At 45.5% G+C, this 115,343-nt stretch carries 105 protein-coding genes and 1 tRNA gene (1 of these 106 running past the window's edge); 41 read left to right on the forward strand and 65 right to left on the reverse strand.

The window, feature by feature from the left end; translation table 11 throughout:
- The 3 genes in view from ACRD67_RS17450 to ACRD67_RS17460 are tightly spaced (at most 54 nt apart) and all read right to left on the reverse strand, a layout consistent with a single transcriptional unit that may run on beyond the window.
- Positions 1-1,272 carry the 5' end (the start) of a TonB-dependent receptor gene (locus tag ACRD67_RS17450; RefSeq protein WP_430968510.1) on the reverse strand. It extends 1,350 nt beyond the left edge of the window, so the window shows 1,272 of its 2,622 coding nt (coding positions 1-1,272); the start codon lies at positions 1,270-1,272; its stop codon lies beyond the left edge, outside the window.
- Between the two features lie 14 nt (positions 1,273-1,286).
- Positions 1,287-2,198, reverse strand: coding sequence for a FecR family protein (locus tag ACRD67_RS17455; RefSeq protein ID WP_430968511.1), 912 nt, complete (start codon positions 2,196-2,198; stop codon positions 1,287-1,289).
- Positions 2,199-2,252: 54 nt separating this feature from the next.
- The gene (locus ACRD67_RS17460; RefSeq protein WP_430968512.1) at positions 2,253-2,768 is read right to left on the reverse strand and encodes an RNA polymerase sigma factor; all 516 of its coding nucleotides are present in this window, start codon (positions 2,766-2,768) and stop codon (positions 2,253-2,255) included.
- 82 nt (positions 2,769-2,850) lie between these two features.
- Between ACRD67_RS17460 and ACRD67_RS17465 the strand changes: the two genes are divergently transcribed.
- The 3 genes from ACRD67_RS17465 to ACRD67_RS17475 are packed head-to-tail and all read left to right on the forward strand — an operon-like array spanning position 2,851 to position 6,499.
- The gene (locus ACRD67_RS17465; RefSeq protein WP_430968513.1) at positions 2,851-4,428 is read left to right on the forward strand and encodes a 7TM domain-containing protein; all 1,578 of its coding nucleotides are present in this window, start codon (positions 2,851-2,853) and stop codon (positions 4,426-4,428) included.
- Between the two features lies 1 nt (position 4,429).
- A complete protein-coding gene (locus ACRD67_RS17470; protein ID WP_430968514.1) occupies positions 4,430-5,308 on the forward strand; it encodes a sugar-transfer associated ATP-grasp domain-containing protein in 879 nt (292 codons plus the stop codon).
- Positions 5,309-5,365: 57 nt separating this feature from the next.
- Positions 5,366-6,499 carry a hypothetical protein gene (locus ACRD67_RS17475; RefSeq protein ID WP_430968515.1) on the forward strand — a complete coding sequence of 378 codons (1,134 nt, stop codon included), beginning with the start codon at positions 5,366-5,368 and terminating at the stop codon, positions 6,497-6,499.
- A 63-nt stretch (positions 6,500-6,562) separates the two neighbouring features.
- Here the strand turns inward: ACRD67_RS17475 and argH are convergent, their stop codons facing one another.
- The 15 genes from argH to ACRD67_RS17550 form a co-directional block, all read right to left on the reverse strand.
- Positions 6,563-7,846, reverse strand: coding sequence for an argininosuccinate lyase (gene argH / locus ACRD67_RS17480; RefSeq protein WP_430968516.1), 1,284 nt, complete (start codon positions 7,844-7,846; stop codon positions 6,563-6,565).
- Between the two features lie 10 nt (positions 7,847-7,856).
- Positions 7,857-8,933, reverse strand: coding sequence for a M20 family metallo-hydrolase (locus tag ACRD67_RS17485; protein ID WP_430968517.1), 1,077 nt, complete (start codon positions 8,931-8,933; stop codon positions 7,857-7,859).
- 2 nt (positions 8,934-8,935) lie between these two features.
- A complete protein-coding gene (gene argB / locus ACRD67_RS17490) occupies positions 8,936-9,715 on the reverse strand; it encodes an acetylglutamate kinase (protein ID WP_430968518.1) in 780 nt (259 codons plus the stop codon).
- Positions 9,712-10,650 carry a Rossmann-fold NAD(P)-binding domain-containing protein gene (locus ACRD67_RS17495; RefSeq protein ID WP_430968519.1) on the reverse strand — a complete coding sequence of 313 codons (939 nt, stop codon included), beginning with the start codon at positions 10,648-10,650 and terminating at the stop codon, positions 9,712-9,714. The genes argB and ACRD67_RS17495 overlap by 4 nt, the downstream gene beginning before the upstream one ends.
- On the reverse strand, positions 10,647-11,774 hold the full coding sequence (locus ACRD67_RS17500) for an aspartate aminotransferase family protein (protein WP_430968520.1): 1,128 nt from the start codon (positions 11,772-11,774) through the stop codon (positions 10,647-10,649). The genes ACRD67_RS17495 and ACRD67_RS17500 overlap by 4 nt, the downstream gene beginning before the upstream one ends.
- Before the next feature lie 59 nt (positions 11,775-11,833).
- Complete coding sequence (gene proC, locus ACRD67_RS17505; RefSeq protein WP_430968521.1) at positions 11,834-12,628, reverse strand: pyrroline-5-carboxylate reductase; 795 nt, start codon at positions 12,626-12,628, stop codon at positions 11,834-11,836.
- A gap of 97 nt (positions 12,629-12,725) precedes the next feature.
- Positions 12,726-13,700 (reverse strand): N-acetyl-gamma-glutamyl-phosphate reductase, encoded by a 975-nt coding sequence (argC, locus tag ACRD67_RS17510; protein ID WP_430968522.1) that lies wholly within the window; start codon positions 13,698-13,700, stop codon positions 12,726-12,728.
- A complete protein-coding gene (argG, locus tag ACRD67_RS17515) occupies positions 13,693-14,883 on the reverse strand; it encodes an argininosuccinate synthase (protein WP_430968523.1) in 1,191 nt (396 codons plus the stop codon). The genes argC and argG overlap by 8 nt, the downstream gene beginning before the upstream one ends.
- On the reverse strand, positions 14,880-15,500 hold the full coding sequence (locus ACRD67_RS17520; protein WP_430968524.1) for a GNAT family N-acetyltransferase: 621 nt from the start codon (positions 15,498-15,500) through the stop codon (positions 14,880-14,882). Before ACRD67_RS17520 ends, argG begins: the two co-directional genes overlap by 4 nt.
- Before the next feature lie 222 nt (positions 15,501-15,722).
- On the reverse strand, positions 15,723-17,093 hold the full coding sequence (locus ACRD67_RS17525) for an MptA/MptB family glycosyltransferase (protein WP_430968525.1): 1,371 nt from the start codon (positions 17,091-17,093) through the stop codon (positions 15,723-15,725).
- A 49-nt stretch (positions 17,094-17,142) separates the two neighbouring features.
- Complete coding sequence (locus tag ACRD67_RS17530) at positions 17,143-18,627, reverse strand: cellulose synthase family protein (protein ID WP_430968526.1); 1,485 nt, start codon at positions 18,625-18,627, stop codon at positions 17,143-17,145.
- A 1-nt stretch (position 18,628) separates the two neighbouring features.
- Positions 18,629-19,318 carry a glycosyltransferase family 2 protein gene (locus ACRD67_RS17535; protein WP_430968527.1) on the reverse strand — a complete coding sequence of 230 codons (690 nt, stop codon included), beginning with the start codon at positions 19,316-19,318 and terminating at the stop codon, positions 18,629-18,631.
- Positions 19,318-19,803 (reverse strand): toxin-antitoxin system YwqK family antitoxin, encoded by a 486-nt coding sequence (locus ACRD67_RS17540; RefSeq protein WP_430968528.1) that lies wholly within the window; start codon positions 19,801-19,803, stop codon positions 19,318-19,320. The genes ACRD67_RS17535 and ACRD67_RS17540 overlap by 1 nt, the downstream gene beginning before the upstream one ends.
- 43 nt (positions 19,804-19,846) lie before the next feature.
- Positions 19,847-21,430: a 4Fe-4S binding protein gene (locus ACRD67_RS17545; protein WP_430968529.1), complete on the reverse strand. Its 1,584-nt coding sequence runs from the start codon at positions 21,428-21,430 to the stop codon at positions 19,847-19,849.
- 14 nt (positions 21,431-21,444) lie between these two features.
- The gene (locus tag ACRD67_RS17550; RefSeq protein WP_430968530.1) at positions 21,445-22,794 is read right to left on the reverse strand and encodes an NAD(P)/FAD-dependent oxidoreductase; all 1,350 of its coding nucleotides are present in this window, start codon (positions 22,792-22,794) and stop codon (positions 21,445-21,447) included.
- Positions 22,795-23,032: 238 nt separating this feature from the next.
- On the opposite strand from ACRD67_RS17550, the gene ACRD67_RS17555 reads away from it, so the two are divergent.
- From ACRD67_RS17555 to ACRD67_RS17575, 5 genes are all read left to right on the forward strand, one after another.
- On the forward strand, positions 23,033-23,755 hold the full coding sequence (locus ACRD67_RS17555; RefSeq protein ID WP_430968531.1) for a DUF547 domain-containing protein: 723 nt from the start codon (positions 23,033-23,035) through the stop codon (positions 23,753-23,755).
- Between the two features lie 25 nt (positions 23,756-23,780).
- Complete coding sequence (locus tag ACRD67_RS17560; RefSeq protein ID WP_430968532.1) at positions 23,781-24,659, forward strand: hypothetical protein; 879 nt, start codon at positions 23,781-23,783, stop codon at positions 24,657-24,659.
- A 46-nt stretch (positions 24,660-24,705) separates the two neighbouring features.
- Positions 24,706-25,710 (forward strand): glycoside hydrolase family 113, encoded by a 1,005-nt coding sequence (locus tag ACRD67_RS17565; RefSeq protein WP_430968533.1) that lies wholly within the window; start codon positions 24,706-24,708, stop codon positions 25,708-25,710.
- Between the two features lie 190 nt (positions 25,711-25,900).
- The gene (locus tag ACRD67_RS17570) at positions 25,901-27,160 is read left to right on the forward strand and encodes a POTRA domain-containing protein (RefSeq protein WP_430968534.1); all 1,260 of its coding nucleotides are present in this window, start codon (positions 25,901-25,903) and stop codon (positions 27,158-27,160) included.
- Between the two features lie 27 nt (positions 27,161-27,187).
- Complete coding sequence (locus ACRD67_RS17575) at positions 27,188-28,150, forward strand: hypothetical protein (protein WP_430968535.1); 963 nt, start codon at positions 27,188-27,190, stop codon at positions 28,148-28,150.
- 77 nt (positions 28,151-28,227) lie between these two features.
- On the opposite strand, the gene ACRD67_RS17580 is transcribed toward ACRD67_RS17575, so the two are convergent.
- From ACRD67_RS17580 to ACRD67_RS17610, 7 genes are all read right to left on the reverse strand, one after another.
- A complete protein-coding gene (locus ACRD67_RS17580; protein ID WP_430968536.1) occupies positions 28,228-28,938 on the reverse strand; it encodes a TIGR04283 family arsenosugar biosynthesis glycosyltransferase in 711 nt (236 codons plus the stop codon).
- Positions 28,925-29,821, reverse strand: coding sequence for a DUF547 domain-containing protein (locus tag ACRD67_RS17585; RefSeq protein ID WP_430968537.1), 897 nt, complete (start codon positions 29,819-29,821; stop codon positions 28,925-28,927). The genes ACRD67_RS17580 and ACRD67_RS17585 overlap by 14 nt, the downstream gene beginning before the upstream one ends.
- A 123-nt stretch (positions 29,822-29,944) precedes the next feature.
- Positions 29,945-31,063, reverse strand: coding sequence for an inorganic phosphate transporter (locus ACRD67_RS17590; RefSeq protein WP_430968538.1), 1,119 nt, complete (start codon positions 31,061-31,063; stop codon positions 29,945-29,947).
- 142 nt (positions 31,064-31,205) lie between these two features.
- Complete coding sequence (gene arsM / locus ACRD67_RS17595) at positions 31,206-32,171, reverse strand: arsenosugar biosynthesis arsenite methyltransferase ArsM (RefSeq protein ID WP_430968539.1); 966 nt, start codon at positions 32,169-32,171, stop codon at positions 31,206-31,208.
- Positions 32,168-32,983 (reverse strand): purine-nucleoside phosphorylase, encoded by an 816-nt coding sequence (locus ACRD67_RS17600; protein WP_430968682.1) that lies wholly within the window; start codon positions 32,981-32,983, stop codon positions 32,168-32,170. The genes arsM and ACRD67_RS17600 overlap by 4 nt, the downstream gene beginning before the upstream one ends.
- Before the next feature lie 2 nt (positions 32,984-32,985).
- Positions 32,986-33,660 carry a TIGR04282 family arsenosugar biosynthesis glycosyltransferase gene (locus tag ACRD67_RS17605; RefSeq protein WP_430968540.1) on the reverse strand — a complete coding sequence of 225 codons (675 nt, stop codon included), beginning with the start codon at positions 33,658-33,660 and terminating at the stop codon, positions 32,986-32,988.
- Between the two features lie 12 nt (positions 33,661-33,672).
- Positions 33,673-34,167, reverse strand: coding sequence for a rhodanese-like domain-containing protein (locus tag ACRD67_RS17610; RefSeq protein WP_430968541.1), 495 nt, complete (start codon positions 34,165-34,167; stop codon positions 33,673-33,675).
- Between the two features lie 218 nt (positions 34,168-34,385).
- On the opposite strand from ACRD67_RS17610, the gene ACRD67_RS17615 reads away from it, so the two are divergent.
- The gene (locus ACRD67_RS17615; protein ID WP_430968542.1) at positions 34,386-35,864 is read left to right on the forward strand and encodes a glycoside hydrolase family 32 protein; all 1,479 of its coding nucleotides are present in this window, start codon (positions 34,386-34,388) and stop codon (positions 35,862-35,864) included.
- Between the two features lie 5 nt (positions 35,865-35,869).
- Here ACRD67_RS17615 and ACRD67_RS17620 read toward each other — a convergent pair whose 3' ends face one another.
- The 5 genes from ACRD67_RS17620 to ACRD67_RS17640 form a co-directional block, all read right to left on the reverse strand.
- Positions 35,870-37,180, reverse strand: a complete 1,311-nt coding sequence (locus tag ACRD67_RS17620; protein WP_430968543.1) for an ADP-ribosylglycohydrolase family protein — start codon at positions 37,178-37,180, stop codon at positions 35,870-35,872.
- 31 nt (positions 37,181-37,211) lie between these two features.
- Entirely contained in the window at positions 37,212-38,180 is a 969-nt protein-coding gene (locus ACRD67_RS17625) for a phosphotransferase (protein ID WP_430968544.1), read from the reverse strand.
- Between the two features lie 15 nt (positions 38,181-38,195).
- On the reverse strand, positions 38,196-39,152 hold the full coding sequence (locus tag ACRD67_RS17630; RefSeq protein ID WP_430968545.1) for a nucleoside hydrolase: 957 nt from the start codon (positions 39,150-39,152) through the stop codon (positions 38,196-38,198).
- Between the two features lie 363 nt (positions 39,153-39,515).
- A complete protein-coding gene (locus ACRD67_RS17635; RefSeq protein WP_430968546.1) occupies positions 39,516-39,686 on the reverse strand; it encodes a DUF6747 family protein in 171 nt (56 codons plus the stop codon).
- Positions 39,687-39,937: 251 nt separating this feature from the next.
- Complete coding sequence (locus ACRD67_RS17640) at positions 39,938-40,267, reverse strand: YegP family protein (RefSeq protein ID WP_430968547.1); 330 nt, start codon at positions 40,265-40,267, stop codon at positions 39,938-39,940.
- 327 nt (positions 40,268-40,594) lie between these two features.
- Here ACRD67_RS17640 and ACRD67_RS17645 point away from each other — a divergent pair, with 327 nt between their 5' ends.
- Positions 40,595-40,846 carry a hypothetical protein gene (locus ACRD67_RS17645; protein ID WP_430968548.1) on the forward strand — a complete coding sequence of 84 codons (252 nt, stop codon included), beginning with the start codon at positions 40,595-40,597 and terminating at the stop codon, positions 40,844-40,846.
- A gap of 94 nt (positions 40,847-40,940) precedes the next feature.
- Positions 40,941-41,702 (forward strand): hypothetical protein, encoded by a 762-nt coding sequence (locus ACRD67_RS17650; RefSeq protein WP_430968549.1) that lies wholly within the window; start codon positions 40,941-40,943, stop codon positions 41,700-41,702.
- Positions 41,703-41,792: 90 nt separating this feature from the next.
- On the opposite strand, the gene ACRD67_RS17655 is transcribed toward ACRD67_RS17650, so the two are convergent.
- Positions 41,793-43,388: a M1 family metallopeptidase gene (locus tag ACRD67_RS17655; protein WP_430968550.1), complete on the reverse strand. Its 1,596-nt coding sequence runs from the start codon at positions 43,386-43,388 to the stop codon at positions 41,793-41,795.
- Positions 43,389-43,581: 193 nt separating this feature from the next.
- Between ACRD67_RS17655 and ACRD67_RS17660 the strand changes: the two genes are divergently transcribed.
- Positions 43,582-44,397, forward strand: coding sequence for an AraC family transcriptional regulator (locus tag ACRD67_RS17660; RefSeq protein ID WP_430968551.1), 816 nt, complete (start codon positions 43,582-43,584; stop codon positions 44,395-44,397).
- A 73-nt stretch (positions 44,398-44,470) separates the two neighbouring features.
- A complete protein-coding gene (locus ACRD67_RS17665) occupies positions 44,471-44,965 on the forward strand; it encodes a VOC family protein (RefSeq protein WP_430968552.1) in 495 nt (164 codons plus the stop codon).
- A gap of 108 nt (positions 44,966-45,073) precedes the next feature.
- Here ACRD67_RS17665 and ACRD67_RS17670 read toward each other — a convergent pair whose 3' ends face one another.
- The 5 genes from ACRD67_RS17670 to ACRD67_RS17690 all read right to left on the reverse strand — a co-directional run bounded on the left by ACRD67_RS17670 (position 45,074) and on the right by ACRD67_RS17690 (position 49,097).
- On the reverse strand, positions 45,074-45,574 hold the full coding sequence (locus ACRD67_RS17670; RefSeq protein WP_430968553.1) for a hypothetical protein: 501 nt from the start codon (positions 45,572-45,574) through the stop codon (positions 45,074-45,076).
- Positions 45,575-45,636: 62 nt separating this feature from the next.
- The gene (locus ACRD67_RS17675; RefSeq protein ID WP_430968554.1) at positions 45,637-46,227 is read right to left on the reverse strand and encodes an SUKH-4 family immunity protein; all 591 of its coding nucleotides are present in this window, start codon (positions 46,225-46,227) and stop codon (positions 45,637-45,639) included.
- Between the two features lie 66 nt (positions 46,228-46,293).
- Positions 46,294-47,709 carry a formylglycine-generating enzyme family protein gene (locus ACRD67_RS17680; RefSeq protein WP_430968555.1) on the reverse strand — a complete coding sequence of 472 codons (1,416 nt, stop codon included), beginning with the start codon at positions 47,707-47,709 and terminating at the stop codon, positions 46,294-46,296.
- A gap of 329 nt (positions 47,710-48,038) precedes the next feature.
- Complete coding sequence (locus tag ACRD67_RS17685; protein WP_430968556.1) at positions 48,039-48,740, reverse strand: DNA-binding domain-containing protein; 702 nt, start codon at positions 48,738-48,740, stop codon at positions 48,039-48,041.
- 284 nt (positions 48,741-49,024) lie between these two features.
- Positions 49,025-49,097, reverse strand: a tRNA-Phe gene (locus tag ACRD67_RS17690).
- A 143-nt stretch (positions 49,098-49,240) separates the two neighbouring features.
- On the opposite strand from ACRD67_RS17690, the gene ACRD67_RS17695 reads away from it, so the two are divergent.
- The 7 genes from ACRD67_RS17695 (at position 49,241) to ACRD67_RS17725 (ending at position 57,074) form a co-directional block, all read left to right on the forward strand.
- Positions 49,241-49,969: a type III pantothenate kinase gene (locus ACRD67_RS17695; RefSeq protein ID WP_430968557.1), complete on the forward strand. Its 729-nt coding sequence runs from the start codon at positions 49,241-49,243 to the stop codon at positions 49,967-49,969.
- Positions 49,970-51,235, forward strand: coding sequence for a BamG family beta-barrel-assembly machinery protein (bamG, locus tag ACRD67_RS17700; protein ID WP_430968558.1), 1,266 nt, complete (start codon positions 49,970-49,972; stop codon positions 51,233-51,235).
- Between the two features lie 41 nt (positions 51,236-51,276).
- Positions 51,277-52,647, forward strand: a complete 1,371-nt coding sequence (locus ACRD67_RS17705) for a hypothetical protein (RefSeq protein ID WP_430968559.1) — start codon at positions 51,277-51,279, stop codon at positions 52,645-52,647.
- Positions 52,648-52,699: 52 nt separating this feature from the next.
- Positions 52,700-53,248, forward strand: coding sequence for an LPS export ABC transporter periplasmic protein LptC (gene lptC, locus ACRD67_RS17710; RefSeq protein WP_430968560.1), 549 nt, complete (start codon positions 52,700-52,702; stop codon positions 53,246-53,248).
- A 1-nt stretch (position 53,249) separates the two neighbouring features.
- Positions 53,250-53,447 carry a preprotein translocase subunit YajC gene (locus tag ACRD67_RS17715; RefSeq protein ID WP_430968561.1) on the forward strand — a complete coding sequence of 66 codons (198 nt, stop codon included), beginning with the start codon at positions 53,250-53,252 and terminating at the stop codon, positions 53,445-53,447.
- Positions 53,444-54,739, forward strand: coding sequence for a hemolysin family protein (locus ACRD67_RS17720; protein WP_430968562.1), 1,296 nt, complete (start codon positions 53,444-53,446; stop codon positions 54,737-54,739). Before ACRD67_RS17715 ends, ACRD67_RS17720 begins: the two co-directional genes overlap by 4 nt.
- Positions 54,740-54,953: 214 nt before the next feature.
- Entirely contained in the window at positions 54,954-57,074 is a 2,121-nt protein-coding gene (locus ACRD67_RS17725; protein WP_430968563.1) for a peptidylprolyl isomerase, read from the forward strand.
- A gap of 165 nt (positions 57,075-57,239) precedes the next feature.
- Here ACRD67_RS17725 and ACRD67_RS17730 read toward each other — a convergent pair whose 3' ends face one another.
- Positions 57,240-58,154 (reverse strand): GYDIA family GHMP kinase, encoded by a 915-nt coding sequence (locus ACRD67_RS17730; protein WP_430968564.1) that lies wholly within the window; start codon positions 58,152-58,154, stop codon positions 57,240-57,242.
- Positions 58,154-59,473, reverse strand: coding sequence for a hydroxymethylglutaryl-CoA reductase, degradative (locus ACRD67_RS17735; protein ID WP_430968565.1), 1,320 nt, complete (start codon positions 59,471-59,473; stop codon positions 58,154-58,156). The genes ACRD67_RS17730 and ACRD67_RS17735 overlap by 1 nt, the downstream gene beginning before the upstream one ends.
- A 165-nt stretch (positions 59,474-59,638) precedes the next feature.
- On the opposite strand from ACRD67_RS17735, the gene ACRD67_RS17740 reads away from it, so the two are divergent.
- Both ACRD67_RS17740 and ACRD67_RS17745 read left to right on the forward strand, forming a co-directional pair.
- Entirely contained in the window at positions 59,639-61,855 is a 2,217-nt protein-coding gene (locus ACRD67_RS17740; RefSeq protein WP_430968566.1) for a S9 family peptidase, read from the forward strand.
- A 28-nt stretch (positions 61,856-61,883) separates the two neighbouring features.
- Entirely contained in the window at positions 61,884-63,416 is a 1,533-nt protein-coding gene (locus ACRD67_RS17745) for a peptide MFS transporter (RefSeq protein ID WP_430968567.1), read from the forward strand.
- Here the strand turns inward: ACRD67_RS17745 and ACRD67_RS17750 are convergent.
- Genes ACRD67_RS17750 through surE form a run of 5 tightly spaced genes read right to left on the reverse strand, consistent with a single transcriptional unit; the run spans position 63,413 to position 68,188 of the window.
- Complete coding sequence (locus ACRD67_RS17750) at positions 63,413-65,431, reverse strand: ComEC/Rec2 family competence protein (RefSeq protein ID WP_430968568.1); 2,019 nt, start codon at positions 65,429-65,431, stop codon at positions 63,413-63,415. The two genes, ACRD67_RS17745 and ACRD67_RS17750, sit on opposite strands and share 4 nt — an antisense overlap.
- A 7-nt stretch (positions 65,432-65,438) precedes the next feature.
- Positions 65,439-65,993 carry a C40 family peptidase gene (locus ACRD67_RS17755; protein ID WP_430968569.1) on the reverse strand — a complete coding sequence of 185 codons (555 nt, stop codon included), beginning with the start codon at positions 65,991-65,993 and terminating at the stop codon, positions 65,439-65,441.
- Between the two features lie 33 nt (positions 65,994-66,026).
- On the reverse strand, positions 66,027-67,139 hold the full coding sequence (gene lpxB / locus ACRD67_RS17760) for a lipid-A-disaccharide synthase (RefSeq protein WP_430968570.1): 1,113 nt from the start codon (positions 67,137-67,139) through the stop codon (positions 66,027-66,029).
- A gap of 1 nt (position 67,140) precedes the next feature.
- Positions 67,141-67,422 carry a hypothetical protein gene (locus ACRD67_RS17765; protein WP_430968571.1) on the reverse strand — a complete coding sequence of 94 codons (282 nt, stop codon included), beginning with the start codon at positions 67,420-67,422 and terminating at the stop codon, positions 67,141-67,143.
- Positions 67,415-68,188: a 5'/3'-nucleotidase SurE gene (gene surE, locus ACRD67_RS17770; RefSeq protein ID WP_430968572.1), complete on the reverse strand. Its 774-nt coding sequence runs from the start codon at positions 68,186-68,188 to the stop codon at positions 67,415-67,417. Before surE ends, ACRD67_RS17765 begins: the two co-directional genes overlap by 8 nt.
- A 198-nt stretch (positions 68,189-68,386) precedes the next feature.
- Here surE and ACRD67_RS17775 point away from each other — a divergent pair, with 198 nt between their 5' ends.
- The 3 genes from ACRD67_RS17775 (at position 68,387) to ACRD67_RS17785 (ending at position 73,108) form a co-directional block, all read left to right on the forward strand.
- Positions 68,387-70,522 carry a carboxy terminal-processing peptidase gene (locus ACRD67_RS17775; RefSeq protein ID WP_430968573.1) on the forward strand — a complete coding sequence of 712 codons (2,136 nt, stop codon included), beginning with the start codon at positions 68,387-68,389 and terminating at the stop codon, positions 70,520-70,522.
- A gap of 198 nt (positions 70,523-70,720) precedes the next feature.
- Complete coding sequence (locus ACRD67_RS17780; RefSeq protein WP_430968574.1) at positions 70,721-72,298, forward strand: aryl-sulfate sulfotransferase; 1,578 nt, start codon at positions 70,721-70,723, stop codon at positions 72,296-72,298.
- Positions 72,299-72,307: 9 nt separating this feature from the next.
- Complete coding sequence (locus ACRD67_RS17785; protein ID WP_430968575.1) at positions 72,308-73,108, forward strand: DNA/RNA non-specific endonuclease; 801 nt, start codon at positions 72,308-72,310, stop codon at positions 73,106-73,108.
- On the opposite strand, the gene rodA is transcribed toward ACRD67_RS17785, so the two are convergent.
- From rodA to miaB, 15 genes are all read right to left on the reverse strand, one after another.
- Positions 73,105-74,388, reverse strand: coding sequence for a rod shape-determining protein RodA (rodA, locus tag ACRD67_RS17790; protein ID WP_430968576.1), 1,284 nt, complete (start codon positions 74,386-74,388; stop codon positions 73,105-73,107). The genes ACRD67_RS17785 and rodA overlap by 4 nt on opposite strands.
- Positions 74,378-76,246, reverse strand: coding sequence for a peptidoglycan D,D-transpeptidase FtsI family protein (locus ACRD67_RS17795; RefSeq protein WP_430968577.1), 1,869 nt, complete (start codon positions 76,244-76,246; stop codon positions 74,378-74,380). Before ACRD67_RS17795 ends, rodA begins: the two co-directional genes overlap by 11 nt.
- Positions 76,246-76,755 carry a rod shape-determining protein MreD gene (locus ACRD67_RS17800; RefSeq protein WP_430968578.1) on the reverse strand — a complete coding sequence of 170 codons (510 nt, stop codon included), beginning with the start codon at positions 76,753-76,755 and terminating at the stop codon, positions 76,246-76,248. Before ACRD67_RS17800 ends, ACRD67_RS17795 begins: the two co-directional genes overlap by 1 nt.
- Positions 76,745-77,563, reverse strand: coding sequence for a rod shape-determining protein MreC (mreC, locus tag ACRD67_RS17805; protein ID WP_430968579.1), 819 nt, complete (start codon positions 77,561-77,563; stop codon positions 76,745-76,747). Before mreC ends, ACRD67_RS17800 begins: the two co-directional genes overlap by 11 nt.
- Before the next feature lie 84 nt (positions 77,564-77,647).
- Positions 77,648-78,676, reverse strand: coding sequence for a rod shape-determining protein (locus tag ACRD67_RS17810; protein ID WP_430968580.1), 1,029 nt, complete (start codon positions 78,674-78,676; stop codon positions 77,648-77,650).
- A 55-nt stretch (positions 78,677-78,731) separates the two neighbouring features.
- On the reverse strand, positions 78,732-80,258 hold the full coding sequence (gene purH, locus ACRD67_RS17815; protein ID WP_430968581.1) for a bifunctional phosphoribosylaminoimidazolecarboxamide formyltransferase/IMP cyclohydrolase: 1,527 nt from the start codon (positions 80,256-80,258) through the stop codon (positions 78,732-78,734).
- 189 nt (positions 80,259-80,447) lie between these two features.
- Entirely contained in the window at positions 80,448-80,900 is a 453-nt protein-coding gene (locus ACRD67_RS17820) for a GAF domain-containing protein (protein ID WP_430968582.1), read from the reverse strand.
- A gap of 240 nt (positions 80,901-81,140) precedes the next feature.
- Complete coding sequence (groL, locus tag ACRD67_RS17825; protein ID WP_430968583.1) at positions 81,141-82,772, reverse strand: chaperonin GroEL; 1,632 nt, start codon at positions 82,770-82,772, stop codon at positions 81,141-81,143.
- A 101-nt stretch (positions 82,773-82,873) separates the two neighbouring features.
- Positions 82,874-83,152 carry a co-chaperone GroES gene (locus tag ACRD67_RS17830; RefSeq protein ID WP_430968584.1) on the reverse strand — a complete coding sequence of 93 codons (279 nt, stop codon included), beginning with the start codon at positions 83,150-83,152 and terminating at the stop codon, positions 82,874-82,876.
- 145 nt (positions 83,153-83,297) lie between these two features.
- Positions 83,298-83,657 carry a preprotein translocase subunit SecG gene (gene secG / locus ACRD67_RS17835; RefSeq protein WP_430968585.1) on the reverse strand — a complete coding sequence of 120 codons (360 nt, stop codon included), beginning with the start codon at positions 83,655-83,657 and terminating at the stop codon, positions 83,298-83,300.
- Complete coding sequence (locus tag ACRD67_RS17840; protein ID WP_430968586.1) at positions 83,657-84,583, reverse strand: DUF8458 domain-containing protein; 927 nt, start codon at positions 84,581-84,583, stop codon at positions 83,657-83,659. Before ACRD67_RS17840 ends, secG begins: the two co-directional genes overlap by 1 nt.
- A 6-nt stretch (positions 84,584-84,589) precedes the next feature.
- Entirely contained in the window at positions 84,590-85,102 is a 513-nt protein-coding gene (locus ACRD67_RS17845; protein WP_430968587.1) for an LptE family protein, read from the reverse strand.
- Positions 85,103-85,149: 47 nt separating this feature from the next.
- The gene (locus ACRD67_RS17850; protein WP_430968588.1) at positions 85,150-85,674 is read right to left on the reverse strand and encodes an LptE family protein; all 525 of its coding nucleotides are present in this window, start codon (positions 85,672-85,674) and stop codon (positions 85,150-85,152) included.
- Complete coding sequence (locus tag ACRD67_RS17855; RefSeq protein WP_430968589.1) at positions 85,674-86,942, reverse strand: sigma-54 interaction domain-containing protein; 1,269 nt, start codon at positions 86,940-86,942, stop codon at positions 85,674-85,676. The genes ACRD67_RS17850 and ACRD67_RS17855 overlap by 1 nt, the downstream gene beginning before the upstream one ends.
- Positions 86,943-86,951: 9 nt before the next feature.
- The gene (gene miaB / locus ACRD67_RS17860) at positions 86,952-88,397 is read right to left on the reverse strand and encodes a tRNA (N6-isopentenyl adenosine(37)-C2)-methylthiotransferase MiaB (RefSeq protein WP_430968590.1); all 1,446 of its coding nucleotides are present in this window, start codon (positions 88,395-88,397) and stop codon (positions 86,952-86,954) included.
- A 158-nt stretch (positions 88,398-88,555) separates the two neighbouring features.
- On the opposite strand from miaB, the gene ACRD67_RS17865 reads away from it, so the two are divergent.
- The 8 genes from ACRD67_RS17865 (at position 88,556) to ACRD67_RS17900 (ending at position 99,554) form a co-directional block, all read left to right on the forward strand.
- A complete protein-coding gene (locus ACRD67_RS17865) occupies positions 88,556-89,803 on the forward strand; it encodes an LVIVD repeat-containing protein (protein WP_430968591.1) in 1,248 nt (415 codons plus the stop codon).
- Positions 89,804-89,923: 120 nt separating this feature from the next.
- A complete protein-coding gene (gene topA / locus ACRD67_RS17870; protein WP_430968592.1) occupies positions 89,924-92,401 on the forward strand; it encodes a type I DNA topoisomerase in 2,478 nt (825 codons plus the stop codon).
- 109 nt (positions 92,402-92,510) lie between these two features.
- On the forward strand, positions 92,511-93,668 hold the full coding sequence (locus ACRD67_RS17875) for a formimidoylglutamase (protein WP_430968593.1): 1,158 nt from the start codon (positions 92,511-92,513) through the stop codon (positions 93,666-93,668).
- Positions 93,669-93,784: 116 nt separating this feature from the next.
- Positions 93,785-95,140, forward strand: a complete 1,356-nt coding sequence (gene porK / locus ACRD67_RS17880) for a T9SS ring complex lipoprotein PorK/GldK (RefSeq protein ID WP_430968594.1) — start codon at positions 93,785-93,787, stop codon at positions 95,138-95,140.
- An 86-nt stretch (positions 95,141-95,226) separates the two neighbouring features.
- Entirely contained in the window at positions 95,227-95,874 is a 648-nt protein-coding gene (gene porL, locus ACRD67_RS17885) for a type IX secretion system motor protein PorL/GldL (RefSeq protein WP_430968595.1), read from the forward strand.
- Between the two features lie 56 nt (positions 95,875-95,930).
- Positions 95,931-97,499 carry a type IX secretion system motor protein PorM/GldM gene (gene porM / locus ACRD67_RS17890; protein WP_430968596.1) on the forward strand — a complete coding sequence of 523 codons (1,569 nt, stop codon included), beginning with the start codon at positions 95,931-95,933 and terminating at the stop codon, positions 97,497-97,499.
- 20 nt (positions 97,500-97,519) lie between these two features.
- Complete coding sequence (porN, locus tag ACRD67_RS17895; protein WP_430968597.1) at positions 97,520-98,422, forward strand: type IX secretion system ring subunit PorN/GldN; 903 nt, start codon at positions 97,520-97,522, stop codon at positions 98,420-98,422.
- A gap of 76 nt (positions 98,423-98,498) precedes the next feature.
- Positions 98,499-99,554: an NAD(P)/FAD-dependent oxidoreductase gene (locus ACRD67_RS17900; protein WP_430968598.1), complete on the forward strand. Its 1,056-nt coding sequence runs from the start codon at positions 98,499-98,501 to the stop codon at positions 99,552-99,554.
- Here the strand turns inward: ACRD67_RS17900 and ACRD67_RS17905 are convergent.
- The gene (locus tag ACRD67_RS17905; RefSeq protein WP_430968599.1) at positions 99,544-99,936 is read right to left on the reverse strand and encodes a DUF983 domain-containing protein; all 393 of its coding nucleotides are present in this window, start codon (positions 99,934-99,936) and stop codon (positions 99,544-99,546) included. The genes ACRD67_RS17900 and ACRD67_RS17905 overlap by 11 nt on opposite strands.
- A 64-nt stretch (positions 99,937-100,000) precedes the next feature.
- On the opposite strand from ACRD67_RS17905, the gene ACRD67_RS17910 reads away from it, so the two are divergent.
- The 8 genes from ACRD67_RS17910 to ACRD67_RS17945 all read left to right on the forward strand — a co-directional run bounded on the left by ACRD67_RS17910 (position 100,001) and on the right by ACRD67_RS17945 (position 111,060).
- Positions 100,001-101,908, forward strand: coding sequence for an ABC-F family ATP-binding cassette domain-containing protein (locus ACRD67_RS17910; protein ID WP_430968600.1), 1,908 nt, complete (start codon positions 100,001-100,003; stop codon positions 101,906-101,908).
- Positions 101,909-102,094: 186 nt separating this feature from the next.
- A complete protein-coding gene (locus ACRD67_RS17915) occupies positions 102,095-102,976 on the forward strand; it encodes a leucine-rich repeat domain-containing protein (protein WP_430968601.1) in 882 nt (293 codons plus the stop codon).
- 148 nt (positions 102,977-103,124) lie between these two features.
- Positions 103,125-103,589: a MarR family winged helix-turn-helix transcriptional regulator gene (locus ACRD67_RS17920; RefSeq protein ID WP_430968602.1), complete on the forward strand. Its 465-nt coding sequence runs from the start codon at positions 103,125-103,127 to the stop codon at positions 103,587-103,589.
- A 9-nt stretch (positions 103,590-103,598) separates the two neighbouring features.
- On the forward strand, positions 103,599-104,759 hold the full coding sequence (locus tag ACRD67_RS17925; protein ID WP_430968603.1) for an efflux RND transporter periplasmic adaptor subunit: 1,161 nt from the start codon (positions 103,599-103,601) through the stop codon (positions 104,757-104,759).
- A complete protein-coding gene (locus ACRD67_RS17930; protein WP_430968604.1) occupies positions 104,756-108,064 on the forward strand; it encodes an efflux RND transporter permease subunit in 3,309 nt (1,102 codons plus the stop codon). Before ACRD67_RS17925 ends, ACRD67_RS17930 begins: the two co-directional genes overlap by 4 nt.
- Positions 108,061-109,410 carry a TolC family protein gene (locus tag ACRD67_RS17935; RefSeq protein ID WP_430968605.1) on the forward strand — a complete coding sequence of 450 codons (1,350 nt, stop codon included), beginning with the start codon at positions 108,061-108,063 and terminating at the stop codon, positions 109,408-109,410. Before ACRD67_RS17930 ends, ACRD67_RS17935 begins: the two co-directional genes overlap by 4 nt.
- A 33-nt stretch (positions 109,411-109,443) precedes the next feature.
- Positions 109,444-109,626, forward strand: a complete 183-nt coding sequence (locus tag ACRD67_RS17940; RefSeq protein WP_430968606.1) for a CPXCG motif-containing cysteine-rich protein — start codon at positions 109,444-109,446, stop codon at positions 109,624-109,626.
- 84 nt (positions 109,627-109,710) lie between these two features.
- Positions 109,711-111,060 carry an MFS transporter gene (locus ACRD67_RS17945; protein ID WP_430968607.1) on the forward strand — a complete coding sequence of 450 codons (1,350 nt, stop codon included), beginning with the start codon at positions 109,711-109,713 and terminating at the stop codon, positions 111,058-111,060.
- 11 nt (positions 111,061-111,071) lie between these two features.
- Here ACRD67_RS17945 and ACRD67_RS17950 read toward each other — a convergent pair whose 3' ends face one another.
- The 6 genes from ACRD67_RS17950 to ACRD67_RS17975 form a co-directional block, all read right to left on the reverse strand.
- The gene (locus ACRD67_RS17950) at positions 111,072-112,304 is read right to left on the reverse strand and encodes a DUF3570 domain-containing protein (RefSeq protein WP_430968608.1); all 1,233 of its coding nucleotides are present in this window, start codon (positions 112,302-112,304) and stop codon (positions 111,072-111,074) included.
- Positions 112,305-112,316: 12 nt separating this feature from the next.
- The gene (locus tag ACRD67_RS17955; protein WP_430968609.1) at positions 112,317-112,577 is read right to left on the reverse strand and encodes a DUF4266 domain-containing protein; all 261 of its coding nucleotides are present in this window, start codon (positions 112,575-112,577) and stop codon (positions 112,317-112,319) included.
- Positions 112,495-113,421 carry an FAD:protein FMN transferase gene (locus tag ACRD67_RS17960; protein ID WP_430968610.1) on the reverse strand — a complete coding sequence of 309 codons (927 nt, stop codon included), beginning with the start codon at positions 113,419-113,421 and terminating at the stop codon, positions 112,495-112,497. Before ACRD67_RS17960 ends, ACRD67_RS17955 begins: the two co-directional genes overlap by 83 nt.
- A gap of 31 nt (positions 113,422-113,452) precedes the next feature.
- Entirely contained in the window at positions 113,453-113,860 is a 408-nt protein-coding gene (locus ACRD67_RS17965; RefSeq protein ID WP_430968611.1) for a hypothetical protein, read from the reverse strand.
- 167 nt (positions 113,861-114,027) lie between these two features.
- The gene (locus tag ACRD67_RS17970; protein ID WP_430968683.1) at positions 114,028-114,870 is read right to left on the reverse strand and encodes a bifunctional helix-turn-helix domain-containing protein/methylated-DNA--[protein]-cysteine S-methyltransferase; all 843 of its coding nucleotides are present in this window, start codon (positions 114,868-114,870) and stop codon (positions 114,028-114,030) included.
- A 5-nt stretch (positions 114,871-114,875) separates the two neighbouring features.
- Entirely contained in the window at positions 114,876-115,193 is a 318-nt protein-coding gene (locus tag ACRD67_RS17975) for a hypothetical protein (RefSeq protein ID WP_430968612.1), read from the reverse strand.
- Positions 115,194-115,343: the final 150 nt, after the last annotated feature.

The following is a 115,343-nucleotide window of genomic DNA, read 5'->3' on the forward strand; positions in this document are numbered from 1 at the left end:
GGAACTAAAATCAAGGTCGTTTCTGGTAAGAAGTCCGCCTATTGTGATGCGGTCGTTGTTGGAAGGTTCTAGAATGAGCTTCCCGTTGGCATCGTAAAAAAAGAAGTTCTCGTCCCCCACAATTTCGCTGGCATCATCATCGTCCTCCACAACTTGCCCACCAAAATCGGTCACTATCTTGGTATTCTGAAATACCTTTTCGGCCAATGCATCAAAGGTAGGGGTCTGTAGCGCATCGGTATACGACCGTCTGCCGGAAAGCACCAAACCTGCATTTTTGCCCAAAGGCGTTTTTAAAAAGGCATCGGCATGCGTGCCGTTCACCCCAATGCCCGCATACACCGTATCCGGTACCTGAGTGGCACTACTAATATCGATAACCCCGGAAATGCGATCGCCGTATTTGGGACTGGCACCACCTTTGTAAATTTTGACACTTTCGGTCACGTAGGGGTTTATGGTAGAAATCATTCCGAAGAAATGGCCCGTATTGTACATCTTTATTCCGTCAAAATAAATCAGGTTTTGATCGGGTGATCCGCCCCGTATCTGTATACCCGAAGCGGATTCATCCAAACTGGTAATGCCCGGGATCATTTGTATGCTTTGGAAAACATCGGGTTCTACCAGTCCGGGTAGGATACCCAGAGAAGTGTTTTTTAGGATGAAGGACCCATCCATAGTCTTGTCCAACCCCTTATTTAAATAACCCAGCACCACCACTTCCTGTAGCGATTGCGCTTTGGGCCGTAGATAAATATTTTTACAATTGGTTGTACCGTAGGCCGAGGCTTCCACGGTCTGGTCGGCATAACCCACGTATTGAATGATCAGCTTAGCCGCTTCCTCCACATCCTCCAATTGAAAAAATCCCGTTTCGTCCGTTGATGTGCCCATGGACGTCCCCTTTACCAACACTGTGGCATAAGGCAGGGGTGTATTGCTTTCACTGTCGAACAGATAACCGCAAACGTCCAGTTTGGTCACTGGGACACTAATGATTACTAAGGTTTCCGATATTTTTTCGAACACCAGTCCGGTCTGGTCCGCGAGGGCACCAAGCAAAACCGCCGCTGTAATGTCCGACCCGGTAAAATTTATTTTTTTGTCCTTGATGACCTCTTCCGCATAGGAAAAGGACAAGGCGGTCTTGTTCTGAACATCTAGCAGTACTTGTTTTAATGGGGTGTCCGCATACGCCACCGTAAGGTTTTCCTGGGAAAAGACAAAAGTAGTAAACAGCAGTGTTATGGATTGGAGCAACTTTTTCATGGGCATTTTGGGTATTAGGGCAACTTAAGTACAACTGTTTTCTTGTCCGGGGCCAGTACATAATCTATGCCCATAGGCACAAAAACGCTCTTCAGGGCAATCTCGAGCTCATCATGGACAAAGCTACCCGTAAAATGGTCGGTATTGCCCCTCAAACTGTGCTGGATCTTGATGCCGTACTGAATTTCCAACTCCTCGATAACATGGATCAATAAACTGTTGTTGAAGGTGCTTTTGCCACCAGTCCAGCTCGGTTTTTCCGAATCGGTCCTTTCCCGTTCCAGTTGATCCGCCTCTAGGCGAAGCACATCACCTTCGATCAGGATGGCCTTTTCCTGGATTGAGACGGCATCAAATTGTACCTTGCCTTCATAACAGACCAATTCGAAAGTCGATTTTCTAGCCCTGATATTGAACTGGGTTCCCAATACAGAAACCGTACCCGAAGTGGTCTGCACATAGAAACCATCCCCCTTTTCTATAGAAAAGAAAGCCTCACCCTTCAGGCTCACCTTTTTATTGCTGTTCCAAAAAAAACGCTTGTGGGTAAGCACGGATTGGGCATTGAGCTGTACTTGGGACCCATCGGGGAGTACCGCTGACAGCTGTTGACCTGTAGCCGTAGTATAGCTTACCTCGTCAAAGAAAATGCCCAGGACCAACAACAGGGATGCGGCAACCGAACTTACATATAGCAACGGCTTTAAATACCTAACTTTTCCTTTGGATCCATGATCCAGTTTACCTTGTACTTTATCGCGTAGTTGTTCCTTATGAAATGCTGGTTTTTTGAAAGACTCCATACCCCGGGCTATCTGTTGATATTCCCTAAATTCTTCCGATTGCTCGAACTCGGCTAGCTCCTCTGAAGTGAGCTCTCCGGCCAGCCAACGTGCCAATATGGTTTCGTCTTTATCTTCGAACATGGTATGGTACTTCTATAAGGATAACCGGTTACTTTGAATTCACCCCACCCCCTCTTAAATATTTTTAATGGTCTTTCTTAGTTTTTGCAACGCCTTTTGCATTCTTTTTTCAATGGCGGTCTGTGAGACTCCAAGCATTTCGGCCATTTCCTTATAGGTCTTTTTGTCCAAACGGTTCAGTAAAAAAACTTCACGTTGTCCATCGGGCAAGGCGGCTACGGCCGCTTGCAATTGCGACATAAATTCTTCCTCCTCCATTTTATATTCGGGAGTTTCATTGTCCAAATTTTTTTGTGGCCGGGATTTGGCGTATTCCAGCACCACTTTTTTATGGGCTACCTGATTATAAAAAGCGTTTTTGGCCACCGCAAACAGAAAGCCCCTGGCCTTTTCAAAAATCACCTTTTTACAATTGTTCCAAAGTTTAATGAAGGCCTCTTGCACCAAATCTTCGGCCTGTTGCAGGTCGCCACATTGGTAGTACAGATAGTTTCGCAAGGTTTCGGAATTTAGGTCGAATACCTGGTTGTATACTTTCTGATTGCAAACCGATCTGTCAGTGCGCTCCATGAGGCGAAAAAAAATTTAAACCAGGGGTTGGGTGAAACCTATTTCACCTGTTCCATATCAAAAATAACAAAAATAAGTCGTTATGAACACGCCCCAAAAATTTAGAATTGCCATAGGAACCATATTATGCATCGCCCTTGTCTCACTGACCTTTAAAGCGGTACCGATAGCTCAAAATTTGGATGATTTTTTTGCTGAAGAGATGTATAGGGTAACCTATAGATTCTTTTTCAAGACCAATGATGGGCATACATCGGTAAAAACGTATTTGCCCAAGAACAATAGTAGGCAAAGAATTACCCATGAGGTCCAGGATATGGCCAGGACCATGGTATTTGAAAAGAAAGCGGATGAGAACAACCTCAAGGGTGTCTGGGTGACCGCTAAGAAAGATAGTTATGAAAGTATTGACTATCAATTTACCTTTGAAGGCAAGGCAAGGGTCTTTGCGCTACCCGAAAGCTTTGGCCGATCTGTCAAAGCGCATTCCAAATATTTATCGCCGAGCAAATATATCCAGTCGGATCATCCTAAACTCAAAGCCTTGGCAGCTCGTCTTACCCAGGATACCGCTTGGGACAGGAAAAGAGTTCAGAACCTATTTAATTTTGTAAGGGAAATACCTTCCGCGCCCATAATCACACTTACCGATGCGCTTACCGTGTTGGAGCGGAACAAGGCTTCCTGTAGTGGAAAAAGTAGGTTGTTGGTGGCCTTGGCGAGAGGCATGGGTTTTCCTGCTCGGATCAAAGGGGGGATAATTTTGCAGGAATCCAACAAGCGTACCTCGCACGTCTGGGCAGAGATCAACATCAATGGACAATGGATTCCCTTTGATGCCTTAAACGGGCACTTTGCCTACTTACCGGCCAATTATTTGGAATTGTACGAAGGCGATGAGTTTCTTATTACCCGCAGCCCTGGATTACAGTTCGATTATAGCTATGAGATAAAGAAAGAAAACAAAATTCCCTTTCTACGCACCAGTGCCTCCCAGTTCAATAGCATATCGCCCATATCCTTGTGGGGATTGGTGGAAAGCAAGCTCATTTCAATGGAATCCCTGCTCCTCCTCCTCATGCTTCCTGTAGGCGGGCTACTTGTAGCCTTTCTTCGGAATGTGGTAGGCCTTAGGACCTTTGGCGTGTTCCTTCCTGTACTGATAGCGTTTTCCCTTTTGGAGACAGGTTTTACCACGGGGATGTTGTTGTTTATGTTCTTGATCTTATTTGTGGGGATTATCTCAAGACCATTTAACCAGATGGGCCTGTTGCACACACCTAAGCTTGTGATTTCGCTTACCCTTATGGTGGTGGTTATGGCAGTTGGCTCTTACTTGGGCGTAATTACCGGAGTTGGATGGTTAACGTCCCTTACCTTTTTTCCCACCATTATTCTTACCATTTCCGCTGAACGTTTTTCTACTTTGATCGTGGAGGACGGTTTTCATAAGGCTACGGGTACCTTGTTCCAAACGCTTATTGCAGTAAGCTTTTGTTTCTTTATGCTATCCAGTAAATGGCTGCCCTCTATCTTGATTCTTTTCCCGGAAATACTTCTTGTCATCATAGCCATGGCCATGCTTTTGGGAAGGTATATAGGCTTGCGGTGGACCGAAATACTTCGTTTTAAACCCTTATTAACCTTTAAGCTGTCCTAAGATGTTGCGAAAACTTTTTCAAATACAGAATGCCACCGGGGTAATGGGGCTCAACAAAAGAAACATTAAACTGATTTACCCTCACAACCGCAGGAAGGATTACACCCTTGCCGATGATAAGGTAAAAACAAAGCAGCTGTTGCATAAGAACAATTTGGCGTGTGCCGAAACCTATACGGTCATTACCAAGGTGAGCGATATCAAAAAGAAGTGGGAGGCATGTCAAAATTATACTTCCATGGCCATTAAACCAGCTAATGGATGCGGGGGCGAAGGCATCAAAATTCTAAAAAAATCTGTCGAAGGGCAATGGGTCAGCGGTGGAAAATCACTTTCCGAAATGCAAATATTTCAGCATATTACCAGCATTGTCACAGGGATATTTTCTATGGGTTCAACAGATAGCTGCCTCATAGAGGAATGCATTGTTCCACATCCCTTTTTTGCTGAAATCTATGATGAAGGTGTACCGGATTTTAGGATAATTACCCTAAAGGATATCCCTATCATGGCCATGTTGCGGATGCCTACGTCCAAATCTGATGGAAAGGCAAACTTGCACCAAAAAGGGGTAGGTATCGGGGTAGATATGGAAAAAGGGACCTTAACCGAAGTCTATGATGGCAGGCAATACCGGAACCATCATCCCGATAATCCCGCTACCGTTTATGAAAAGGCCATTCCTTTCTGGGAAGAAATGTTACAACTGGCGGTAAAAACCTCAAAGGCCTTCCCACTGGATTATTTAGGGATAGATCTGGTAATCGACAAGACCAAAGGGCCACAGATTATGGAGGTAAACGTGCGCCCTGGTCTGGGCATCCAATTGGTAAATCGTTGTGGCTTGGAAAGTGCGATTATAAAACAAAATGCCCTTTAGGGGGTTGGGTGAACGTCAAGATACCTGTTCCCTAACAAAGAAACTTATAATAATAAAATGATGAAAACACCAACAAAGATCCTTTTAGCACTTTTGATAACTACAGGCACTTGGGCACAGGAAAGACAAGGTTTTGAAGTGGAGACCCAAAGCGGATATGAATACAACTATTTTAAGAGCCCTAGGCAGGTGCGACAGGGCACGGTGGTTTTGACCGAGGCAGATCTTATAGCCAGTAGCAGTTACCAGGATATTCTTATGGACTATGACTATCGATATAAATGGAACCGGAACCGTATCCGCTTATCGGTAAGTCCCTTTGCCCGTTTATTCCAGGAGAATTTTGAGGATAGCTATTGGAGTGTTCTGGCCACGGCGAAATATGATTATGATCTCAATAGGAATACGGAGTTCTTGGCAGAGGTGGTCTTTAAGCGAATGAACAGGGAAGGCTTGGACGGTGCCCAGGACGTATTGATAAATCCATTGGGGTATACGGTATACGGAGCAAGTTCCGGGCTAAAATTTGAACTTTTTCCCAAGAATGAAACGGTGTTGGAAGCTTTTTACAATTTCAAGGATTTCGATGCCTTTGGGGTCCGGGACCTTCAATACAATGAATTTGGGGTTAAATTTGGACTACAACAGGAATTTGGAAGCAACGGACTGGACCACAAATATGGTATTACCGGCTATGTAAAAAAACGGCTGTACGACACCTTCAATGCCTCGGACGTTACTACGGAAGGGGAGCGAGATTGGAATTACGTTAAAGTCACAGGCTTCTACACCTACCCGATCAGCGAGACTTTTGAATTAAAACCTAGTTTTGTGTACTACACCCGGACAGATGTGCTGGCAAACCGTTCGGGCTTTGACCAACTTGGACCGGGGCTAGGGTTAAAATTTGATGATGATCGTACACGATTTCGGGCCAAAGTGTCGTACCTAACACGGAACTACACGGATTTTGAAGCAAGGGACACCAATGGACCTTTAGGCGAGAAAATCCGGTATACCTACGCCGATATTTCCCTGAACGCCTCCCACAAATTGGGTAATGGGGGCTTCTCGTTGACTGCAACGGCATATAGTAGGGTACGGGCCACCAACTATACGGATATTGATGCACGGTCCTTTCGAGGATACCGCAACCAGTACGCCGGATTGGGCATAAAATGGGAATTGTAGTTCCAGGCGGCTTGTCGGGAAAGCAAGTTTCAGAATCTAAAATGACCGATGGACCACCCTGTCTCAGGACAGGGCTTGGTCCATTTTTTTACGGATCTCTTTTAAGCACAAATTGCCCAAGCTGCCCTCATGGGTATGCTGAATGTCCCGTTTGGGGACAAAGGAACCTTCTTGGATTTCCCGCCCCATTTTTTTATAAGCGTCCCGAAAAGGCATTCCTTCTTGCACCAGTTCGTTTAAGGTATCCACACTAAAGAGATAATCGTATTTTGGATCTTCCAAAATTTTCGTATTTACCTGTACCTCTTTTAAGCTGAAACTTAGCATTTCCAGACAGGCTTTGATTTCTTGCAGTGCCGGTACAATGACTTCCTTGACCAATTGAAGGTCCCTGTGGTATCCACTGGGAAGGTTGTTGGTGATGAGCGTAAGTTGGTTGGGGACCGCCTGTATCTTGTTGCACTTGGCGCGAATCAGTTCAAAAACATCCGGATTTTTCTTATGCGGCATAATGCTGGAACCCGTAGTGAGTTCATCGGGAAAGGAAATAAAATCAAAATTCTGGCTCATATAGAGACAAATATCCATGGCCATTTTTGAGAGTGTGTTCGCTATGCTACTGATGCCAAAAGCGGTGGCTCTTTCTACTTTACCCCTTCCCATTTGCGCAGCCACCACATTGTACTTGAGGCTCTCAAACCCCATTTCCCTGGTAGTGAATGTCCGGTCTATGGGAAAGGAACTCCCATAACCGGCGGCACTGCCCAACGGATTTTGGTCGGCCACCTTATATGCGGCATTGATAAAATAAAGATCATCCACCAAGCTCTCCGCATAAGCAGAGAACCACAGTCCAAAAGAAGAGGGCATGGCGATCTGCAAATGGGTATACCCTGGCAACAAGACCGATTGATACTTTTCTGCCAGATTCAATAACAGGTCAAAAAGTGTAATGATCTGTTCCTTGATTTCCTCCAATTCGTCCTTCAGGTAAAGGTGCATGGCCACCAATACTTGATCGTTCCGGGAGCGGGCCGTATGGATTTTTTTCCCGGTATCCCCCAATTTTTCGGTGAGCAGGAACTCGATCTTGGAATGCATGTCCTCGAAGCTGTCCTCGATGATAAAATCCCCCTTTGTGATGTCATCTCCTATAGCATCCAATTCCCGGACTAAACTTTCGGTCTCCTCCTTGGTCAACAAGCCTATTTTCCCCAACATTTTTGCATGCGCTTTAGAGGCGATCACATCGTATTTCGCCAAGATCAGATCCAATTCCCGATCGTTGCCAACGGTAAAATGATCAATTTTTTTATCCGTGCTAAATCCTTTGTCCCAGAGTTTCATATCGTTTGCGTTAGGCGTTATCGGTTAGGAGAAAACTACTTAAAATTTTGATATACAGATCGATGCCCTCTTCGATTTCCCGGACATAGATAAATTCATCGGCCGAATGCGATCGGGTGCTATCACCCGGGCCCAATTTTAACGACTGGCAGCTTAAGGCCGCCTGGTCGGACAGGGTGGGCGACCCGTAGGTTGATCTGCCCAAGGCAATTCCGGATTGTACCAATGCATGGTTCTTGTCTATGGCCGATGAGTTGAGGTGCAAGGAACGTGGCGTGAGTTCACATGGGGCCTCTTTTTGCAAAATTTCGGCAATTTCCCGATTGCTATACTTGTCGTTCACCCGTACATCGATTACCAGATCTACCTGGGCAGGTACAACATTATGCTGATTCCCCGCGTTCACCTGGGTCACCGTGAGCTTCACCTTGCCCAACACATCGGATACCCGATCGAAGTTATATTTTTTAAACCAGTCCAACACGGCAATGCTGTTATAAATGGCATTGTCTTCATTGGGGTGGGCTGCGTGGGAGGGTGTCCCCTTGATAACCGCATCAAAAACGACCAGCCCTTTTTCGGCAATGGCCAAATTCATCAAGGTGGGTTCCCCTACGATGGCCACATCAATTTTTGGCAAGAGGGGTAACATGCTGTTTAGCCCGTTTGGGCCAGAACTCTCTTCTTCGGCAGAGGCAACGAGAATGATATTGTGATTCAGGTTCTCGGCGCTATAGAAGTGTGTAAAGGAGGCTATGAGAGATACCAGACACCCACCCGCATCGTTGCTGCCCAGGCCATACAGTTTCCCATCTTCGACCTGGGCCTCAAAAGGATCCTTGGTATAAGCCGTATTGGGTTGCACCGTGTCGTGGTGGGAGTTCAACAATAGCGTAGGCTTCTGAGCATCAAAGTGCTGATTAAAAGCATACACGTTGTTCTTTTCCCGTTTATGGGGTATATCATGGGAGGCAAACCACTTTTCGATGGCCGTGGCCGTTTTATCTTCTTCCGAAGAAAAAGACCTGGTGGAAATCAGTTCCTTCAACAATTCAATCGCTTTTTTTGTAAGTTGACGTTGGTCCATAATCATAGGGTTATTGTAGTGAACAGTGTGGATGATGGGTTAAGCATGGACATATTTCCAATACATACCTTGTCAACATCCCGTTGAAGGGCATGAAAGCAGTTTTCCAATTTGGGGAGCATGCCGTCCGCAACGATTTTTTTCTCCAATAGCTGTTGATAGCTTTCCATGTCTATGTACGGGATTACCGAATTGTCGTCTTCCCGATTCTTCAAAACCCCCTTTTTTTCGAAACAATAGTACAAGGTGGTCCGATACGCTCCGCTCAGGGCAATGGCGATTTCCGAAGCTATGGTGTCCGCGTTGGTGTTTAACAATTGTCCGTTGCCATCATGGGTCATGGCACAAAAGACAGGTACAAAATTGGCTTGGAGCAATGCGCTAATGGCGCCGGCATTGGCACCCTCCACATCGCCCACAAAACCAAAATCGATTTCCTTCACCGGTCTTTTATGCGCAAGGATGGTATTGGCATCGGCACCACTGAGTCCTATGGCATTGCACTCCTTGGCCTGTAGCTTTGCCACTATATTTTTGTTGACCAATCCGGCGTAGACCATGGTGATGACCTCCAGGCTTTCGGCATCGGTAATTCTACGGCCGCCCACCAATTGCGATGCCACCCCCAATCTTTGCGCCATTTCCGTGGCCAGTTTGCCACCACCATGTACCAGGATCTTCAGCCCTTTATGTTCGGCGAACAGACCCGCAAATTGGGTTAAGGCAGCAAGGTCCTCTATAATGTTGCCTCCTATTTTTACAATTGATAGTTCTGGCTTCATATGCTTTCCAATATTTTTTTTAACACCAGCTGCGCGGCGTAGGTCCGGTTATTGGCCTGTGCAATGACCAAAGATTGTTCGCTGTCCAATACCGCATCTTCCACGACCACATTTCTCCGTACAGGAAGACAGTGCATGAACTGGGCACTTCCCAATTTTTCACGAGTGATCATCCAGTTGGGGTCCTGGGTCAGTACCGCCCCATAGGAGTTATAACTGCTCCAGTTCTTCACATAGACGAAGTCTGCATTTTCCAGCGCTTTTTGCTGATCGTATTCCACCCGAACGTCTCCCACAATGCGCTTATTCAACTCATAGCCCTCAGGATGTGTTACCAGAAACTCCGCATCCTGTAATTTCATCATTTCCACAAAGGAATTGGCCACGGCATGCGGAAGTGCTTTGGGATGCGGGGCCCAGGACAGCACCACCTTGGGCCGTGATGTTTTGCGCGCTTCGGCCAGGGTAATGGCATCCGCCAGGGCCTGCAGGGGGTGTCTTATGGAGCTTTCCATATTTATCACGGGAATGCTCGCATGGCGCATAAAGCCGTTCAGTACCTTTTCGGCCTCGTCCTTTTCCTTGTGCTTAAGAGAGGCAAAGGCACGGATCGCCACCATATCGCAGTATTGGGAGATTACCTGGGCCGCTTCCTTGATATGTTCGGACGTTCCTTGGTCCATGACCGTACCATCGGTAAATTCCAGGGCCCAACCCTCATTGCCGAAGTTCATGACCATGACGTTCATACCCAGGTTCAGCGCTGCTTTTTGGGTACTGAGCCGGGTTCTAAGGCTGTTGTTAAAGAACAGGAGCCCTAAGGTCTTATTTTTTCCCAAGCCTTGAAACCGCGTTGGGTTTTCCTTTAGTTTCAATGCCTCGGCAACTCCCTTTGCCAGTGGCCCAAGATCGGTTATGGATAGATAGTTCTTCATGCCAATTCGTTTTGCAGGGCTTCAAAGAACAGGTCTACCTGTTCCTTGGTAATGGTTAGCGCGGGCAAAATGCGCAATAGCTTTTTATTGTTTGCCCCTCCGGTAAAAATATGTTGGTCATAGATCAGGCGCTTTCGCAGATCGGCCACCTCAAAATCAAATTCGAGCCCAAGCATTAACCCACGGCCCTTGACCTGTTTCACGGCCGGTACCTCAAGGGCCCTTTCCTTAATATAGGCCCCTAAATTTCCTGCGTTTTCCACGAGCTGTTCCCGTTCCAACACTTCCAGGACAGCTAAGGTGGCTGCGCACGCCAGGTGATTGCCACCAAAAGTGGTTCCCAACATGCCATAGGAGGCGGGAATGTGCTCCCGGATCAAGATGCCGCCCACGGGAAAGCCGTTGCCCATGCCCTTGGCTATGGAAATGATATCGGGGGATATACCATGGTGTTGAAAGGCGAAGAAGCTACCGCTCCTACCAAAACCGGACTGAACTTCATCTGCAATGAGGACCGCCTGGTGCTGCTTGCATAGGGTTGCTACGTTCTGATAAAATTCAGTGCTGGGCTCGTCCAGTCCGCCAACTCCTTGGATCGCTTCCAGGATCACGGCACATACGTCTCCTTTTTCGATTTCAGCGGTAAAAGCATTAAGGTCATTAAAGGGTAAAAAACTTACTTTTTGCTGTTTGTTGATCGGGGCATTGATCTTTTCATTATCCGTAGCGGCCACAGCGGCGGAGGTTCTACCATGAAAACTGTTGTTAAAGGCAATAACCCTTGACTTTCCTGTTTGGAAAGAAGCCATTTTTAAGGCATTTTCATTGGCCTCGGCGCCAGAATTGCAAAGAAACAACTGGTAGTCCCCGCACTGGGATAGACGGCCCAATTGGGATGCCAACTCCTGTTGCAAGGGGTTTTTGACCGCATTACTGTAAAACCCGATCTTGTCTAATTGGTCTTTAATGCGCTTTATGTAATGTGGATGGGCATGGCCAATGGATATCACGGCATGCCCGCCATAAAGGTCCAGATAATCCTGTCCGTGTTCATCCGTAACCACCAGGCCCTTGGCGGAAACCGGGGTTACCTCGTAAAGCGGATATACATCAAATAATTTCATAGTCATTGAATTTAATGGACTGTTGTGTTAAGCGTAACATTGTTCTTACTCCACATGGTCTATCCCTTTCGTATCTGACTGATTTTTTCGAAGGAAGCTACAATACCGCGGATCAATGAAGAACTTAAACCTTGGTGTTCCATTTCATTTAGGCCTTCTATGGTGCACCCTTTGGGGGTCGTCACCCTGTCTATTTCTTCCTCAGGATGGCTGCCGGACTCGATTAGTAGACTCGCGGCCCCGTTACAAGTATGCATGGCGAGTTCCTGGGCTTCCCGCGCATCGAAACCGAGTTGAATGGCACCCTGGGTTGTGGCCCGTATCAAACGCATCCAAAAGGCGATACCACTGGCGCAGATAACGGTGGCGGCCTGCATCTGTTCCTCAGGAATTTCCAGGGAATGCCCCATCCTATTAAATATGGCCTTGGCCAGATCAATACGTTTTGCCCCCATGCTGTTACTACAGAGGCAGGTCATGGATTTTCCTACGGAAATGGCCGTATTGGGCATACTACGGATAATATATTGGTCCGCTCCAATGATTTCCTCCATTTTCCCGATGCTGAATCCCGTAATGGTTGAGATCAACACGTGTTTTTCGGTAAGCAGGTCCTTAATATCATGTAGAATCTGCGCAAAATGCCCGGGTTGGACGGCAAAGATCAGCACATCCGATTTTTTCACTGCCTCAGCATTGTCAGTGCTAACGGTGACGTTCCCATACTTTTCATAATCCTTGATACTGTCCACACTTCTTTTGGTAAGGAACATGGTGGTAGCGCCATTGGTGTGCAATATGCCCTTGGCGATGGACAGACCTAGATTTCCGGCTCCGATGATGGCTATTTTCATTTTTATTTTTTTGTCATTCCTGCGAACCTGCCTGTCGGCAGACAAGGGCGGGAATCTATTTACACTAGTTTTTACTTCTTAGACGCTCAAGCTGTTTCTAAAAGACACCTGCCTTGAGCTGTAGGCCCTCGTGCTCGTTAAAACCGAACATAAGGTTCATATTCTGTACCGCCTGTCCCGAGGCTCCTTTTAATAAATTATCTATGGCCGAAGTGACCAGCAAAGTATCCTGATGCTTGTGCAGATGGATATGGCACTGGTTGGTATTTACCACTTGCTTTAAATGAATGGGCTCTTCGGACAGTTGGGTGAATTTCGCATCCGCATAAAAATCCCGGTACAATGCCATGGCTTCATCAAGCGAAGGCTTAAAATGGGTGTAGGCCGTGGCCAAAATACCTCTTGTAAAATTTCCCCGGTTGGGGAGGAACAAGAGTTCCCCGGTGTTTTGCTGGAGCGATTGAAGGCTTTCCCTGATCTCATCCAAATGCTGATGGGTAAAAGGCTTATACCATGAGATGTTGTTGTTCCGCCAGCTAAAATGGGAAGTTCCTGAGGGGCTTACACCCGCACCCGTACTTCCGGTAGTAGCATTTACATGGATTTGCTGCCCTAAATACCCCGCCTGTGCCAAGGGCAATAGGGCCAGTTGGATCGCCGTGGCGAAACATCCCGGATTGGCGATGGCCGTGGCCTGTACAATGTCCGCTTTATGGAGTTCGGGGAGGCCGTAGACAAAGGTTCTATCGTCAAGCGCAGCATCTTTCCCAAGCCTAAAGTCGTTGCTTAGGTCCACAATCTTTGTGTCCTTGGAAAACTCATGGGTTTCTAGGAATTTGGTGGAATTGCCATGTCCAAGACATAAAAAAACAACGTCCACGTCTAAATTCACCTCATTCGTAAATTCAAGCCCTGTCCGCCCTAAAAGGTCAGGGTGGGCGGTGACTACTTTTTTACCGGCCCGGGTAGTGCTGTACACAAAATCTATGGCCACTTCCGAATGGCCCAATAGAATCCTGATGAGTTCCCCACCAGTATATCCGGAACCTCCTATAATACCTGCTTTAATCATGATCTTTGTTTACGTGCGTATATATTTTTCCCGAATTGGAGAGGATCTTGATGAACCCTTTGGCCTCTTCGGCCGTCCATCCCTTGTTCATTTCTCCATAACTGCCAAAGGAAGCATTCATCAAATCGTGCTCGGAGGTGATGCCGTTGAGCTCAAACCGGTAGGGATGCAAGCCCACGGAGACCTCACCGCTAACTTTTTTCTGGGTGTCGCTCAGAAACGCCTCGATGTTGCGCATTACTTCGTCCAAGTAATTTCCTTCGTGCAGCAGCATGCCATAAAAGTTTCCTAATTGGTCTTTTTGATATTGTTGCCACTTGCTCAGGGTATGTTTTTCCAGAAGGTGGTGGGCCTTGATAATGATGAGGGAGGCAGGCGCTTCAAAGCCCACCCGTCCTTTTATGCCGATGATAGTGTCCCCCACATGGATATCGCGCCCGATGGCAAATTTGGATGCCATAGCGTTCAACTTTTCTATTAGGTTTACCGCGGTATCGGTTTCACCATCGATTGCCTTAAGTTCACCTTTGGTAAACGTAAGGGTGATGGTTTTTGGGTCCGTTTGCTGAAGCTGACTGGGATAAGCGGTATCCGGCAAGGGCAAATGAGAGGTCAAGGTCTCATCCCCACCTACCGAGGTACCCCAGAGCCCTTTGTTTATGGAATACTTGGCTTTTTCCCAGGCGAAGTCTACCCCGTTCTTTTTTAGGTATTCGATTTCGGCTTCCCGAGAAAGTTTATAGTCCCGGATAGGCGTGATAATCTCAATTTCGGGGGCCAGGATCTGGAAGATCATATCGAATCGTACCTGATCGTTCCCAGCTCCGGTACTGCCATGCGCTATGTAGCCTGCACCTACCTTTTTGGCATAGGTCACTATTTCAATGGCCTGCACGATTCGTTCCGCACTTACCGAAAGGGGATAGGTATTGTTCTTGAGGACGTTGCCAAAGATGAGGTACTTTACCACCTTGTCGTAGAAGGTCTGCACGGCATCTATGGACGTATAGGAGGTGGCTCCCAGTTTTAGTGCCTTTTCCTTGATGACCTCGATCTCCTCCCGGGAAAACCCACCGGTATTCACACTTACCGCATGTACTTCAAAACCTTTTTCCTGGGAGAGGTATTTTGCACAATACGAGGTATCCAATCCGCCGCTATAGGCTAAAACGAGTTTTTTCATTTTTGTTTCTTTTTAAGGAACAACTGTTCTTTTATACTTTTTAGGCGTTTAAATGCCTTTCCGTTTACCTTTTCCCTTTTTCGTTCGTTTTGTTTGGCCTTTGGGTCATGGAGCATTCCCGTACATAGACACATTTTCCGCTCCGTTCGGGTAAGAATATCAAAATTTTTACAGGTCTGGCATCCTTTCCAAAATTCGGGATCATCGGTAAGCTCCGAAAAGGTCACCGGTTTGTACCCCAGTTCGTAGTTGATTTTCATAACCGCCAATCCGGTAGTGATTCCAAATATTTTAGCCTCGGGAAATTTTTTCCTGGAGAGCTCAAAGACTTTCTTCTTGATTTTTTTGGCAAGGCCCTGGCCCCTATAATCGGGATGTACGATAAGACCCGAATTGGCCACGTATTTTTCGTGCCCCCATACCTCTATATAACAAAAGCCCGCAAAGGTATCGCCGTCCAGAGCAATGACCCCGTTACCGTTTTCCAGTTTTCGGAGGATGTATTCCGGCGTACGCTTTGCAATACCCGTGCCCCGTACCTTTGCGGATTCCCCGATGGTATCGCAGATAATCTGGGCGTATCTAAAATGTGCTTCGTTAGCAATAACAATTTCCATTGCCACTTACGTTTAAGGGTAAAAAATAAAATTGAATGTTGAAGAGATTTTGCGGAAATGGACTCACCTATTTCCAAAACAGGAACGCACCCTTACGGGCGACGGCGAGTAGGCACAAAAGAAGTTGACGGAACTGAAGTCCGAAAAGAAAAGTGGGTATGTGCGTTAAAATCCATTAGGAGTCAAATGTACAAATTAAACTCAAACTTCATAAGTTGCACCTCAATTTTTACGAAATAACATATTTTGCCCCCTTAATCTGAATATTTCGTAAAGCAAAAAAGCATACACTACAATATATTCAAGAGCCAATAGTGGTAAACTCTCCTTGTACGCACTGTTGGAGTAGGCCCAATAGCTCAAGATTACGGCGCCAGACCAGACCAGAGGAAACCGATAATCGGTAAATAAGGCCAGCAACAATACGAATACAATGTACCAGGGATGCACAGTGGCCGTCAGGAAATAATAACAGCAAAGTACCCATAACATGGAACCCATGAGGGTGGACAATTGCTGGTTTTTTCTCAGGAAGGTAAATAGCAGCACAAGGGTTATGGTAAGCAAGGTGGTAATCTTACCGTAGACCTTGATAAGCTCCCAGGGTTTTGCATCGAATTGGACTGCGATTTGTTTGACCAGGTTGTAGAGCCCTGCATTGAACTCGAAGTTGGAAAACCACAAGCCTACAGTCTCAGAATAATTGTCCAGGAATTCAGTGGAATAAAAAGGGATTAGCGATACCAGCGTGGTTGTTCCTACAATAAGGTAGAAAAGTACCGAGCGCTTAAACCCTAAATGCTTCAAGAATAAGGGCAGAAACAGCAAGGGTACGAGCTTTACGGATATGGACAGCGCAAATACCACGGCCGCTAGAGCCCATTTGTTTTTGGAGACCAGGTACATGGACCATACAAAAAAGAATAACATGACCCCTTCAAAGTGAAGGTTCCCTGTGAGTTCAATGATGACCAAGGGATTTAGGAAGTACCAAAAAATAAGGTGAGGAGAACGGCTCAGGTTTTGGAGCAATTTTCGCCCAAAATACAGAATACCCAGGTCCGCAAGAATAATGATGCCCCTTAGGGCAATGGTGGCGCCCAGTACGCTCTTACCCGATAGCAGTGCGGCAAGGGCAAAAAGAACCTGATTCAAGGGTGGATAATTGCTAAAATGCTTTGCGCTTAAACTACCCATTCCGTCATAAAGTTCCTGTGCATTGGCAATGACCAAGCCCTCCTGTTCAATTAAGGTATTGGGTAGGTGTAGGTAGGGGTTTATTCCATGGCGCACCAACTCCCCATCCCAAATAAAGCGATAAAAATCTTGGGAAAGATTGGGTTCTGCGATTATGAAACAGATACGAAAAAGGATTCCGGCACATAGGAGGAACTTGAGGTTCCATTTTTCAAATTGTATCAATTTGAAGCTCAAAAAAAATGCGCCCAGGAAAAGGGTCAGTAATTTGATGAAATCGGTACGTTGCAGATCGTAGGCGAAGGCGAGATAGAACGCACTACTGACAAGCACTATCAGAATTGGAATTTTGTGCAGTTTCCAATAAAGGATAAGGTGTTGGTATATGCTTGGCATCAGTTAGGGTATAAGGCCAAGAAAAATAAGAAATTAAAATTAAAAATGACTAGGCTTTTGCCGTAAGGGATTTAAAGAATACAAATCCAAACCCTAAGAACAACATGAAATGGAACGGAAAGAGCCCAAAATCGTTTAAGGGGATGGCGCTGTACATCCCAAAGAGGAAGTAAACCATTAAAGCCGCCTCCAAAATCATATTCGGAGATAGTTTTTTGGCCAGATACTTATTGCCTTTCCAACTGTCTGTAAGGTTGTTGATGTTAAATTTAGGAGTGCGCACAAATTCGCTTCGTTTTCCCATATGGCCTTCCAAAACGGCAACCGTGTTGTGCAGGGAGAATCCGAGCGCCACGGAAAAGAAGGTAAAGAATAGTTTTATATAATCCACAAAGTTGTCAAAACTACTGCCTTGAATACTTCTATAGGTAAACCAATAACAGATGAATAGGATTATGGTGCTAACAATGAAAAAACTGGTTACCTCGAAAACCCATCCCAAATGGCCATACATATTTTTGATGTAGAGCATTGGGATACTCAACAAGGCGACGATGAATACACAGAGGAACATAGAACTGTTCAATAGGTGCATTACTCCGTGGAATTTGGTCTTAAAAGAAATATTCTTGGCGGTGATAACGCTCCAAACGGTTTTCCTAAAGTTCTCTGCTCCGCCTTTGTTCCATCTGAACTGTTGTGATCGGGCCGCACTGATTACAACCGGGAGTTCCGCAGGAGTCTCTACGTCCTCCAAGTACTTGAACTTCCAGTTTTTCAGCTGTGCACGGTAACTGAGGTCCAAATCTTCGGTCAGCGTATCGCCTTCCCAGTTGCCTGCATCCAAAATACATTCCTTGCGCCATATCCCGGCGGTGCCGTTAAAGTTTATGAAATGTCCTTTGGCATTTCTTCCTACCTGTTCCAGGGTAAAATGGGCATCCAAAGCAAAGGCCTGGATTCTGGTTAGCGTTGAATAATCCCTATTGATATGGCCCCATCGGGTCTGTACCACGCCTATTTCCTTATCTTTAAAATAGATTACCGTTTTCTTTAACCAATCGTTATCTGGTAAAAAGTCGGCATCAAAAATGGCCACGAAATCACCCTTGGCTATTTTTAGGCCCTCTTTTAGGGCGCCTGCTTTAAACCCTTCCCTGTTCTCCCGTCGAATATGCTGAATGTCCAGACCGGTGTCCTGCAGGGCCTTAATGCGTTCGGCGGTTTCCTCTATCGAATTATCGGTGGAGTCATCCAGTACCTGGATTTCCAATTTACTGGTAGGGTATTCTATCTTGGCGATATTTTCCAACAGGCGTTCCACCACATACTCCTCATTATAGATGGGAAGTTGGATGGTAACAAAGGGAATTTCCTTGGGATCTAATAGATTGTATTTTGGGGCTTCTTGGTTTTGTCTTTTTTGTCCGAGGTAATTGACCAAAAGATTTAATTGGGCCAGACTATAAAAGAATATCAATACTAATGCAATGCTGTAAATAGCGATGATAATGTAAACAATTGTAAGTCCCATATTATTTGATGCTGTATTTAAATATCCAACCAAGGATTTTTATGCCTGCAAATATACTACCTTTTACGGTACCCGACACCTTGGACATACCAATTCTTTTTTTATAACGCACTGGTACTTCGGTATATGTCAATTTTCTCTTCAGTGCTTTCAGCTGCATTTCCACGGTCCATCCGTAGGTTTTGTCCTCCATTTCCAGTGTTAACAACTTGTCATACTTTATGGCCCTAAACGGTCCTAAGTCCGTAAATGTTGCCCTAAAAAACAACTTCATCAAAAAAGTGGCCAACTTATTGCCAAAAATTTGCTGTGGCGTCATGGAGCCTGGTTCGCGTAACGCGCTTACCCTTGCCCCAACAACAAAATCAACACCGTCCTCAACAATGGGTTTTACAATTTTGGAGAGTTCCTCCGGGTAATCGGAATAATCTCCGTCGATAAATACGATGATATTGGGGGTTTTGGATTGTTTGGCCACATAATCCATGCCGCAGAGGCAGGCGTAGCCATATCCTTTTCGATTCTCGGTTAGGACCGTAGCCCCCGCTTTGCTGGCGTTTTCCACGGTTTGGTCCGTAGAATGGTTATTGACCACGATGATTTCCGAGACGCAGTCCGGAATTTCTGCAATGACCTTGGCAATGGACTCCCCTTCATTGAAGGCAGGAATAATCACTTTGATATCCGTCATTATTTTAAATCGGAAAGCTTGTTTTCCCGCTGGAAACTTCTAAAACTGAACCACTCCTTAATTTTCCTTCCATTGGAATACTTTTCCGCTGAGGTTAATTTTTCATTCATGTATTTAAGACAATAGCCATTTTTTATGCCGTCCTTGAGCTGGCATTTGTGGTTCACTTTTCCCCTGGCGTCATAAAACAACCACCAATCTACTTCTTTCCCTTTGTGATAATGCCCCTGTTTTAGTAATCTCCCACGTGGATCGTAAAAATGCCAGTAATTCTCCCTTTGGTCCCTAAGGTAATGTCCCTGTTCGGATTTTACCCCGTTTTCATGATAAAATTTCCAATATCCCACCTTGTTTTGTCCGTTCTGCCATCCTTCTGATCGCAAGGTTCCGGATTGATAATAATCTTTCTGGTAGACCCTTCCCATTTTGGGGGATATACCTATTAGGAGCAATGTCCAAATCAAAGGGAGCAACTTTGAAGACATAGTTTTTTACTTTTTGTCGGGACAAAGGGAATAGGTTAACACCTTATTTCTGATTTACAAGATCCATGAGGTCCACATCATTGCCCAACAATACCTGATTGCTATCTATACGCCCTTTTAGGGGGCCGTTTTCCAGTTTAAGGACACCCCGCGGACAAACAGCGGAACAAATACCACAGCCCACACAACTAGATCGTACGATGTTCTCCCCTTTTTGGGCGTAGGCCCTTACATCGATACCCATTTCGCAATAGGTGGAACAATTTCCACAGGAGATGCACTGACCACCGTTGGTGGTGATCCTGAATCTGGAGAAGAGCCGCTGTTGGAATCCCAGAATGGCCGCCATGGGACAACCAAACCTGCACCAGACCCTATTGCCCAATAAGGGGTAGAATCCGGTTCCGATGACACCAGAAAAAATGCTCCCGATCAAAAAGCCGTAAGATTTTCTAAGGCTTTCCGATTTGAAGAGAAAGATATTGCCGTCACCACTAAAGTAATGTAGCCCGATCAGTGCCATAATGATTACAAAATAACCAATGGCACCATATTGGGCATCCTTTTGGAGCTCTTGTCTTTTAAAGAGCATTACCCATCCAAAGACCAAGGTCAGGATTGCGGTTACCCCCACTAGAAAGGTGGTTTTCGTAAGCCAGTACTTGCTGGTATCGTTGCCAAGATAGGAATAGATTACTGCCGTGGTCATCAGGGTAACAAATACCACCACGCTATGTACCACCCAGCGTTCAACCTTCCAGGCCGATACTTTTTTATCGCTTAATTGCCTAAAGGAATCGCCGGCAGTCTCGGCCAATCCGCCACAGCCACATACCCATGAGCAATACCAGCGCTTACCATACTTAAAGGTGAGGATGGGTGAGATTACAAAAATGGTAAGAATACCAAAAAGGAGCATGGCCATCCCTACGTCTCCGGCATCTATAAAACCATTAATTCGGTAGCGTTCAAAATTATAGTAGTTCAAGGGCCACATATTCTTGAGGTCGTAGTACGGAATCTTGCCGTTGAGCCTGGCCATAATCTCTGGAATGAGAAAGGCAAAGGCTGCTTGAAAAAACATAACGCTAATGGTCCGTAAAACCTCGTAACGGTTATGGCGGTATTTCCAAATGAACTTGACCCCAAAGGCCAAAATGGCCACGGTGTATAAGGTTCCATATACAAACCACTGGCTGGCCGGATTTCCACTGAGCATTTTACTAAGGGGGTCAAACAGAGCAATAACCCCGGTATTATCGCCTTTTGAGGACAATCCCAAATAGGCCGGAAAAAAATAGAGCACAATATAAAATCCGGTCAGAGCTATCCCCGCCAGCCATCCGAAGAGGCCCGCCGAGGAAATGGATTTAAACCATACCCCATCATTTTTGATGCCCTTGTGTTTCTGGCCATAGGCTTCTTTGGAGAACCAGAAGGTTCCCCCAAAAATGGAGAGCAGCGCTAGGGAGAGCCACAGCCCTTTGTTGGGAAAATTTATGTTGAAAGAAGCGAGCAATAAAATGCCAAGACCTGCCATACCCCAAAGGGTAGCCAATTTTTGCCCTTTGCTCAATGACTTGGGGGGTTGGCCGGTAAGCGCCATGCTTTTATCTAAAGTGCTCATAGTCTGTTTCTGGTTTATGTGGTTTGAAAAATTCGTGCCCAACTTTTTTTCTTGGGTTTGATGTTGGCGCCCATTTCCGAATTGTATTTGGATACGATTTCGGTCTCGTAGTGCGAATAGAATTCTGGATCAAAGTTGGCATCCCCTAAATGTTCCATGACATGGTCTACCGATCGTCCCTCGGTAAGCCAACGGTCAAAAATTTCGTGGCGCATACGGATACCAAAGGTATTGATGCCCAAAAACTGTCGGGTTTCCCTATGATAAGCCACCGTGATACAAACTTTCTCTAGGGCATGTCTCCAGTGAAAATGTTGTTCATAGTCCTTTTTGGCCGGCCCGTCGGCAAATACCCAGCCGTAGGTCTGGTATTCTATGTCCAGGAATTTGGCAGAGTTGAACCAGTGCCCGGGCTTGTATTCCAATTTGTTTCCACAGATGGTATGGGCCACGGTCTCGCCCATCATGCGCCCGGTATACCATACTGCTTCGATGGGCCGGCGGTTGCCAATGGCCTCATGCTGTTCGGCGCAGTCGCCTATAGCATATATATCCTGAATATTGGTTTCCAAGTGCCTGTTGACCTTTACACCCCTGCCGAGTTCAATACCGGAATCCTTTAAAAAATCCACATTTGGGGAAACCCCGGCGGTGAGTCCTACCACATCGCATTCGATTGTTTCGCCTTTATCCGTAGTGACCGCTTTTGCCTTGCCATTTTCGTCAGGAATGATTTCAACAAGGTTGGTCCCCAATTTTAGATCGATGTGGTGCTCCAGGATGTGCTCGTTGATCATCTGCGATTCCCCTTCCGGAAGCACACCGTTCCAGAAACTGCTTTCCCTGACCAAAAAGGTCACTGGAATATCCCTGCTTCTAAGCATTTCGGCCAACTCTATTCCTATGAGTCCGCCCCCTACGATCACGGCACGCTTGCAGAGCTCCTTGTTCGGGGCATGGACTTCCAGGAGATCTAGGTCCTGTTTGGAGTACATACCCTGTACCCCATGCAAATCCTGGCCTGGCCAACCAAACTTGTTGGGTTTGGATCCCGTGGCAATGATCAATTTATCATAGCCAATAGTCCTGGAGTTGTCCAATAGCAACTTTTTCTCTTCGTGATTTACCTTGGTAACATAGCCTCGGACCAATTCTATCCTGTTCTTTTGCCAAAACCAGTTCTCATAGGGTTGAATATGATCAAACTTCATATGGCCCATGTAAACGTACATCAAAGCGGTACGGGAGAAGAAATAATCGGTTTCCGCCGAAACCATAATGATTCTTTTATCGGATAGTTTTCGGATATGTCTGGCTGCGGATACACCAGCGATACCGTTACCGATGATAACGATGTTTTCCATTTGGATTGTGGGTGTTACAATTTTTTAGGTCGTGTCTAAATATAAGAACTTAATTTTCAACTTTAATTTAGAAAGAATTTAAATACGATGTTTTGCTGTAAGGTTTTAGATGAAAAAACGAACACCTAACTCGTTGATTACTAATTTCTTAAATAAATCACAAAATTCTGAATTTTCTGTAGGGTAGTGGGCAATGATTCGACCTAAGCGTCAATCTAGCACAAATAAAACCATGCAAATGAAAAGTACCATAGCACACCTTACAGCTGTTTTTTTATTGACCGTCTCCCTAAGCTATGGGCAGACCAAAGCTGAGTTTTTCTCCAAGGCCGATACTTTTTTTAAGACCTATATAAAACAAGGTAGGGTAGCCTATAGCACAATCAAACAAGATCCGGGCGCACTTGACGAACTGATAAGTATGGCCGAGGGCATTAGTGTGTCCAAATCGGACAGTAAGGAATACCAAGCATTCTGGATCAACGGGTATAATCTTTCGGTAATCAAGGGAATCGTGGACAATTATCCAATAAAGTCGCCCCTGGACAAGGCAGGTTTTTTTGATGCGATCAAATACAATATTGGTGGGCATAGCATCACTTTGAACGACATAGAAAACAAACTGTTGAGGGCCAATTTTCCCAACGAAGCCCGTTTTCATTTCGTTTTGGTCTGTGCCGGTTTAGGCTGTCCCCCCATTATTGACCGGGCATACTTGCCCTCTTCCTTGGAGGTGCAACTGCAGAAACAGACCCAATTGGCGCTGAACAATCCGGAGTTTATCAAACTAAATAAGAACAAGGTTGGGCTTTCCCAGATTTTTGAATGGTACAAGGGAGATTTTACGCAGGGTGGAAAGAGTTTGGTCGATTTTGTGAACCTGTACCGAAACGAGAAACTTCCGGAAAAGGCCAAAACCTATTTCTACAGTTACGATTGGACCCTAAATGAAAGTAAATAATAACGACATATAAATAACGACTAAAATGAAATTGTTTAAACACGGTATATTAAGTATTGCATTGTTTTTTGTTGCAGCAACAGCTATTGCACAGGACGATAAGGATCAACAGAAAAGTAACATCCAGACCTTTACTCCTTCCAAATTGGTCGGCAAGGGCCAGTGGGATCTTAAATGGTTCAACAACCTCTATACACAGACAGAGAGTACCTTTAGCGAGGGCAGAGAACCCAGGCAGACCTTTTTTACCTCTACCTTGGAGGTGTATACGGGCGTTGGTGAAAATAAAAGATGGAATGTGGGGGCCATCCTGGAGTTTAGGTCCAACGTGGTGGCCGATAGGGGTGCCCTGGAGGTATTTCAGTTTGACGGTGATGACACCACGGCCCGATCAGGTCTGACTTCCATAGCACCTTCTGTAAAATTTGTGCCTTTTGCTTCTCTGAGCAATTTTTCCATACAAAGCTCCTTTTTTATTCCCTTAGTGGATAACGAAACGGAAAATGGTGTTTTTTTAGATCAAAACGGATTTATTTGGCAGAATCGGTTTTTCTATGATTATACCTTTCCCGGAGATAAGTGGCAGTTGTTCAGCGAGATCAATTCCGAACTGAATTTTGGGGACAAGGACGAGAGTTTTGCCAACAACAGTTTGCGGCTTACGCCAGGCATCTTTTTGAGTTATTTCCCAAGTTCCAAGTTCACCATCCTGGCTTTGGCGCAACATTCCCAATTGATAGACCTGGGCAGCGATTTTGAACAAGACTTTACCGCGCTTGGTGGAGGTCTAAAGTACCAATTGACCAAAGCATTGAACATTGAGTTTCTGTATACAAATTTCGTAAGGGGCAATGACACAGGCCTAGGGGAAACCTTTAACATAGGCTTAAGGGCCATTTTGTAGAAGGAATTCATAAAAATATTATTTTAGAAGCCTTATTCCCGATCATATGAGGAAAATAGGGCTTCTTTTTTTATGTCTGGTGCAACTCTCCTGTACCGGTCAGGTCATGGAAAAAATCAATGGAGTGAGTTTTGTGGGTTCCCGTGAAAAGGTTACCCAGCAACAAGTGGATGCCGTGGTTGGGATCAATGCCGGTTATGCTGCGGTAATGCCGTTCGGGTTTATTCGGGACCTGCATTCCCCGGATATTGTCTTTGACACGGACAGGCAATGGTACGGGGAAACCAGGAGAGGTGCCAAGCAATACATACAATTGCTCCAGAAAAATGGGATCGAGGTGATGCTGAAACCACAAATTTGGATTTGGAGGGGGGAGTTTACCGGCGGATTAAAGATGGGATCGGAAGAGGATTGGAAGGCCCTGGAAGCTTCGTACGATGCGTTTATCCTCACCTATGCCAAACTGGCCGAGGAGACCAATACCAAATTACTTTGCATTGGAACCGAATTGGAACAATTTGTAAAAAACCGGCCCCAGTACTGGAAAGCCCTAATTAAAAAAATTAGAGCGGTATACCAGGGTAAACTAACCTATGCGGCCAATTGGGACGAGTACCCGAGAACCTCTTTTTGGGATGAGCTCGATTATATAGGGATTGATGCTTATTTCCCTTTGTCCGAGGAAAAGACCCCGACAATTGAGCAGCTCAAGGCCGGATGGCGACCCCATAAAGAAAGAATTTCCCTCTTGTCCGAAACCATGAACAAACCGGTGCTGTTTACCGAGTTCGGATACCGAAGTATGGATTATACGGCCAAAAAACCCTGGTTGGTAGATCAAAACCAAATGGCGGTCAATTTTGAGGGTCAGGTGAACGCGAAAAAAGCGATCTTCGAAGAGTTTTGGACTGAGGATTGGTTTGCTGGTGGATTTGTATGGAAGTGGTTCATTGATCATAAAAACGCGGGCGGGGATACCTGCAACCGATTTACCCCTCAAAACAAACCTGCGGAAGACGTACTGCAACAGTATTTTAATAGGTATCGGTAAGGTGTCATGCACCCTCGGTGTCTGCTTTCCCAAGGGTTTTTCCCTCCTTGGTGCATCTGGTACTTTATGGAAGTCCTAATTGAACCAGCGGGTTTGCCCGAAGTTTTTCCAAGGCCCTTAATTATCACAAGACCGTGAACTTTTTTAGGAAGGGATGGGCTATCTTTAAAGCCAAAACCCAAAAATTGCCATGAGGTTTGGTCCATCACTTTTGCTTTTTTTCCTTTTTGCTTGGGGATTTGCGCAACAACCTACCGTAGCCGATGTAAAGGTACAGGGCAATAAGCGGACCAAGGCATCCTTTATCAAAAAAATTGCCAAGGTACGGCCTGGAACCATCTTGGACTCTATGGCCATGGAAGCGGATATCGCCCGCTTAAAACGTCTACCATCGGTGTCGCATGCTTACTTTCAGGTTTTCCCTGCCCAGGAAAACACCTATAATGTATTTTATAATATTGAGGAAAACTTCACTTTGATTCCGTTTGCCAATGTATATACCTCTACCAATGACGATTTTGCCTTCCGGATCGGGCTTCAGGAATTCAACCTTTTGGGTCGGAATATTACCCTGGGCGGGTTTTATCAACGGGATGTGTTTAATTCGTTCGGGCTAAATATCCGGGCGCCCTATTTGTTTACAAATACCTTGGGCCTGGCCGTCAACTATCAAGATTTAACAACCCAGGAACCGGTTTTTTTTGAGAATGCTACAGCAGATTATAAATATAACAATACCTCCTTCGAGGTTTTGGGACTCTACGAATTTAATCTGAAAAACAGGATCGAGTTGGGCATCAACTTTTTTACGGAAGACTACGAGTTCCTATTTGGCGCTACAAGTCCGGATGTGCCTTTAGAACTTGTGGTGGATAAATTATTGTACAAACTCATCTATGAATACAACGGTATAAAATATTATTATCAGTATTTATCGGGATTTAAAAGTACGCTCAACCTGCAATACGTGACCAGTTCGGATGTACGCCTACCGGAGTTTTTGATCGGCTTCAATGATTTTGTCTATTTCAATAGGGTAGGAAAACGAGGCAATTGGGCCAGTCGCTTGCGTTTGGGAGTCGCGAGCAATATAGATTCTCCCTTTGCGCCCTTTGCCGTGGACAACAACTTGAATATACGTGGGGTAGGGAATACCATTGATAGAGGTACTGCTGCCATTGTCCTGAATACGGAATACAGGCATACCTTGATAGACAAGGATTGGTTTGTGCTACAGGGCAATGTTTTCATCGACGGGGGCTCATGGCGAAATCCCGGAGGTGACTTTGGAGATTTTGGGGATGATGAAAATTTGAGGATATATCCCGGTTTTGGTATCCGCTTTATTCATAAGCGTATTTTCAACGCCATTTTTAGGGTCGATTACGGACATGGGATCACTCAGGAAGCCGCAAAGGGCATTGTATTTGGAATTGGTCAGTATTTTTAAATACCTTTGTAGGAAACCATCTTTAGAATGCCTGTTAATAAGGGGATCACGTTTATAGTGCTTATTTTCCTCTTCCTTGGACAGATACGCGCCCAAGATCCCCCGTTGAAAGCTATCGCCGAAGAGGGCGATGGTATTTTTTCCATTCTCCGAAGACAGGGTATTGATCCCATAAAATATTACGCTGATTTTATCGCCTTGAACCGAAGTAGTTTGAAATCGGGAAATGGGTTAAAAAAGGGCAAGGAATATGTTATTCCGCGGGTGCCTGATTCCTTTAAGGCAATGGCGAGACAGATACAATTGTCAGATGGGTCCGAAACTCCGCTGTTTGGTAGGGAAGTGGCAGACTTTGTGCGAAAGGACAGTTCCTTAAACAAGGTGGTCTATTATTTGGTTTCGATACAGGAGAGGCACGAGGCGGCGGAAAAAAACGTTAAGGAACGTCGCTCCGAAAAGGATATAACATTGCAACTGGCGAAGGAACTATTGCTTCGAGGCGCCATGGTGTATTGGTTAAACGATTCCCATGCATCCACCACCAAAACGGATGCCAATAGGAATGATGTCGATGAGACCCTTATGCAGACCAAGGGCATGGACGCCTATATTGATGCAATCAACAAACGCTATTTAAAGCACAACGGCAAATATCAGCGGTTGTTGGTCATCCAAGAACGCATCTCCACTACCGGGCCAGGAATAGACGTTACCTTATACCATCACGAAACCAGCGCGGAAGGAAAAAAATTGGCGAACAACATACGGCGCATGTTCCGGGAACGAAACATTAGAACCAGATATTTTAAGAGTTATTCCGAGGTTTTTAAGGATAAAGGCGGTCTGTACTTGGCCAAGAACATCCTGCCTACCATGACCTATATTGAAATAGACCGAAACCCCAAAGCGCGTAAAAGGACCCTTGCGGATATTATCACCAATGGGGTGTTATTGGACTACTCCGATTTGGACTTTGAGGACAAGGATTGATCAGAGCAAGCGGGGGACTTCCTTGCCTCAATGAAAACCGATGGATTAGTTGGTTTCTTGTTGAGGTAAAACGCAATCTAAGACGCCACTTTACGCCTGTAGTAATCATATAGGGCCCCCGGAGGTGCTCCCATGAACTTCTTTAGGTGAATAACCCCAAAATGGTACTGCAATCTGAGCCATCCATTTTTCTCATATTTACGCGCTGAGGTTTGCACGCGCTGTGGAAGTATCTTAAAGTTGGTTATTTTGTACAGGCGCCCAATAAACTCGTTGTCCTCATAAATAATATAGTTTTCGTCAAAACCCAATGATTTTTGGAACAATGATCGGGAAATAAAAAGGGACTGGTCTCCCCCTCTACAAATCCTGTGGTTGACTTTGGTGAACCATGCGAACAATTTCAAGGCCCAATTATTGCTATCGAACCGCATGCGAAAACAGCCCGCATCAAATCCTTCCTCCTTGGCTTTGAGGATAAAGTTGTCAAAATTCTTGGGCGGTAGGGTATCGGCGTGCAAAAAATAGAACAGGTCTCCCCTGGCATGTTGCGCGCCATAATTCATTTGTTTGGCACGCCCCTTTTCGGCAGGTAATATCTTGGCCCCCAAATCAAGGGCTACAGCGGCGGTACGGTCCGTACTTCCTCCGTCCACAATAAGGATTTCCTCGATGTTTCCAGAGGAAGCGCAATTTTTTGCTAAATGGTCCAAGAGCTTCCCGATATGCTCCTCCTCGTTGAGCACCGGAACGATAATGCTGATTGTCCGGGGTTTATTTTGCTTCATTCAGGCTCCAATCATATTTAAGATATGTGATTTTGGTTTGCTTTCCTACCGCGATATTGGTATAGGCTTTAATGTAGTCTATCAAGGAAGTTCCTGTGGTAAAATCCTTTTTGTACCATTTGAAAATATTGGATAACTGTGCGGATGAAGTACTAATGCGATTGCGCTTGGTATCATTGACAAAATCTATGGTCATAGCCTGTAATTGGGCTTCCAATCGGGAGGGTGTATAGGCTTCGTTCAGTAATCTGGGACAGGAGTACGAGGCGCAGTTAATGGCAAAATGGATACGGGGCTCGTCCATTTTTCTTAGAATTTTGTGTTCTATTTCCCCCAAATTGTACCATTTGTCTCCTAGTTTGAAGAAACGGGTACCCCAAGGGTCCTTGATGTCCTTGATACTCTTAATGGGATAGTTGTCTATAATCAGTTTTATGGTAAAGGCATTGTAAGCGTTGATCCAATAGGCCAGTACCTGTTCCCTGGTCCAGCTTTCATCCGGCAGATTAGCTGCCAGGGCGTCCAGATAAACCTGCAGCTTTGCCCTATCGGCTTTAAAACTGCCATAGTCCACATCGCCGTTGACATTTACGTAAGTTTTCAGCAGTTCATTCCAAGCGCTGTGATCAAATGCTGCTTCTACTACCCCCGTTGTTTTTGCCGGTTCGGGCTTTGGTATGTTCGTTTCTTGGATAGGCGCTTTGGAAATACTGTCCAAGGAAGGAGTTTCATTTGGAAGATCCTCCCCTGGTGGAGCGTCAGTTTCCATCACGTCCGATTGGGAGGATGCATTTTCCATTACCTCCGTTTCCTGTGCCACAAGCGTTTTGGGACTTCCGCAGGAAACGATAAAGAAAAGTGTGAGGAGTAGAACTATTCTCATCTGCTGCAATTTAGCAATTAAGTCCGCCCATGGCAAGCTTCCTTACATGGGAAGATTATTTTTTCGGTAAAAAGCCTCCTTGTTTAAGTCCACAACCAAAACACACCGCTGCAATAAGGTATTCTAAAAAAACTTCTGCAACAACAAATAGAACAGCCCACTTGCCAGGGCAGCGATCGGCAGCGTCAATACCCATGAGAGTATAATTTTGGACACCATTCCCACGTCCGATTTTTTGGTTACCGTACCAATCCCGAAAATGGAACCTACAGACACATGGGTCGTAGAAACCGGTAAACCATGAACACTGGCCGTGGTAACCAATAGTCCGGTAATGATATTGGCCGTAAAGCCTTGTCCTGCGTTCATAGGGGTAATTTTTTTGCTCATGGTAACCCCTACCTTTTTGGCATTTACAAGACCTCCTATGGCCATTACCGTGGCTACGGCAATCATTCCCCACTGAATATTAAGGGTATTGATGATGAGAAGCAGGCCAACAATTTTTGGAGTGTCGTTGAGGCCCCTGGCAAAACTCACAATTCCAGCGCTTATGTAATGTAAGGTATCCAAGATCTTTTGGGCGGTTATTCCAAAAACATGCCCGTTATACATCCCCATGTCATTATTGCCAATATGTGCCCTAACACCGGTACCGCCTACCATATTCATTTGGTTTCCCGGTGGCGATACCACCTGGGTCTCTGTTTTTTCGAAATAGACACCGTCGGTCTTGGTAAGCTTCAACAGCCTCCTGAAATACCTGAAAATAAGATAAGCGATCAAACTTAGTACCGCGGCCATCAAGGGACTTACAACAAGAGGCACTAGAAAGGTCTTTCCCAGTTTTAAAAAATTAAAATCGCTCCCAACCGCCATAACTCCTGCACCAAAAAGGGCCCCAACAAGACTGTGTGTGGTGGAAATGGGCATTCCGATGCGAGTGGCTGTAAAAACGGTCAGGGCCGCCCCCAAGGCGATTGCGATCGCAAAATTAGGGCTTAGGATAAGATCATTGGGCACCAAGCCTTTACCGGAGAAATTTTTCACCAGTTCCTTGGCCAAAAAGATAGCAGCCACGGATCCGGCAAATGTAGTAATGGTAGCCCAGCCAATGGCTTTTTTGTAATTGGTGGTGCCACTGCCAAAAAGTGTGGCTACCCCTTTAAAGTTATCATTTGCACCGTTGCTATACGCCAAAAAGCAGGCAGCAAGGAATAGGAGAACAAATATGGCACTCATATATAGTTTTTGTCGACTGTATCTTTCATTCGACGTAACTGCACAAACTTACTTACATCCAATGGAGCACATTAACATATTAGTGCTGCCCCAAGGTCTTGGAAAGGACTTGGGCAACGGAATCAAATGGCACCGAAATCAGTTAGCAGCAGCCGCCACCATCATAGTGCCATGTGCTTTCGCTAACGTGGATATGGTCGCTGGCCTTGGCAAGGGCGTCAGCAGTCTTATCACATACGGCCAGAGGCTGGTTCTGCATGAGTACATGTCCGTTTTGATCATCAAAATACTCCTCATCCCCGTAGTAGATGGCGGTTTTTCCAGTAAACATACAAGGACCGTCCGCGGGCATGGGATCCTTTATGGCCGCAATTTCGATCGACTCAATATGAACCAATTCGTCGGTGGGATAATGATTTGGGGATAATACCCTATATGACTTTCTTGCGCGTATTTCTATGGTTCCAAAACCGGCATCCGTCAGTACCTTAACATAGTCCTTGATCGGAATACTACCACTAAGGCAGAGTGCCCTAAGTCGGTCGTCATTCCTCAAGGTTTCGTTCATGGGCTGCTCGCAGGTGGGATCGCTCATGACCAAACGGCCATGGGGTTTTAGTACCCGGTACATTTCCGCAACGGCCTTTTTTAAGTCTTCGGTCTTAAAGATATTGAAAAGACAGTTTTGCGCCGCTACATCAATGCTTTCACTTTCGACCGGAAGATTTAGCGCATCGCCCTTCACCAGATTCACGTATTCACTTTTGAACCAATCATTTTCCTTCTCGGCGATCTTAAAATTGTTCCGGGAAGCCTCCAACATTTCGTCTACCACATCAACACCGGTAACCCCGCCTTTTTGACGGGAAAAATAAGCGAATTGCAAGAGTTCCATTCCTCCACCAACGCCTACGTACAATACTTTGGGGTTGTTTACCAGATCTTGTGCAGATACCGTACTGCCACAACCATAGTTCATTTCCTGCATAATCTTGGGGATGGATAGTCCCGGGAACTGCCAAATAGGATTGGTAGTACAGCATAAGCCAACATCTGGCGCTAGGGCCGCTTCCTTGTACAAATCGTTTGTTGCTTCTAAATAACTCATATTTCCTTTATTAGTTCCTTAAATAGTTTGATCATTTTGGGTTCAGCTTCCCCCGCGATCCTTATAATCTCCTCAATATTAATCGGTTGTAGATTGTCGGGGTCGCATTCATCGGTCAACACAGATACTGCTAATATAGGTAGTCGTAAATGATTGGCAACAATTACTTCTGGAACCGTACTCATACCCACGGCATCGGCCCCAATGATCTTCAGCATCCGGTATTCCGCTTTGGTTTCCAATTGTGGCCCTACTACGGAAACGTAGACGCCTTCCTGCAATGAAATGTTCTCCCGTTGTGCAATGGCTCGTATCTTTTCCTGCATGGAACGGTCATAAGGTTCGCCCATATCTACAAATCGGTCACCGAACTCCGCTACGTTTTTAAAGGCCAGGGGCGACCCGCCCTGCAGGTTGATATGGTCTTTGATCAACATAAGATCCCCCTTTTTAAAGCTCAAATCAATGGCCCCAGCCGCATTGGAAATAAATAGCTTTTTTATACCCAGCGCATGCATTACACGTATAGGATAGGTAACATCCAGAAGATCGTATCCTTCGTACAAATGAAACCGTCCCTGCATCACCACCACAGTTTTGCCGGCCATGGTACCATAAATGAGCTTTCCCGAGTGAAACTCCACCGTTGCAAGGGGAAAAAAGGGAATATGGTTGTAATGGGCCACAATGGGATTTTCAATTTCATCCACTAATTTGCCAAGGCCGGTTCCCAATACAATCCCTATTTCAGGGGCATCGAATCCCTTTTGCTTTAAATAGGCCGTTGATTCCTCCAATTGCTTAAGCGTCATGGTCATGATCTGTTATGTTTTAAAAAAGGTTGAAACGCTTCAATATGTACAATGTCCTCATACACATCCACATCGTTTTTTGTTTCCAGTAAGATAGTCCGGGCGTCTTTTAAATCGTTCAAGCTGTCCCTGAGTACGGTTTCCCTTCCCCAGTCCTTGTGTTTAAAGAGGGCCGGAGTATGCAATTTCATGCCCAGCAGGTAGTAGCCCCCGTCTTCTGCCGGACCGATGACATAATCGGAATCGTCCAGAGCGGTGAAAGCCTTTTCCAAATCTGCCGTGTCCAAATCGTACATATCACTTCCAATAATAATAATTTTTTTGAAACCCGATTCAAAACCGCATTGGAATGCCTTGGACATTCTAGCCCCCAAATCGCTACCCTCCTGTAGCTTTTTATCGTAAATCGCCTCGTCCCAAATGTCTTTCTGCCAGATGCTTTCGGAGTAGTATACCCTTTTTTCCGCTTTTAAGTCTTGGGTAATCTTGGCGGTATGGGCCAGCAGAAAGCTATAGATCTCCAGCGCCTTTTTATCGCCCAGGGTAGCGGCCAATCTGGTCTTGCATTTTCCCAATTCAGGATTTCGGGTAAAGATAAGCAGCAAATTTTCGGGCTGCTGTGGACCGTCCGTTGTCCGTTGGTCCTCTTTTTTCTTTTTGGGCACTTTACTATCCATGGGTTTCACTATCTATTTATAAACCTTGTCTCCCTTGGTCAGCAGCTTGCCCCATTGCTTACTATAGGCATGTACTTTATGTGTTTTTTTTCCCTCGGCATCAAAAACAGGAAGGCCCTGGTTTTTCCATTCGAAAATACCACCGTACAGGTTTTTGACATTGGTGTACCCCAGCGCCACTAATTTTTCTGCGATGTCCTCGGAACGCACGCCCACCGAGCAGTAGACCACCAAGGCTGTATCTTTGTCCTTTATTTTGCTAAGCACCCTTTTGGGATCAAAGTTGAGATACCCTACCCAAAGGGCATCTTGGAGGTGACTGACATGGAATTCCTTTTCTTCCCTGGCGTCCAGGATTATTTTGCTTTTTGTCCTTGCCAGAGCATTGACCGTAATATAGGGAACGCTATCATCATTGAATTTTTCCAAAGTCTCCGCAATGGAACTTTGCCCATATGCGGTAACGGCAAAAAAAAGCAGCAGCAAGGAAATTTTTAAAAACTTCATTTTTAATGGCTTGGGCCAAAAGGCGATCGCAAAGATACGGCTTTGGCAAAACAACCCTATTTTACCGTTCCAAAAACTTCCGTTTTCCGATTGTGTTTTATTTATTATTTTTAGGGAAACCAGACCGGGATATGATAGAATTGTTGAAATTTGGCAGCTTTTGCCTAGTGGTATTATTTTTAGCTTCCTGTAAGCCAAAAGCCGACCAACGACCAACAATGAAATCGGTTCTTACCTCAGAAGATTACAAGGAGGCGTATAGGCCCCAGTATCATTTTTCTCCCCAGGATAAATGGATGAACGACCCCAACGGTTTGGTCTATCACCAAGGCATTTATCATCTTTTCTATCAGTATTATCCAGACGATATTGTTTGGGGCCCAATGCATTGGGGCCATGCCACCAGCACCGATATGTTGCATTGGACCCATAAGCCCATAGCGCTGTTCCCGGACAAGCACGGCTACATTTTTTCAGGTAGTGCGGTAGTGGACAGGAACAACACGTCCGGTTTGGGCACAGCGGATACGCCACCTTTGGTGGCTGTTTTTACCTATCATGACGCGGAAGGGGAAAAGGAGGGCCGGACGGATTTTCAAACGCAGGGTATTGCCTATAGCTTGGATAACGGGGATACCTGGACCAAACATGAGGGCAATCCGGTCATTGGAAATGAGGGGATAAAGGATTTTAGGGATCCCAAGGTTTTTTGGAACCACATCGCCGAGCAGTGGACCATGCTTTTGGTGGCCGGGGATCATCTACAAATATGGAATTCCCATGATCTGATACGATGGAAAAAGGAGAGCGAATTTGGCAAGGAACAAGGAGCCCATGGTGGCGTTTGGGAATGCCCAGACCTTTTTCCCTTAACCGTGGAGGGCACGGACATGGAAAAATGGGTCTTGCTAATCAGTATAAATCCCGGGGCACCCAATGGTGGCAGCGGTACCCAATATTTCATCGGAGATTTTGATGGGACTACCTTTAGCTCGGATCAAAAAGAGGACAGGTGGTTAGACTGGGGGACGGACAACTATGCAGGGGTAACCTATAACCATGCCCCAAAAGGAGATCGGATATTTATCGGTTGGATGAGCAATTGGGACTATGCCCGCGATACGCCTACCGAACGTTGGCGAAGCGCCATGACCGTTCCTAGGAACTTGTCCCTAAAACAAACGGGAAAGGAATATAGCTTGTTCAATTACCCCTTGAAAAATTTTGACACCTTAATTCAAAAGAGTCCCAGAAGGGAAATTACCCTGACGGCGAACGAATCGGAGCGTATCCTCTCTGAAAACTTTAATCAAACTGCTATACGGTTTACCACGACAGCAAGGGATTTTGAACTTTCCTTTAAAAACAAGCTCAACGAACATTTAAGGCTGACCATGGACGGCGACCGAAAAATGTTTTCACTGGATCGTACCCAATCGGGGAAGACCGATTTTAAGGAGGAGTTTGGAAACAAGGTCCATCAAATGCCCATAGAATCCTTGCCCGATGGACCTTATGAAGTTATGATATTACTGGATTGGTCCTCTGTTGAGGTTTTTATCAATCAGGGCCAGTACGTGATGACGGCACAGCTTTTTCCCAGTGAACCCTACGAGATCCTTGAGGTAGAAAACACCTCAGCGAAGGCTATGGATTTTATAGACTTTGAGATATCGGGAATAAAGAGCATCTGGTAGTGTTTTTAAAGGGCAACCAATTCCCTTGCCAGTGCTTCCAGATCTAACCCCATTTGCTCTTGGTTTACCCGCAGTACTTCTTCCTTGAGCGCCTTTGGCAGTTTTTCGTACCCTATCTTGGCTCCCAAGATCATTCCGGCTACGGCGGCCACGGTATCATTGTCCCGCCCGTAATTGATGATGAACTGCATGGTCTTTTCAAAATCACCTTCACCAAATTTCAGTGCGGTGAACAGGATTTGCCAAATTTCTGCGGCGTGGAAGGCAATGGCCTTTTCATCCTTTTCCAAGGCCTGGTAGACAAAATCTTGCTGTACCCATTCCAGCGTGGTTCCCGGATAACCCTTGGGAATCTTAAAACCGAGCGTATCCACAGGGGATAGGATTCCGCTAAGTGAATCTTTTACAGGTACTTGCTCTATTTCCCTGGCCATCAGCACCGTATTTTCCGAAGCATCGGCGATTAGGTAGGAGATACGGCCAACCAAGCGGCTATCCTGATAACGAAAAGGGTCTACAAAGATGGCGGTGTCCAGAATGGAATCGATGTGCTGAGTGCGCATGGCGGTATGGGTCATGGCCGCCGCCAGACCTGCAATGTCCTTGGCATAGCCCAAGTCAAATATGGCATGCTCATATGCCTTGCGGTAGGCGGCGTTGGGAGTTGGCTCGACTAATCCGAACACAGGGGTGTACAACATGCCAGCGCAGGACATTTCGCCCCCGTAAAACCGATGCTGTGCTTCCTGGTACTCCTTCGGGCCAGTTTGGAAGGCGAAGGCAACGCGTGCCCATTCCTTGATCCAATCTATTTTCTCTATCTTTTCGTCCAGTTCATCCGGATTGGTCAAAATTTTAGGTTCCACTAGGTCGGTGGCAACAGTCCTGTAGTAATTGGTTATAAAACGCGCAAAATCCGTGGCGTTCATATCTGCCCGGTGCTTTCGTATATATTTCACCATCAGATACTTCCAACGGGTATCGTCCGTAGTGGTCCCTGCTTCAAGATTGTGGTCCCAGCTTCCCTCGGGCGATTGTTGGCGGATGGCCGGGGTGAGTGCAGTGATGTAACCGTATTTTTGCTGAATGTAGGTCCGGCGGAACATTTCTGTGGAAGCCCCCATGGCATCGCCAATGGCAGATCCCACCAAGGCGCCCAAAACCTTGTCATAATATCGATCTGCGGAGATTGTTAAGGTATCTCCGATGTAGGCAAGCTTGGTGGGTTCGGGAATATGTATGGATTTATCTTCCTTGCAGGAAAATACGAGAAGTGTAATCCAGGTAAGCACCAAAAAGGAATAGCCGTTTTTCACTGTTTTTATGTATTGGGTTGCGATACAAATTTCACGTGAGCACCATTTTCCGTGCCGCCTGTAAAAGATAGTCTTTTTCCGCTATAGTTCGTGTTAAAGGTAGTTGTGCCAGACCAATTAATCTTCGCATAATTTCGATACCCGCCACCTTAGCAATTAACTGCTTCTCGGCCTGGCCCTGATATCTCTGGGCAACGGCGTTCAGGTGGGTCACCTTGTGCGTTGCTAGGATGAGGTGGGCCGTTAACACCCCCAGATCAAATTCCGCAAAGCCCACGAAGCTAAATTCAGGATCTAGGACATAAAGCTGTTCGGACCGGGTCATCCAACTTCCCGGATAATAGTCCCCATGCAACAAGACGTTTCCCAGGGCAAGATATTTAAGACCGATTTTCTCCACCACTTTTTTAAGTGCAAGGTCTTTTTTGTAGGGCTGGGATAGCGACTGCAATCCTGGTTGCACCTCGTCCAAGGAAAACCCATTTTCTTCCAGAAAGGGAAGCACAAAGATATGCTGGTGGTTCAACTCACGCAATTCCCGGTTTTCCGGAAAATCCTTTGTATCCTTGGTCTTATGGACCTCCCCGATAATCTGAATAAGTGTATCCAAATAGACAGGGTCAATGGCCCTATTTTGGTAGATATAGGTCATGTCCTCACAGCTCCCCAAGTCTTCCAACAACATCAGATGATGGGAAGGGTCGTAACCAAGGACCCTGGGCATGTGCGGTGCAATTTTACTACTTTGAACATCGGAATAAAACTGGTGTTCCGTAGCGATTCGATCTATTGGTGCTGCAATCTGTTGGTATTTTTGCACGTAAGGCCGAGATTGCTTTAGAACAAAGGTGCGTTGGTCCGTGCTGATCCGAAGCACGACATTCATATTGCCTTCTCCTGGTTTTTCCAAGGAAATAATATGTTCATCCGGGCGGAGCCAGGCTTTGGCGCTAAGAAAATCCTGAAGCTCGGTAATTTCCGTATGGGTATCTATGTTCATGGGCGTATCCGTATTTTATTTTTCCAAAAGACCATAGTGCTTTAGGCTTTCCCAAAAATCCGCTACCATTTCCTCTACCTCAATGGACGTATAGATGTGTATGCTGCGGTTGGTATTTTCCGCAGGTGTGGTAAAGGCCTCTTTTTTTGCCAGTTCCGGATGGGCCAGTGCCTCTATGATGGCCAAGTCCCACATGATCCAACGCTTTTTTTCCGAATCCTTCTGGGTCCACCACCGCTCATAATTTTCCCATCGTTCTACTAGATAGTCGGCAACACCGCCTTTTCCTTTTAGCTGTGCATCAACATCCGTTTTTTCGAAGACCAGATGCTGGCTGGTGGTCGCGCTCATTATATTTAGATCAAGTCCTTTGGTGTTCAACAGGATTTCAACCGCCAAAGGGTCATTTCCGGTATTGAATTCTTTTTTGTTATAGCTATTGGTCTTAACATCGTGCCAGAACCCAATGTAGTGCACCTTGATCTTGGGAACTATGGAGGGGTCCTTGAGCACGGCCGATGCCACGTTGGTACAGGGCCCTAGGACAACCACATGCAGTTGCTTGCCCACGGGCATTTGATGTGCCATCCGTATGATATGGTGCATGGCTTCGGATTCCATGGGGGCGTTACTGTCCAAAATGGGTTTGTTGCTCCCCAAAGGACGCTTGATGTCCTGTCTTTTCATCAAATCCAAGATGTCCTCATTGATCTTTTGGCTTTCCAGAACAGTGGTATCACTGGCCAGCGGTGAGGTATGGAATTGTGCCGAAGTAATTCCCAAAAGATCAAATTTAGGCTCTACCAAGGCCCGTACCAGGGCATAAAGATCGTCCACTTCATTGGCCGTATCGGTGTCTATAAGGATGGGAACCCTATCTTGGATAGACTGACCAAAACCACCAGTGGCGCAAAGGGTGGTAAAGGAGAACACCAGAATCAAAAAATGGGTCTGCAAACAAGTCCTATTCATAGCATTTGGGTTGGCCGGATGATCCCGGAACCGGTGAAGCTACTAAGATAGTGATTGTTTCCAAGTCGAAGGGAGGCAGGTGCGCCGTGAAACAAAACAAAGGCCCCAAAATTTGTCGGGGCCTTTGCATACTAAGTACACGTAATATAAACTAAAAGTTATTGGTTAGGGGTCGCTATATCTTGTCTGTATCCAGTCCTGGTTACAAGGAGCCGTCCAAAAAGGACGGGCTATCCTATGAAACTGGTGGCTTTAACGATTAGAAAAATCATAAAAGAAATATACACACAGCCAAGAGCGACAAAAAAATCGATCAAATCAAATTTGCGTTTCATCTTTTTGGGCTTAAACAATTAAGATGCTTTAGTCAAAAATAAAACCGGTGGATACCCTAAAGATAAAGGCATATAAAACCACTGCAAACATGATAAAACTAAACCATGCAAAGGCTTTAAAATACTCTCTAACAATGAAGTTCCCCAGGTTCTTAAATGCATCCAAATAAATTCCTCTAATAAGTAACATTGTCTTCATACACCTGACATTTAATTTAATGGTTGGAATACAAATTTAGGGCCGCAAGGCCCCCTAGGGCAGATTTTTGGCGCAAGCCAGGGAAAACATCGATGAAATGCACGGTGATGACAAGAGAGCGATTTTAATGGCAGTTCACGGAATTTACTAGGTAGTGTTTTTATAGGCCACTGCCAAAACGCAAAAAAGGGACGGTTTTGCCGTCCCTTTTTGATGGACCTTTTGGGTCCTAAAAGCCTATGATCGCGCGTTTAAGACTGGTCGTCTATGGATGCGCCCGAAGCATTCTTTTTTACAGAAGCGATTCCATTCTCCATAGCGGATGTACTGGAGTACATTTCACTGGAACCGATTACTTGGCCGTTACTGGCCTTAAGATTAAAGTACGGCTGACCGTTTTTGGCGGTCTTTCTTTCATAGTTACCGTCGTTGCCGGAATTCTTTTTTACGGATTCAATTCCGTTGTCGCAGGCAGATTTGGAGTTGTAGGCCTCACTGCTCAGGATAACTTGCCCATTGGCAGCTTTTAGGTTGAACCTAAGCTTGCCGGCCTTATCCTTTTTGATTTCAAATTTTCCCATGATAAATTTTAATTTTGGTGTATGGCGATAAACATACGAATAATTTCCTTTGTACTCAACTTCCTATTAAAATTTTAAAAGGGCCAGGGACAAACATTTAAGGTAGACCGACCGCTGTTTTCTGGCGAGGGAAACTAGTGCAAAAAAGGAAGTCTTTGATAAATCGACGATAAATAGGGGACAAACAGTGTGATATTCCCGTATTTTTCATAAAAAATTCAAAAAAGATCAAAATAATCTAAATTGTATGAATAATATGTAAAATTTTAACAATTTTGTAGTACATTTAATAGCGCTATTTCTTTCCTACTTTCTACCCATAGATCGATGACGATACTAGATTATTTGGAACTGTCCGACCAAGGACAGTGGGACGAATTATTGGAACACGGCAAAAAGATTGCGGAATATAAAGCCAAGGATCGCAACTTTTCGCTTTTTGTCATGGACAACTTCTTCGTGGAGTTGGAACGGGAGCCCTCTGGGGATGCCTTGGTCTGTTTACATCCTTTTGTGAAAGGGGAAAGGCTTCAAAAATATATCAACGATATGGACGTCAATGAAGGATATTTCTATTAGCTACCCAGGGGGATATGAAATCGTACATTTTGACGGGAATTCTTTTTAGCCCCGTATTTTAATCGTATATTCAGGGGGTTAAAAATTAGAGACAATGAGACAGATATTACCACTACTAGCGGCGGTCCTTTTGTATGGATTTAACGGATGGGGCCAGAACGGAGCCGGATTCCAACAAGTTTCCCAATTAAGAGGGGGAGGCGCAGGCGGGATGAACCTTGCAGCCATTAGCTACTATAACGAATTGAGCAAGAAGCTTCCTGAAACCACCGATGGGCGCCAATTAACTGCATCCAATATTGAAGGTTCCATGTATTTTACCGACAAATTTGTGCCTGGTACGGTCTATTACCTGGACAAAGTATTTGGAAATTTCCCGATGCGCTACAACGCCTTTACCGATCAGATAGAAATACGCAAGGAAGGAAGCACGGTATTGGAGGCCATGCACCAAAGTCCTGGGCTATCCAGTCAGATATTAAATACCAAGTACACGTTTCTTTCGTACCGCAACAGCAAGGGAGATATGGAAGAGGGCTATCTTGTTCCCTTAACATTGGGCGAGAAATACAGACTGTACGAAAAACGTTCCAAAGCCTTTAAGGAAGGGCAGGCGGCAAAGACCTCTTTTCATAAGACTACGCCACATAAATTTGTGGACAGGCAGGCGTTTTATATCGCAAGGGATGCCGAAAATCCAAAGTATTTTAAAGGCTCCAAAAAGGAGCTGATCGCCTTTTTCGGTGCCGATGTGGCAAATACGTTAAAGTCTTACATCAAACAAAACAGATTAAACCTAAGCGAGCAAAAAGATATGATCGCTTTGGTGGCCCATGCCAATGGGTTGGAACAGTAGTTCGGTGTAGGCAGGATCCATTCCCTAAATTCAATGGTCTTGTTGTTGCCTATGGCGGGTGAAAACGACCATAGGGTCAAGGACGATTTGTTATTGGGTTTGCTTTTCACTGAACAATAGCCACACCTCAGGATCCAAAACTACCTTATCCGGTTTGGAGCCTACCTTGATCTGGTAGGTTGCCGATGCTTTGTCTATCTCCACGGTGGTTACGGTCATTTCATTGTTATGAACGATACCAACGTCAAGTGGGAATTTAAAGGTATGGTGTTGTTGTAGCTGCGTTGCGGAAAACTCCAAGGTCCCTTTGCTGAATGCCCAGCTCCATGCCAGTTCTGGTTGTCCCTTGGTAAACACCCACTGCTCAAAGAAGTCTGCCAGTTCCTGTCCCGAGGCCGCCTCCATGGCCTGGCGAAAATCTACCGTCATGACATTTGCGTTTTTATGGGCCTCGTAATAGGCCCGTATGCCCTTCCAAAATGTTTCGTCCCCCAGTTTATGCCTTAACATATTAAGCACCCACCCGCCTTTTTGATAGGTGTTGATGCTCAATACCTTCATAGGGTCTTTGATCGAATTGTCCACAATGGGCGATGGGTTCTTAGCGAAATAATCCAGGATTTCCTTTCGGTCTACCAGAAGTTCCTCCTTGCGTTTGTCATTGCCATAAACGGCCTCCTGGTACAGAATGGCAAAGTAGGTGGCAAAGCCCTCGCTAAGCCACACGTGGTTCCAACTGTTTTCCGTGGCCGAATTGCCAAACCACTGGTGTGCAATTTCATGGGCGATCAACCCCTCTACCGTGTTTTTTCCCGTCACCGAGTTTTCAAAGTAGGCAATGGTCCCCGCGTTTTCCAAGCCGCCCCATTGGGTCTTGGCCTGCATATTGGCCAACTTGGCAAAGGGATAAGGGCCTATGTGTGTTACAAAATAATCCAACACTTTGGTGGCCACGGCATAATCGGCGAAACCGTCCAACCTGTTTTCAGGATATACCCAGGCCGTAACCGGAATGTCGCCGACCATGCCCAAGAGCTTGGTGGCGAACTGGGTGACCCCAATGGTGGTCACCTTCATGGCAACCGGGGCCGATTCGCTATAGCTGGTGAGCTTGAACCCGTTTCCAAGATGGCTTTCCTCTATTTTTTTTCCGGTGGCCACCACATCGTAATGATCCGGGGCCGTAATCCGGAATTCTACCGTTGCCTTGTCGTAAGGATGGTCTACGCAGGGAAGCCAATGCCGGGCCAGATTGGGCCAATTGTCACCAAAAAAGGAGCGCTGCCCAAATTTGGTGGTGTCAATGACGAGCCCTCTTTGCGGAATGCCCCGGTACCTTACCTTAAAGGTTCTGGTTGTCGGTCCGTTGGCTGTAGGGGTAATCAAAATTTTGTTCCCGCTGTACACATAATCGGCCTTCGTATCAGCTTCGGACACCCCGATAAGGTCCATACCGTATGCGCCAGATTTACCAATGAGATCCAGAGCAAAGGGTTTTACACCTTCCTTAAAATCTACCGTAATCAGGGCTTCGCCGGTTATTTCATTGTTGTCGTCATTTAAGGAAAGTCCAAATACGTAGTGCTGTACATCGGCCGTTTCGTTTCTGTTGTACACGTCCTGTGCATTGATTGAGGTACTGCAAAGACAGGCGATCAGGAGGATTAAAGTATAAATGCTTTTCATAGTAGATATCTTGGTTTTGAAGGTGGAAGCCCTAGGGTTTCCAAGATCATGAAGGTACTATAATTTACGATTTACATCCAAGGTTTTAATGACCTGGGAAGTGAATTACTTGACTGAAATACAATAAATCATCAACTTGCATTAAAATAATAGCCGAGACCGATGTTCCCCATTTAAAAAATCATCCCCGATCATGAACTATCAAACATTTGAGCCACATCCAGATTTACAATCACTCATTAACTGTTATTGGACCTTGGAGGTTCCTGCTGAAACGGATAAGGGAAAACAGCGGATCGTACCCGATGGTTGTATTGAGATGGCCTTTATCCTAGGAGATGACATAAAACGCTATACGTCCCAAGAAGAATTTATCCTTCAACCCCGTGCCATGGTATTGGGACAAACCATGGAACCGTTTTATATAGAACCCACGGGATATGTCAATACCTTTGCCGTCAGTTTTTACCCTTACGGATTTGCCAACTTTGTAACGGTCCCCATTAAGAACTTGGCCAATAAAGAAACACCAATAGCATCATTGTTTGAGGAAAAAATCGCCAGGGAACTGGAACAAAAAATAATTCGGGCAACAAACGTTGGGCAACGCATACAAATCATGGAAAGCTTTCTCCTGGAAAGGCTAAATGACAGATCAACCATTGACCATATTGTAAGGACAACCGTTGATGCCCTTTTGTCAACAAAGGGAAACGCACCCATAAACACCATTCTTAAGGAAGACTTGTCCAAAAGAAGGCAATTGGAGCGAAAGTTTGCAAAACAAATTGGAGTTAGCCCCAAACAGTTGGGCAAAGTAATCCGATTGCAGACCGCATTAAAAATGTTGCTCAACAAAGAGTCGGAAAGCCTGACCAATATTGCTTATGAAAGTGAATATTACGACCAGGCACATTTTATTAGGGACTTTAAGGAGTTTACGGGAACTACTCCGACAGCGTTTTTGGACAATGAAACTATGGCCCTTTCCTCGCTTTTCTACAAATAGCTCTTTGTCGCATTTATACAATTTTGACCCTTACAAATAATTGAACTTTGCACCATCATTTTAAACGGGAAAAATGAACAGCACTATACGAAGCGCTACGATAATACTTGCCTTTCATCTTATGGCTTGTAACCATCAAAACAAATCCATTCCAGAAGCAGAAAAAGCAGCTTCCGACCAAGAACAAAAAACGAATGACATGAACAGTTTTATTTCCCTTTTTGAAATTCCGGCAACGGATATTTCACGGGCGGTCAATTTTTATCAGGCAATTTTGGATATCAGCATTGAGAAAATGGAAATGCCGGGCATGGAAATGGGAATATTTCCGTACGAAGGACAGATGGTTACGGGGGTAATACTAAAAGGAGAAGGGTACAAACCTTCGGCCAATGGGGTAAGCATCTATCTAAATGCCGGGGACGATCTTCAAATGGTTCTGGATAAGGTAGAAAAAAATGGCGGAAAAATAATTGTTCCAAAAACCGCTCACGCGGATGAAAATGGTTTTTTTGCCTTGTTCCTGGATACGGAAGGAAATAAGCTCGGTCTAAATTCCCCAAACTAAAAGGGGGAAAAACGGACATACAACAATAGTATCCTATGAAAAGCCCTGGTCCGGTTCCCTGAAGTTCAAAAGAATGATTGTTTTTTTAATTCCAATAATCATATGAGATTATTCATTTTTTATCATTTTGGAAATAAATTCATCTTCTTGTCCGAATTGATAGTCGATTTTATTTTCTCTCAAAAACTTTAGTATTTCAATAAGTTGAGTCTTATTTATTTGACTTTCCATAGTTACATAAATCCAATAATTCTCTCCATCTTTATTTTTAAGGCTTGGGAGATTTGAGATAATTTCTTTTTTACACGATTCAATGGAGTGAAATTTTAAGTCCTTCATCATTAATCCATCTTCAGAAAAAAGAACGAAGTTATTGACCATTCTTTCCGGGAGTAAATCCGTGTAGAGAGTATCGGTATTCGAAGACTTTAGCCATAGATTAAATTTATCAGCAAAAAGTTGTATTTCAGAATTAGAAGTTGAGTCAATCTTATCACCTTGAATTTCGAAAGTATCATCATGTTGTCCAACCATAAAAATTGGGATTTGAAAAATAAGAAGAATTCCTATGACAGTTTTATTCATTTTATTTTGGATGTTATGTAACATGTCAAGCAGTTTTTTGTTTGAATTTTCATATTCAAGAAGTTTGCGGTCAAAAACAAATCTCTCTAATTTCTATTTTGAATGTCCTCTCTCATTTCCAAATCCATATCAAGTTGGATTTTCCAAAACCCTTCATTGGCGTAAGTCTGATTATCAGCTTTTTTAATAGCATGTTTCAGTTTTTCAAATTGTGAATCTGAAAAATCACAATTTAAATACGCATCTTCTCCATTTTCAACCAAAAGATTGTTTACAAAATCACGGTAAGCCAATAAGGATTTAGCCATTGAGATTATCGAAGTATTGAAAAATCTTGGTGAGAAGTAATCTTCATGGTCCAGATATTCAATTTTTTCATTATCCAAGGTATTGATTACAATGGGATCACCATCACTGCAAGAACCTATGACCACGTATTTGTCAAATCCAGGTTCCAAAAAGTCGTAGATTTTGGTAAGCTTGTGAATACCACGGTACTTGTCATCAGTATTGCTGCCAAATGATAAAAAGGGGGGTGCATCATTCGGAAGCCCAGAAATAGAAATAAACTCGATAATTGGTTTGGACAGGCCAAGGTTAACAAGCCGGCTGGGGCTAATCTTATTAAGATTCCCTTTTTTTGATATCCATTGCTTTTCGAACTCCTTAGGTGTCATTTTAATTTCGCTTGAAATAATGTTTTATCCTTTATTTAAACTTTCACCATACCCTGTTGCGCACCCTTATTCGTTGACCGTTCTTCCAAACCTACCGCCATAGGCCTTGGCACGGTTGCCTCCGGACCATCCCCCAAAGGGGCGGTACCCCACAGGGCTGTAGGGATTAAAATCGTGATAGGCCCTTCCGTAGCCATAAAATCCGCCGCCCCTAAAACCAAAACCGCCGGTCTCTTGCACGCCTTTGGGCCAATCCTCGTTGGTGGCAAAACCGTAATTGGTGAGCACGCCATCGCCATGGGTGCCCAGATAGGCCCTGCCCTTGGGGTGGCCAATGCTGATGACCCGTTCCCAAAGTCCGCCAGACAAATCCATCACCCAGTAAAAGGATGCGGCAAACCATTCCTTGTTTTCATCGGATAATTGAGACTCCGTCAATCCCTGGGCCATGACCAGCACCCCATCATCGGTAACGCTTCTCTGAATATTGCTTTTGGAAGAAGTCCCCCAGGGAAATTCGTTCTTACCAGGTTTGCCGGTACCTCTTGCCGCCTTGGTGAATTCAAATTCCGTTAGGGGCCTTAGGCCCGCCCAGTCCGCATAGGCCATGGCATCGTCCCAGCTGATATAATTGCAGAGCGCATCCGGTACCCTGGCCGTGTAGACCCCATGTTCCATCACAATGGAACCCCTGTTGGCGTAGTAGTCCTTTCCCCCAAAATTGGCACGGTGCTGACTTTGGTCCGGGCTCAGTGCGTTCAAAAAACGGGCATATTGGCCTTGGGTAGGTTCATATTTCATAATGTAAAAGGGGTTGACCCCCTTGGGAAACGCAGCGGGAATGGTTCCTGCCTGATCGCCGCGATAGGCCTCTGGAGCTTGATAATACAGCTTGTTCTCCCCGGGCCCAATTTCTATGACCTGATTTTCGGCCGTAACGGGGAACAGACCTTTGAACTCGCCCGAGGCGTTGGATCTGTAGAGTGTGCCCTGGTCCATTTTGGACGTATCCGCTTCGCCAAGGATAAAGCCCCCCTTGGGAATATGGACCATTTCAATGCCATAGGCAGAAAAGTTGCCGTTGTAGGTGTCCGCGTTTTCAAAGCTTTTTTGATCGAGCATGATCTTAAGGGTAGCCTGTATCTTTCCCCGAAAGGGCTTGCCGGGTTTAAGGAACAGGCCCACACTGTCCGATGGGACCTCGAAACGGATCAGATCTTTGTCATTCGAGGTAGATACCACCTCATGGCCAGAGGGCAAGACCTTCACGTGCCTGGTATTCCAATTATTGTTCAACAATTTAAAGAACACCCATACGGCATCATGGTTTGTCTTGTTGTGCCAGGCATTGTCCCAACTGATTTGTAGGACGGTATAGGACGTGCCATTTTCCTGGTAGAGTATGGGTCTGGAGATGGTAAGATCGTTAGCAAAGGAGGCCATGCCGATCCATAGGAAAGTGTAGACAAATAGGTGCTTCATGATGTAACGTTTTATTGATTGCCGGTGAAACCCAAAAAAGGTGTTCACCTCCTAAAGATAGGGGAGATTTTTGGTTTATCCATAGCTGTATTGGCGCAGGCGGTCCAGGCCTGTTTTTGCAGGGATGCCGTATATCTGCCAGGGATTTGTTTTAAATCTGCCAGAGATATATACACGATATGCCAAAGATGAGGTTTGCATCTTTCAAAGATGTGATATGCATCTGTTAGAGATGTGCTTTGTGTCTCCTAGATATGTATTTTGCCTCCGCTAAGGATTTATTTTATATCTGTCAAGGATTTTGATGATCTGCACAACATAATTGTGTATCAACCCACGGTAAGGGTATGGTGCAAGGTACCTATGCGCGTTTGGGTCTGCTTGGTATAGCTCCTGCGCACTTCTATGATATATTCCCCAACGGTAAGGGATGGCGGCACCATGAACATGAGTCGCCCTTCGGTATGTATGGAGACCGATGTTACCTTGGTGGCCTGCCCACCGTTTTCGGGCACCAGGAAGATCCCCTCTTCTTCATTGGCCAGATCGTACTTGAGTGCCTGCCCATTTATTTCACCAATATTGTCGGGCGTAAGTACGCTATCTGCCGTGTGGCTTCCGTGGTCCGTGTATTGGATCAGCAGGGGGACCGGGAGGGGTATGGAAATGCGCTCCCCAATGGCGTGGCGCATTCTCCTTTTTACGATCGTGCCCTCGCTCACCGCTGCCCTAAAATGGTGCCGTTTGGGATCAAACGGGTCCGTGTTGCCGTTAAAGACCCCTTTTATACTGGGTACGTAATTGGCGCGGGGCGTATTTATGGCCCAGCCATCGGCAAGGGCATCGGCGATTTCTTGGGTAAGCAGTGCCAGGGTGGCCTGCATGTCCTGCCGGCTAATTCCCGTGCCCCTTTTGGCCATGCGGTCCAACAGATTCTTTTCTAAAAGGGACCCCCTTGTATGTACTTTGCCCACTTTGTGCCCCGGTTCCGGACCAATGGGCAGGTCCTGTAGATAATACGGTATGTTCATGGTCTTGTTTTTAAATCCGGTTATGGACCGTAAAACTGTGGAATAAATGCACGGAAAGAAAAACCGGTGTAACCAGTGGGCGTATGGGCGTATAAGTGGGAGATGGGGATGAAAAGGATGATGTTTTTCTATCAGTTGTTGTACCTCCAGGGCTAACTTCGTTGTGCTTGTTGTTCCTTTTGGGACCCCGGCTGCAAATGCAGAACCTGCTGCCTGCGGCAGCGGTTTCCCTATCCCTCTGAAAACAAGAAACCCGCTCTATTGAGCGGGTCCTGTGCTTGATGTGGTACCTCCAGGAATCGAACCAGGGACACACGGATTTTCAGTCCGTTGCTCTACCAACTGAGCTAAGGTACCAGTAAAAAGCGGAGGGCGCAGCCCTCCGTAGCTACACCACAGGTGTGGCGTAGGAGGGTGCAAATATAATTTCAAATTTAGGAACTACAAATAAAAAAAGGAAAAAAGGCTGCTGTTTTTTTACATTTCCTGACCTTTGTGTCATGAACCTCATTATCGATGCCGGAAATACCGCAGTAAAGCTCGCCGTCTTTGAAAAGAACGCGCTGCTTTCCTTTGAAAAAATTGCCCTGGCCGATTTTTCAAAAAAGGCCAAGGCCTTTATAGATAGGTTCCCGGATATAAGGCGTGCCATAGTGTCCTCCGTGGGCTACCTGGATAAAAGGGCCATAGATATGATCTGCATCTTCTGCGAGGTTCACCAACTTAGCCATGCCTCCAAAACACCCTTTAAAAATTCGTATGCCACGCCCCAGACCTTGGGTGTGGATCGTATTGCCCTGGCCACTGCCGCTTTTTATTACAATCCCAAGGGCAACACCTTGGTCATTGACGCCGGTACCTGTGTTACCTATGACATGATCAACGACTATGGGGAATATTTGGGCGGGGCCATTTCCCCGGGCTTGCAAATGCGCTATAGGGCCATGCACGAACAGACTTCAAAATTGCCCTTGTTGGAGCCCGAGGACACGCTGGATTTTATAGGAAACTCTACTGAAAATAGCATGCACAGCGGGGCAATCAACGGACTTTGCCGTGAATTGGACGGGGTTATAGATCAATATCAAGAGCGTTTTACAGATTTAACAGTTATTTTAACAGGCGGTGACGCCCAATTTTTGTCAAAACGATTAAAAAATACCATATTTGCGCATTCCAATTTTCTCCTGGAAGGGTTAAATTATTTGCTGGAATACAACAAACGCTAGATGGTTAAGAAATTCGTAGTTGCAATAATATGCTGTATTGCATACAATACGTATGCGCAAGACGGTACAGTTTCTCCTTATTCTTTTTTTGGTATTGGTGAGTTAAGGTCGGCCACCACGGTGGAGAACCAGATGATGGGCGGGATAGGCCTCTACGCGGACAGCATCCATATCAACCTAAGAAATCCGGCAGCCTACGGAAACCTAAAACTTACAACGTATACAGTAGGTGTGTCCCATAGGGAAGTACGGCTCAAGGACTTTACCACAGAGGAAAAGACCTCGGTGACCAATCTGGACTACCTGGCCATTGGCCTGCCCTTGGGAAAGGGCTTTGGACTTGGCTTTGGCATTTTGCCCCTGTCCTCCACGGGCTATAATATTGTGGCAGAGACCGTGGATCAAAACCAAGACTCGGTCACCACAGTTTTTGGGGGAGAAGGGGGTATCAATAGGGTATACCTGTCATTGGGATACCAATTGGCAAAAAACCTTACCATTGGGGCTACAACCAACCTCAATTTTGGAACCCTGGAAAATAGGGTAATACAGTCCGTACAAAACGTACAGTTCGGGACCTCGGACAGACGCGAATCCAGGGTGAACGGGCTCGACTTTAATTTTGCCGCAAATTACACCCCAACGATCAAGGACAAATACACGCTTTTTACTTCGGTGAGGATAAATACACAGGCCAACCTTACTTCCGAAAATTCTCAGCGTATAGGATCCTTTAATATCACCAACGGCCAGGATATCGAGGTCATCGATATTGACCTGGATGCACAGAACCTGAGAAATACCGAACTGAAGATTCCCACCACCACTACCCTTGGCCTTGGTTTTGGGGAGGAAAGGAAATGGTTCCTTGGCGGGGAATACAGCTTTCAGGCCTTGAGTTCCTTTACCAATGCTTTTATCAGTATCGATAACTTGGAATACCAGGACGCAAGTACCATGGCCTTTGGAGGATATTACATTCCAGAATACGGATCGTTTACTTCCTATTTGAAGAGAATAACGTACCGGGCCGGTGTTCGGTATGAAAAAACCGGTATGGTGCTTAATAATAAAGAGGTCAATAATTTTGGCATAACTTTTGGACTTGGTCTACCGTTGGGTGGAAATTTCTCCAATCTCAACATTGGTTTTGAGCTTGGGAGAAGGGGCACCACCGCTGCCGATCTGGTAGAGGAAAGTTACTTAAAAGTGAACCTGGGACTGTCCTTAAACGACAAATGGTTCCAAAAAAGAAAAATAAATTGATAAAAATTTAGTACATTAACCGCTTTAAATACATAGTCAAGATGAAAAAGAAGCTTTACGTAATGGCGATTGCGGTGCTCGGGATGATAGGCGTAGGAAATGCGCAGGCACAAAATCCGGAGTGCATGACCAATCTGTCCATATTCTCGGAACATGCGAAAGTAAAAAATTATGACGCGGCCTATACGCCGTGGAAAATGGTGTTGGAAACCTGTCCTGAACTGAATTGGGCCACCTTTGCCTACGGGAAGAGGATTCTTAAGGATAAAATATCAAAATCCTCGGGAGCAGAGAAGGAAGGCTATATCAGTGATTTGATCGCCCTTGGGAACAATAGCTTAAAGTACTTTCCCAAAAAGGCCAAGCCCGGAGTAGTGATGATCGATGAGGCGATGATGAAGTATGACAACAAAATGGCTTCCGATGAGCAGATTTACATTATGTTGCACAAGGCCTTTACCGAGGACCGGGTGAATTTTAAAAACCCTAAGGCGCTTTACCTTTATTTCTCTAGCTTGGTAGATCTTCACAAGGCAGGAAGCAAAGACCTTCAATTGGTCTTTGATACCTATGATGACGTAACCGAAAAAATTGAGGACGAGAACAAAAAACTGACCTCGATCATTACAAAACTTTTGCCCAAGGAAGATGAGGGTACCTTAACGACCAAGGAGAAAAGACGTTTAAAAGTGGCCACCACAAATTCCGAGTCTTTCGGTAAAATTGCCGGAAGTATCGATTCCAAATTGGGTGCCCTGGCCGATTGTGGCAACCTGATTCCCTTGTACAAAAAGAATTTTGATGCCAAGAAAGGCGATGTGGTTTGGGTAAAACGAGCCGTAGGACGTATGTTCAGCAAGGAATGTACGGAAGATCCCTTGTTTGTGGATCTGGTGGAGGCGCAAAACGCGCTTGATCCCTCTTCGGACACCTTTTTCTACCTAGGCCTGTTAAAGCAAAAAGCCGGCAATACACAAGGCGCCGTGGCAGATTTCAACAAGGCGGTGGAATTGGAGACCGACTCATATAAAAAATCGAACATCCTGTACAAGATCGCTACCATATATAGAAGGGGCAGTAAGTCAACTGCCAGGAGCTATGCCCAAAAGGCGATCAATGCCAACTCGTCCAACGGAAAGGCTTATTTGCTGATAGCCGGGTTATATGCAGGCAGTGCCAACCAATGTGGCAGTACACCTTTTGAGAAGCGCGCCGTATATTGGAAAGCCGCGGACATGGCCAGAAAGGCCGGTAGGGTAGATCCTTCCTTAAGTGGTAGGGCCCGCCAGACGGCAGCCAGCTACAGTGCCAAGGCACCTTCCAAAACAGATATTTTTAATTCTGGGAAGGCAGGACAGACCGTAACCTTCAGTTGCTGGGTAGGAGGCAGTGTAAAGGTTCCTGCACTATAAGATGATATTGTATTTTAGAAATAAGTTCAAGCGCATTGCCATAGTATTTTCTATGGCAATGTTTTTTTTAGGCTGCAAAGACACCTACCAGCGTGTAGGGGACGAGGCACCTGCAACTATTTTCCCTCAGGGGGTGGCCCAAAATTTTACCCTTACCTATACCGAGGTGGATGAGGCCTTGGGGACCGAGGAACTTAAAGATTCCAGGGTCATTGCAGTTTTGACCAGCCCTATAAGTGAAGACTTTGACAATCTGCGGTTCCCCTACAGAACTTTTCCCAATGGCCTGCAGGTCGATTTCTTTGATGAGGAGAATCGGAAAAGTGTCGTCAAGGCTGACTATGGCATTATTTATTCTGCTACAAATTTGATAGATTTGCGCGGCAATGTGGTCCTGGAAAGCCACGACGGGAAGAAATTGGAAGCCCCACAATTGTATTGGGACAGGACCAATGAATGGATATTTACCCAACAAAAATTTAGGTTCACCAATCCCGAAGATGGTACCTTGATGGACGGGGAAGGGATGGACTTCAACAAGGACTTTAGTTTTTTCAACGCGCATAAGACCTATGGGCTAATGACGATAAAAGAGGAGTAACATGATAAAGATTTTAAGATATACCGAATACCTGTACCTGGCCGTTTTTGTGTTCTCCCTGCATAGGGTCTATACCGATTGGACATCAGATCGCTCCAGCGCATATTTGTTTATTTTCTTTGCCGTGGTTTCCCTGGGCATGTTCTTCTTTCGGAGAAATTATAGAAAAAGGTTCCAGAAGCGCAAAAACCAACAATGACCTTGGAAACCTCCCTGCTCATTATAGGTATTTCCCTCCTATTGTCGGCCTTCTTTTCGGGCATGGAAATCGCATTTGTATCCGCCAACAAGATCCATATCGAAATAGAGAAGAAACAGGAAGGTTTTTTGGCCAACATCCTGGGTCTGTTAACGAAAAAGCCATCAAAATTCATAGCCACCATGCTCATTGGCAACAATATTGCCCTGGTGGTCTACGGCCTTTTTATGGGCGATCTTCTAATGGCCTGGTTTACAAGCATGCTGCCCACCTCCAATGGGCTGATCAACGCACTGCTCACCGACTTCAGCCTGTTGTCACAAACACTGATTTCCACACTGATCATTTTACTAACGGCCGAATTTTTGCCCAAGGTCCTATTTCAGATCTATTCCAATACACTGCTAAAGGTACTGGCCATACCCGCCTATTTTTTTTACCTCTTGTTTTGGGTCATTTCCGAATTTGTGATCAAGGTGTCAGACTTTATCCTGAAGACCTTTTTCAAAACCGACGGTGATGAGGTGCAATTGGCCTTTAGCAAAATGGAACTGGGCGACTATATTACGGAACAAATGGAAACGGTAGAGGAAGAGGACGAGGTAGATTCCGAGATACAGATCTTTCAGAATGCCCTTGAGTTTACCGAGGTAAAGGCCAGGGAGGTCATGGTGCCACGTACCGAGATTACCGCGGTGGAAATCCATGAAACCACAAAAAACCTCACCAAGTTATTTACAGACACCGGATATTCAAAGATCCTGATCTATAAGGGCACAATTGACAATATCATAGGGTATGTACATTCCTATGAACTCTTTAGAAAGCCCAAGAGCATAAAAAGTATTTTGCGGCCGGTGGAGTTCGTTCCAGAAACCATGTTGATCCACGACATATTAAATGTACTCACCAAAAAAAGGAAGAGTATTGCCGTGGTACTGGACGAGTATGGGGGAACCTCGGGTATTATGACCGTAGAGGATATCGTGGAGGAACTCTTTGGGGAAATCGAGGATGAACACGATTCTACGGACCTTCACGAGAAGCAGTTGGATCACAGCACTTATACCTTTTCGGCCAGGATGGAAGTGGATTATGTGAACGAAAACTACAAATTGGAACTTCCGGACAGTGAGGAGTACGAGACCCTGGGCGGCCTAATCGTCAACGAGACCGGGGAAATACCCGAACAGGATACGGAAATCAGGGTCGCCAATTTTGTATTCACCGTATTGGAGGTTTCTAGCACCAAGATCGATTTGGTGAAGCTCAGGGTGTTGGAAAAGGAATAGATTCTTGCTCCCGGTATGCTTGGGTTTCCTTTCTCATTATACGTAGCTTGCAATTTTTGATCGGGCACCTAAAATATGTCGGGAGGCAAAATCCGAGCCGTTGGAATGCCAAGGGCGGCCGTATAGGTGTTTCCCCTAATTTTTGTAAGGCAAAAATTTTAAATAGAAGAAAGAAAATGGTAATTTCGCAAACTGATTTTAAACAATCCATAGCATGGCAATTTTAGAGAATATTAGAAAACGGACCACTATCTTGATCTTGATCATTGGTATGGCCCTTTTTGCATTCGTTATATCCGGGATATTTACGAGCAATGATTTTGGTGGGGGAAAAGTGGGTTCCACAGTGGCGGAGATCAACGGGGATGAAATTTCCATCGACCAGTTCAGACAAAAGATAGAAGCAGTTTCACGACAATTTGGCCCCAATACTAGCTCCATGCAATTGGTCAATACCGTTTGGGACCAAGAGGTCAGAAATGCCATTTTGGGACAGCAGTTCGAAAATTTGGGCATCGATATTGAGCAAGATCAAATTATAAATTTTATCAAATCCAATCCGGCCTACGCACAAAGCCCGCAATTTCTAAATGAAAGTGGCGTCTTTGACGAATCCAAATTCAGGGATTTCATTGCAGATCTCAGTGTAAACAATCCTTCACAATACCAACTTTGGCTTCAGGACGAAGCAAGGATTATACAGAGCGCTAAGGAGCAGACCTATTTTAATTTGATCAAAGCTGGCGTGGGGGCTACCCTGAAGGAAGGGGAGTTGGATTATAAGTTGGCCAATGACAAGGTAGACATTCGTTTTGTACGCGTACCCTACACCTCGGTACCCGACAGTGCGGTCACCGTGACCAAGGAAGACATTAAAGCCTATATTGAGGCCCATAAGGACGATTACAAGCAGGAGCAGGCCAGGGACATCCAGTTCGTGTATTTTGAGGAAAAGCCCTCTACCGAAGACGAGGCGGCCATTAGGACGCAAATTACCAACTTGTTGGATGATTCCGTTGAATATTTTGAGGAAAGGGATACTACCGACACCATTCCAGGTTTTAGGACCACCACCGATGTGGCGGCCTTTCTTGACCGGAATTCGGATGTTAAGTTCGATACCATTTACAAGGCCAAGAAAGATCTTCCGGTAAAGTTTGCCGATAGCCTTCTTTCCCTAAAGGTGGGTGAGCTTTTTGGCCCGTATAAGGACGGTGAAGCCTTTAAGGTGTCCAGGATGATAGACCGAAAGGTGAATGGAACAGTGAAGGCAAGTCATATTTTAATTACTTGGGAGGGTGCGGAACGTGCCAATCCGGCAATTAAGAGAAGCAAGGAAGATGCCGAAAAAAAGGCCGAGGAACTTCTAAAGGAAGCGAAAAAGGAAGGTGCTATTTTTACACAACTGGCACGTGATAATTCCGATGGTCCTTCTGCTCCTAGGGGAGGTGATCTAGGGTATTTTCAAGAAGGTGTCATGACCGATAAATTCAACGATTTTGCCTTTGGGAACCCTGTGAACACCATAGATCTTGTAGAGACCGAGTTTGGCTATCACATTGTAAAGGTTGATGACAAGCAGGATATCGTTAAGATAGCGACCCTGGTAAGAGAGATTGAACCCTCGGAGGAAACCATCAATACGCTGTTTACCGATGCTACAAAATTTGAAATGAGCACTACTTCTTCGGAAAAATCGTTTGCCGATTTGGCCAAGGAAAGCGAATACGCCGTACGGCCCGTGAACAAAATAAAGACCATGGACGAAAATTTGCCAGGTCTTTCCGCCCAGCGCAGTATTGTACAATGGGCGTTTAATAACGATACCGAGCTTGGCGACATTAAGCGTTTCAACATCAACAACGGTTATGCTGTTGTACAGCTGACCGGGCAACACCGCGAAGGCGTTAAGTCTGTTGAGGACGCTTCCGCTACCGTGCTTCCCCTCATAAGGAAAGAGCGCAAGGCGGCCCAGATCATTGCGGCCAATACCGGAAAATCGCTCGATGCTTTCGGTAAGGACAACAATATTTCCGTGGCCACGGCCTCTGCTCTAACGGTTAAATCCCCGACGATTCCAGGATCGGGCAGGGAACCCCTGGTGGTTGGTACGGCGTTCTCTTTGCAAGAAGGGGAAACTTCTGCTTTGATCGAGGGAGAAAATGGCATCTTTATGCTGACCGTTACCAAAAAGGAAGAAGGCCCTAAATTGGATAACTACAGCACTTATGCCCAAAACCTGAGATCCTCCGAGGCCAACAGGGTAAGTTCTGCCGTGTACAACGCACTTAAGGAAGAATCCGACATTGAGGATAACAGGGCTACGTTTTATTAAGACACTTGTCTTAAGTTAGAACAGCCAGGCGGTCTGAAAGGTATTCAAACTGAAAATTGTCTCATCGAGCGTCCTCCGCACGAGACTTCGGGAGGCGGACGCTCGAACAGACATCTAAGTACTTTTCAGATAGCCCCTTTTCTTTTCGCCCACCTGGGGAAACATTTAAGCTAGCACCATTTCGGAATACGGAATCACAGTATCAAATCCCTTGCCCTTAAAATAGGCCAGGGTTTCTTCACCTGGGCCAACGGCCAGCACAAAATCACCGCCCCAGGCCCCCAAACTTTTAATGGCACCCACGTAATCGGGGAACAGCTCTGCCTTAATGGTTTGCACGCCCAGTGCCCCGGATAACAAATGTTCGTGTTGGGATATGAGTTGCATAAAATCATCGATACTTTGAGTAGCAACAAGTTTTTCGGTAATCTGGCTAATGCGGTGCACCAATTCCGTTTTATCCAATTGGCGTGTCCTGTATTCGGAAATGGCCTCCCTACTGTTTCTTTTCTTGTTCAAATAGACAAAAAAGAGCCCCTCCTTGAACTGGGGATGGAACGCTATTTCCCGTACTTTGGGATGCCCTTTGTCAATATGGTACAGTATCGGGGTATTGTGCAGGGCCGCAGCAATGTCATACCCGCTACCGCCAAACGTTCCCGCTAGTAATCGATAGGGATCTACCTTGGCCCAGCAGGCAATATTGTTGATCAGGGTGGAGGAAGTGCCCAGACCCCAGTTTCTGGGAAAGGTCAAACGGGTTTCTATGGTGCAGCCTTTATCTCCCGATAGGAAATCCGGGTTCAATACTTTTGCTTCCGAGAGAATTTGCAGCAACCTGTGGGATAGCTTTTTATCGGAACAGGAAATTTCATTGAGACGCTCAATATCATAAACGGCATGGAACCAAGGCTTCCCCTTGTGGTCCAAACTTTTCCAGGACAAGCGGCCCGTATCATTATCTGTTACCTTTAGGTATTGCCCGTACTTCGTGGGAACGGCCCATCCGTAGGCGCCATCCAGGATAGCATACTCCCCGGACAACAGCAGTTTTCCGTTGCTGTAGAATTCCTGCACCATTAGTGGTCCCTAAGTTTATGAAATGCATCTACCACGGCACTATGGGTAGCCGTATCGTTCTTAAAATGGTCTATAAGGATGGCTTTCTCGGAGGCTGTGGCCCCCATTTGATTCAGGATGTTGAGCAAATGCATTTTCATATGCCCCTGCTGTATACCGGTGGTTACCAAGGAACGAAGGGCCGCAAAATTTTGTGCTAAACCCGCTACGGCAACAATTTGCATTAACTCTTGGGCAGAAGGTCGCTGTAGAATGTCCAGGGCCAGTTTTACCAGGGGATGCAGTTTGGTAAGTCCCCCAACCGTTCCCAGGGCCAACGGAATCTCTATCCAAAACCTGAACCGATCGTCCTTTATCTCGGCATGGGTGAGACTGGTATAGTTGCCCGATCTGGAGGCATAAGCATGTACCCCGGCCTCTACCGCCCTAAAATCGTTTCCCGTGGCCAGGACCACGGCATCAACACCGTTCATAATGCCTTTGTTGTGGGTAACGGCCCTGTACGGCTCGGTCTTGGCAATGGCCACGGCCCGTACCATTTTACGGGCAAGTTCCTCAGGAGCTATAGCCGGATCTTCGTTTAAATCGGCCAGAGGACAACTCACTTCCGCCCTGACCAAGCAGTTGGGGACATAGTTGGAGAGAATACTCATGACCACCTCCACATTTTTTTCGGCCTCGGAAAAGTAGTCGACTTTTAGTGCCTCCGTTTTTAATGTTCTGGCAAACTGTTCCAAACAGGAGTTTATAAAATTGGCCCCCATGGCATCCAGTGTGTCAAAAGTGCAATGCAGCTGATAATAGTCCGCCATTTGGTCCGTCCTATTCCGTAGGACAATATCGCGGATGCCCCCGCCACGTTTTTCCATGTTCTTGGTAATCGGTCGGGCATCCGCTATCAACTGCGGCTTGACCGTAACAAAGAACTTTTCCAATTTTTTAGTATCTCCTCGGAACATAAAGTGTACCTGCCCAATTTTTTCGGTCCCAAGTACACTGGCCTTAAATCCGCCCCTGTCCAACCAAAATTTGGCTGCCTTGCTGGCCGCCGCTACCACGGAACTTTCCTCTATTGCCATGGGAATGGCGTACAAATTGCCATTGATTAGAAAATTGGGTGCGATACCCAAAGGAAGGTAATAGTTTGTCAGGGTATTCTCGATAAACTCGTCATGCAATTTTTGAAGCTGGTTATCCGAATTCCAATAGCGTTGCAGGATGTTTTTGGTGACCGGGGGATTATCTGTGTAATTGGCAGCGATCCAATCTATCTTTTCTGCTTTGGTAAGCTTGGAAAATCCTTCAATAGGAGCGATCATATGGTCTGGGTTTCTACTTTCAAAGATAGCACAAAGCAAATAATCGCTAAAGCAGCCCGGCCGGATGTTAAAAGGCACGGATCTTGTAACAATTTGGAACGAAAGTTTACTTTTCTGTTAAATAATTAGTAAACTTGGAAGATTTTAAACATTGCAAAATACAATATGAAAAAAACAGCCTTTCTCGTACTTTTCCTACTTACGTACTTCACCGGCATCGAAGCACAGCAAAAACAAATAAGCTTAGAAGAAATTTGGAGTGGTGCCTTTAGGACCCGGGGCATGGAAGTGCTCCGATCAATGGAAAACGGCAAACAGTATACCGTTTTAAACACGAACGGAGCCGCTGGAACAAGCGCCATAGATATCTATGATTATAAGACCTTGGAGCGAACCGGGACTGTGGTTTCCTCCAGCGCCGAAAACGTACCCTTGTTCAGTTCCTATGAATTTAGTGCCGATGAATCCAAAATATTGTTGGCCACCGAGGTAGAACCGATTTTTAGACGGTCCCGCTTGGGCATCTATTATATCTATGACGTTGAGAGCAAGGAGGTGGTGAAGATTTCCGACCTTAAAATCCAGGAGCCAAGCCTATCACCCAACAACGAACAGGTGGCGTATGTCCGGGAAAACAACATATATATTTTTGATATCGCCTCCAAGGAAACCAAACAGATAAGCAAGGACGGGGTGAAAAACAAAATAATCAATGGGGTGACCGATTGGGTCTACGAGGAGGAATTCGCCTTTGTAAGGGCCTTTGCCTGGAACGCCAATGGATCTAAAATTGCTTTTCTCCGCTTTGATGAGACCAATGTTCCCGAGTTTTCCATGGATGTATATGGCCAGGGCCTCTACCAAAGTCCACACGTGTTCAAATACCCTAAGGCCGGGGAGGAAAATGCAACGGTATCCCTACATATGTATGATGTAAAGAGCGGCGACATATCCAATGTAGATTTGGGCAATCCCTATTATATTCCCCGGATCAAATGGATGAATCGTCCCGATTTCTTGAGTGTTCAGACCACGAACCGTCATCAGAACAGCCTTAAACTACACGCGGTGAACGCCAAGGACAATTCGGTATCCCTAATTTTGGAGGATACGGATGAGGCCTATGTGGATGTGACCGATAATCTTACCTTTTTGGCCGATGACAGCTTCATATGGACCAGTGAGAAAGATGGGTACAACCATATTTATCTGTACGACAGGGATGGAAACCTAAAAAATCAGATTACAAAGGGGGAATGGGAAGTGACCGATTATTACGGCTATGATCAAAACCAGGACAGGGTCTATTACCAATCCACGGAAAGCGGTTCCATTAATCGCGGTGTATATAGTGTGAATAAGAAGGGGAATAACAAAAAGAGCCTGGCCGCAAACAATGGGAGAAACTCGGCGGCCTTTAGTAGCGACTTCACCTATTTTATCAACACCTTTTCAAGCGCAACCATGCCTCCTGAATATACGCTACACAATGCCTCCACAGGCAAGAAATTAAAAAATATTACCGATAATGGCCCGCTTAAGGAAAAGCTGACGGGGTACGAGCTAAGTCCCAAGGAATTTTCTACCATTTCGGTCAACGGCAATGATCTAAACATGTGGATGATCAAGCCCAAGGACTTTGACCCTTCCAAAAAGTATCCGCTCTTAATGTACCAGTACAGCGGACCGGGATCCCAGCAGGTGGCCAACCGATGGATGGGCGCCAACGATTATTGGTACCAGATGCTGGCCTCAGAAGGTTACATTATTGCCTGCGTTGACGGTAGGGGTACCGGTTTTAAAGGGCGCGACTTTAAAAAACTGACCCAAAAGGAATTGGGAAAATATGAGGTGGAAGATCAAATAGCAGCTGCTGAAAAGTTGAGTGCCCTGAGCTATATAGATGAGGACAGGACCGGGATTTGGGGATGGAGCTATGGCGGTTTCATGGCTACCAACAGCTTGCTAAAGGGAAACGATGTTTTTGAAATGGCCATTGCCGTGGCACCCGTGACCTCCTGGCGATTTTATGATACCATCTACACGGAACGGTACATGCAAACGCCCCAGGAAAATCCAAGCGGTTATGACGAAAACTCCCCGCTCAACTACCCCGAACTCTTAAAGGGTAAATACTTGTTGATCCACGGTTCAGGGGACGACAACGTACATGTGCAGAATACCATGCGAATGATCGAAGCACTGGTGCAGGCCAATAAGCAATTTGAATGGCTGGTCTATCCCGACAAAAACCATGGTATTTACGGCGGAAATACCCGATTGCACCTTTTTACAAAAATGACCGACTTTATTCATAAAAACCTGGGTGATCAACGACCCGAAAAGAGCAATGTGCCCCCTAAGGTTATGATTAAGGGCTAAACCAGATAACAAACTAAACTTTTAACATATGGAAACCACATCCCAATTACCCGAGGAGAAACAACTCTTTGGGCACCCCAAGGGCTTATTTTATTTGTTTTTTGCCGAATTATGGGAACGCTTTAGCTTCTATGGCATGCGGGCATTGCTTACCCTTTACATGGTCAAAGTTATTTTTGAAGCTTTGGTGGAGCGTGATTATGCTGCTGCTGCTGTTTATGCCTCCTACGGTTCCCTGGTATACGCCTCTACGGTAATCGGAGGCCGTATATCGGATAAAATATTAGGGATGCGCCAATCCATTTTTCTGGGAGGTATTCTCATGTCCTTGGGCCATTTTGTACTGGCCATTGAAAACAATGTAACTTTTTTTCTTGCTTTGGCATTTATAGTAGTCGGTAACGGATTTTTTAAACCCAATATTTCCACTTTTGTAGGAACACTGTATAAACACGGAGACCCAAAAAAGGATGTTGGATTTACCATTTTCTATATGGGAATCAATATAGGAGGTTTTGCCGCACCTTTACTTTGTGGTTGGTTGGGTGAGACCTATGGGTGGCATTATGGTTTTGGTCTTGCTGGAATTGGAATGCTGACAGGCTTGATGTTCTTCTGGAGCGGGATCAAAAAAAATGTCTTTGGTGATAGAGGCCTCCCACCAAGCATGGAAATCTATGAGAAGAAGGTATGGGGCATTCCTCAAAAAACCCTTATTCCTATTTTATCATTTTTGGCGGCACCATTGATTGCTTTCCTGCTTTACTCATACAAATCGCTTGGAGAAGAAGGAACTTGGCTGGAAGATCAAAACATTGTGAATGTTATATTTAAGGTAATCGGACTAATGATTTTAGTCTACATGGCCTATGTTATGTATAAGGCCACTTTGGATGAACGGAAGAAGTTGTTTATGGCCATTCTGATTACCTTTTTCATGACCATTTTTTGGGGCTTTCACGAACTGCACGGAAGTGTAATCACCTTGTTTGCAGAGCGAAACGTTAATCTATCCCTGATCAATGCCAGTCAGACCAATTCATTGAATTCCCTTTTTATATTCATATTGGCCATACCGGTGTCTTTACTCTGGACTTTTCTTTCCAAAAAGAATCTTAATCCTCGTACACCCTATAAATTTGGTATGGGTCTAATTTTGGCTGGGATTAGTTTTTATGTGGTTTCACAAAGCGGAGGTAGTGCCGATGAAAACGGCATGGTGCCTTTTTCATATCTGTTGTGGTTATATTTTATCATTTCCGTTGGAGAGTTGTTTATGTCTCCCGTGGGACTGTCAAAAATTACGGATCTCTCACCCAAACGCATCGTAGCCTTTATGATGGGCATCTGGTTTCTCTCCTCGGCTTACGCCTTTCAAATCGTAGGGTTTATTTCCAAGCAATTGGCCATAGAGAGTACGGATAGCAATGTGGGTGGTTTGGAAACCCTGGATGTATATCTGGATGGTTTCAGTCTTATTGCAAAATATTCCTTTGCTGCAGGTGCTGTGGTATTATTATTTTCTCCATTGATGAAACGCCTGATGGGTAAGGTTCACTAATCGTCCCATCGAAAAAAATACACTCCCTTTTCGCCCGTGTAGTGGAAAGGGAGTTTTTTTTGTATGCAGGTCCGTTTCCATCGGTCAATATAACTATGATAGTTACTACCGTCCGCAATGATTAGTTCTGGTTTTACGGAGTCGATAAAACGTTCCAAATGTATTTTTGGAGACTGGGTCAGCAGAACGTAGTGCGGTTTTGCCCTAGGTGGGGGATAGTGGCCCTGACTGTCCATGATAAAAAGACGCTCGTTACACAGCCAATACATCGCCGCCACCGCATCGTAGTTAACGGTAGCGATACGGTTGGCTATCTGGTAGGTAGCTACGACCTTTTTTACTGCTTCCCGATCTGTACCATACACCAGGAGCTTATGCCCTTGTTGATGCCATAGCACGGTATTTTTGGTTTGATGTGCCACTAGGAAAACCTCCTTTTGCCCCGTACGGTGGTTGGTGTGCAGTGTCCAGCCTTGAAAACAGCAAATGGCCACTAAAAAGAGGGCTATCCTACGGAAGTTTGATCGAATCGTACACCGTACCAAGGTGATTATAATGCAATAGCTGAGAACAAACTGAGTGCCATCAAAGGGGATTGCTTTAAAAAGGAAGGCCTCCTGCCCGGCTATCCATGCGATGAGTTCGTTCATACTATGGATCAAAACATTGTAGGCCATAGCCAAAAAATCCGGAAGCCTATTGAACAATGCCAGAACGATGATCAAAATCCCTATGCCCAACAAGGCCCCCAAAAAGGGCACTAGCAAAAGATTGGAGATAAAAAACAGGCCCGGAAACTGATGAAAGTAGAGCAGGCTAATGGGAAACACCCCCAATTGGGCCGCCATACTTACCGAAAGCAATTGCCAGCCCTTTCGCAAGAACCAGGTTTTGGGCCGCCAGAATTTTTGGAACAGCGGATAGATCCAAACCACGGCGAATACGGCGGCATAGCTCATCTGAAAACCCACCTGGAACAGCAGGGCGGGGTCAAAGACCAATAGTATAAAGAACATGGACAGGGCCATGATGTTAAAGGTGTTGGCCGGTCTATTTAAGTACAAGGCGTAAGCCACAAAGGAGAACATGCCAACAGCCCTGATAACGGAAGCAGATAGGCCTGCAAGGAGGGCAAAGGCCCAAAGAAGAACCACCACGGCCAGGAGTTTTATAGTTTTTCCCTTGGGTAAGCGTTCCAAGGGGCTTAATAGCAGCTGTAACAGCCATAGTATGACACCGATATGGAGTCCCGATACCGCCAAAATGTGCACGGCACCCGCTTTTTTATAAGTGTCGTAGGTGGCTGGGTCTATATCTTGGCGCTGTCCCAAAAGGAGCGCTTGGATGATGCTTAACTCCCTATCGTCAAAATGGGACTTTCGCAATTTTGAAACGATTTGGTCCCGTGTGGAGGCCGCAAGACCATATAAAGTTTGGGAGGGGTGCTCAAGAACAAGGTACTGTTCCTTATCCGGTCGCATTTGGTGATACACCCCTAAATTTTCCAGATAGTTTTTGTAATTGAACTGACCAGGGTTTAACGGAGGTTTTATTTCCAATACCTGGGCATGGGTGAGCAGTTCGTCATCTACCCTGAGCTTCCTTTCCTTGGACAAGGTCAGTAACAATTTCCCAGAGGTCCTGTGTTGATCCAAGTGACGTACCGTAGCAATGTAGCGGTCCGAAAAGGTGTTGGATTTCATCACTTCCTGGATTTTGATATGCCATTGGTGCGTACCCTTAAAATTCCTCTGCTTATAATGATCCGTATGGTTTTTGGGTTTGGATAGGGAAATGGAGAGCATACCCAGCCCTATGGCAACAGCCATGGTAAGTACACCAAAATAAAGGGAATCGGTGTTGTTTCTTCCCAAGAACAAGGCAGTAAGTCCGATCAGGGAGCCCATTACCCAAAGAAGTGAAAAAAAAGGAGGGAGGTCCAGGAAATCGCCCAACAAAATACCGAGCACCAGGAAAAGGGTGAGTTTAATAGGTACGAACTTCAGTAGTTCCATGGTTCCATCAGAGGATCCTGGCGGCCTTCACAAAGGCATAATTCCAGAAGCCCTCACGTAGGGAAGACACAATAACGCCTCTGGAACTGGTAGAATGGATAAATTTAATATCGTCACCTTCCACGGCGACGACCAAACCTACATGGTTGATTCGTTTTCCCTTTCTACTGGTCTTGAAAAAAAGCAAATCGCCTTTTGCCACCTTATTTATTTTAATGCGCTTCCCTCGGTCCGCCATTTCATGGGAGACCCTGGGCAAGGGAACATCGTGTTCGGCGAAGGAAACGTATAGTAGACCGGAGCAATCCATACCTTTTCTGGTAGTGCCCCCAAATCGATAACGCACCCCGGCAAAGGTCAGGGCGGTGCTGATGATGCCATCCGCTTTGCTGAGCGGTACATCTTCAGGGATCGTTTTGGGAGTTTCTTCGGGAGTGGGAACGGTTTCGGGAGATGCTTCAACACGTACAACGCGTTCCTTGCCATAGGTAGTCCTCTTTTTGGAAATACCACAGCTGGCAAGCAAAACGAGTAGGCCAACGGTCAAGATTTTACGAAGCATCCAAGGAATAGTATTTTCTCTTGGATATCAAATTTAGGCATTTTCTACAATACATGTAGCTGTTTTTTCGCTTGCGCCCTTTCCGCCGAGTTTCTGTTCCAACTCATAATAGGCCTCAAAAAGCTTCTTGCGCCGGTCGTCGTCAAGGATTTTTGCCAGTTCGGACCGCAGGTTTTTGGTATTCAAATTACCTTGTATCAATTCCTTTACCACTTCACGGTCCATAATCAGATTTACCAAGGAAATATAGTCTAGGGTAATGATTCTTTTGGCAATTTGATAGGACAACCAATTGCCCTTGTAACAGACCACTTGGGGAATTTTGAAAAGGGCGGTCTCCAGCGTGGCAGTCCCACTTGTGACCAGTGCGGCATAGGACAGGCTCAGTAGGTCGTAGGTTCTGTTGGAAACAAAGCCAACACTGGGCTTCTTCAAAAAGGGAGCGTAGAAATCCCGTTCCAAGCTAGGGGCGCCGGCAATAACGAATTGATAGTCACCAAAGGACTCGGTTACGGAAAGCATCACCGATAACATTTTTTGAACCTCCTGTTTGCGACTGCCCGGTAGCAGGGCAATAATGGGTTTTTTAGGGTCCAGGCCATTTTCTACCCTAAACCCGGTATCATCGGGTTGTGGCCTGTCGCCTATGGCATCGATCAATGGATGCCCTACAAAAGACACTTTGTACCCATGCTTTTTCTCATAAAAATCCTTTTCAAAGGGTAAGATGACATACATGGCATCGATATCGCGCTTTATCTTCTTGATGCGCCCCTCCCTTGAGGCCCAAATTTGAGGTGAAATATAGTAATTGGTCCTAAAGCCATTTTCCCTGGCCCATTGTGCTATTCTGAGGTTAAACCCGGAATAATCGATGAATATGATAACATCCGGACCAAAAGCCTGGATATCTTCCTTGCAAAAGGCAATGTTCTTGAAAATAGTACGCAGGTTCCCCAAAACCTCCAGAAAACCCATAAAGGCCATTTCCTTATAGTGTTTTACCAGGGTTCCCCCGGCCTGCTGCATCAAATCCCCGCCCCAACATCGAACCACCGCTTTGGGGTCTTTTAGCTTTAAGGCTTTAATAAGGTTGGACCCGTGTAGATCTCCCGATGCTTCCCCGGCAATGATGTAGTATCTCATCTTAGAAGAATTTGTAATATAAGATGACCATGGCGGTAAGCAGGGTGGCGATCATAACACCCCGGGCCCTTTTATCCCTGCGAAGACGTAAAAAACCAAAAAAGGCAACCAGGTTCAAAATGGCGCCCAGGGCCAACAAACTTCCCACATGGCCCTGTGCTACAGCGGCCCTAAAGGTTTCCGGGATACCCAGATCCGAGAATAGGACGATGTACAGCAACGTACCCAACGTATTGGCGATGATCCCTACTACAAAGCCGATCAAAACTTCTTTTTTATCCATGTAAGTTCCAGTTGTTTAGATGTTGAATGGCGTGGTGGGCGGTTAGGTCAAATTGGGTGGGCACCACCGAAATATAGCCATGTGCCAAGGCCCACTCATCGGTATCCTCTCCCTTGTCCAAAAGTTCAAATTGCCCCGTTAGCCAATAGTATTCCTTTCCATTGGGATTGGTGCGTTTATCAAATTTTTCCTTCCAGTTGGCCCTGGCCTGCCTACAGACTTTTACCCCTTTAATTTCTTCCTCTTTTAGTTTGGGGATGTTTACATTGAGCACCACGCCCCTTGGGATACCATTTTCAAGGGCTTCCATGACAATTTTTTTTATGGCTGCACTGCCCGGTCCAAAATCGGCCGACCAGGAATAATCGCAGAGCGAAAAACCAATGGCGGGAATACCCTCGATACCTGCTTCGATAGCGGCGCTCATGGTACCCGAATAGATGACATTTATGGAGGAATTGGAGCCGTGGTTGATCCCACTGATACAAATGTCCGGTTTTCTGTCCAAAAGCTCCTGAAGTGCCAATTTTACACAGTCTGCCGGAGTACCGCTACAGCTGTATTCCTCTGTGTTCGGCTGGTCCGTTCGCACCTTTTTGGAATAGAGCATATTGTCTAGAGTGATGGCATGCCCCATACCGGATTGTGGGCTGTCCGGGGCAACGACCACTACGTCCCCGATTTCGTTCATCAAACGGACCAAAGCTCTTAATCCGGGAGCAGAAATACCGTCGTCATTGGTCACCAAAATCAAGGGTTTTTGCATTGGATATAATTTATGGGGCAAAAATACGTTTTTCATTAAGAAATGACCCCCTTGCCGTGTTTAACAAAAAATTAATGGCAGCCCTCCAAGCTGGCATGGTTTTTTCACTATATTAGGGAATTCGTATCTTTAGTAGAGGATAGGGAGTCGTTAGTCCAATACTTAGGATTGGAAAATTTAAATCAAAGAAAGAAAAATATGAGAAAGAATTTCGCCCTCGCTTTATCGGTACTACTCGTTGCTGTTGCTTCTTGCAGCTTTACCAATAAATCTTTTGAAACCGATGATAAGGACAAATTGCTGTTGGATCTGATAGCCTACGTGCTGGAACGCGGCCACTATGAGCCCAAAGATATCAATGATGATTTTTCCGCCAATGTTTTTGAGGATTTTATCGACATCATAGACCCCACCAAGCGATACTTTTTGGAAGCGGATATTCTGGAATTTGAAAAATACAAGTTTCAAATAGACGACCAAATCAAGAATACCGATATCAGCTTTTTCAATGTGGTGCATAAAAAACTGATGGAACGTATGAACGACGCCAAGGGTATTTATAAAGAAGTATTGGCCAAACCGTTTGACTATAGCAAGGACGAGATTATTGACATAAAATACGATGGGCAAGCATTTGCGAGCTCAAGAAACGATTTAAAGGAGCGTTGGAGAAAACAGTTAAAATACGCCACCTTGGGTACCTATGATACCAAGCTCACCAATGAAAATAAAAAGAAAGAAGACAACACCTCGGAAAAGGTGTTGAGTGTCAAGGAAGTGGAAATAGCCGCAAGGGAGGCCACGCTGAGTACCCTGGACGAGTTTTTTGATTTTGTGGACGATCTGGAACGTAAGGACTGGTTCGTGCAATATATTAATACCATAGTGGACGAATTTGATCCACATACTTTTTATTTTGCCCCGGACGATAAGGATAAGTTCGATATAAGCATGTCCGGTAAGTTTGAAGGGATAGGCGCACGCCTGCAGAAAAGGCCCGAAGGTGCCAAAATTGTAGAAATTATTTCCGGTGGCCCTGTTTGGAGGGACCAAAAATTGGAAGTAGGTGATGAAATCATCAAAGTTGGCCAGAACGGGGAGACTCCTGTAGACATCGTTGGGATGCGTCTGGACGATGCCATAAAAATGATCAAAGGACCAAAAGGAACGGTCGTGGACCTTACCGTTAGAAAAGTAGACGGTTCCATGGAGATTATATCCATTACCCGGGATGTTGTTGAATTGGAAGAATCCTACGCCAAATCGGCCAGTATCATAAAGGAAAACCAAAAATTTGGACTGATCAATCTTCCAAAATTCTATGTGGATTTTGATGATTACAGCGAAAGAAATGCCGCAACCGATGTTGCCAAGGAAGTAGAACGCCTTAAACAAGCAGGGATAGAGGGATTGGTTTTGGACCTTCGTGACAATGGCGGTGGTTCCTTAAAGACCGTCGTGGAAATGGCAGGCCTTTTTATCAAGGATGGCCCTGTGGTACAAGTACGCTCCTCTGGAAAGGGCAAGGAGGTGTATGATGACAAGGACGAACGCATTCAATGGGACGGTCCGCTAGTGATATTGGTAAACGAACTTTCGGCATCTGCCTCAGAAATATTGGCCGCCGCCATGCAAGATTATAAAAGGGCCGTGGTCATTGGAAGCAAGCAGACCTTCGGCAAGGGAACCGTACAGAATGTTATTCCCTTGGACAACATTGTAAGAAGCAACGAACACGGAGATCTTGGTGCGATAAAACTCACCACCCAGAAATTTTATAGAATCAACGGGGGCTCTACCCAGTTGGAAGGTGTAAAGAGCGATGTGGTGGTCCCGGACAAGTACAGCTATATCGATTTGGGCGAAAGAGACCAGGAAAACCCTTTGGCCTGGGACAAGATTTCAGCGGCCGACTATCAGCCCTGGGACGGTTACATAGATTATGAGCAAACTATAGCCAACAGCGAAAAACGCATGGCCGCAAGCCCTCAGATCAAATTGATCGAAGAGAATGCCAAGTGGTTAAAACAGCAACAGGATGAAACCGTAGTTTCCCTTAACTACGCGGTGTACAAGAAAAAGGAACAAAAGGTAAAGGAACAGTCAGACTATTTTAAATCGCTTTCGGACTACGATTCCAAACTTACCTTTGAATCCTTAAAGTACGAGCAGGAACTGTTTACCAAAGACCCGGTCTTACGAGAAAAGCGTGATCGCTGGCACAAAGACCTCGCCAAGGATGTCTATGTGGAGGAGGCCGTAAATGTCTTGCAGGACCTTAAGATCAGCAACATTAAGAACAATACCAAATTGGCCAGTGTAAACAAGGGCTAATCTTAAAAATACAAAATAGGGAACCCGGCCATGGCCGGGTTTTTTTGTGTGCTGTAGTGGCTGCGAGGCATACACCAAGCTGTTCCAGGCTAAAGAGCGCAAAAAATTCCACAAAAGGACACAGGATTTAACACATTCATGCAGCAAACAAGCGCTGTAGTTGTTAAATTTACCCTAGAACCTAGTAATACAACACGGATGATACCTAAAAGGATTGTTTGGTTCCTATTTCTGTTGTTGGTGTTGGCATCCTGTAAGCAGGACGACAGCGATCCTACTGGAATGAACCCACCACCCGATGCCACGGAAATTTTGGTAAGCGATGAGCTGCGGTTAAATCCAACGGGGTACGCTCCCCTGTCCGCGTCCATTCTTTTGGAAACCAGTGAACCGGTTCGTGTACGTATGCGAGTTGTGGGACGAAGTGGAACTACCTCTGACCTCGTCCGGGATTTCCCGCAAATAGCTACGGACCACAACATTCCCGTTCATGGGCTCTATGGAGGTTTTGACAATACAGTAGTGCTGACTTTTTTTGACGACACCGGAAACGATCTTGGAAGTAAGACCTTTGGGATAGAGACCCTCCCTTTGAGCGACGCTATGCCACTGATTACGATTCAAGAGATGAAACAAGATCAGATGGCCCCTGGTATGACGCTGGTGAGCTACTTTGGCCATAATGGGGAACCCTTTCCACAAAGTCCTTTGATGTTCGATGCTTTTGGGGACATCAGGTGGTATCTCGATTTTAGCTTGCATCCACAGCTTAACCGGCTTTTCTTCGATGACGGTGTGGAGCGTTTGGCCAACGGGAATTTCTACTTTGGATCGGGAGGTGCCGGTTTCGGCGGTAGCGGGGACAACCGAATTTATGAGGTGGATCTCTTTGGCAATGTTGTTGACAGCTGGGATATGCCGGGATATGGTTTTCATCATGAAGTGTCCGAAAAACCCGATGGTAATTTTTTGGTAACGGTGAACAAACTGGGAGCGGCGACCATTGAGGATTACATTATTGAAATAGACAGGAACACCAAGCAGATCGTTCGGGAATGGAACTTAAACGAATCCCTGGACAATACACGCAGGACACTGATCGCTGATCCCGTAGATTGGGTCCATGTAAATGCGGTTACCTATGATCCATCCGATGATACCATTATTGTGTCCGGTCGTACCCAGGGCGTCATCAAATTAACGGCAAGCAATGAGGTGGTCTGGATTATGGGCCCCCATAAGGAATGGGGCACCGCGGGAAACGGTATAGACCTTAATCAGTTTCTATTACAACCCCTGAATAGTGATGGACAACCTATCCTAGACGTATCCGTTTTGGACGGGGATGCGAATCATCCCGATTTTGAATGGAACTGGTACCAACACGCACCCGTGATACATCCTAATGGAGACATCTTGCTATTTGATAATGGGGACAACCGAAATTTTGTCGGGGGCACTTATAGCAGGGCGGTACAATATCGAGTGAACGAGCAGAACATGACGATCCAGCAGGTCTGGCAATACGGAAAGGAAAGGGACGAGGAGACTTATTCCCGTATCGTTTCGGATGTGGATTATTTGGCAGCGGAGGACCATATACTATTTTCTCCTGGAGCCGTAGTGCGCAATGGGGGGCGCTATGGAAAGTCTATAGAGATCAATTTTTCCACCGGAACCGTAATTTTTGAAGCGACCATAACACCTCCGATAGCCTTTTTTGATATCATTACACTGCACCGGACCGAACGTTTACCCTTGTACCCAGACCCATAAACCAGCTAAGTGAAAAATAAAACTATCTATACGGTATTATTGCTGCTCTGTGTAGTGGGCTTTTGGCTGTTCGAAAATTTCTATACTCCGGACACCTATTCCGAGCCGGAAGAGGAAGGTTCTAGACGGGAAATTCCCGAACAGTTGCTGCCGAGCTCCACCACAGGGGTGGTTGTGGATCACCGTCATTTTTCCCTGTCCTATCACGAGGATTACGAGCAGGCAGAATGGGTAGCCTACCTTTTGAAGCAAACCGATCTTACGGATGACGATAGAAAGCGGCCTTATTTTATAGAAGATTCAAAGGTGAGGAGCAAATCGGCCGATTGGCGCAATTACAGAGGTTCAGGATATGACCGCGGACATCTGTGCCCGGCAGGGGACAGGCGTTTTTCGGCCTATGCTTATGACGAAACTTTTTATACGAGCAACATAAGTCCACAGGACAACGCGTTCAATGCGGGTGTTTGGAACAGGCTGGAGCAGCAGGCAAGGTATTGGACCAGGAAATATGGCACTTTGTTCGTAGCTACAGGAGGGGTTTTGGAAAAAGATCTGCCCAGCATAGGGGATGAGGATGTGGCCGTTCCACGTTACTATTACAAGATTATTGCCAAGGGAAACAAGGAGAATCCAAAGGTGGTGGCATTTTTGCTGCCGCACCAAGAAACAACAGCCCCTTTAGAACGTTTTTTAGTGCCGGTGGATAGCATAGAACGGTTAACAGGCATCGATTTTTTTGCCAAGTTGCCAGACGCGATGGAAAACAGGATAGAAGCAAAAGCGGAAATGACGGATTGGAAGTTCTAGACCCATTCATTCAATCGATTGGAATCCAATTTTAGGAAAATGAAGAGCAAAATGGTAAAACCCAGCAGTCCCGAACCCCCATAACTGAAAAAGGGCAAGGGTATACCTACGGTTGGGAGCACACCTATTACCATACCTACATTGATAAAATAGTGGATCAGAAGGATAGAGATAAGGCCATAGCCATACATGCGACTAAAGGCATTTTTTTGACGTTCTGCCAAATAAACCAGTCTTAAGAACAATACGGTAAAAAGAACAACTACCGTGGCCGTACCTACAAACCCCCACTCTTCCCCCACAGTACTGAAAATGAAATCGGTGTGCTGTTCCGGTACAAAATCGCCTTTGGTTCGCGTTCCCTCCAGAAATCCCTTTCCAAAAAAACCTCCGGATTCGATGGCCTTCTCCGATTGATAGGTATTGTAACCAATGGTTTTCCTGATCTGCTCCAATTTTTGGGGATCCTTCTCCAAACGGAGCCATAGGCTAAACCGATCCCTATGACGCTGCTCAAAAACAGAATTGAAAACAAAATTTACGGACAGGGAAAAAGCCATGGCAATAATAAAGAAGGAAATCAAAGGCAAAATGGGAACCTTAAAGGAACTCCTTTTGAGCAGAAGAAAAAGAATGATCAGTAGGGCCATAACGATGCCCACCCAGGTAGTCCCGAACATCAAGGTGGTAATAAAGATCATAATGGTCATCAGACCAATGCCCAAATAAATTAACGGAAGCCCCTCTCGGAACAATACAAAGATCAGAGCAAAAAACACTAGGGCACTACCCGGATCCGGCTGCGGAATGATCAAAAGGGCTGGGATCAAAATAATCAGGAAAGCGTAAAGCTGATCTTTTCTACGTTTTATATCGGTCTGTATATCACTGAGGTATTTGGCCAGGGCCAGAGCCGTGGCAATCTTTGCGAATTCCGAAGGTTGTAGGTTAAAAAAACCGAGATCATACCAGGAAGTGGCGCCGGCAATCGTTTTTCCGAAAAGAAAAAGCCCCAACAAGAGTATCGCGGAAATGATGTACAGAATACTGGAAAAGCGTTCGTAAAAATTAGCTTCCAAAGCCAGTACGATCAGAATACTGATTACGCTTACCCCTATAAAGAACAATTGTTTGCCGTACAATTGGCCAAAATCAAAAATGGACGGACTGGCCTCTGAGAATGTACTGGAATAAATATTGATCCATCCAATACCGACCAAAAAAAAGTAGAGTAAAACGGTAAGCCAATCAACCCGTTTTAATACACTTCTACCAGACATACTCGTTTATCTTGAATGGTTGCCCGCTGTATGGTTTGGCGTATTCGTGGTCCAGGGTTTTTTCCAGCATACGTTGCTCCAGGTCTGTACGGGTAATTTCTCCCATAAGGTACTTTTCTATCAAGAGGGAGGCCATATGGCCGGCGTAGCGAGCACCGTAGTAGCCGTTCTCTATATAGACGGCAATAGCAATTTTGGGCTTGTCCACGGGAGCAAAGGCTATAAATACTGAATGGTCCGTGAGCTGTGTACGTACCCCATCAATTTTTGTAAAGTTTTCTACTGTACCCGTCTTACCGGCAATTTCTACGCCGGGTACCTGCAACCACTTTGCGGTCCCTTTTTTGTAGACCTCTGCCATACCCTGTATCACGGGCTCAAAATGTTTCTTGTCTATAGTGGTATGTTTGGCCTCGGTGAACCGGGGGAAACTAATGTTCTCACCACCAATTTTCTTTATTACATGGGGAGTAAAATAATGCCCTCTATTGGCAATGGCCGCAGTCATATTGGCCAACTGTATGGGTGTGGCTGCCACCTCGCCCTGTCCTATAGCGTTCGAAATAATAAAGGAAGATACCCAACGGTTGTCCCCGTAGACCTTGTCGTAGTACTCTTTATTGGGAATTCTACCCCGCCTACCGGTGGGCAGGTCATAACCCAGATAATTTCCGAGACCAAAGCTCTTCATATGCTTTTCCCATACATCCATCCCCTCGTCCGTGGTGGGGTATTTTTCGTAGATTTTTCTAAAGGTCCCTGCAAAATAGGCGTTACAGGAGCGATAAATACCGGAGGTCATATTGCGCACTCCGCCTCCGCAATGACACCCCCTTTTTTTTCTGCCCACAAAGAACCCGTTGTAACATCTAAACTTGGTTTCCGGCTGTATAACACCTTCCTGCAGCGCAACTAGGGCATTCAGGGTCTTAAAGGGCGAACCTGGCGAGGGTTCTGCCAAAATAGATCGGTCCCAAGTGGGTTTGGCAATGGTGTCGTAGTATAACTTGGTATAATTTTTAGATCGTTCCCTGCCCACCAGCAATGCCGGATCATAGGTAGGACCGGAGATCAACGCCAGGATTTCCCCTGAACTGGGTTCAATGGCCACAATGCCGCCCCGTTTTCCACGCATCAATTTCTCCCCGTATTCCTGCAGGGTTTTGTCCAAGCTGACCCATATTTCCTTTCCCTGTTCGGGAATGGTATCCAATATGCCATTTTTATAAGGGCCAATATCCCTATTGAAACGGTCTTTTTGGATGTACTTTACCCCTTTTCTTCCCCGGAGCACTTCTTCATATTCCTTTTCAATACCGGTTCGGCCGGTAAGTTCCCCAGCCACATAGTACGGATTTTTCTCCAAGTCCCGTTCGTTTACCTCGCTGATGTACCCCAAAACGTTGGCACCACTATGGGTCACATAACCACGCAGCGATCGCTTTTGGATATAGAAACCCCTGTACTTTCGCATTTTTTCCTGGAGACTGGCATAGTCTACCTTGGAAAGCTGTGGTACCAAAACCGAAGGTAAGCGTGGCGAATACACCCTCGCCTTGTTTAGGGTCTGGATGAACTTTTCCTTGCTGATGCCCAGTAGGGAACAAAACTCCAAGGTATCTAGGGGGACTACCTCTCTGGGAATCACCATAACGTCATAGGCCGGTTGGTTGGCAACCATAAGTTTCCCGTTCCTATCGTAGATATATCCTCTTTCCGGGTAATCGTAAATGGCTTTTATCGCAGAATCATCAAGTACTTGATCGGGTGAAAAGCTGAATATCTGCAGATACGACAGCCTACCGATAAAGGTGATACCGATAATCAAGATAATGGATGATAGAAGAATTTTTTTCATTATTCCTTACTAACGCTAAAAAGGGAACCGAACAATAGGCACAATACCAAGGTAGCGGATCCTGTGAACAACACTTTCTTCAAAATTAATAGCAAATTCGATAAACTAAAAATTTCCAAAAAAAAGAAAATGAGATGATGTGTTAATACTAATAACGCCAAAAAGGTAATTTGTTGTGCCTTGGTCGTATTCGATAATTTAAAACTTTGAAATTCATAGTTCACTCCAAAACAGAACCGCATGATCGTAGGGCGAAGATACGCTATAGTGAGCGTAGCGGCCGTATGCAACGCCATAGTATCCGAAAAAAGATCAATGGCCATGCCCAGTAAAAAACTTACTCCAAGAAAAACGGCCCTGTTTTCCTTAATGGGATACCAATAAAGGAATAGGATATAGACCATGGGATTGATAAAACCAAAAAAGTTCAGCTTGTTAAAGACGAGTACCTGAATGAGAACAAGTAGGGCAAAGCGGATGATATTTATGAAGTAGTAATTATTGGTCATTATCCGTTTCCAATTGTAATTCCAGTATTTCCGGGCGGTTTATATTATTGATGAGATATACGTTTTTGAGGTTGGCCATATCGTTGAACAACTGAACGTCAATATTGTAAAAACTTTTCGAGGTGTTCAGATCAAATTTCTGAATGGTCCCTATAGGGATATTCTCCGGAAATATGCTGCTATTGCCACCAGTAACAATGGTGTCGCCTACGAACAAGGGGACCAATCTAGGGATTTCCTCCAATTGTACCACATTGTAGTTGGAGGTGTTCCATACCAGGGAGCCAAAATAATCGGTGTTTTTGATCTTGGCGTTGATGCTCGATCGGGTGTTCAGGATGCTCTGTACGGAGGCAAAATTGGACGAAGTATTTTCAACGATTCCCAGAATTCCCTCGCCCGTAATGACTCCCATATCTTGTTCAACGCCTTGTTTTTCGCCTTTGTCTATCGTGATGTAGTTTCTGGGATTGGCGTAACTGTTCTTTATGATTTTCGCTGACAGGACCGTGTAGGTGATGCCAGCGGTATCCAAGGCTACCGAATCGGGCTGCTTTAGGTTAAATAGCAGTTTCCTAAGGCGCATATTCTCTTCCAGGAGCTTTTCATTTTCCTCGTCCAGATTAAAATAAGAAGAAACGCTGCTGGACGCTTCATAGATATTACCGGTAATCCAACTAGAGGAGTTGAGGAACTTAGATCGGTGATAGGAATGGGATTGAACGGTAAAGGACAAGGCTATGAACAACAATAAGAAATAAAGCAGTGAAGTCTTATATCTTATAATGAAGTTAATAATCTGTCGCATTCACCTTTCTATTTGGGTAGTAATACTAGTTTGGTACGGAACGAAGAGGCGCGAGGTTCGGAAATCCTTTCGGACTTCCTGGAATTACTTGATAAGGATACTTTTGTACCGTTCCAAATTCTTCAGTGCAATTCCGGTTCCCCTTACTACGGCCCTTAATGGGTCTTCCGCGATATAAACGGGAAGGTCGGTTTTTTGCGACAATCGCCTGTCGAGTCCTCTAAGCATGGAGCCTCCCCCTGCCAAATAAATCCCCGTATTATAAATATCGGCTGCCAATTCTGGAGGTGTTTGGGACAAGGTCTCCATAACGGCATCCTCAACCCTCAGGATAGATTTGTCCAATGCTTTGGCAATTTCCCGATACGAAATTTGCACTTGTTTTGGCTTTCCGGTCAGCAGGTCGCGCCCTTGTACGGATTTCTCGTCCGGTGGCGATTGCAGGTCCTCGGTGGCCGAGCCAATTTCAATTTTAATATGCTCTGCGGTGCTTTCGCCCACGTACAAATTATGTTGGGTACGCATATAATAAATGATATCGTTAGTGAAGACGTCTCCGGCTATCTTTACCGACTTGTCACAGACGATGCCCCCAAGGGCTATCACCGCTATCTCTGTGGTACCCCCACCTATATCCACGATCATATTTCCTTTGGGCTGCATGATATCCAATCCGATACCAATGGCTGCCGCCATGGGCTCATGGATCAAATACACTTCCTTTCCATTAACGCGTTCCGCAGATTCCTTTACCGCACGCATTTCCACCTCTGTAATACCCGAGGGAATACAAATTACCATTCTCAGCGCAGGTGGGAACCACTTTTTCTTAAGGGCGGGAATGTTCTTGATGAACATATTGATCATCTTTTCAGAAGCATCAAAATCTGCAATTACACCATCCTTAAGCGGCCGTATGGTCTTGATGTTTTCATGGGTTTTTCCTTGCATCATATTGGCCTCCTTGCCCACCGCTATAATTTTACCGGAAATCCTGTCCCGGGCCACAATGGAAGGACTGTCCACAACTACCTTATCCATATGTATGATAAGGGTATTCGCTGTGCCCAAATCGATGGCTATTTCCTCCGTTAAGAAATCAAAAAATCCCATTAGTACTAGTTTGGTTTCGGATTAAAAGTAAGTTTTATCGACAAAAGTAGCAAAATTAATGCTTAAAATGACGCGTGCCTGTCATTACCATGGCCATTCCATTTTCATTACAATAATCAACGCTTAATTGGTCCTTTATGGAGCCCCCTGGTTGTATAACACTACCGATGCCACTGTGATGTGCAATTTCAACGCAATCGGGAAAAGGGAAGAAGGCATCACTGGCCATTACGGCCCCCTCTAAGTTAAACTGAAAGGACCCTGCCTTGTGTATGGCCTGGTTCAGTGCATCTACCCGAGAGGTCTGTCCCGTACCGCTGGCGCACAGCTGTTTGTTTTTGGCCAAAACAATGGTGTTGCTCTTGGTATGCTTGCAAAGTTTGGAAGCAAAAATAAGGTCTTCCAATTCTTGGGCCGTAGGTTTTTTGTCCGTGGCATAGGTGAGATCGGAAAGGGCGTCGGTCCTCTTGTCCTTATCTTGGACCAGCATGCCGTTGAGGCAGGTGCGTACCAAGGTGGTAGGAAGGTCCACTTCCTTTTGGATCAATAGGATCCTATTTTTTTTGCCCTTAAGGATTTCAAGGGCCCGGTCAGAATAGCTGGGTGCAATGACCACTTCGCAGAAAAGCTGGTGTATTTCCTCGGCAGTGGGCTCGTCAATTTCCGTATTGCAGATCAAAATGCCGCCAAAGGCCGAAACCGGATCGCCCGCAAGGGCGTCTACATAGGCCTGGTGCACGGTATCCCTTTGTGCCAGCCCACAAGCATTGTTGTGTTTAAGGATGGCAAAGGTAGGGGCCTCGTTTTTAAATTCGGCCATGAGATTTACAGCGGCATCCACGTCAAGGAGGTTGTTATAGGAAAGCTCTTTCCCGTGCAACTTGGAAAACATGGCATCAAAATCGCCAAAGAAAAATCCTTTTTGATGTGGATTCTCCCCATAGCGCAAAACCTGTCCCCTGGTCTCGCTGATCTTTAAGGCCGGGGTCTGCTGTTGGTTGAAATAATTAAAGATCGCAGTGTCGTAATGTGAGCTAATGTTGAAGGCCTTGGTGGCAAAACGCTTGCGATCTTCAAGAGAGGTATGACCGTCTTCCTGACTAATGAGGTCCAAAAACTCGGTATAGTCCTCCATGGAGGAAACACAGAGCACGTCCTTATAGTTTTTTGCGGCTGCCCGGATGAGCGAAATGCCCCCTATATCTATTTTTTCTATAATATCCTGTTCCGATGCTCCGCTGGCCACTGTTTTTTCAAAGGGATAGAGGTCTACGATGATGATGTCCAATTGGGGAATTTCAAATTCTTCCAATTGAGCCAAATCACTTTCGTTGTCCTGACGGTTTAAGATTCCTCCAAAAACCTTCGGGTGCAGGGTTTTTACCCTCCCCCCAAGAATAGAGGGATAACTGGTTACTTGCTCCACTGGGACCACATCGATTCCCAGCTCCGTAATGAATTTTTCGGTCCCCCCTGTAGAATAGATGGTGATACCCAGTTCCTGAAATTTTCTTACGATGGGCTCTAGGCCATCCTTATGAAATACCGAAATCAGGGCAGAGGTGGCTTTTTTGGTGCTCATTTTTTGTGCTTTGGATTAACGATTTGTGCTTTTGTACAATGGTGTCAGAAGGTTATCGATCGTCCTCTTAAAAGACAAGGAACATCAAGTCCTATGACATGGTCTTAAAAAGCACGATGGACATTGGCACAAATGTAATTTTTTTGCACTTAAAAAATGAGAGGGGTTATTAACAAAAGCGTTAAAGTTTTAAAGAATATGGGCCACTTTTGTATTGATGAACTCCAAAAGCCGTTCGTCTTCCGCTGTAAAGGGATCGGGTGTGTTGGAGTCGATATCGATCTGGCCTACATTTTCGCCGTTGACAAAAAGCGGCACAACGATTTCTGCCTTTACGGAAATGCTACAGGCAATGTAGTTATCCTGTGCCTGTACGTCGGGGACCACAAAATTTTCGTTGGAAACGGCCACCTGTCCGCAAATGCCCTTGCCAAAGGGTATGATGGTATGGTCAGTGGGAGCCCCCGCATAGGGCCCCAACTTAAGCTCTTCCTTGTTCCCGTTTCTGAAATAGAACCCGACCCAATCGTAATGGGCAATGGTATCTTTAAGCAGTTGGCACAGCTGTTGTAAACGAGTGTCCACAGGCAGGGTCCCATTGTCCAGTATTGCGGCGATCTTTGGTTCCAGTTCCTTGAGCATGGTGTTCTTTTTGCAAATATATTTAATGCGCAATATTCAGTCGGTCTTTTGATCAAAAATTACATGGGGATGGGTAGACTTTCGTTGCGTTGATAGGACAAGCCCAAGCTTGCCCATGGCCAGGACCATTTTAATTAAGACACCTTTTGGCAGGGGTATCCAACTGCCATTCAAAAGGGATCTATAAAAAAGGCTCTTGGGAATCCAAGAGCCTTTATCTGTTATATAGGTAACTGCTTATTACATCATGCCCGGCATGCCACCGCCGCCCATGGGTGGGGCTGGAGGGGTATCCTCTTTGATATCGGTCAGGGCACATTCTGTTGTCAAGATCATGCCAGCAACGGAAGCCGCATTTTCCAATGCAATTCGCGTTACTTTTTTGGGATCTATAATACCGGCCTTGAGCAGGTCTACGTACTTTTCGGATTTGGCATCATAACCAAAATCGCCTTTGCCATCGTATACCTTGGCAACCACTACGGAACCTTCGCCACCTGCATTTTCCACGATGGTACGTAAGGGAGATTCAATGGCCTTGGCCACGATCTGTAATCCGGTTTCCTCATCCGCATTTTCTACTTCTACTTTGGAAAGTGCCGATTTTGCCCTGATGAAGGCCACACCACCACCGGCAACGATACCTTCTTCCACGGCTGCTCTTGTAGCATGGAGGGCATCGTCCACGCGATCTTTTTTCTCTTTCATTTCCACTTCGGAAGCGGCACCTACATAAAGGACTGCTACACCACCCGCCAATTTGGCCAAGCGCTCCTGTAGTTTCTCCTTGTCGTAATCCGAAGTTGTGGTCTCTATCTGGGATTTTATTTGGTTTACCCTGGCCTTGATATTTTTGGCTACTCCGGCACCGTTTACAATGGTAGTGTTGTCCTTATCAATGGTCACTTTTTCACAGCTGCCCAACATGTCCAAGGAAGCATTTTCCAACGAGAAACCTCTTTCTTCCGAAATCACGGTACCATTGGTCAAAATGGCAATATCTTCCAACATGGCCTTTCTGCGATCTCCAAATCCAGGAGCTTTTACTGCAGCTATCTTAAGGGAACCTCTTAATTTGTTGACCACCAAGGTGGCAAGGGCCTCGCCATCCACATCTTCCGCGATGATCAACAAGGGTTTGCCAGATTGTGCCACAGGCTCCAAAACAGGCAAAAGGTCCTTCATTGCCGAGATCTTTTTATCGAACAACAAAATGTATGGACTTTCCAGATCCGCAATCATTTTATCGGAATCGGTAACGAAATAGGGAGATAGATATCCTCTATCAAACTGCATTCCCTCCACAACATCCACGTAGGTGTCCGTTCCTTTGGCTTCTTCCACCGTGATCACACCTTCCTTGCCCACTTTTCCAAAAGCTTGCGCGATAAGTTCGCCAATGGTTTGATCATTGTTGGCGGAGATAGCGGCCACTTGTTTAATTTTCTCTGAGGAATCGCCTACTTTTCTGGATTGTTTTGTCAAATTTCCAACTACGGCATCCACGGCTTTGTCTATACCTCGCTTTAAATCCATAGGATTGGCACCGGCCGCTACGTTTTTAAGTCCTTCTTTAACGATTGCCTGTGCCAGCACGGTAGCCGTGGTGGTTCCATCACCGGCCAGGTCATTGGTCTTGGAAGCGACCTCTTTTACCATTTGGGCGCCCATATTTTCCAAGGCATCGACCAACTCAATTTCCTTGGCGACCGTAACCCCGTCCTTAGTCACCTGTGGTGCCCCGAACGACTTGCTTATGATTACATTTCTTCCCTTGGGACCTAGGGTCACCTTTACGGCGTTGGCTAAGGCATCTACGCCTTTTCGAAGACCATCGCGCGCATCAATTTCAAATTTTATATCTTTTGCCATAATTGATTTTGTTTGTCGTTCCCGTTACTAAGGGAACTTATTTTACTTATACGATTTAGTTTGTTTTGGATTCCCGTATGCACGGGAATGACATTGTGCCTTTAAATGATTGCTAAGATGTCACTTTCACGCATCATCAGATAATCGGTGCCCTCTAATTTTAGCTCCGTTCCGGCATATTTTCCATAAAGTACAGTATCGCCTATTTTCACGGTGACTTTCTCGTCTTTGGTGCCTGGTCCCACGGCCACAACTTTGCCTTTTTGGGGTTTTTCCTTTGCCGTGTCAGGGATAATAATACCGGAGGCAGTCTTGGTCTCGGCCGCCATAGGGGCTATAAGAACCCTATCCGCGAGTGGTTTGATGTTAACTTTAGCCATATTTTTAATTTTTTAAATTGAAAGTTTGAAATTCTCGTTTATCTAGGCAGAAATTATGCCATTGCCCTAAAACTGACATTTTGTAAAACAAAAATGCCAGCTTGTCATTTGGGCTGGCATTTTAGGGTATGGTCGTTCCAATTTGCTATTGAATGGTATCCAAAGGATTGGCCCCATCCGTTGCGGGAGCCTGCTCCGGGACTACTTCCTCGGGGACCGTGGTCTCTATGTCATCACCTTGGAGCAATTTGGAATCTGCTTCTGAAAAGTTTCCTTTTAACGCTACATTGGACAGTAAGATCAGTACAATTAACAAGGTGGCCAGGGTCCACGTACTTTTATCCAAAAAGTCCCCTGTCTTTTTAACGCCACCAACTACTTGGTTGCCACCACCGCCAAAGGAGGAGGACAATCCGCCGCCCTTGGGATTTTGTACCATAATAACCAACACCAACAATAGACAAACAGCTATTATCAGGATCAGGAATATTGAAAACGTGCTCATTATAAATCAGTATTTTCTTGTTGAATTTTTTCTACCGCCTTAATTCGGTCTGCAAAGAAACCACTTTTTTCCGGATATTTCAAACTTAATATTTTGTAGGCCTGGATGGCTTTTTTGTACTTTTTTTGCTCCAGATATACCTTGGCCAAGGTCTCGGTCATCAATTCGGTTTTATCGAATTTCACCGATTCCTTAATGTCTACCTTGGAGGTGCTTTTTTCGGTAGGCACTATTTTGGGATTGTTTTCGATGAACTTATCGATCAGCTCAAATTTTTTCTTCTTCAGTACATCCTCCTCCAAGGGAAAATGAATTTCGGTCAGGTCATTTTCCTCAGGTGTTTTAGGGGCATGCTTGATGGGTTTGATCGAGGTGAGCTGTAGCCATTCCCCAAAAGAATATTTTTCCTTTTTTGTAAAGGGAAGGGGTTTTCCCAAATCGAGTTCTTTTTCGGCCTTTTTCTTGGCTTCAGCTATGGCCTTGTCCATATCAGGATCCTTGGACTTAAAAAGACCGGGATTCAGAATCTGTTCCGCATCCTTGGCGTTTTGTGGTAGAGGTTTGTCGGAGGAACCCTCTATCAGGGCCTCGGTTTCCATGTTGGGGACCACTTCTTCGGACACAATTTCCTTTTCGTTCAGCGGTGGGGTCTTGCCCGATATGGTATCGGCGATTACGTTTTGCAAAAACTCCTGGGAGGTGATAAAATCAAAGAGAATGTCCCTGTCGGCAGTATAGGCTGCAGTGACCTTTAAGGCATTGTTGTACTTAAAACTGTTTAGGTTCCTGAGCCCTTTTAAATGAATGGCCCTTGCCGCTTGAAAATAAGGATATTCTTCCAGGACATCCTCTAACTGTTTGGTCTGTACGGGAGAGACCACCTTGTGGGGATGCTGCAATAAATATGTAAAATCCGTTACCTTCATGAGGGTTTACCAATCTGCCAAGGAGGCATTAAAAATATCCTGTTGGATCCGTTCAAAAATAGCTGTATGTGCTTCGTCCCTAACACTGGCCAATTGGGAGTTGGCATCGTAATCAAAAAAGAAACTAAAGGTCCTTTCAAAATCCACATCTTCCTTGGTCTTGTTAAAAAAACGTACACGGACCCCTATGGTCAATCTGTTTTGAGCTGCGTTTTGTTCGGCCGTTGCCGTCATGGGCGAGACCCTGTACTCAATAATTTCGCCCTCGTACAAAAGATCTCCGTCCGATTTCACCAGGTCCAGGCTGGTCTGGTTCAGGATAAGGTCTTGCAGCGCCAGTGTAAAATCCCTATCGAGTCCGGGATCAAAGGTAGACCCAGGGCTTTGGGAAGCATAGTTCTGAAAGAAATTTACCTGATAGGTTTTGGCAGTCCCTACATCACCTCCGGTAAAATTATAGGCGCCACAGCCCATAAGGGCAACCATGGTCAAGAAAAAGAAACTATATCTTTTAATCATTTTTATTTTACGCTTTAGTGCAATATATAATTTTATAAGTGTTAAAGTTACCAATTTGTTAGTGACTCATTAAAGATATCCTGTGTCAATCGTTCAAAAATCGCTTTGTGCGCCTCATTTTTTACCGACGCTAGTTGTGAATTGGCATCGTAATCGTAAAAGTGCGAGAACCGTTTTTCAAAGTTCGATCTCTCCAACATGTTGTTGAGAAACCGTACTTGTACACTAATGGTCAATCTGTTTTGTGCGGCTCGTTGATTCGCAGACGCGGTGGTAGGAGATACCCTATATTCAATAATCTCCCCTTCATAAAGCAGGTCTCCACGGGAACGAGTCAAGTTCAGACCTGTTTGGTTCACAATAAGGTCTTGAAGTGCCAAAGTGAAATCCCTATCGAGTCCGGGGTCAAAAGTAGAACCAGGGTTTTGGGAGCTTTTGTTCTGAAAATAATTTACCTGGAAGGTTTTGGCCTCCCCGGACAATCCTGTTAAATTGTATTTGGTTTTAACAGCACAACTAGGGACGGTTATAGTAACGACCAGCAACAGAATTATTTTCCTTGCCATGTCCATTATAGATTGTACTGTTTTATTTTGCGGTAGAGCGTGCGTTCGGAAATGCCCAATTCGGCCGCTGCCGCCTTTCTTTTGCCCCTATTTCGCTCCAGGGATTTTTTGATCAACTCTATTTCCTTCTCCTGTAAAGATAGGGTTTCCTCTATTTCTATCTCCTCCGCAAAATGATATTTGTCTTCTTGTGGTGGTGGCGGACTGCTGTGTTCCGTTACCGGTTCTGGCAGTTGCAATACCTCCACTTCCTTCCCTTTCCCTTCCGTAAATTCCTCATCGCCATTGCCATAGATCTTTCGGATAAGGGTTTCGTTTTCCTCCTGCACTTTTGAGGTGTCCTTGTTCTTTAACAACTCCAGGGTAAGTTTTTTAAGGTCGTTCAAATCGCCCTTCATATCGAACAGGACCTTGTAAAGAATTTCACGTTCGTTGCTAAAATCGCCCTCTTTTTTGGCCTTGCCGATTACAGCGGGCAATTGGGAGTCGCCAGACTGTGGCAAATACCCATTGAGGGAGGTGAGGGAGATGTTCCTTTCCTCTTCCAAGACCGAGATTTGCTCCGCAATATTCCGTAGCTGACGGATGTTTCCGGGCCAGCGATATTTGAGCAGCAATCGTACCGCATCGTCCTGGAGCCGAATGGTGGGCATCTTGTATTTCTGTCCAAAATCCGACGCGAATTTTCGAAACAACAAATGGATATCGTCCTGACGCTCACGAAGCGGGGGGATATTGATTTCCACAGTGCTCAAGCGATAGTACAGGTCTTCCCTGAATTTTTCCCTTTTAATGGCGTCGAACATATTTATATTGGTGGCCGCTACGATACGAACATCGGTCTTTTGTACCTGGGAGGAGCCTACTTTTAGAAATTCTCCATTTTCCAAGACCCGTAAAAGACGTACCTGGGTGGTCAAGGGTAGTTCGCCAACCTCGTCCAGGAAAATGGTACCGCCGTCGGCCACTTCAAAATAGCCGCTACGGGTGGAGGTGGCTCCGGTAAAGGCTCCCTTTTCATGGCCAAAGAGTTCGCTGTCTATGGTCCCTTCCGGGATGGCACCGCAGTTTACCGCTATATATTTGGCATGCTTTCTGTGCGAGAGCGAATGGATTATTTTTGGGACGGCCTCCTTCCCTACGCCACTTTCTCCCGTGACCAGAACGGAAATGTCCGTGGGGGCCACCTGGATGGCTTTTTCAATGGCACGATTGAGTTTTATATCGTTACCGATGATTTCAAAACGTTGCTTTATGGCCTGTACCGATTCCACCTTGCTCTTCTAATTATTGTGGGAATGGCCCACCGCCTTGCCGATTAGCGTAGCGGAGGTGCAATCCTCTATTTTTACATTTACAAATTCTCCAAGGGTATAGTGTTCCTTGGGAAAGACCACCACCGTATTTTGCGAATTACGGCCCATCCAATGCGCATCGGATTTTTTGGACGTTCCCTCTATGAGCACTTCTTCTACCTTGCCCAAATGCTGTTGGGTCCTGAACAGTCCATGTGCTCGTTGGAGATCTATAATTTCTGTTAGGCGTCGTTTTTTGATCGCTTCTGGAATATCGTCCTCCAATTTACGTGCGGCCAGGGTGCCGGGCCGCTCCGAATAGGCAAACATAAAGCCAAAATCGTATTTCACATATTCCATCAGGGAGAGGGTATCCTTGTGGTCCTCCTCGGTCTCCGTGGGAAAGCCGGCGATCATATCCTGTGAAATGGCACAGTCGGGAATAATGCGCCGTATGTTGTCTATCAGTTCAAAATATTCCTCACGGGTGTGCAAACGGTTCATGGCCTTCAGGATCCGATCACTGCCGCTCTGTACGGGAAGGTGAATGTAGTTGCAGATATTGTTGTATTTCGCCATGGTCTCAATAACATCCAAGGTCATATCCTGCGGATTGGAGGTAGAAAAACGAATGCGCATTTTGGGCTGTGCCTTGGCCACCATTTCCAGGAGAAGCGAAAAATTTACCGCTGTTGCCCTTTGCATTTGGGACGCACCATCAAAATCTTTCTTTAAGCCGCCTCCGTACCACAGATAGCTGTCCACATTTTGGCCCAAAAGCGTCACTTCCCGATACCCTTTTTCCCAGAGATCGTTCACTTCCCCTATGATGGACTGTGGGTCTCGACTGCGTTCCCTGCCCCGGGTGAACGGGACCACGCAAAAGGTACACATATTATCACAGCCACGGGTAATGGAAACAAAGGCGGTGACGCCGTTTGAATTTAGACGGACGGGCGCAACATCGCCATAGGTCTCGTCCTTGGACAGGATAACGTTTACAGCGTTCCTGCCTTCATCAATTTCCTGGATCAGGTTGGGAAGGTCCTTATAGGCATCCGGCCCTACCACCATGTCCACAATTTTCTCCTCCTCGAGCAGTTTGCTCTTAAGGCGCTCTGCCATACAGCCCAGTACCCCCACTTTCATATGGGGCTTTTGCTTTTTGATCGCGTTGAATTTTTCCAGGCGTTTGCGCACGGTAAGCTCTGCTTTTTCCCTTATGGAGCAGGTGTTGACCAGTACCAGATCGGCATCGGCCAATTCCTGGGTGGTATTAAACCCTTCCTTGGCCAGAATGGAAGCTACAATTTCGCTGTCCGAAAAATTCATCTGACAGCCGTAACTCTCAATATAAAGTTTGCGGTCGTTGCCTTTGCTATTTTCAAGTGACAGGGCGGTTCCCTGTAAGGATTCATCTATGGTCTTCTCCATTCTTTATTGTATGCAACTTGGGTTCCAATGGGTCTGCAAAGATAGTACTAAATACACAAAAGTGACAATTTGACAGTTAAATATTTATCAAAATTAGGCGCAACACAAAGGCCGTTTTTACATCTAACCGACAACAACTCAATAAAAAACAAACAACAATGAAAAAGAAAACATTATGGTTCGTTCTTATCATTGTCCTGGGCCTGGTCTCCTGTGATGATGATACCCAGGACGATGATAGGTACGCCGAGTATTTGGTGGCCCGGCCATTGACCATGAGCATGACCGAGTTCAAAAATGGGGTGGATATCATAGCCCCACGGCCCATTGATGAATCGGGCAAGATCTACGCCTACAAGGACTATGTCTTTGTCAATGACAAATATCGAGGGGTACATATTATAGACAATAGCAACCCAAGCGCACCCCGGAAATTGGCATTTATTAAAATCGCCGGTAATGTGGATATTTCGGTCAAGGACGATTACCTCTATGCCGATAGCATTACGGATCTTGTAGTACTGGATATTTCGGACATTTCCAATATCAGGAAGGTAACCCGGCTGGACAATGTGCTTCGGGACAATATTGTATTTCCTATTGAGGCCGACTTTTTTGAGTATGGCGATATCGATTATCAGAACGAGATAGTCGTCGGATGGGAAACGGTAACGGAGCGACGATTGATCCAGGAATTTCAGGAGCGCTTTCAAACGGTCGACTTTGCCCTAGCAGAAGCGGCCAATGATGCCGCAGTAGGGCAGGGTGGTTCCTTGGCCCGATTCAAGATCGTAGACGATTATCTATACGCCGTGGACAGCCATACCATCAATGTTTTTGATATCCAGGATCTTGAAAACCCGAAAGATTTGGATGATGTCTATGCCGGTTTTGATATTGAGACCATTTTTAACCGGGGCCAGCACTTGTTCCTGGGCAGCATGCGAGGGATGTATATTTATGACATCTCTAACCCTGCGGTACCTTCCTTTATTTCCGAATTTCAACACGGTACCGCTTGTGACCCTGTGGTCGTGGACGGGGATTATGCCTACGTTACCCTTCGTGGGGGAAATGGTTGTGGGGCCACGGAGAGCGGTCTGTTCATTGTGGATATTTCCGTGATTTCCAATCCGGTGTTGGCGGAAACTTACGCTATGGATGAACCCTACGGCCTGGGCATAAAGGACGCGAAACTGTTTATCTGTGATGGAGCGTCCGGACTAAAGGTCTACGACAAGACCGATATCTCGGATTTGGTATCCCTAAATCACTTTAAGGACATCGTTACCTTTGACGTTATCCCTCTGGAAGAAAATCTTTTGATGGTAGGCGAAGACGTGCTTTATCAATACAAATATCTGGACAATAACATTGAACTGATCAGCAGTTTGGCATTGGATTGAGCAAGCATAAAAAGAAAGAGGAGCACCCCTGAAAACGGGGTGCTTTTTTTATCCGTAACATTATGGTAAAGTGTTAAATAAAAAAATTCAACTACTTTTGTCTCCTCAAAGAAATCATGCATGGCAAAGAATTTAGTAATTGTAGAGTCGCCCGCTAAAGCGAAAACAATAGAGAAATTTCTTGGAAAGGATTTCAAGGTAGAGTCCAGTTTTGGGCACATTGCCGATCTTCCTTCCAAGGAGTTGGGGGTAGATGTGGACAATGGTTTTAAGCCCAAATATATTGTTGATAAAGAGAAAAAGGCCTTGGTGAAAAAGCTAAAGGACCTTGCCAAAAAAGCAGAGACCATATGGCTTGCCAGTGATGAAGACCGTGAAGGGGAAGCCATCTCCTGGCATTTGTCCGAGGAGCTAAAATTGGATAAGGCCAAGACCAAGCGGATTGTTTTCAATTCAATTACAAAATCTGCCATACAACGGGCCATAGAAAACCCAAGGGAAATAAATTACAATCTGGTCAACGCCCAACAAGCGAGGCGCGTTTTGGATAGATTGGTGGGTTACGAACTTTCCCCGATACTCTGGAAGAAAATAAAACCGGGCCTTTCTGCAGGAAGGGTACAATCGGTAGCGGTACGCTTAATCGTAGAGCGCGAGCGGAATATAGAAGCCTTTAAGCCTGAAGCTTCTTTTCGTGTCTCCGCACAGTTCAGGACCGCAAAGGGCGAGGTGTTCACCGCCAAGCTCGGCAAGACCTTCCCCAATAGGGAGGATGCGGAGAAATTCCTGGAACAGAATATAGCGGCGAACTTCGCCGTATCTGACCTTGACAAAAAACCGGCCAAAAAATCCCCGGCCGCACCGTTTACGACCTCTACCCTACAACAGGAAGCGTCCCGAAAGCTGTATTTTTCGGTGGCAAGGACCATGCAGGTAGCACAACGCCTGTACGAGGCGGGATTGATTACCTATATGCGAACGGATAGTGTGAATCTTTCCAAGGAGGCCATAGGGGCCGCCAAAGAGGCTATTGCCGAAAACTATGGGGAGGCCTACAGTACGGTGCGCAACTATACCGGGAAATCCAAAGGGGCACAGGAGGCACATGAGGCCATTCGCCCTACCGATATGATAAAGCAGTCGCCTTCGCTTGAACGTGACCAATCTAAATTATATGAACTTATTTGGAAACGCACCATTGCTTCCCAAATGAGTGATGCCCGGTTGGAACGCACCAACGTAAAGATCAAGACCACATCCCATAGCGAAGTCTTTACCGCTGACGGAGAGGTTATCAAGTTCGATGGTTTTCTAAAGGTGTACATGGAAGGAAGGGATGAAGAGGATATTGTGGAAGAACAGGATGGGATGCTCCCTGCCCTGAAGGTAGGTAATGGACTTCAAAATGACTACATCACCGCTACAGAGCGTTTCACCAGACCACCTTATAGGTATACGGAGGCTTCCCTGGTAAAAAAATTGGAGGAGTTGGGCATCGGAAGACCGTCTACCTACGCACCAACCATTTCTACCATACAAAATAGGGGCTATGTAGAAAAAGGCATGGTAGAAGGTACCGAGAGAAAATACCGGCAATTGCTTCTGGAATCCAACAACATCTCGGTAAAACAACTCTCCGAGACCATAGGTTCGGACAAGGGAAAGTTGGTCCCCACGGATATAGGAATGATTGTAAACGATTTTTTGGTAAGCCATTTTGCCAATATCCTGGATTATAATTTTACCGCCAGGGTAGAGGAAAATTTTGATGAGATCGCTTCCGGGGATGAGGATTGGCAGCAAGTGATGCGAACGTTTTACCGGGATTTTCATCCAACGGTCCTCGATGTGGAAGAGAATGCCGGCAGAGCTAGTGGGGAACGGGTATTGGGAAGCGACCCTAAGACGGGTCGGCAGGTTGCAGTGAGACTGGGTAGGTTTGGCCCTATGGTACAGATCGGCACGGTAGAGGAGGAAGAGAAACCCTTATTCGCAAGTTTACTACCAGACCAGTCACTGAACACCATTACCTATGAGGAAGCCATGGAGCTCTTTAAACTTCCCAGAAAATTGGGTGTTTACGAGGGCGAGGAAATAGAGGCCAACGTGGGTAGGTTTGGACCCTATGTACGGTTTGGCAAGAAGTTTATCTCCCTAGGCAAAACAGAAAGCGCTATGACCGTGGATTTGGAACGGGCTATAGAACTTATCAAGGAAAAACAAAAGGCCGATGCGCCCATAACCTCCTATGAAGGGAAGGACGTTACCAAGGGAACAGGCCGTTTTGGGCCTTTTATCAAATGGGACGGCATGTTTATCAACGTAAACAAGAAGTACGATTTTGATGCCCTTTCGCAAACAGATATCGAGGAACTTATCGAAGCAAAGAAACAGAAGGAACGGGATAAACTGGTGCAGCAATGGCCAGAGGAAGGCATCCGTATCGAAAAGGCCAGATGGGGAAGGCACACCATCATCAAAGGCAAGATCAAGGTAGAACTTTCCAAGGATGTGGATGCTACCCAGGTTTCGCTCGAAGAGGCCCAGGCCCTTCTGGAGAAGAAAACACCCAAGAAAAAATCAAAGGCGAAAAAATAGCGGGGCCACACATATTTGTTATTCGAATTTGGAAAGTTTATTTTTGAAAAGGAAATGGTCGCTCGACCTTATTCGGAAACGATAAACAACTTTGCAAACCCTCCTTTGAATGGCATTTGATTTTTTAGTCCCTGTTGAAGATAACGTATTGGCACACTGCGAGTTACTTCCGCCACAAGCGCTTGGGAAGAACATCCATAAACACACTTCGAAAAAAGGATTGCCGGTATTGGCCGGTGCCTCCATAGCTATTGTGGGCGTGCACGAATCGCGAAACGCCTTCGAAAAAAAACTGGAACGCCTGGATATTTCCCAGATTAGGATACAATTATACAAGCTCATGTTGGGCAATTGGAATGCCACTATTGTAGATCTTGGTGACATAGAAGAAGGCGAGGAAGTAGCGGATACCTACTTTGTGGTAAAGGAAATCATGGCGGGACTTTTGGAAGAAAATATTGTGCCCGTGCTTATTGGCGCTACACAGGATATTACTTATCCAACCTATAGAGCCTTCGATTCCATCAGGGACATGGTAAACCTGGTGGCTATAGATAGTAGGTTCGATTTTGGGGATGCCGACGAGCTCATTTCCTCCCATTCCTATATGAGCAAGATTATCACGGACAAACCCAATAATCTGTTCAATTTTTCCAATATAGGCTACCAAAGTTATTTCAATGCCCAGGAAGAAATAGACCTCATGGAACGCCTGTTTTTTGATGCCTATCGTTTGGGAGAGATTGTGTCCAACATTTCCCTGGTAGAGCCTGTGTTGAGGAGTGCACATCTGGTAAGTTTGGACGCTAGGGCCATACGGGCCAGTGAAATTGGACTGTCTGACGCCTTTTCCCCCAACGGATTCACGGGCCGTGAGATATGCGCTATTGCGAGGTATGCCGGCATTAGCGATACCGTCTCCCTATTGGGCATTTACGAGAGTGAGAACACCGTACAATCCTTTCAGCTTATCGCACAGATTATTTGGTATTTTATAGAGGGTTTCAACTTCAGGATAAAGGAGTCCCCACACACCAAAAAAGAGGATTTCAACAAGTTCATGGTACCCACGGAAACAGAGGAACTTGTCTTTTATAAAAGCAATCTTACGGACAGATGGTGGGTCGAGGTTCCGTCAATTTTAACTTCACATACTAAAACCAGTTCACCTGCGTTATTACCATGCACCGAAGACGATTATTTGGAAGCATGTAACCAAAATATCCCCGAACGGTGGTTTAAGGCCTATAAGAAAGGCTTTAGCTAGGAAAAAAATAATTTAAAGGATAGGTTGTTCTGTACAATAAATTATTCAAAAATTAGTTTTAGAGAGTAATAATTGTGTTTACAATTTATAATCATAATCGAAATTAACCTATAAGTATGAAGAAGCTATTGTTACCATCTATAGCATTTGTTTTCTTGCTCGCAAGTTGTGGGTCCAAAACAAAGGGAGAACTAGTCGGTGCCCAAGGTAAAAAATGGTATCCGGAGAAACCATATGGAATGGAACTGATCCCTAGGGGATCTTTCATTATGGGAAAGAGTGAGGAGGATATGGCACAGGCCCTCAACGCACCAACAAAAACAGTAACCGTACGCTCCTTCTACATGGACGATACGGAAATTACAAATAGCGAATACCGTCAGTTTGTGGAATGGGTCAAAGATTCCATTACCAGGACCAAGTTGGCCATTTTGGCCGATGAGCTTGGTTTGGGTCCGGAGGATGGTGGTATCGGTGATTACGCATTTAAGGATGCCGACACCACAAAAGCTTCCGCCTATGACAAGTATATGTTGGACAACTATGCAGGTCTGGGAGAGACCGGTTATGAAGGTAGGGCCTTGAATAAGGATGAAGACCTCATTTGGGACACCTCCGAATATCCGGACGAGTACTATACCGAGGTAATGGATTCCCTGTACATCCCGGAAGAAGAATCGTATAACGGACAGCGTACTGTTGACGTAAACGTCTTGAAGTACAAATACAGCTGGATGGACATTGAAGCAGCTGCCCGATCTCGTAACGGTAGAAGAAAAGATTTTATACGACAGGAAGAGTTGGAGGTATATCCCGATACCACAGTTTGGATCCGGGACTTTGAATATTCGTACAACGAGCCTATGCACAATGATTACTTCTGGCACGACGCCTATAGTGATTATCCTGTAGTAGGGGTTTCCTGGATACAGGCCAAAGCGTTTTGTAACTGGAGGACCAAATTCAAGAACGACGATCAGAAAGACCGGGGCAAACAATTCGTGAACCAGTTTAGACTGCCTACGGAAGCCGAATGGGAATATGCGGCCCGTGGTGGCATTGAAGGAGGTACCTACCCTTGGGGAGGTCCTTATGTAATCAGTGACACCGGCTGCTTTATGGCCAACTTTAAACCACAACGTGGGGATTATGCCGCCGATGCCGCACTGTATACGGTAGAGGCCAAGTCCTATGAGCCTAACGATTTTAACTTGTATAACATGGCTGGAAATGTTTCTGAATGGACCAACTCTAGTTTTGACCCAAGTTCATACGATTATGTATCTACCATGAACCCTAATGGAGGCGATGGCTCCAATGCCAGAAAAGTGATTCGCGGAGGTTCCTGGAAAGACGTGGCTTACTTTTTACAGGTGAGCACTAGGGACTACGAGTACAAGGATTCCGCAAGAAGCTATATCGGGTTCCGTACCGTACAGGATTATATGGGAGAAGAAGATTCTACCCAATAAAATAATAATAAGAACACTACATACGAATCAAACGTTAAACCAAATACTTATTATTAACATTAAACTTTAAAATTAAATTTAGAATTATGGCACAGTCAAAATCAACAAAAAAACTATTCAACATGGCCTATGGCCTTGGAGCATCGGTAGTAATTATAGGTGCGTTGTTTAAAATCCTTCACTGGGAATTTGGACCGCTTACGGGTGGACTCCTATTGGCAGTGGGTCTTATTACGGAAGCACTTATTTTTGCGATCAGTGCATTTGAACCGGTAGATGATGAATACGATTGGTCTTTGGTATATCCAGAATTAAGTGGCGGACTATCTAACGGCAAGAATGAGGCCGAAGAAGCCAGGGAAGCCGAAGGACTTTTGTCCAGAAAATTGGACGACCTTTTAAAAGAAGCCAATATCGATGCCCAGTTGTTCGATAGCCTAGGCGACAGTATTAGAAATTTCGAAGGCGCTGCCAAGGGAATTACCCCTACCGTGGATGCCATGGAATCTACTAAGAAATACTCTGAAGAGATGTCGCATGCAGCGGCCCAAATGGAATCTTTGAACAGTCTGTACAAAGTACAATTGGAAAGCGCAAGCAAGCAAGCTTCCGTAAATGAGGAAGTCGTACAGAATGCCAGCGCCCTTAAAGATCAAATGGAATCTTTGGCCACCAACCTTTCTTCCTTGAACGGTGTTTATGGTGGAATGCTGACTGCAATGAATAGAAACTAATTGGATTTAGTGCACAAAACCCAAATCAAATTAACAATTAAATCTAATTAGAAAACATGGCAGGAGGAAAGCTATCACCACGTCAGAAGATGATCAACCTAATGTACTTGATCTTCATTGCAATGCTGGCGTTGAATATGAGTAAAGAAGTTCTAGCGGCGTTCGGATTAATGAACACCAAGCTGGAAGCTTCTAACGAAAAGACCACAGAAAGCAACTTGGCTTTCTTGGGCGGTCTGGAGACCAAGAGTACCGAAAACCCTGAAAAGTATAGCGAGCTATACGAAAAGGCAAAGCAGATCAAAGAGCTTTCCCAGGGGTATTTTGATTACTTGGAAGATCTTAAAGGTAAAATGACCAAGGACATTGAAGATCCTACCGATTATCAGGTAATGGACAAGTCCGATTATTTGGATCAGAAGTTCTTTCAGGGCGATAACCTAGCGCCCGAGGGAAAGAAATTCCTTAAGAATATCACTGACTATCGCGATCAGGTAATCGCCATTTTACCCGAGAAGATGACCGAGGTAAAAGCTTCGGTAAAAGCGAAGTTCCAAACAGGCGATGCCAACGGCAAAGAGGAGAGAAGGGACGGAACCAAAGTAGATTGGATCAATTACCACTACGAAGGTTTTCCATTGATTGCCTCCTTGACCAAGCTTACTGCTCTGCAGTCCGATGTAAAAGCTACTGAGGAAGCAGCGCTTAAAGCCATGTTGGAAGGTCAGTTGACAGGGGAAATCTCTCTTAAGAATTTCCAAACCTTGTTGGATCAGAAAAAATCGGTCTTCTATGCCGGTGAAAAATTCGATGGAAGTATTGTACTCGGTAAAACCGATAAATCCTCTAAACCTGTAAAGGCCGATCTTACACTTGACGGTAGAAAATTGGCCGAAGGAAGGGACTATGCCCTTGAATCCGGGGGTGTAAAGCTGTTGATCAGTGCAGGTAGTGCTGGGGACCATGAGCTTAAAGGTCAGTTGATCTATATGCAGGATGGGGAGGAAATCCCGGTTGAGGTGAACAATATCTTTTCTACCATCAATAAGCCCAATGCTGCGGTAATCGCTGCTGATAAGATGAATGTGGTCTATAGAGGGGTATCCAACCCTATGACCATTTCCATTCCTGGAATTCCTGATAACAAGGTTACTGCCTCTGCACCTGGTCTTTCCAGAAGGAGCGGTAGTAAGTATGTAATGAATCCTGGCAAGGGAAGAACGGTGAGAATCGTTGCCTCCGGTGTACTGCCCGATGGCCAACGTATCTCTACGCCTGCCGAATTTAGGATCAAGGATATTCCTAGACCTTCCGGTACGATCCGTGGGGAAGCCAACAGTGCCAAAATGCCAAGAAGAAACTTGGAGATTGCCACAGTGGGTGCCCTTTTGGAAGACTTTGACTTTGATTTGAATCTTGCCATAAGCGGATTCAAGTTTAAAGTGCCAGGTCAGCCAACGGTGAACGTAAAAGGTGGAAAACTGGATGCCAGGGCCAAGGGTGCGCTAAAACGTGCCAGACGTGGCGATGCTGTGCAAATATTTGACATACAAGCTTATATTACCAATAACAGGACCTATAAACTAAAGAAGGTATCTCCTGTGGTAATTGAGATAACAAACTAAGTAAAGTAAATTTTTAACAAATGAATTGGAAGAATGTTTTATTAATCGGAGCGGTAACCCTGTTACCGGTATCCATGATGGCCCAGGCAAACATATTGAATGCCAAAAAGCCGCAGGATATTGGAAAGAAGACAGAAACGCAGAAAGCAATGGACAATGATGCTCCTTTGGAATATGGGTACGTGGATGATAGGGATATCCTGTGGTCCAAGACCATATGGGAAGTCATTGACTTGGACGAGCGTGTTAACTTTCCCTTGTACTATCCCATAGATACCGTAGATATCGGTTCCGATAGAAGATCGCTCTACGATGTTTTGATCAAAAACATCAAAAGTGGTAAACTAACGGATGTCTATGTGGATTCCTATTTCACTGAAAAAAGAGTGTTCAGTGATTTGGAGGCCACCTTGAAGAAAACCGATACCACCGATTTTGGATACGAACAATACAATGCTGGGGAGCAGATTTCCGCGGAATATATTAACCAAAGGGAACTTACCGCAGCTGATCTTGAGGAGTATCTGATCAAGGGTATCTGGTATTTTGACAAGCGACAAGGTGAACTTAAATACCGTATGTTGGGTATTGCCCCTGTGGCGCCCGATGTGAACTTCATCGATGATGATGCCATGGATCCCGATGAGGCCAAAGTAGCCCTGTTTTGGGTATGGTATCCCGGTGCAAGGCAGATCTTGCACGATGCCAAGGTGTTCAACCAACGCAATTCGGCCCAGCCTATATCCTTCGATATGCTTTTGAACGCCCGTCGTTTTAATGCCACTATCTACAAAGAGGATAATATTCATGGCGACCGTAGGATCAAGGACTATGTTGCTGACAATGCCTTGTTCCAATTACTGGAAGCCAACCGTATCAAGGAAACTATCCGAGATAGGGAACAGGATATGTGGGCGTATTAGTCCCGAGAAGTATTCCAATTCAATACATAAAACGAAAACGCTGCACTTTGGTGCAGCGTTTTTTTATTTTTGCTCCATGATAGATGTATTGGTGGTAGGCTCCGGCTTGGCCGGAATGTCCTTTTGTGAGGTGCTGGAAGAAAATAACAAGACCTTCCTGGTCGTTGCCGATGATTCCCAACGGGCATCGCAGGTAGCAGGGGGCCTCTATAATCCTGTTATTCTAAAGCGTTTTACCTTGGCATGGAATGCAGCGGAGCAACTCAAGGGGGTAGTGCCCTTTTATACCCACTTGGAAGAAAAACTAAAACTGAAACTGCACCATCGGGTACCCGTCTTGCGGCGCTTTGCCTCGATTGAGGAACAGAACCAATGGTTCGAGGCCAGGGATACCCCACAATTGCAGACGTTTCTTTCGCCCAAGATCCGTACCAACACCAACACCTCCCTAGAGGCCCCTTATGGGTATGGAGAAGTGATGCATACCGGCAGGGTAGACACCAAAAAACTGTTGGCGGGCTATGGCACTTATCTCGATGATCGTAATCTATGTGTACATGAACCCTTTGATTTTGACGCCTTAAAAATTGGACCAAGCCACTTTGAGTATAAATCCATTCGCGCCAGACATATCGTCTTTGCCACAGGATATGGGCTCAAACAAAACCCCTATTTCAATTACCTCCCATTAACGGGTACCAAGGGCGAGTTGTTGACCATAGAAGCCCCGGAACTAAAGGAGCATGCAGTAATCAAATCTTCCGTATTCCTTATTCCCCTGGGCAGGCATCGTTATTTAGTGGGTGCTACCTATAAATGGAAGGACAAGACCAACACGCCTACCTTGGAGGCTAGGACAGAACTGCTTGAAAAACTGGATACCTTTTTGAACTGCGATTATGAGGTAGTCGCCCATGTGGCCGGTATACGACCTACGGTAACCGATAGGAGGCCTTTGGTAGGACGGCATCCCCAACATGACCAAATGTATGTTTTGAACGGCTTAGGCTCAAGAGGTGTAATGATCGCGCCCTATGCTGCAAAGCTGCTGTATCAAAATATGGAGTACGACTTGCCCTTGCCCAAGGAAATGGATGTGGCCCGGTTCAGTAAAAAATACGTTAAGGGTTAAGGTTCTTCACCGCTTCGTTGTCATACTTAAAGAAAAGGTTGATCCAGATGTTTCGAGATAGCCGAATGATAAGGGGCAAAAAGACAACAAGGGTAAGTACTATGGCAATAAAGGTAGTAATCAAGGTGGCGCCCAAGACCAAAAAGGCCATGACGAATGCAGCGGCGGCAAAAGCAATGCCCACACCATAGCTAACATACATGGAACCGTAAAAAAAGGAAGGCTCTATTTTATATTTGGTGCCGCAATGTGAGCAGCGCTCGTGCATTTTAAAAATATTTCCCAAATGATATGGATTTTTGTCCTTATACATGAGCTCTTCATGACATGTGGGGCAACTTCCTGTTAAAATACTGTAGAGTTTGTTTCCTTTTTTTAACATTTGCAAAAGTTTTGGCAAAAGTACAGCTTTACCCTAACTTATTGCGTAACCATAGTCACAAAAAATGCTTAATATCCATAACCTTTCCGTTGCTTTTGGAGGAGAATATTTGTTCGAGCAAATTTCGTTTCGGCTCAATTCCGGAGACCGGGTAGGTCTGATCGGCAAGAACGGTGCGGGGAAATCTACCCTATTAAAACTCTTGGCGAAGGAGATGGCCTTGGATTCCGGGACCATCGCTTCCGAAAAGAACATCAAGATCGGTTTTCTAAAACAGGATATCGATTTTGAACAGGGGCGAACGGTGATGGAAGAGGCTTATAGTGCCTTTGCCGAAATCCGGGAAATGGAGCTGCAACTGGATCAGATCAACCACCAGTTGGCCGAGCGCACCGATTACGAAAGTGAAGGCTATAACCAGCTGATCGTAGACCTGAACGATCTTACCCACAGGTATGAGATTTTGGGTGGATACCACTATCAGGGTGAAACGGAAAAAATATTACTGGGCCTTGGATTTAAGCGTTCGGACTTTGAAATGGCCACCGATACCTTTTCAGGAGGTTGGCGTATGCGTATTGAACTGGCCAAATTGTTGTTGCAACATAACGATGTATTGTTATTGGATGAGCCCACCAACCATTTGGATATCGAATCCATTATTTGGCTAGAGCAATTTTTGAAGAATTTCCCCGGGGCTGTGGTCATCGTATCCCATGATAAGATGTTTTTGAACAATGTGACCAACCGCACCATTGAAATTTCGCTAGGGCGCATCTATGACTACAACAAACCCTATTCCAAATTCTTAGAGCTTCGGGCCGAAATAAAAGAGCAACAACTTAACGCACAGAAAAACCAGGAAAAGGAGATTCAGCAGGCGGAACGCTTAATCGAAAAGTTCCGGGCGAAATCCACTAAGGCCTCCATGGCCCAATCGCTGATTAAAAAACTTGACAAGCTAGAACGCATAGAAGTAGATCAGGACGATACCAGTGTTATGAAGCTTCGATTTCCGGTTTCGGTCACCCCGGGCAAGGTGGTGGTAGCATTGGAAAATTTGTCCAAAAGCTATGGTGACAAGCAGGTGCTGGAGAATATAAGTCTACTGATCGAACGTAACAGCAAAACAGCCTTTGTAGGACAGAACGGGCAGGGGAAATCCACTTTGGCCAGGATTATTGTCGGCGAACTGGAGGCCCAAGGGCAAATGAAGTTGGGGCACAACGTACAAATCGGCTATTTTGCGCAAAACCAGGCGGAGTATCTGGATGGGGAGAAGACCATATTGGATACGATGATCGATGCTGCTAATGAAAGTAACAGAAGCAAGGTAAGAGATATTTTGGGCTCCTTCCTGTTCAGTGGTGATGATGTTGATAAATACGTTAGGGTCCTTTCTGGTGGCGAACGGAATAGGCTGGCCTTGGCCAAGATGCTGTTACAGCCTTTTAACGTGCTGGTCATGGATGAACCAACCAACCATTTGGATATAAAATCCAAAAACGTATTGAAACAGGCCCTGCAAAGTTTTGAGGGCACCCTGGTCCTGGTTTCGCACGACAGGGATTTTCTACAAGGGCTCACCAACAAGGTTTACGAATTCCGAGACCTGAAGATTAAAGAGTATTTAGGCGATATCGATTTTTACTTGGACCAGCGCAAAGCAGAGGATTTCAGGGCCATTGAAAAAAAGGAAACGATGGCCCCAAAAAAGGAGAAGGAGGCCGAGAAGGGTATAGACTATCAGCAACAGAAAAAGATCAAATCCTTAAAGAATAGGCTCAGCGCCGTGGAGAAGAAGATTGCGCTGTTGGAAAAGGATATAGCCCAAACAGACCATGAGCTGTTGATGGACTATGACAAGACCATTGCGCAACCCAACTTTTTTGACCGCTACCAGAGCAAGAAAAAGGAGCTGGAGGAGCTAATGGAAAGTTGGGAACAACTTACCCTCGATTTGGAGAAATAAGGGTTCTCTTACAGCATTGGTGGCTTCCAGAGCCGCCAAACCACAGATTTTCGCCGTTTCACAACAAATATGGACCCTTCATCGATAAATTTTGTCGTTTAGCCGTCAAATTGATTAAATTTGTAGGGTAATTCTTAATTAAACTATAAGCGCCCAAGTCTTACAGCAGTTTTAAAGGATTTACTTATGAGAAAGCTAATAGGTATTGTCATATTGATATTGGTCGCTGGCCAAGTGGCCTTGGCCAAAGTGCCGGATACAGAAAGAAAAGCCTTACTGGAACTCTATCGGACTACCAAGGGCACGGAGTGGATAAAAAAATGGGATGAGGGTGTTCCCGTTTCCCAATGGCACGGGATAACCGTGAAGCAGGGCCACGTGGTGCAGATCAATCTGTTCCGCAACAATCTAAAGGGGTATATCCCGGAAGCTATTGGCCAATTGGAATATCTTACCTCGCTTAATTTGGCTTTTAACACCATTGAGGGCGAGTTGCCTCAAGCCATTGTTCGGCTAAGGAACCTTAAGGTCCTAAAGCTGGAGATGAACAGAATCAAGGGAAAGTTGCCCGAAAGCATAGGTGAATTGCATCACTTGGAGGAGCTTAGTATGTTCAATAATTTCTTGAGCGGCACTATCCCGAAGAGTATAGGGCAGATGAAGAACCTGAAGGTCCTCAACTTGTCCAGCAACAACTTTTTTGGACGCATTCCAAACGCATTGGGAGCGCTTTCAAAGTTGGAAAGCTTAGGGCTTTTTGAGAACAGTCTATACGGCTCCATACCTTCCGAATTGGGAGGCTTGGGAAAACTTAAGGAACTCGTGTTGGCCAATAACCAATTGGACGGAGCAATTCCTGCCGAGTTTGGGCAATTGGCAAGCCTTGAGATATTGCAGTTACAAAATAACAAGTTCGATTCATTCGATAATTTACAGCTGATGGATTCCAAACAGTTTTTGGTCTTTGATTATGACAAAAGCGATGAAAAAGGGCAGTTCAAGAATATCAATTTCAGCAAAACAAGAATGGCCGACACCAAGTTTGAAGACGATGTGGATAATGAGTAGTTAATTATACTTTAGTTAGTTTGGTTGAAAAGAGGATGCTAGTGACATCCTCTTTTTTTGTTCCCAACACTGGAAATTAAGGGAGTTTTATGATATTTTTAACATTAGTTGCATATGCAACTAATTGGTTTTTGCGTAGCTTCGTCCCATGGATTCGGAGGATACCACCATTGATTTTGAAAAGTCCGTCGGTCCCTGGTTGGGAAAGACCATGAAGATTATGGACTACTACCTGCAGGAAGCCTTACAGCGGGAGGGACTGGACTTGAGCAAGGAGCAAATGATAGTGCTGAAAAAGTTGCACGACAAGGACGGGCTCCATCAAAACGAACTGGCCTTTCTTACCCTGCGCAACAAGTCTTCCCTGACCCGTTTGTTGGTGAAGATGGAACGAAAGGACTACATCCGAAGGGAACAGCACGCAGATGACAGAAGAATCAACCAGGTGTTCCTTACCGATTTGGGAAGATCGGTCTTTAAGGATACCCGCCCGGTAATAAAAACCCTTATGACCATCATGGAGAAGGACCTGTCTGCCGAGGAAAAGGACGGGCTTATCAACATATTGAGAAAGATCCAATACAATTTTACTTCTAAAGAAACATCACTGTAACTACTACCTATGAGAAAACTAATTTTATCCATACTTGGCATTGTAATTATCATCGGGGCCATCTTTTTGGGCCAGCGTATCGTTGCAAGTAAAAATAAGCCCAAACCCAAGGTAGAAAAGGTGATTAAGACCGTATTTGCTGAAAAGGTATACAACGGTACCGTGCCCATTGTGGTTCCGGCCAACGGAACGCTCATCGCCAAACGGCGATTGGAGCTTTTTTCCGAGGTACAAGGCGTATTTCGTGGAGGGAGCAAACTTTTTAAAACAGGGCAGGAATACCGTAGGGGGGAAACCATAATCAACATAGATGCTTCCGAATACTACGCCAGCGTACAATCCGCAAAAAGCAATTTGTACAATTTGATTACCTCCATTATGCCCGACCTTCGTTTGGATTATCCCGAGGTATTCCCAAAATGGCAGACTTACCTGACCGGTTTTGACATCAACAGGACCACTCCCAAACTCCCGGAAATGACGTCGGAGAAGGAGAAATTTTTTATCTCCGGAAGGGGCATACTTACCAACTACTACAACGTTAAAAATTTGGAGCAACGTTTGTCCAAATACCGTATAACGGCACCTTACCGAGGAGTTCTTACCGAGGCCTTGGTCACTGAGGGGACCCTGATTCGTTCTGGCCAAAAACTGGGCGAATTTATCGATACCGGTATTTATGAACTGGAAGTTTCCATTAGCAAGACCTATAGCGATCTGTTAAAGCTCGGAGAACAGGTAGAATTGGTAAATCTGAATCGTACAACCACGTATTCGGGCAGGGTGACGCGCATCAATGGCAGGGTTGACCAAACAACCCAGACCATAAAGGCCTTTATTGAAGTAAAGGACGAAAACCTCAAGGAAGGTATGTACTTGGAAGCCAGTCTTAATGCAAAGGAAGAGCCCAACGCCATTGAGATAGATAGGGAACTGTTGTTGGAAAATGACAAAATCTTTGTGGTCAGGGACTCTATACTGGATCTCATAGACGTTAGACCTGTCTATTTTTCGGATAAAAAAGTAGTGCTGAAGGATGTTCCTGATGGCCTTACCATCATCAAAAAACCGGTGGTAGGCGCCTATGCAGGGATGTTGGTAAAGATTTTCGAGCAACAGGAAACTACCGTGAAAGAAGTCACTGAGAATGTAAAAAATAATGGGTCATGAAAAAAGTAATTGAGTATTTTATTAAGTACCATGTCGCGGTAAATGTCATCATTATTGCATTTTTTATCTTTGGAATCGTAGGGGCCCTTTTCTTGAAGTCTTCCTTCTTTCCCTTGACCGATTCCAAGAACGTTTCCATTGCCATTACCTATCCCGGGGCCTCGCCCCAAGAAGTGGAGGAAGGGATCGTACTTAAAATAGAGGACAACCTGAAGGGGCTCGAAGGCGTGGATAGGGTTACCTCTACTTCCCGTGAAAACAGTGGAAGCATCAACGTAGAGATCGAAAAGGGCCGGGATATCGATTTTATGCTCCTACAGGTCAAAAATGCGGTGGACCGGGTGCCCTCCTTTCCTACGGGCATGGAACCCCTGATAGTTTCCAAACTGGATGCCGTACGCCAGACCATAAGTTTTTCCATAAGTGGGGAGGATATTCCATTGGCTACCCTAAAACAGATCGGGAGGCAAATAGAAAATGATATTAGGGCCATAGATGGCATCTCACAGATTAACATTACCGGTTACCCACTGGAGGAGATAGAGATTGCCGTTAACGAAAACAACCTCCTGGCCTATGGCATGTCCTTTTCGGAAGTTAGCCAGGCCGTGGCCAACGCCAATATTTTGGTCACCGGAGGAAATATCAAGACCAGAGCGGAAGAGTATCTGATCCGGGCCAATAACCGATCCTACTACGGGGATGAACTTTCCAATCTGATTGTTCGCGCCGATCCCTCCGGAAGTACCGTCCGACTAAAGGATGTGGCCATTGTCCGGGACCGTTTTTCGGAATCGCCCAACGCCTCCTTCTTCAACGGTCAACTATCCGTAAATACCACAATTACCAGCACCAATACAGAAGATTTGATAAGCTCCGCCGAAAAGGTAAAGGCCTATATGGAGGAGTTTAACCAAAAGTACAATAACGTGCAGCTCAGCGTAGTGAGGGATTTATCCACTACATTGACACAACGCACCCAATTGCTTACAGAAAACGCCATCATGGGGATGGCGCTGGTCTTGATTTTTTTGTCTTTGTTTCTTAATACCCGCCTGGCTTTTTGGGTCGCGTTTGGCCTTCCTGTGGCCTTTTTGGGCATGTTTGTTTTTGCCGGCATGTTCGATGTTACCATCAATGTACTCTCCCTCTTTGGAATGATCATCGTTATTGGGATCTTGGTAGATGATGGGATAGTGATCGCAGAAAATATTTACCAACATTACGAGAAAGGCAAGTCGCCCATACAAGCGGCCATTGATGGGACCATGGAGGTGATTCCCCCTATTGTTTCCGCCATTATCACCACGGTACTGGCCTTTTCGATCTTCCTCTTCCTCGATGGGCGTATCGGTGATTTTTTTGGAGAGGTTTCCGTCGTCGTGATACTCACCTTAGTGGTCTCCCTGGTAGAGGCCCTGATCATCCTGCCCGCGCATTTGGCGCATTCCAAGGCGCTGCAACCTCAAAACGAAGGGCCCAAAACTGGTTTTGCCCGTGTATTTGCAAAATTACGGATCGTCAATAAGATGGGAGAACGTATTATGGCCTGGCTAAGGGATAAAATGTACAGCCCCACCCTTAAATTTGCCCTGAAGTACAAGCTGCTTACCTTTTCCTTTTTCGTGGTGGCGCTTATCCTCACCTTTGCCTCCATTGGGGGTGGTATTATCCGCACCTCTTTTTTCCCCAGGATAGCCAGTGATCGGGTACAGGTAGAACTCTCAATGCCCAACGGAACCAACGAAGAAGTAACGGATTCCATTATCAGCCTTATAGAGGAAAAGGCCAAGATCGTGAACCAGGAGCTAACAGATACGTATCTGGCCGGGACGGATAAGATGCTTTTTAAAAATATGATCAAGACCTTGGGTCCAGGTTCCTCGGCCGCTACGCTGTCCATTAACCTGCTTCCCGGAGAGGAACGCCCCGATGTTGTGCAGTCGCAATTGGTTTCGAATCGCTTGCGCGAACTGGTAGGGCCTGTAATAGGGGTAGAAAGCCTTATTTACGGATCCGGAGGAAATTTTGGGGGTGATCCTGTCTCGGTCTCCCTTTTGGGCTATAACATTCAGGAACTTAAGGCGGCTAAAAGAGAATTGAAAACGGCTATGGAAAATAACCCTGCGCTCAAGGATGTAGCCGATAATGACCCTGCAGGAATAAAGGAAATACGCTTAGAACTTAAAGAGAATGCCTATCTCTTGGGCTTGGACCTAAGGACCATCATGAACCAGGTGCGTGCCGGTTTTTTTGGCACTCAGGCGCAGCGTTTTCAACGGGGACAGGATGAAATACGGGTATGGGTCCGTTATGATCGTGCCAATCGTTCTTCCATTACCGATCTGGATGAAATGCGGATCGTGACCCCTAACGGCAGTAGGGTACCCTTAAAGGAAATAGCGAACTATACCATAGAACGTGGTGACGTAGCCATAAATCACCTGGACGGGCAACGCGAAATACAGATTTCGGCCGACCTCGAGGACGACAAGACCACTAGTGCCACGGATGTCATGACGCAAATACGTACCGAGATCATGCCCGAGATACAATCCAAATATCCTACGGTGACCGCGTCCTACGAAGGACAGAACCGGGAAGCGGGCAAATTATTGGATTCCCTAACCTTTGTAGGTCTCAGTGTACTAGGTCTTATTTATATTACCATAGCCTTTACGTTTAGAAGTTTCAGTCAGCCCTTAATGCTGCTGCTATTGGTTCCCTTTAGTCTTACTGCGGTGGGCTGGGGCCACTGGCTTCATGATTTTCCGATAAACATCCTGTCCATGCTTGGGATTATCGCTTTGATAGGCATCATGGTAAATGACGGACTGGTTCTCATTGGTAAGTTTAACAGTAACCTTAGGGGAGGGATGACCTTTGATGATGCCATCTATGATGCGGGCCGTTCCCGGTTCAGGGCCATATTCCTTACGTCATTGACCACCATTGCAGGTCTTGCTCCCTTGATGTTGGAGCAGAGCCGCCAGGCGCAGTTCCTTATTCCCATGGCCATATCCATTGCCTACGGAATCGGTTTCGCCACCCTGCTGACTCTGTTGATTCTCCCGATATTCCTTGGGTTCAGCAATAATGTAAAAGTAGGCACCAAATGGCTTGCCACAGGGAATGCCGTGACTAAGGAGGAAGTGGAACGTGCTATTAAGGAACAAAAGGAGGAGCAGCATTTACGAACAGAAATTGCCAAACCCCTGAACGAGATCGAAATAAAGGAAAAAGTAGCGGATGCTTCCGAGGTTTATAAGGAAGCACCCAAGGAATTGGAAGAAAAAGAACAATGAGACAAACCTTTTTAATAGCAACCTTTTTGTTTGCGGTTTTCAACGGATTACTGGCCCAGGAAAAATTGTTGTCCAAGGAGGACGCCGTTAGCTTGGCGCTGGAAAATAATTTTGGTATCCTAGTGGCCAAAAATCAGGTAGCGATTGCAGAGAACAACAAGAGTATTCTAAATTCCGGGTATTTGCCCACACTTACGGGCACGGCCGGAGCCACCTACAACAGGGACGATTCCACTATTGAATTTCCCGGACAATTGGATGATGATGGCAATCCAAGGGCCGACGTGATTATTGACAAGGCAGAGGCACAACGATACAATACGGGCCTCAGTGTCAACTATACTTTGTTTGATGGTTTGGGAAGATTGTACAACTTTAAACGCTTAAAGGAACAATACCAGTTAAGTGAACTCCAGGCTAGAGAGACTATAGAAAACACCGTGATACAGTTGTTTAGTGTCTATTTTGAAATCGCCCGGCTTACCGAAAACGAAAATGTCTTTCAGGAGGCCCTGCAAATTTCCAGAGATCGTATTAAACGGGCCGAATATGCTTTTGAGTATGGACAAAATACCAAGCTCGATATCCTAAATGCACAGGTAGATGTAACCAATGACAGTATTAACTTATTGAATACCCGGCAACAATTGGCCAATACCAAACGCGATTTAAATGTGGTACTGAGCCAGAATCTCAATGAGGTCTATGAAGTGGATACACTGGTGCGATTTATTCCCCGTCTGCAATTGGAAGGCCTGGTGGCCGAGGCCAAAACAAACAATGTGGCCATCTTACAGACCGAACGCAATTTAACGATCAACGCTTACGACATTAAGGTAAGCCGTTCGGGCTACCTGCCTACCTTGGGGCTTGCGGGCTCCTATGGATGGAATTTGAACCAAAGCGCGGCATCGGCCTTCTTTCCGGGGACCAACAATACCACCAATACGCTGAATCTCGGCGCAACTTTGACTTGGAACCTGTTCGATGGCGGTGGGACCACGGTGCGCCTAAAAAATGCCAAAATAGCCTATGAAAATCAAGAGCTATTGCTAGAACAGGTAGGCCTGGAAGTGGATAGGGACATTCAGAATGCCCTGGCCATTTACGAGAACCGATTGAATATTTTTAGGATCCAGGCGCAGAACGTCATTACCAACCAGAACAATTTTGATCGCTCCAAGGAGCAGTTTCAACTGGGTAGGATAACCTCTATTGAATTTCGCCAGGCACAGATCAACCTATTGAATGCCCAGACCAACAAGAATTTGGCAAAATACGATGCCAAATTGGCCGAGCTGCAATTGTTGCAACTCACCGGGCAATTGCTCAATGTGGATTTCTGATGACCCTTGCCTAAACCTTTTATTATAAATTGGATGTACGAACACTTTTTTCAATGTCCGTATTGCTGGGAAGACATTTCTATGCTGTTGGACCCCTCTGTCCCTGTTCAAAGCTACGTAGAGGACTGTGAGGTGTGCTGCAATCCGATAACGGTCACTCCCCATTTTTCGGACAGTGTACTGGTCCAGTTTGCCGCCGAAGGCCTGGAGCAATAGACCGGGCATACTCTGATTTTACCAATTGGGTAGGGTAACCGTCCCTTTTAATTGTGTATTTTTAAAAATGTTAGAAGGACCTATATGAAACTGCCCAACCTTGTTCCATCCAAAATATTTCCCATCCTTCTGGTTAACTTTATTGGGATATTGGGTTATAGCATTGTTATTCCGATCCTCATTTTTATTGTTTCGGATATGGGTGGTAATGGCTTTATCTATGGCATATTGGGGGCTATGTACCCTTTTTTTCAATTCATAGGTGCACCTATACTTGGTAGCCTTTCCGATCGTATTGGACGTAAAAAAGTATTGATCCTTAGTCAGGCCGGGACCTTTGTGGCCTGGATGTTGTTTCTATTGGCCTTTATACTTCCCAAGACCGAGCTCTGGTCACAGGATACGGAACTTACGGGCAGTTACATGATGACACTGCCTTTGCTGGTTATTTTCCTGGCACGGATATTTGACGGCTTTACCGGGGGCAATGTTTCCGTGGCCAATGCCTATTTATCCGATATTTCAACAGATGCGGATCGCAACCGGAATTTTGGCAAAATGGGCGCCTCTACCAGTTTGGGTTTTGTTTTGGGCCCTGCCGTGGCAGGCCTGCTGGCCTCTACCTTGTTGGGTGAGGTATTGCCGCTGATATTGGCCGCTCTGATCTCCTTGGTGGCCATAGCGGTAATAGGTACGCGCCTGAAGGAAAGCAACCCTTGCGTGGTGGACACAGGAGGGTTAAGGACCAGCTCCTTTCGGCGTTTTTTTCAGGTAGAGCACAAGGATTGCTACCAGGATGGGGATATCGAGGCCAATCCGGAGAAAAAGGGATGGGCAAGAGTCTTAAAACAGCCCGGAATACCCTTGTTATATGCCGTATACTTCCTCACGTTTTTGGCCTTCAGCCTGTTTTATGCGGGTTTACCCATTTACGCCAATACCTTACTGGATTGGTCGGCCACCGATTTGGGCTTTTTTTTGGCCTACTCCAGTTTGATCATGATCCTTGTACAGGGCCCCATACTCTCCCGGCTTTCGGACCGGGTACCCAATAGGTCTCTAATTCTTATCGGCTCCCTTTTTTTGGCCGGCAGTTTTTTGTTGTTCTCCATACAAGATCTTATGCTTCTCTATGTGGCCAACACCCTGTTGTCTATTGGCAACGGTCTAATGTGGCCTAGCTTTTTGGCCCTGTTGGCACGCACAGGAAGCCCTCAAATGCAGGGTGCGATTCAGGGTTACGGGAATAGTATGGGCAGTTTTGCGAGCATGCTGGGGCTTATTTTGGGCGGAATACTGTTCGAAACTATTGCAACCACGGTGTTCTTTATCGGAGGCATCATTTTTTTGGTGATCACCCTGTTAATGGGCATTAATTTTTTGCAACGAAAGCGAGCTGTAAAGGTGGGTTCCGAACCTGTCACCGCCCATTAAACCGTCTTGTTTTAGCGTGCATTGCCGTTTTTAACTTGGTTTTTGCGACCTGCTTTCCTGCTTTTAAAATTAAAGGCGGTAGACAGGGTATGTGCACGAAGGCCATCGGACCTTGAGTAATAAAAATACCGTAGTGAAAAGGCGTTTAACCCCTTGTTTTTTCTTACCGCTGGCCAATGCCGCCACCCCAGACCAAATTTGTAGGAACGAAAGGGAGACAGGTCAAAATCTGACGTGTAGTACAGGGCGTCGGGCGAATGCTGTGCAAAGCGGGCAAAATATTTGGCCCCTTTCTGGACATAGAACCGAAAACTGGGCAATAAGGACCATTGCGGGCCCAGTTTAAGCGATGTTTCGTGGTCTACCGAAAATCCTGAAACCCTAAAACTGTCCGTATAGCCGTTCACCGTATTTTTGACCACGACATTTCCGCCCACAAAACTGTTCCATTTTAAGGCCAGGGCGCCTTTGTACCGCTTGCGCGGAAAATTTTCCACCGCGGCCGTGCCATCGGTAAAAAAGACCCGGTGAAAAGGAGTGGCCAACAAGCCCTCCTGCAGGCTCAAAGCGGTGAAAAGACCAAAAGTGTTTCTACGGTTCACAATGCGGGTATATCCCAAATTCAGGTTGTAGGAGTCTCGGTGATAAATATCGTGCCATTCCCGAAACCGCAGCTCCGAAGGATAGATCAATTCTTTGGGACTCGAAAGGAAACCATCTTGCAAACGCCCCCACCTTAGGTCATCATTGAATAGCTGAAATTGGGCCGAAAAGGTCTCCATATCGTCCTTGGTAGTTTTGGAAACCGACAAAAATTTTCCAATCGAAAAATAGTCCGATTCAATGGAGCCGCTGAGTCCAATACTGATAGAGACCTTACTCTTTTCAAAAAAGCGACTATAGTGTAGGTTGGTGTAGGACCTGGCATCGAGCCGTGAGGCCGAGGAAAGGATTTGATCAATGTTATCTGTGGAGGCTGAGGAAATGATATCTGCACCGAGCTGAAAATCCAAGGTATTTTTTCCAAAGGTTTTTTTAAGGCTGAACGAGGGACCGTAGACCGTTAATCGCTCCGTACCGGTACCCCCCGTCACTGCGGAATTGTCACCGGTCTGCAGGTATTGGTTGTAGAGCATCTCTACTTCGGTCTCGTTTACCTGGAATGCGTCCGATTTCTTTTGTTGTGCCTTGGACAGCAGCAATGTAAACGCAAGGCTCCCGGCAAGCATCCATTTCCTGTTCATAGTCCTTTGGTGTTAATTACAACCGCAACCCCCGTTGCCTTTTGCCCCCGAAGCGATCAAAGCCCCTTCACGGATGGCGTGGACGTACTGTTGGAATTTGATACAACTCGAAGCGGACATTGACATTTCCGGATCACTCACATATTGCCGCTCGTAGGATTTTAGTGTTGTACATGAAGATACAGTTGCGCTAAACAACAGCAACACCCCTATGGGCCGAAGAAATTGCTTCATAGTGTAATTTATTTGAAAAATATATCTCGTTTTGGTCATTTATGATAATACCATGGGTCTGCGGTAGCTGATTCAGAAAGGAAAGCCCTTTTTTTACTCCCATGGCGTATATGGCTGTGGCCAGGGCGTCGGACAGTTCTGCGCTGGGGGAAAAGACCGAAACGCTTTTAATGCCCGTAATGGGCATTCCGCTCATGGGGTCTATATTGTGGGAATACCGCTTCCCTTGGTACAGAAAGTGCTGTTCGTAATCTCCGGAGGTGGCCACCGAAGCATTTTTTAAGGGCACCTGAAGCAGGGTGTGGTTTCTATCATCCGGACTGGCTATTCCTATTTTCCATGCTTCGCCCCTGGCATCGCAACCAAAGGTGGTTAAATCCCCGCTGGCATTGATATATCCACCTGCCACTTGGTTTCCTATCCATTTTTTTCGAACGCAATCTGCCGCATAACCTTTACCTATGGCCGCAAAACTCAAGTGCATTCCTGCCTGTCTTAAAAACACGGTCTGTGCCTGTGGATCCAATACGATGTTTTGATAGCCGACCTTTTTTAGGGCTTCCGTTATGTGCTTTCTATCCGGAAAGCGGAATGCCTTGTTCTTGAATTGATATAGTTTTTTTAGCGGGCCTACAGAAATGTCAAAATAGCCTTTGGTAAGTTTTGAAATGGCTTGGCTTCGCTGGAGCAGATCCATGACTTCCTTGTCCACTGAGACTGGTGCTTTGGCCGCTTGGACATTGATAAGGGATGTTTGGGAATGGGAATCAAACTCGGTCAGCAAGCGTTCAATACGTTGTATTTCGGCAACGCCCTGTTCCAAAAAGGGGGTCGCCCCTGCCTCGTTACTTGCAACGATTCCAAGTTCAAAGGAAGAGCCCATTAAGCGACACTTTTGGCTGTAACACTGCATCTTAAGGGGCAATTTTAGATTCAATGGCGGCGATAAACTCACTTACACCCTGATCGCTGTAGTTAATACGGATAACTTCCCCGGTTTCACTTTTGACCAGGAGAAGGGTTGGAAATTTTCCCTTAAAACCGTATTTCTCGGCCATGCTGGCATTGTAATCCCGGGTAAGGGGGTCCAACTTTTTGCGTTGGGGAAAATCAATGCGCTCGATCTCAATCTCCCGACGCTTCATAAAATTGACAAAAGCTTCCTCGGATAGGACATTTTTTTCCAAACGGATGCAGTTAATGCACCAATCGGATCCTTCAAAAAGAATAAGCTTGTGCGTTCCTGGGCCATCTTCCAGGGGAACAAAGGAAAAGAATAGCAGCACCAGAATTAGCAACAGGTGAAATTTTGGTCGCTCCATGGCCTTAAATTACAAATCATTTACTAAATATTTGTATTTTAATCCACAAGGGTATTGAAATCTTCGTTGTTTATCCCCTATGCCTGGAGTTCTGGTTAGTCAAGGGGCGGTTTATTGAAAAGTTTCCCCATACGTCTGCCAACCTCTACTTTTTTGTGTGTAGGACGTTAAACCGCTACTTTAGCGGCCTCCCATCCGATTATTGCCGTTTTTCGAGTACTCCCCCACATATAACCACCTATTTCGCCGGTTGATTTGATAACGCGGTGACAAGGAATCAGGTAAGCCACGGGATTCTGGCCTATAGCCGATCCAATAGCTCTAGCAGCTTGTGGGTTTTCAACCAATTTGGCGATAGTTCCATAGCTTCTCAATTCCCCCATGGGAATCTTTAAAAGGGTTTCCCAGACTTTAATCTGAAAAGGGGTACCATTTAAGTGAAGCTTTATTTGGTTAAGTTTATCCGGGCCATGTTGAAAAACAAACAGTGCATCCTGCTGTATTTTGTCCACCACACGATCATATTGGGCATTTGGGAACCGCGCCCTTAAATGGTTAAAAGCTTCCTCTTGGTCTGTGGTGAACGCCATATGGCAAATGCCTTTGGAGGTCGATGCCACGATGAGATTTCCAAACGGACTTTCGGCATAACTATAATTGATCGCAAGATTTTTTCCGCCATTTTTATATTCCCCCGGCGTCATCCCCTCTATGTTTACAAAGAGGTCATGGAGCCTGCTAGTACCAGACAATCCTGTTTTCATTGCCGCATCGAACAGGGTGGCCTGTTTTTCCCTCAACAGCTGTTTGGCATACTCAATGCTGGTGTATTGTATGAATTTCTTCGGACTTACCCCGGCCCACTCCGTAAACAAGCGTTGAAAATGGAAAGGACTTAAATGTACAATCTCGGCCAGTTCCTCCAGTCCGGGCTGTTTTTTAAAATTCGCTTTGAGATAATCAATGGCCTTGGCTATCCTGTTATAATCAATTTGTTTCTGTACTGTCATCATCTTTATTTTATATAAAAAATGGCCTTTTTGCCTATCAACACCACAAAATAACGGTGTATAAAGTGCGTTGCCTTAAGCTCTTCGAGCAACTTTTTTTTGGTAACCGCGCCATGTTCCAATAGTGCCCCGTTCTCTTTGGCGAAGGTGATCAAAACAACGGAATCTCTTTCCTTCAAATGTTCCAAGGACCTACTTAGGCCTCCCGGTGCATCAAGATACTCGGAAGTTTTGATTAATTGGAGTTTTTGCACTTCGGGGCTTTGGGCCATAAGAGAAAGGTCAATTGTACAAACGGCTATAAATAGTATTAGGGTTTTCATATCAGGGGTATATCTATGTGCAAATTTCAGGGATGCTTCAAGATAATAAAACCCGATTCTTGCTCAATTAAACGGGAGTCTACCTGGTGCGACTTCAACAAGGATTACACCTCCGTTGTCACCAAAATTCGATTTAATCCATAAATCGGT

The organism is Eudoraea algarum (assembly GCF_050589645.1).
GTDB lineage: Bacteria > Bacteroidota > Bacteroidia > Flavobacteriales > Flavobacteriaceae > JBNGOQ01.

Bases quoted from the DNA above. Each gene is read 5' to 3' on its own strand.
- ACRD67_RS17560 (WP_430968532.1), top strand. From the start codon at position 23,781: ATGAAATTGTTTAAACACGGTATATTAAGTATTGCATTGTTTTTTGTT.
- ACRD67_RS17655 (WP_430968550.1), bottom strand. From the start codon at position 43,388: ATGAAAAGCATTTATACTTTAATCCTCCTGATCGCCTGTCTTTGCAGT.
- ACRD67_RS17925 (WP_430968603.1), top strand. From the start codon at position 103,599: ATGAGAAAACTAATTTTATCCATACTTGGCATTGTAATTATCATCGGG.
- ACRD67_RS17455 (WP_430968511.1), bottom strand. From the start codon at position 2,198: ATGTTCGAAGATAAAGACGAAACCATATTGGCACGTTGGCTGGCCGGA.
- arsM (WP_430968539.1), bottom strand. From the start codon at position 32,171: ATGAGTTATTTAGAAGCAACAAACGATTTGTACAAGGAAGCGGCCCTA.
- ACRD67_RS17910 (WP_430968600.1), top strand. From the start codon at position 100,001: ATGCTTAATATCCATAACCTTTCCGTTGCTTTTGGAGGAGAATATTTG.
- ACRD67_RS17555 (WP_430968531.1), top strand. From the start codon at position 23,033: ATGAAAAGTACCATAGCACACCTTACAGCTGTTTTTTTATTGACCGTC.
- ACRD67_RS17640 (WP_430968547.1), bottom strand. From the start codon at position 40,267: ATGGGAAAATTTGAAATCAAAAAGGATAAGGCCGGCAAGCTTAGGTTC.
- ACRD67_RS17585 (WP_430968537.1), bottom strand. From the start codon at position 29,821: ATGAGAATAGTTCTACTCCTCACACTTTTCTTTATCGTTTCCTGCGGA.
- groL (WP_430968583.1), bottom strand. From the start codon at position 82,772: ATGGCAAAAGATATAAAATTTGAAATTGATGCGCGCGATGGTCTTCGA.
- porK (WP_430968594.1), top strand. From the start codon at position 93,785: ATGAAGAAGCTATTGTTACCATCTATAGCATTTGTTTTCTTGCTCGCA.
- ACRD67_RS17605 (WP_430968540.1), bottom strand. From the start codon at position 33,660: ATGGATAGTAAAGTGCCCAAAAAGAAAAAAGAGGACCAACGGACAACG.
- surE (WP_430968572.1), bottom strand. From the start codon at position 68,188: ATGCAAAAACCCTTGATTTTGGTGACCAATGACGACGGTATTTCTGCT.
- ACRD67_RS17570 (WP_430968534.1), top strand. From the start codon at position 25,901: ATGAGGTTTGGTCCATCACTTTTGCTTTTTTTCCTTTTTGCTTGGGGA.
- ACRD67_RS17865 (WP_430968591.1), top strand. From the start codon at position 88,556: ATGAAAAAGAAAACATTATGGTTCGTTCTTATCATTGTCCTGGGCCTG.
- ACRD67_RS17680 (WP_430968555.1), bottom strand. From the start codon at position 47,709: ATGAAGCACCTATTTGTCTACACTTTCCTATGGATCGGCATGGCCTCC.
- ACRD67_RS17495 (WP_430968519.1), bottom strand. From the start codon at position 10,650: ATGAAGAACTATCTATCCATAACCGATCTTGGGCCACTGGCAAAGGGA.
- mreC (WP_430968579.1), bottom strand. From the start codon at position 77,563: ATGCGACAGATTATTAACTTCATTATAAGATATAAGACTTCACTGCTT.
- ACRD67_RS17810 (WP_430968580.1), bottom strand. From the start codon at position 78,676: ATGGGATTTTTTGATTTCTTAACGGAGGAAATAGCCATCGATTTGGGC.
- ACRD67_RS17545 (WP_430968529.1), bottom strand. From the start codon at position 21,430: ATGAGCACTTTAGATAAAAGCATGGCGCTTACCGGCCAACCCCCCAAG.
- ACRD67_RS17675 (WP_430968554.1), bottom strand. From the start codon at position 46,227: ATGACACCTAAGGAGTTCGAAAAGCAATGGATATCAAAAAAAGGGAAT.
- rodA (WP_430968576.1), bottom strand. From the start codon at position 74,388: ATGTCTGGTAGAAGTGTATTAAAACGGGTTGATTGGCTTACCGTTTTA.
- ACRD67_RS17660 (WP_430968551.1), top strand. From the start codon at position 43,582: ATGAACTATCAAACATTTGAGCCACATCCAGATTTACAATCACTCATT.
- ACRD67_RS17820 (WP_430968582.1), bottom strand. From the start codon at position 80,900: ATGCTCAAGGAACTGGAACCAAAGATCGCCGCAATACTGGACAATGGG.
- ACRD67_RS17775 (WP_430968573.1), top strand. From the start codon at position 68,387: ATGAGAAAGAATTTCGCCCTCGCTTTATCGGTACTACTCGTTGCTGTT.
- ACRD67_RS17705 (WP_430968559.1), top strand. From the start codon at position 51,277: ATGAAAAAGAAGCTTTACGTAATGGCGATTGCGGTGCTCGGGATGATA.
- ACRD67_RS17795 (WP_430968577.1), bottom strand. From the start codon at position 76,246: ATGAAAAAAATTCTTCTATCATCCATTATCTTGATTATCGGTATCACC.
- bamG (WP_430968558.1), top strand. From the start codon at position 49,970: ATGGTTAAGAAATTCGTAGTTGCAATAATATGCTGTATTGCATACAAT.
- ACRD67_RS17915 (WP_430968601.1), top strand. From the start codon at position 102,095: ATGAGAAAGCTAATAGGTATTGTCATATTGATATTGGTCGCTGGCCAA.
- ACRD67_RS17745 (WP_430968567.1), top strand. From the start codon at position 61,884: ATGGAAACCACATCCCAATTACCCGAGGAGAAACAACTCTTTGGGCAC.
- ACRD67_RS17975 (WP_430968612.1), bottom strand. From the start codon at position 115,193: ATGAAAACCCTAATACTATTTATAGCCGTTTGTACAATTGACCTTTCT.
- miaB (WP_430968590.1), bottom strand. From the start codon at position 88,397: ATGGAGAAGACCATAGATGAATCCTTACAGGGAACCGCCCTGTCACTT.
- ACRD67_RS17970 (WP_430968683.1), bottom strand. From the start codon at position 114,870: ATGACAGTACAGAAACAAATTGATTATAACAGGATAGCCAAGGCCATT.
- ACRD67_RS17565 (WP_430968533.1), top strand. From the start codon at position 24,706: ATGAGGAAAATAGGGCTTCTTTTTTTATGTCTGGTGCAACTCTCCTGT.
- ACRD67_RS17900 (WP_430968598.1), top strand. From the start codon at position 98,499: ATGATAGATGTATTGGTGGTAGGCTCCGGCTTGGCCGGAATGTCCTTT.
- ACRD67_RS17735 (WP_430968565.1), bottom strand. From the start codon at position 59,473: ATGATCGCTCCTATTGAAGGATTTTCCAAGCTTACCAAAGCAGAAAAG.
- porL (WP_430968595.1), top strand. From the start codon at position 95,227: ATGGCACAGTCAAAATCAACAAAAAAACTATTCAACATGGCCTATGGC.
- ACRD67_RS17610 (WP_430968541.1), bottom strand. From the start codon at position 34,167: ATGAAGTTTTTAAAAATTTCCTTGCTGCTGCTTTTTTTTGCCGTTACC.
- ACRD67_RS17615 (WP_430968542.1), top strand. From the start codon at position 34,386: ATGAAATCGGTTCTTACCTCAGAAGATTACAAGGAGGCGTATAGGCCC.
- ACRD67_RS17465 (WP_430968513.1), top strand. From the start codon at position 2,851: ATGAACACGCCCCAAAAATTTAGAATTGCCATAGGAACCATATTATGC.
- ACRD67_RS17920 (WP_430968602.1), top strand. From the start codon at position 103,125: ATGGATTCGGAGGATACCACCATTGATTTTGAAAAGTCCGTCGGTCCC.
- ACRD67_RS17750 (WP_430968568.1), bottom strand. From the start codon at position 65,431: ATGGAACTACTGAAGTTCGTACCTATTAAACTCACCCTTTTCCTGGTG.
- ACRD67_RS17955 (WP_430968609.1), bottom strand. From the start codon at position 112,577: ATGACCAAAACGAGATATATTTTTCAAATAAATTACACTATGAAGCAA.
- ACRD67_RS17950 (WP_430968608.1), bottom strand. From the start codon at position 112,304: ATGAACAGGAAATGGATGCTTGCCGGGAGCCTTGCGTTTACATTGCTG.
- ACRD67_RS17940 (WP_430968606.1), top strand. From the start codon at position 109,444: ATGTACGAACACTTTTTTCAATGTCCGTATTGCTGGGAAGACATTTCT.
- proC (WP_430968521.1), bottom strand. From the start codon at position 12,628: ATGAAAATAGCCATCATCGGAGCCGGAAATCTAGGTCTGTCCATCGCC.
- ACRD67_RS17580 (WP_430968536.1), bottom strand. From the start codon at position 28,938: ATGAAGCAAAATAAACCCCGGACAATCAGCATTATCGTTCCGGTGCTC.
- lpxB (WP_430968570.1), bottom strand. From the start codon at position 67,139: ATGAGATACTACATCATTGCCGGGGAAGCATCGGGAGATCTACACGGG.
- ACRD67_RS17740 (WP_430968566.1), top strand. From the start codon at position 59,639: ATGAAAAAAACAGCCTTTCTCGTACTTTTCCTACTTACGTACTTCACC.
- ACRD67_RS17635 (WP_430968546.1), bottom strand. From the start codon at position 39,686: ATGAAGACAATGTTACTTATTAGAGGAATTTATTTGGATGCATTTAAG.
- ACRD67_RS17540 (WP_430968528.1), bottom strand. From the start codon at position 19,803: ATGTCTTCAAAGTTGCTCCCTTTGATTTGGACATTGCTCCTAATAGGT.
- ACRD67_RS17845 (WP_430968587.1), bottom strand. From the start codon at position 85,102: ATGATTAAAAGATATAGTTTCTTTTTCTTGACCATGGTTGCCCTTATG.
- ACRD67_RS17665 (WP_430968552.1), top strand. From the start codon at position 44,471: ATGAACAGCACTATACGAAGCGCTACGATAATACTTGCCTTTCATCTT.
- ACRD67_RS17520 (WP_430968524.1), bottom strand. From the start codon at position 15,500: ATGGAAATTGTTATTGCTAACGAAGCACATTTTAGATACGCCCAGATT.
- ACRD67_RS17935 (WP_430968605.1), top strand. From the start codon at position 108,061: ATGAGACAAACCTTTTTAATAGCAACCTTTTTGTTTGCGGTTTTCAAC.
- ACRD67_RS17800 (WP_430968578.1), bottom strand. From the start codon at position 76,755: ATGACCAATAATTACTACTTCATAAATATCATCCGCTTTGCCCTACTT.
- ACRD67_RS17535 (WP_430968527.1), bottom strand. From the start codon at position 19,318: ATGACGGATATCAAAGTGATTATTCCTGCCTTCAATGAAGGGGAGTCC.
- ACRD67_RS17500 (WP_430968520.1), bottom strand. From the start codon at position 11,774: ATGAAATTATTTGATGTATATCCGCTTTACGAGGTAACCCCGGTTTCC.
- ACRD67_RS17875 (WP_430968593.1), top strand. From the start codon at position 92,511: ATGGCATTTGATTTTTTAGTCCCTGTTGAAGATAACGTATTGGCACAC.
- purH (WP_430968581.1), bottom strand. From the start codon at position 80,258: ATGAGCACCAAAAAAGCCACCTCTGCCCTGATTTCGGTATTTCATAAG.
- ACRD67_RS17475 (WP_430968515.1), top strand. From the start codon at position 5,366: ATGATGAAAACACCAACAAAGATCCTTTTAGCACTTTTGATAACTACA.
- ACRD67_RS17485 (WP_430968517.1), bottom strand. From the start codon at position 8,933: ATGGACCAACGTCAACTTACAAAAAAAGCGATTGAATTGTTGAAGGAA.
- ACRD67_RS17525 (WP_430968525.1), bottom strand. From the start codon at position 17,093: ATGCCAAGCATATACCAACACCTTATCCTTTATTGGAAACTGCACAAA.
- porM (WP_430968596.1), top strand. From the start codon at position 95,931: ATGGCAGGAGGAAAGCTATCACCACGTCAGAAGATGATCAACCTAATG.
- ACRD67_RS17965 (WP_430968611.1), bottom strand. From the start codon at position 113,860: ATGGAGCGACCAAAATTTCACCTGTTGCTAATTCTGGTGCTGCTATTC.
- secG (WP_430968585.1), bottom strand. From the start codon at position 83,657: ATGAGCACGTTTTCAATATTCCTGATCCTGATAATAGCTGTTTGTCTA.
- ACRD67_RS17670 (WP_430968553.1), bottom strand. From the start codon at position 45,574: ATGTTACATAACATCCAAAATAAAATGAATAAAACTGTCATAGGAATT.
- argG (WP_430968523.1), bottom strand. From the start codon at position 14,883: ATGAAAAAACTCGTTTTAGCCTATAGCGGCGGATTGGATACCTCGTAT.
- lptC (WP_430968560.1), top strand. From the start codon at position 52,700: ATGGCAATGTTTTTTTTAGGCTGCAAAGACACCTACCAGCGTGTAGGG.
- porN (WP_430968597.1), top strand. From the start codon at position 97,520: ATGAATTGGAAGAATGTTTTATTAATCGGAGCGGTAACCCTGTTACCG.
- argH (WP_430968516.1), bottom strand. From the start codon at position 7,846: ATGAAACTCTGGGACAAAGGATTTAGCACGGATAAAAAAATTGATCAT.
- ACRD67_RS17730 (WP_430968564.1), bottom strand. From the start codon at position 58,154: ATGGTGCAGGAATTCTACAGCAACGGAAAACTGCTGTTGTCCGGGGAG.
- ACRD67_RS17550 (WP_430968530.1), bottom strand. From the start codon at position 22,794: ATGGAAAACATCGTTATCATCGGTAACGGTATCGCTGGTGTATCCGCA.
- ACRD67_RS17765 (WP_430968571.1), bottom strand. From the start codon at position 67,422: ATGGATAAAAAAGAAGTTTTGATCGGCTTTGTAGTAGGGATCATCGCC.
- ACRD67_RS17685 (WP_430968556.1), bottom strand. From the start codon at position 48,740: ATGAACATACCGTATTATCTACAGGACCTGCCCATTGGTCCGGAACCG.
- argB (WP_430968518.1), bottom strand. From the start codon at position 9,715: ATGAAGCCAGAACTATCAATTGTAAAAATAGGAGGCAACATTATAGAG.
- ACRD67_RS17530 (WP_430968526.1), bottom strand. From the start codon at position 18,627: ATGGGACTTACAATTGTTTACATTATCATCGCTATTTACAGCATTGCA.
- ACRD67_RS17460 (WP_430968512.1), bottom strand. From the start codon at position 2,768: ATGGAGCGCACTGACAGATCGGTTTGCAATCAGAAAGTATACAACCAG.
- ACRD67_RS17600 (WP_430968682.1), bottom strand. From the start codon at position 32,983: ATGACGCTTAAGCAATTGGAGGAATCAACGGCCTATTTAAAGCAAAAG.
- ACRD67_RS17840 (WP_430968586.1), bottom strand. From the start codon at position 84,583: ATGAAGGTAACGGATTTTACATATTTATTGCAGCATCCCCACAAGGTG.
- ACRD67_RS17575 (WP_430968535.1), top strand. From the start codon at position 27,188: ATGCCTGTTAATAAGGGGATCACGTTTATAGTGCTTATTTTCCTCTTC.
- ACRD67_RS17850 (WP_430968588.1), bottom strand. From the start codon at position 85,674: ATGGACATGGCAAGGAAAATAATTCTGTTGCTGGTCGTTACTATAACC.
- ACRD67_RS17930 (WP_430968604.1), top strand. From the start codon at position 104,756: ATGAAAAAAGTAATTGAGTATTTTATTAAGTACCATGTCGCGGTAAAT.
- ACRD67_RS17960 (WP_430968610.1), bottom strand. From the start codon at position 113,421: ATGGGCTCTTCCTTTGAACTTGGAATCGTTGCAAGTAACGAGGCAGGG.
- ACRD67_RS17625 (WP_430968544.1), bottom strand. From the start codon at position 38,180: ATGAACATAGATACCCATACGGAAATTACCGAGCTTCAGGATTTTCTT.
- ACRD67_RS17905 (WP_430968599.1), bottom strand. From the start codon at position 99,936: ATGTTAAAAAAAGGAAACAAACTCTACAGTATTTTAACAGGAAGTTGC.
- argC (WP_430968522.1), bottom strand. From the start codon at position 13,700: ATGATTAAAGCAGGTATTATAGGAGGTTCCGGATATACTGGTGGGGAA.
- ACRD67_RS17470 (WP_430968514.1), top strand. From the start codon at position 4,430: ATGTTGCGAAAACTTTTTCAAATACAGAATGCCACCGGGGTAATGGGG.
- ACRD67_RS17695 (WP_430968557.1), top strand. From the start codon at position 49,241: ATGAACCTCATTATCGATGCCGGAAATACCGCAGTAAAGCTCGCCGTC.
- ACRD67_RS17945 (WP_430968607.1), top strand. From the start codon at position 109,711: ATGAAACTGCCCAACCTTGTTCCATCCAAAATATTTCCCATCCTTCTG.
- topA (WP_430968592.1), top strand. From the start codon at position 89,924: ATGGCAAAGAATTTAGTAATTGTAGAGTCGCCCGCTAAAGCGAAAACA.
- ACRD67_RS17725 (WP_430968563.1), top strand. From the start codon at position 54,954: ATGGCAATTTTAGAGAATATTAGAAAACGGACCACTATCTTGATCTTG.
- ACRD67_RS17715 (WP_430968561.1), top strand. From the start codon at position 53,250: ATGATAAAGATTTTAAGATATACCGAATACCTGTACCTGGCCGTTTTT.
- ACRD67_RS17650 (WP_430968549.1), top strand. From the start codon at position 40,941: ATGAGACAGATATTACCACTACTAGCGGCGGTCCTTTTGTATGGATTT.
- ACRD67_RS17590 (WP_430968538.1), bottom strand. From the start codon at position 31,063: ATGAGTGCCATATTTGTTCTCCTATTCCTTGCTGCCTGCTTTTTGGCG.
- ACRD67_RS17630 (WP_430968545.1), bottom strand. From the start codon at position 39,152: ATGAATAGGACTTGTTTGCAGACCCATTTTTTGATTCTGGTGTTCTCC.
- ACRD67_RS17780 (WP_430968574.1), top strand. From the start codon at position 70,721: ATGATACCTAAAAGGATTGTTTGGTTCCTATTTCTGTTGTTGGTGTTG.
- ACRD67_RS17720 (WP_430968562.1), top strand. From the start codon at position 53,444: ATGACCTTGGAAACCTCCCTGCTCATTATAGGTATTTCCCTCCTATTG.
- ACRD67_RS17755 (WP_430968569.1), bottom strand. From the start codon at position 65,993: ATGCTTCGTAAAATCTTGACCGTTGGCCTACTCGTTTTGCTTGCCAGC.
- ACRD67_RS17645 (WP_430968548.1), top strand. From the start codon at position 40,595: ATGACGATACTAGATTATTTGGAACTGTCCGACCAAGGACAGTGGGAC.
- ACRD67_RS17830 (WP_430968584.1), bottom strand. From the start codon at position 83,152: ATGGCTAAAGTTAACATCAAACCACTCGCGGATAGGGTTCTTATAGCC.